The organism is Shewanella pneumatophori, from assembly GCF_023283895.1.
GTDB lineage: Bacteria > Pseudomonadota > Gammaproteobacteria > Enterobacterales > Shewanellaceae > Shewanella > Shewanella pneumatophori.
Window position 1 is genome coordinate 1 of the sequence record NZ_JAKILB010000014.1, and the last position, 115343, is coordinate 115343.

A 115343-nucleotide genomic window follows, 5' to 3' on the forward strand; every position below is an offset into this window, starting at 1 on the left:
CTAACAAATAACCTTGTCTTACTTTAAATTGGCGGAGCGGACGGGACTCGAACCCGCGACCCCCGGCGTGACAGGCCGGTATTCTAACCAACTGAACTACCGCTCCAAAACATTTTTAGAAATCATTACTATGATTGCTAAGGTCACTCGTTATGTCACTAACAAATAACTAAAATTTAGTACTTGATTGGCGGAGCGGACGGGACTCGAACCCGCGACCCCCGGCGTGACAGGCCGGTATTCTAACCAACTGAACTACCGCTCCACATCAAGTGCGGTGAATAATACGTAGAGTGAGGTAGTCCGTCAATAATTTTTTTTGCTGCCGCCAACTGTATAGCTAAAAAACAAACAATCCGCCGTAAACTTAAACATTAAGCGGTTTAAATCTATGTTTTTCTAGCTGAAGTGTCTTGGTTTTCTTCTGGCATGGTTAAATCTATCTGATCAAGCTCAAGTAACATTTTCTCTCGCTGTACTTCTTTTTCTAACCTTGCTTCTGTTGCCGCTAACGCTTTTTTAAGATTACTGCGCTTACGAACAATTAATAAAACAATAATACCCAATACAATTAGGCCACCATTGACCGACGCCATCCAGAAGATTGCTTTATCTTTAGCTTGCTGCTCCTGCTGTTTAGCAATAGCCTCGGCTTTGGCAGCAAGCTCCTCTTTACTCGGTGGGGGGGCCGGAGGTTGAACAAGGTTAAAAAATAGCTCTGGTAACTGCAGATAAATCTCACGACCAGTCAATGTTGTCGTGACTGCATTCACTTTTAAATGATAACTACCAAAATCAATCACTTTAGGCAGAACGAAATCAGTTGTCGATTGAGTAAAGTCCGTCATGGTCACAGGTACTGTTTTACCCGTTGGCCCTAAGATTTCAGCATCTAAATGAGTCTCGTCTAACTTAACTAAAGTGTCATCGACTTTAATCTCTAACGTCCAAATACCTAAGTTAGGATCATCGGGAGTGAGCAGCTCAACAGTAATTGGCTGCGGCAAAAGCCTGAATGAATCATTGTATTCACGGTCTAGTACCGCATTTTTGGCTTGGATTTGTAGTCGATAATCGCCCCATGGCTGATCTAAATCTAAATCGCTGGTAAATATACCGTCATCAGGGCGTTCATCTAATGACTCACCGTTATCACGATAGGCCCCCACAATAAATGTTCCTGCGGCGTAGTTCTCATCAGTCGGATTATTTTCACTAATAAAACGCGCTGTCCAGTTCATCATAAAATCAAGACCGGGCAAGCGAACTTTTTGCTCATCGCCAAGTAATTGCGCGGTTAATTTTAAACGCTCACCTTGAAATAAAGGTTTAGGGATTGGCTCGACTTCAATAGATAGTGTGGTGATCTTATCGATCACCGAACCTTCAACCACCTGCCCAATTAGTTGCCATGGCCCTGGCATTGGTTGCTTGATAGTAATCATGTCACCGGTTAATCCTTCCATCCAAGTAACCTTGGCGTCAGGGTGACGGTCAACATACCACTTACTCCCGTCAGGGCGCACAATAATCACAGGTGCACTGCCGTATTCTCTATGAATGAGTAACGTAACGGACTCAACCATATGATCGATTCGAAATCGATTTTTTAATTCAGCCGCATGCTTAGATAGCAACACTTCTGATGCAGCGATACCACTAAATAAAAAGTAGCCGATAAAGCAAGCCGTAAAAATGGTAACTCTTCTAGTCATAGAGAGACTCTTAAAATGAGATTATCCGCGCCAGAGGCATTGTCCTGACTTAGCAACTAAATCTAATCGCTCTTCGTGTCTTACTAATTCATCGGCCGATGCAGAGATCACTTTAAGTTTTGTTCTATCAATACTTAAGCGCTGAATACCACCGCCCTCTTGTCCTGCTTTTTCACTAGATAGGTTAAATTTGGTTTGGCCACCTGTCATTAATAGGTAAACGTCGGCCAAAATCTCAGCATCGAGTAATGCGCCGTGGAGATCACGTGCAGAGTTATCAATGCCATAGCGCTTACATAAGGCATCCAAGTTATTCTTTTGACCTGGATGCAAGAACTTAGCGACTTCTAGCGAATCGAGAACCTGACAAATATCTGTGGTTTTCGGCCCCAATGGTTGCAGCATTGAAAACTCATGATCCATAAAGCTAACGTCGAAGTTCGCGTTATGTGCCACAATTTCGGCGCCATCAATAAACTCAATAAAGCTTTGGGCAATTTCATGAAACTTAGGCTTGCTAGCAACAAATTCATTGGTGATACCGTGAACTGCAATTGCGTCTTCATCAATCGCTTGTTGCGGATTAATGTATTCATGGTAATGACGCCCAGTTAATCGGCGGTTAATGACTTCAACACAGCCGATTTCAATGATCCTGTGCCCCAAATAAATTGGACCACTTGATTGGTTCATACCTGTCGTTTCGGTATCGAGAATAATTTGACGCTTCGCGCTTGAAACAATGTTCATATGAATTTATACATTTCTCAGTTAAATATTTTGGGTATACTCGCCCAGCAATTATAGCTATGGTAGCAACTTGATGACTGGACTGAAACAGATCTCTATCTATACCGACGGTTCTTGCCTCGGAAATCCTGGCCCTGGTGGTTATGGCATCGTTTTAAAGTATAAAAAGCAAACAAAAGAGCTTGCCGAGGGTTTTGCCCTTACAACCAATAACCGCATGGAGCTACTTGCACCTATTATCGCACTTGAAGTACTTAAAGTGCCATGTCAGGTTATATTGACCAGCGATAGCCAATATATGCGCCAAGGGATCACACAGTGGATCCACGGCTGGAAACGCAAAGGGTGGATCACCTCTGCCAATCAACCGGTAAAAAATGTCGATTTATGGAAACGACTTGATGCCGTATCACAGCTGCACCAAATTGATTGGCGCTGGGTAAAAGGTCATGCAGGCCATACCGAAAACGAGCGCTGTGATGTCCTTGCTCGTAAAGCCGCTGAAGCAAAACCAACGCTAGAAGACACAGGTTACATCGCGCAGCAAAGCTAGACGATTAAATCTAGGTTATTGAAGCTAAATCTAACAAGACTCAATTAAAGTCCGCTTTTACATTCAGCCATCGGTATTTAGGAACATCTTATTAAATTTAATAAATTCTAAGCCGATGGGCGTAAAGTTACGGCTTTTGTGGTGTATGCGATAGAACTTGCGCTCTAGTGATAATCCCTCGACTTGAATAACGGCTAACTCTTTACGAATCAGCTCTTTTTCAAGGGTTAATTCAGATAACACCCCTAGCCCAGCGCCTTGTTTAACCGCTTGTTTAATCGCATCGGGTGTTGAGAAACGAAACTTTTCCTGCGGCTGTATATCAAGGGCGTTCGCGGCATTAACAAAGTAATCACGAGTACCAGAGCCTTCTTCACGCATTACCCAGGGCATATCATGTAGCGCACTCGGGGCAACGCTCTGTCCTGCTAATGGGTGCGCAGGATGACAAAACACCAGTAATTTGTCTTTATGCCACGCCTCAACGGCAATACGGCTATCAAGGCATTGTCCCTCAATAAAGCCCATTTCACTTCTAAACTCTAACACCGCATTTATCACAGCTTGAGTATTATCAATATCTACATTCACCAACGTATTAGTATGCTGCTGACAAAAAGCCACTGCTGATTTAGCCAATAAGTAATTACCTATGGTTGAGCTTGCACTGACATTCAAATTCCCGCCAAGCTCAGCTCCCGCAGGAGAAAACGCATGCTCTATTTGCTCAATTTTTTGTAAAGCTTCGGTTGCTAATGGCAACAATAAACTACCTTGCGAATTTAAACGCAAGCGGTTGCCAATTCGCTCAAATAACCGCGTATCGAGCTGCTTTTCCAGCTCAGATAATGCCATTGATGCTGCAGGAGAAGATAAATTAACTAACTCTGCCGCTTTAGCCACTTGGCCGCTGCGCGCTACCGCTTCAAAAATAGCTAACTGTTTTAGTGTTATTCGCATTGATGTTCTTATGGTTGATTTGACGATTTCGAAACATGGCCCGTACGCCCTGCACTCGGCGCTGTTGACCAATTAGGTTGCTTTACTTTTCGCTTTGCTTGAATTGGTGTTAACGGGCTTTCAAGTTTTTTAGCTACCAGCACATAAACACTGCCGGTACTTGGTAACCAAGATTTAAGTGCATGGGACCAAATATTGTCGGGTTTGACTTCACTTAACAGGTGATGATGCAATAAACGTTCATCTGCAACGACTTGATAACCCAATAACCCTAGCCAGTCTTTCACCCGTGATGGCGTGAAAAATCGTCCATTCCAAGGGATCTCATTCTGATGCTTAGGTAGGATTTGGCCGATAAACATTGGGCTTAGTGGATTAAAGCCACTAATAATAAGATGGCCGCCAGATACCAATACCCTGTCAATTTCTCGCAGAAGTCGATAAGGGTCTGCTTCGAACTCTAAAATAAAGTTCATCACTACGGCATCAACACTGACATTTTGAATAGGTAATTGGCTGTAATCACCTCGAATATGGGCTTGAGGCTCATCAAATAACCCATACTGCCGATTAATCCCCACATTGGTTTTATCGATTTTCTGGCTTAATGGACCCAAGTTAAGCATGTAATAACCAAAAATTCGTGGCCACCAAGGTGATAGAGCTTCCTCGAGGCTTTCACGAATGATCGCTCCGTTAGGTAGTTCTGACCAATGAGAAGGCTTTAATGCTAATTCAGATTGCGACAAATCAATCTCCAAATTCCTTAATACCCTACTTTAATAACGAAAGCGGTATACAAGCAACTGCTTTGCTCAGTAAACTGGTTTCAGTGCTCAAATTAGTCCTCAAATTAGTGCTCAAATAAATTAACTCGAGCGATTTACTTCTTACTTAGAGAGTTTCAGTATGTTACAGATCACACCACTTCCCGCTTTTAACGATAATTATATCTGGGCGTTGCAAACTGAGCAAAGTACAGGTGTTTATGTGGTCGACCCAGGTGACGCACAAGTTGTGATTGACTATGTCACCAGCAAACAGTTGACTCTACAGGGCATACTCATTACCCACCACCACCATGATCATACAGGCGGAATTGCAGCACTATGCGAGCATTTTGGTAAAGATATTCCAGTATATGGCCCACAAGCCGAGAATATCCAAGGGATTAACCGTCCAATAGCGACACAGGCAAAAATCACTTTAGAGGGCTTAGGGCTGGAAGCAAAAATCATTCAGGTTCCTGGGCATACCTTAGGCCACATAGCTTACTTAATTGACAATGTACTTTTTTGCGGTGATACCCTGTTTAGCGGTGGCTGTGGGCGATTATTTGAAGGAACCGCTGAGCAAATGTATCAATCATTAAGTCAGCTAAGTGAACTGCCAGAACAAACCAAAGTTTACTGCACTCATGAATATACGTTAGCAAATTTACGCTTTGCTTGTGCAGCAGAACCAAGCAACCAAAAGCTGCAACAATATGTGCAACAAGCAAATCAATTACGTGCACAAAATATACCTACCTTGCCATCATCAATTGGCCTCGAAAAGGCAATAAACCCATTTTTACGGGCAGATTGTGCAGAAATTCAACAAATTTTAGCCGTTCAATTCCAACAACCTATAACAAATACGCTGCAAAGCTTCGCACTTCTGCGTCAATGGAAAGACAATTTCTAAAAAATAATCTACAATAGCCCGCTATTCCAGCGCCACTAAGCCAGATTTATTCTGGCTTTTTTGAGCCTAATTAGAGGACACAGATTTTAGATGCGCGTACCATTTTTATTCGTCGCAGGGGGGATTGCCCTGCTGACAGGTTGTCAAACTTTAGACAGCCAGAAGACTGATGAAGGGATCCCTGCTACTCCGATAGCAATAGAACAAGTCAAAGTAGCTCCTGTTATACCTGAAGTAGTAGAAACAGTTGAGATCACTGATATATGGCAACGCATTCGCCTCGACATGCAGATGGAAGTACCAGATGAAAAGCTAGTACGCCAATACCGTGACTGGTATATCAAGCATCCACAGCATTTAGAGCGTGTATCTGAACGTGCAACGCCGTTCATGTATCTAATTGTTGAAGAGATTGAAAAGCGTGATCTACCGATTGAGCTAGCTTTACTGCCAATTGTAGAAAGTGCGTTTGATCCGTTTGCCTATTCACACGGTGCCGCGTCTGGCCTTTGGCAGTTCACTTCTCCTATGGCTCGCCATTTTGGGTTAAAGATGAACTGGTGGTATGACGGTCGTCGTGATGTACCAGCAGCAACAACTGCAGCACTAGACATGCTTGAATACCTGCATGGTAAAACGGGGCAAAACTGGTTATACGCAATTGCTGCCTATAACACTGGTGAAGGTCGAGTGATTAATGCCGCTAAGCGTAATGCTAAAAAAGGCATTTCAACTGATTTTTTCAGCTTGAACCTACCACGCGAAACTGAGCGTTACGTACCACAACTTTTAGCACTTGCCGATGTGATTAAAAATGCTGATAAGTACGGCATTAAGCTCACACCTATTAGCAACGAGCCACAAATTGAAGTTGTGGATATTGGTAGCCAAATTGATTTAGCACTTGCAGCTGATATCGCCAATATGACGACATCAGAGCTACACAAGCTAAACCCAGGATACAACCGCTGGGCAACGGCGCCTGAAGGGCCACATAAACTGGTATTGCCAGTTGATAAAGCTGATGCTTTTAAAGTTGCACTCAATAAAACCCATACTAACGAGCGCCTTAACTGGGAACGTTATCAAATTAAATCAGGTGATAGCCTAGGATTAATTGCTAAACGTTACAAAACCACGGTATCTGCGTTAAAGTCAGTTAATGACATTAAAGGCAATACTATTGTTGCAGGTAAGTTTTTGCTAATTCCTGTTTCAGCTAAGAACTTAGATGAATACTTATTATCTGCCGATCAACGTTTAAACCGTCAGCAAAATAAAGCGCGCGGTTCAAGCAAGATCACCTACAAGGTTCAGTCTGGTGATTCACTATGGAAAATTGCTAAGCAGCATAAAGTGAAAACTGCACAGCTTGCGAGCTGGAACAGCATGGCACCAAAAGATCCGCTACAAATTGGTCAAAAGCTAGTAATTTGGTCAGGTACGCGTTCAAACAGCCAAGGCTTAAGCGAAGTAATGCGTACTGTTAATTACAAGGTACGTAACGGTGACTCATTAGCTCGTATCGCAGGCAAGTTTAACGTTAGCGTTAATGATTTAGTGCGCTGGAACTCACTTGAAAAGAGTAAATATATTCAGCCAGGACAAATGCTCAAACTGTATGTAGATATGACCAAAGTTAGAGCATAAAAGTTAGAGTATAAAGACCAACTGCAAAATAGAAAGGCGACCTAAGGTCGCCTTTCTATTTTACTTATACCACCGTATATTAACGGTATTGCTGGTTATAATGTTAGTAACTGTAAGTTACTTTGTACATCGCAGGCTTTTGAGACTCTGTAGCTTTACCAGCAAACACGGCCTCTAAACGATAGCCCTTGCCAATTTTAGCTGCGACTTCTGCTGGAATTTTAAATTTCACGTTTTGTGTTTTCCCCGCAGGCATCACGGTCTCGCGTATTGCTTGGGTAAACATCATCTCATTTGACCATGCCCAGATCTTGCGGCCTTGTGAGTCAAATAACCAAAGATCTGCCGTCATGCCAGACATAAACATCAGCGGCACGCCATATGACTGATTATTCGTGTACTGCAGGGTTACATTTGCTTTGTCAGTCACTAATAGTTTGGCTTCTAACAATCCTTGATCCATAGGGCTATCCTTTTTTGAGCCTCTATTATTGGCACCACTATCAGCAATTTTAACTTTAGTAGCATCTGTAACCACAACGGGTTGTAAAACTGGCTTACCTTGAGGCTGTAGGTTTGGCGCTGTAACCTTCTCAGCAGTCTGCTCTTTAGCTTGTGGCGCTTGCAATAGTGCTGGCTCAGTAACAGCCTCTCCAACTTGTTGGCCTGAGCAACCAATCAAGCTCAAGCCTACAAGAGGAAGTAACGTTTTAACTAACATTTACAGACCTCCAAACTTTTTCAGTAAGCTATCTTTTAACTTATTGGTTTCTTCTTTTAGTTTTGAGTCTAACAGCGCTTTAGTATCAAGTGAGAACTTAGGCTCAGACATTGTCCCTTTTATCGCAAATGGAATTTCCACACCATAAAGTGCGTCGCGCTTATCGCCACCCTGCCCTTCAAGCGAACCGACTACCGAAGTGGTTAATTTATAATCCAATGCTTCGTTGATGATATTAGCAGTACCAGCGCCCTTTAAACGTATTAACGGCGATGCCATATCCAGATCAGGATTTGATACCACCCCTTGCGCAATTTTGAATGAGCCCGTCATGCTGGTAAAGTCAGTTTTTTGCACTGTAGCGCCAACGCCTGAAGACATATCGCCGCCCATCTTAGCTTTAGCTTGTCTGATCATTTGTGGAATATTTACCCCATGAATGGCACCATCCGCAATTTCAAATTTACCATTGGCAAGTAAGTTTTTCTTCAAATTATCAGGTAATAAGCTCTTACCTTTACCGGCTACGTTAAAGTTTGCTGTCCCATCAAGCATGTCAACTTCAGCCATATCTATTAATAAAGCACGAATATCTACACCTGATAAACGTTTATCAAATTGATATTGAGCAACCTTGTTGCGTCCATCAACAGTTGCTGAGGCAGCAATCTTACCGCCATATAAATCAGCCGATAACTGCTTCATATTGGCAACCCCGCCTTGCATCACTAGCTGCATGACCCAGTTCTGCGTTTTAAGGTTGGCGACTTTCACTGACTTTACACGCACATCGACATCCAAATTAACCGACTTCATCGCAGTAAGATCCGGCTCAACGGCATTAGCTGTACTTTGTTTCTGCTGCGACTTGTCATTTGTTTCTTTTGATTCAGCTGGTAACAGAGCATCAAGATCTACATCACCAACTTCAAGTTTAGCCACAACATTAGGCACTTTTTTACCGTAAGCTACATCTAATGAGCCTGAGGCATTGATATTAGCAGCGCTAAAGCTGCTAAGTACTAAGTTCATTGTTTGCTTATCTAATGCCACCACAACTGAAGTATTTAAATCCGCTTGCAGTTGCCCACTCGGTAAACTAGCCCCTTTGACTTGGTTTTTCACCACAAACTCGTTAATGGTTACCGTGTTGAGATCCTGAGCAATTTTAATTTGACCTTCTCCTTGGCTGAGTAATTCCATATCCGGCATGACTGCGGAAAACTCATATTTAACAGGGGCAAATTGGCCTAATTGAAAACGGCCTAATGTCAGCTCTTTTAATGTGAAAACTTGTTCAGTTGCATTTAGACGATCAATATTGGTGATTTTAGTATTGGTAATTGCAATGCCACCAATATCGAGCTTAGCTAGGCTAGCCTTAGAAGAGTTCGCCGGCTCAGTTGATGATTCAGCATCACTCTTGGCGGTTTGATTACTAGTGAGGCCATCAAAGCTAGTTCTACCGTCTTTTTGGGTTTCTAATGTTAGGGTTAAACCATCAAGGTTTAGTTGCGAAATTTCGACTTCTTTTTTAAATAGCGGCATCAATGCCACTTCAGCAACAACTTGATTGACGGCTACCATTGATGCATTTTCAAACCCACTTGGATTTGACAAGCTAATGTCACCCAACTCTATTCCTAAGCTTGGGAAGAACGTCCAAGAGAGATCACTACCAATTGCCAACTCCCGGCCAGTTTCCTGCTTAACCAAGTCCACGATTTGCGGTTTAAAATCATTGGGGTCAAAAATTACCGTTACATAAAGGACTAATGCGAGAACCAATCCTAAGATTGTAATGAAAAACCATTTTAAAAATTTCATAGCAGATTCCATCTGTTATTACGAAGTCATTGTTATAAATCTAGCACGGTTATATCTAAAAATTCATTAGAAACAGCCACGCCGTTTGCGTCAGCATAAATGAAAGATTGAGGCGAAATGATGACACCGTAGATCTCTACAGCGATATTGACTTCACCAATCCCTTTTTTCTCAGTTTTAATGGGATTTACACCAATTGCTTTTATTCCTAAGTCGATAGTTTTTAGGGTTGCAGCATCTCTGACACAGCCATAGATAATCACTCCTTGCCATTGATTTTTAGCAGCATTAGTAGCAATCATATCTCCTAGCAATGCACAATCAGTCACTCCTTGCCCATCGACGACCAATACTTTGCCATCGCCGTTTTGCAGTAAAACCTCTTTAACCTTAGAGTTATCGCGATAGCACTTAACTGTGACCACCTCTCCCCAAAAGCATTCCTTTTTGCCATAAGAGACAAACATTGGCGCTATTAAGGTCAGTTTATCGGCATAAGCATCAAATAAATCAGGTAACAGATCTAACATCAAGCCTCCCTGCACAAAGTGAATGGTTATCTAGATTGACAGGTCAAAGGGATAAACCCAAGTAATAAAGCCGTAATTTACCGATTATTTATACACTATGGACTTTTACAGTGCCAAAATACAAACTATAATCTTGTACAACGTATGAACACCAAACTTCCTTCCGTTAACCGTAGGTAAAAATGAACAATAATATTGAATTAGAAAGTGCCATCGCTGCGCTTGACCAATATGGTTATGATAAAAAGCATTCAAGTGATTTAGAGCAAGCGCGTAATAAAACACAAATGTTAAAATATATCGACTCTCTCGATTTTAATTTACGCCGTTTGCTTATCCTACAAGAAGCCGTTAATGAGCTTGTTGAGAATGAAAAAAGATTATTGGCTCAACATGAGAACATTCAAACTTATAAGACTAAGATTATTAATCTGTCTCGCCAGTTTAATATCTCTTATGATGAAGTCGTTCAAATTATGAAGCAGCAAGAAAACGCCTAAACTCGTAATCGCATATTATGTTTAATACTCAATGATGCTATTGCGGCTAAGCGAAACCTATCCGATTAAATAGCGGGTAAAAAGCATAAATAGCTTTTAGGCGTTACTTTCGAGAGTTCCTTTAGATAATCACTTTAAATAATTGCTCTATAATTTGAATAGAAATAGCGATTGAGATTTGTTTGTTAAGTGAGATTAAACACTTTGCCAACAGGCATTAATCATCAATTGGCAGTAAACATAATAGCTGCATAATTCATAAATCTTGTGTATTTGCTCTGTAAAGCGGATTTATAGCATCGATAACGACTTTATGTCATGATCGCTATCAGCGCTTAAGCCTACGGAAGGGCTTACCTAGTCTTTATTGCTTTCACGCTTTCACGCTTTCACGCTTTCACTAAAGTGGAGCACTCTAACAAGTTAACTTAACTAACATGAATTAATTTAATACTAGGTTTTTATTCAGTATCCAATTTTAAATACACCTTAAATTTACACAAACCTTAACTAAACAAGAGCTATCTTCCCTTGCTCACGATAATGGGTCATCGGCTTTAATCAGTCCTTTGCAAACTGATTTACTCTTCCATGCGAAATATCACGCTCTAAATTCAGTACACCACTCGTACCGTAACAGGGATCAGAGTGAGTATCAGCGCCGCACTTAGGCACTTAGGCACTTAGGCACTTAGGCACTTAGCGTACGTCACTCAAGCGCATGCTAACGTATGACATTACCCCATTAATTTCAACAAGTTAAAATGCCTCGCCTACAAAATCGCTGTTAGTTACAGAGCGTATAAATCAAAGACCAAAGTACAAAAATCACAAACACAAACACAAACAAAAGACAAAAGCCCCACACTATCAATACTTAAGTTTGAGGCTGTTTTTTAGCTGCAGCTGCTGGTATTTTGTTTGAAACAGGAGCACTGGTTTTATGTTTAATTTTGCTGATTTTTTTAGTTCTGATTATTAGTAAGAAAGCAAAAATCAACATATACAAAGCCGGCTCTATCACTTCTGATTTGACCGACCAATAGAAATGCACCGCGGCTAAAATCGCGATTAAATACACCCCATTATGTAGCTTTTGCCAGTTTCGCCCCATCTTGCGCATCACGCCTTTAAACGAAGTTAATGCCAAAGCTATTAATAAAAGGTATGCACTCGCACCGACTAATATATAAGGACGCTTAATAACCTCCTCAAAAAATAATGACCAAGCAAATAAAAGATCTAAACTAAAAAATGCCAACACATGCAAACTTGCATATGCAAACACATACAAGCCTACTAACCGCCTTGTTTGCAGCAGTAATCCTTGTTTGAGTCGTTTTGCCAACGGAGAAATCGTTAACGTCGCCACAAGCGCGTTTAATGCTCCAATTCCTGTAAAATGGATAATGTATTGCACGGGGTCGCCGCCCGCATTATCGGTCATTACTTTAAGCACTAAATACACTATGGGCAGTGTACCAATTAAGTGAAATAGCACTTTAAGCCAAAATAAAGAGCGGCGAGTTAGCCCCATAGGTTTCTCCAACATCAAAGTATTTATAGATACTAAACAATTGATAATATTTATTATTTGATAAAACTTTTACTCACAAACTTATTTGTACTCACAATCTTAATAGAGTTATGAAGCTTTTATAGTAAGCGTTAACATGACTTATATTAACGCTATTTTTATCCATCTCTCTTACAAGGCTAATAGAATTTTCTTAAGTCCATGCCTTTGTAAAGATCTGCCACAAACTCACCGTAACCATTAAATGGTAAAGTAGGAATACGCTTGGCAGAAAACAATCCGCCCTCTGCAATGCGGCGCTCAGACGCTTGTGACCATCTAGGGTGATCCACTTCAGGATTAACGTTAGCGTAAAAACCATATTCATTAGCAGCTAATTGATTCCACGAGGTAGGCGGCTGTTTGTCAGTTAACCTTATACGCACAATCGATTTGATACTCTTAAAGCCATACTTCCAAGGCACAACTAGGCGGATTGGTGCACCATTTTGCGGTGGTAAGGTCTTACCGTATAAGCCGACAGACATAAAAGTCAGGTCGTTCATTGCTTCTGCTAACGTGAGTCCCTCAACATAAGGATAATTAATTCCACCGCCAGTATAACGATTACGCTGCCCTGGCATCTGTTCTGGATCAAACAGCGTTTCAAACGCCACATACTTAGCTTTACTGTTGACGCCGACTTTTTTAAGCAAGCTAGCTAATGAAAATCCCACCCAAGGGATCACCATCGACCACGCCTCTACACATCTAAAGTTATAGGCACGCTCTTCTAGGGGGAAGAGTTTAAGCAAGTCGTCGTAATCTAAGGTCATAGGTTTATCGACCTCACCATCAATCACTAACTTCCATGGTTCAACCTTGAGCTCTTGAGCATTTTCAGCAGGATCTGTCTTACTTGTGCCAAACTCATAGAAATTATTATGGGATATGATTTTTGATTCAGGCGTTAACGCGCCGTACAACAAGTGATCATATTGTGCTTGCTTAGCAAAAGGCAGTGTCTTGGTTAAAAAAGCCGCTTTTTCTTCATCACTTGAAAATAGATCGAACACGCCCGCATTAGCATGAGACGACAACAGCGCACCCGCGCCTATAAAGCCCATTTGTTTTAAAATCCGCCGTCTATCTTGGTAAACAGCTTCAGGCGTGATGTCCCGACTGGTAAATTTATCCCACGCAGCAGTTTTTTTTATATTCATTGGCCGCTTCCATCCTTTTGTCTCAATATATGCTATTACCTAATCAGACCGACTAAGTCCGAGAAAGGTTTCACATTAGTTTTAAATTACATTTCGTTAACAGCTGATTATGTCTGCAGCACTTATCTAATTATTCATCTGCTTATGCTTGCAGTGTTTAAATCGCCATGCCACTCTAATGTCTCATTCATCATGTTAAGAGCCTTCTCACATGCCTTTAGAGCTTGCATTCTCCACCCCACAAATTATTGCTATTGCTGCAATATCCTTCTTAGCTATGTTAATTGGTGCCCTGTTCAATCAACGTAAAACGCGCAGTAAATGGGAATACGTTAGAAACCAGTTAATGGATGAAATGGAACAAACAAAACTCGAGCTTAATAATGAGGTTTTGGAACTCAAGGAAATCGTCAACCAAAAAGAGCTGACTATCGATCAATACCAAGACAAACTCGAATTTAGATTAGAGCAATTAGGTAAGGCTCAAGCGCAAGCAGAGCGTACCCAAGTTCTCGAACAATCTTTAGCAGATAACCAACGCAAGCAAATGGAAACCCAATTAGCCTTGTCTAAGTCCAATGCGATGCAGCAAACTTTAAGTGCAAGTTTTGAAGCAAAAGAACAAGCTTTAAACGATAAAATTCAACTGCTTGAGGATTCTGAAGTTCGCTTAAATGCCCAGTTTGAAAATCTAGCGACCAAAATTTTTGAAGCCAGAAGCGAAAAGCTACAAACTCAAAATAATCAGCAACTCGACAGCGTATTAGCCCCTTTTAAACAGCAAATTGAAGGCTTTAGAGCGCAGGTTCAAGCTTCATATTCACACGAACAAACCCAACGTAGCGCGTTAAAGCACCAGTTAGACTCATTAACAGAGCTTAACTTAAAGATGAGCCAAGATGCTGTTAACTTAACTAAAGCATTAAAAGGCGACAACAAGCAACAAGGTAACTGGGGCGAAGTGATCCTTGAGCGGGTATTACAAGAAAGTGGACTGCGTGAAGGTCATGAGTACGACACTCAAACCGATCTTAAAAACGACAGTGGTAAACGTTTTAAGCCCGATGTCATTGTGCATTTACCAGAAAACAAAGATGTTGTTATTGACGCCAAAATGTCGCTTATTGCCTATGAGCGCTACTTTAATAGCGATGATGATGAAGTTCGCGCCCAAGCAATTAAAGAGCACATTATTTCAATACGTGCACATATCAAGGGGTTAAGTCAGAAAGACTACCAAAAGCTACATGGCTTAAAGAGTCTAGATTATGTTTTGATGTTTATACCACTAGAGCCTGCGTTTTTACTGGCACTTGAGCATGACCCAAGCTTGGTCAATTACGCACTTGAAAGCAATATTATGTTAGTCAGTCCGACCAACTTACTCGTGGCACTAAGAACTATTAACAATATTTGGCGATATGAATATCAAAATCAAAACGCACAAATGATCGCTAAACAAGCGGGTAAGATTTACGACAAGTTATGCGGCTACCTAGACGATATGGATAAGCTGGGTCGCGCCTTAGAGTCCGCCGATAAAAACTTTACTAGTGCAATGAACAAGTTATCAACCGGCAAAGGTAATGTTATTCGCCAAGCTCATCAGATGCAGCAGCTAGGTGTTGAAACCAGTAAAAAAGTCGACGCCCAACTTTTAGATAAAGCACTAAGCTTATCAGATGATGATTTTCATCAACACTAAGCCAAAGTTTTCGACGCTAGGCTTCTTATAAGGATATTTAAGAGGATTGTTGTAAATGCACAAGCAGTTAAGTCGCATTTTGATGGCAGTAGTAACATTTGCAGTATCATGGTCTGCTGCTGCATCTTCATTGACTGAAGATCAGCAGCTTTACCTTGACGCTCGAAGTAAACTCAAAAAGCAGCATTTAAGCCAATATCAAGTAATGCGCGATAAACTTGATGATTACCCATTGGCTATTTATTTAGACTTCCATAACAACATAAGCAACATCCTCAAGCTCCCTGCAGATAAAGCTTTAAAAGAGTTACAAGCATTTAAGGGTAGCCCTTTATACAACACAGGACGCTATCGCTACCTCAAACGCAGTGGCAGCGAAAAACGTTGGCAAGACTTTTTAACTATTAGCCCCAATCAACCTAATAATGTTGTACTGCAATGTTATTACTACCGAGCTCAATTACAAAAAGGCGATAGTCAACTTGCCTACGACGGCGCGAAAACACTCTGGCTACATGGACGTTCTCGCCCTAAAGAGTGTGATCCACTGTTTAGAGAGTGGCAAAAAGCCGGCCATCGCACCCAAGAACTCATTTGGTCACGTATGTTACTCAGTTTTGAGCAGGGCCAATATGGCTTACTTTCTTATTTATCAAGACAACTAACCAGTAATAAAAATGATGCCAAGCGTTTGCTTGCAGTTTATAAAGACCCTCGTAGTCTGCGCCATAAATCAAAATTCAGTGGTAGCGCTAAAATCAATGCCACCATAGTTGATTTAGGGCTGAGAAAGCTTGCTAAAAAAGATCTTAAACAAGCCGTTAAACTGTTTGCCGCTTATCAAAAGGCCGACCGATTTACTGACTATCAAGGCCGCAAACTAAGTCGCTATTTAGTTAGACGAACATTGATCTATCAAGTCATTGAATTGCAAAGTTACGCCGATACGATTTTGCCGCTACTTGATAGTGACGATTTAGTCGAAATGCGCTTGCGTTGGGCGCTGCGCGATAATGACCAGGTAAGTTTTGCTAAATACTTACCGCTACTTAGCGAACAAAAACAGAATACTGCGCGCTGGAAATATTGGCGTGCAGAAGTATTAGCACGAGAAAACAGTAAACAAAGCCAACAGCAGTCTCAGGCATTGTTTGATGAATTGCGCTTAGAACGTAACTTCTATGGTTATCTTGCTGCGGCAAAACTTAAAAAACCTTTTCAATTACAAGATCAAACTAGCAAGAGTTCCCCAAGTCTAATAGACAGTATTTTTGCAGATAAAGGCCTCGCGCGAGTGCGTGAACTGCTGGCTATCGATAAACAGTCTGATGCTCGAGCCGAATGGGTGATGCTGTTAAAGCGTCACAATAAAGCCATGCAAACAGAATATGGCGTCTATGCGGTTGAGCAGAAATGGCATAGTTTAGGTGTCCAAGCGAGTATCCAAGCCAAACTATGGAATGACATGCAAATGCGCTTCCCTTATGCAGCGCAAGATGCTTTTACCCAAGCCAGCAAAAAGTACCGCGTCGATATTGATGAAATTCGCGCTATATCAAGACGAGAAAGTGCCTATTATCCTAATGCGACATCAGGCGTTGGTGCACGTGGTTATATGCAGCTAATGCCAGCCACAGCAAAGCAAACAGCCAAAAAAGCTAAGCTGCCTTATCGCGGTATTAAAAGTTTGTATGATGAAAAGCTCAATATTGCTTTAGGTAGCGCCTATTACAGTGGTCTATTAAAACAATTTGACCAAAATAAAGTGCTCGCAACCGCCTCTTATAATGCCGGGCCTCATCGAATTAAAAGCTGGTTGAAGAGAAGCGATGGTAAACTTGACGCAATTAGCTTTATTGAATCTATTCCCTATCGAGAAACCCGAGAGTACGTGCAAGCAGTATTTAGCTATAAAGTTATTTATCAAGTCAGACAAGGCAAACAAGCCGAGTTACTATCTGCAGACGAACTAAACTTTAGCTACTAGCTTTAATTACTAGCTAAAGCTACTTGCATTAACTATTTACATTAGCTACTTGCATTCGTTACTAACATCAGCATTAGCTGTTAGCGTTTAAACCTACACAGCTAACCTGCTATATCATTCAGTAGCGGGCTGCTTTTCTTAAGCAGCCCGCCCACTAATATCATTCTCTTTTAAACAAAGCTCCACAAAACCAATAAGGCCCAACATAGCTTTAATACGCTATTCACTCCAAGCTTCCCCGTAGCTACAACTTGGTTAACGTCCCAATACCAGAACCGCCCGTTTACGCTATCAAAAACTGAAAACTGTTCTACTGTTATAGCAATCAATATAAAACTTACTCCCTTGCCGATAGCACAGCCAAGTGTTCTTTGCAAAGTGAGCTTAACCGTTAATCTTAATGAGCAATACAAGGAAGCTAATAATGAATAGCTCTCAAGGTAAAGGTGTGTGTCCTGTCATGCACGGTGCAAACACCACTCAACAAAGCAAACAAAACCAATGGTGGCCAAAATCGCTAAATCTCGATATTTTGCATCAACATGACACCAAAACCTCTCCCCTAGCCAAAGATTTTAACTATAAACAGGCTTTTAACACTTTAGATTTGGAGACTGTTAAACAAGATTTAAAAGATCTTATGACCCAGTCTCAATCTTGGTGGCCGGCAGACTGGGGCCATTATGGCGGCTTGATGATCCGTTTAGCTTGGCACTCAGCAGGTACATACCGAATTGCAGATGGGCGTGGTGGTGCCAGTCGTGGCAGTCAACGTTTTGCACCACTGAACAGTTGGCCTGACAACGGCAATTTAGACAAAGCTCGAAGGCTATTATGGCCAATCAAAAAACGCTATGGCGATGCGCTTTCTTGGGCGGACTTGATAATTTTAGCTGGCAATATGGCCTATGAATCAATGGGGCTTAAAATGTTCGGCTTTGCCGGCGGTAGAGAAGATGTCTGGACTCCTGAAATTGACACCTATTGGGGCGCTGAAAAGGAATGGTTAGCCACCAGCGATACTGAAAATAGCCGCTACTCTGGCGAGCGAGATTTAGACAATCCACTCGCTGCAGTGATGATGGGGTTAATTTATGTGAATCCTGAAGGCGTTGATGGAAAACCCGATCCCATTAAAACCGCTCACGATGTCAGAATTACCTTTGCCAGAATGGCGATGAACGATGAAGAAACCGTTGCACTTGCAGCTGGCGGCCACACAGTTGGTAAATGTCATGGTAATGGTGACGCAAGCCAACTCGGGGCAGAACCCGAAGCGGGCGAGCTTGAAGATCAAGGATTTGGCTGGCTAAATAAACAGCAACGCGGCATAGGCGCTGATGCAGTCACCAGCGGCCTTGAAGGCGCTTGGACCACTAATCCAACCCAATGGGATAATGGTTACTTCCACTTACTACTAAATTACGATTGGTGGATGCAAAAAAGTCCCGCAGGGGCTTGGCAATGGGAACCGGTGAATATCAAACCAGAGGATATGCCTGTTGATGCTGAGGATCCAACTAAACGCCAGAATCCAATAATGACCGATGCTGACATGGCACTAAAATTTGATCCGCAATACCGTAAAATCGCGGAGAAGTTTTACCAAGACCCTGCATATTTTGCCGATGTATTTACCCGAGCATGGTTCAAACTCACCCATAGAGATCTCGGACCCAAGACCCGTTATCTCGGCGCGGATATTCCAGCAGAAGAGCTTATCTGGCAAGACCCTATCCCACTCAACTCCAATCGGTTAGACGCATCTGAGTTGACCTCACTTAAACAGGCCATTTTAGCAAGTGATGTTTCCCCGTCTGAATTTATTATTACCGCTTGGGACAGCGCTCGCACTTACCGCGGCTCAGATCGTCGCGGCGGTGCTAATGGCGCTCGTATTCAGCTTGCTCCACAAAGCAGTTGGCAAGGTAATGAACCTGAACAACTTACCAAAGTGCTTACTGCACTAAGACAGATCCAAAGCCAATTGAATTCATCAATTTCAATGGCAGATCTAATTGTTTTAGCTGGTAATACAGCAATAGAACACGCTGCGCAATTAGCTGGTTGTCAGGTTGAGGTACCTTTTGCCCAAGGCCGAGGAGATGCAAGCCAAGAAAACACTGACGAGCACTCTTTTGAAGTATTAGAGCCATTACATGACGGCTTTAGAAACTGGTTAAAAGCAGATTATCGCGTCTCAGCTGAGGAGTTACTGTTAGAGCGCAGCCAATTAATGCAACTTACCGCCGCAGAAATGACTGTACTAATAGGCGGTATGCGCGTTTTAGGTACTAATTACGCAGGTACAGAGCATGGCGTATTCACCGACAATATTGGCGTACTCAGTAATGATTTTTTCGTCAATCTCACTGATATGAATTATAGCTGGCAGCCTAAAAGTGATAATTTATACCATATCCTAGATCGAGAAAGCGGTAAGCTAAAATGGACCGCAACCCGTGTCGATTTAGTCTTAGGTTCAAACGCGATTTTACGCTCCTATTGTGAGCATTACGCCCAAGATACGAGTAAGCAAAAGTTTATCAATGACTTTATCAATGCATGGGTAAAGGTGATGAACGCTGACCGTTTTGATTTGGCATAAGCGCGAATCACACTCAAAGAAAAGGCTATGGCGACTGATTATCATGCTGTAGCTTTTTCTTATCTTTTTATTGCTCTTTCAATACCCTGCTCTACAACTTTTGCTCAGCTGTTAATTCCCCCTCTTTAACAACACTTTTACTAGAATGTAAATGCGCAAAAAACACAGAATAAATCATGAATAAAACACGCTAAAAGCTAGTAAGCACAACCAATTTGCACCATAGTAGTTAACACACTGGATTTATAAAAATAACAACACAGGGTGTGTATGCATAACTCAACTATCAACAACCTTCTACAGCAGCTTGAAACAGTTTTGCTTGGTAAACCCCATCAAATAAAACTTGCCCTCACTTGTATTCTTGCCCGTGGTCATTTACTGATCGAAGATCTTCCCGGTATGGGCAAAACCAGTTTGTCCCATGGCCTTGCCCACAGTTTAGGGCTTAGCTATCAGCGCGTTCAATTCACCAGTGATATGCTGCCAGCAGATATTCTTGGAGTGTCTATTTTTGATAAGTCGCAAGCGCAATTTAACTTTCACCCAGGCCCTATCTTCAACCAAATGATTTTGGCCGATGAGATTAATCGCGCCAGTCCAAAAACCCAAAGTGCACTTTTAGAGGCCATGGCCGAGCAACAAATCACTGTCGACGGTGCCACTTACTCTCTACCACAACCCTTTTTTGTTATTGCAACACAAAACCCAACCGAGCAATCTGGTACTTTTTCACTGCCAGAATCACAATTAGACAGATTTATGATGCGCATATCCATCGGCTACCCAGCACCAGAAGCTGAGCTTGCGATGTTAAAGAATCAAGATCCCAATCAAAGCATCGCAGACTTACCAGAATGTTTATCGGCCACATCGCTGCAAGCACTACAAAAGCAAGTTGACGATGTCTGCGCCTCTGATGCACTGCTTAAATATATTCTCGCGTTGGTGAACACTTCAAGAGACCAAGCTCAATCCCCCGGCTTATCGCCTAGAGCAAGCATAGCCATACTACAAGCCGCTAAGGCTTGGGCATTTATTAACCAAAGAACCTATATAGTCCCGGAAGATGTACAGGCAATCTTTCCTCATGTTGCCGAACACCGAATAAGGCAACACTCGCAACAACAAGGCGAAGCTGTATCAGATAAAATTCTTAATCAAGTTAACCCTATCTTGTAACTGCTAGCAATTGATAAGCAGTATAACTGCCAGTCATAACAATAAGATAGAAATAGGGATTTATGCAAAATCGCGGTAAACAAAAACTACAACAAGGTTGGCTAAAATGGCTTTCTAGGCGATTACCCGCCAGCAAGCAAATCACTTTAAGCCATAAAAGTATCTTTATCCTCCCATCGGGCTTTGGCATCGCTTGGTTGGTTTTAGTGGTTTTGCTTTTTTTACTCGGTACCAACTATCAAAATAACCTGATTATGGGGCTAAGCTTTTTACTGTTAAGCGTATTTAACACCTGTATTATTTATAGCTATAAAAACCTTGCAGGCTTAACCCTTTCAAGTAGGCAACAAAGTGGTCATTTTGCAGGAAGTCCCATTTACTATCCTATTCAGTTATCGAGCAAGCGCCAAGCATTTGAAATCCAGTGCCAATTTAAAGACCAGCCACTACATAGCATCAAGTCAGTAAATAATCAGCAATCACAACTGTTAGTGACTGTTGACAAGGTACGCCGCGGGATTAATCGACCTGGTCGCTTAAAAGTTGAAAGCCGTTACCCACTTGGCCTATGTCGCGCATGGTCCAATATAGATCTGGATTTATCGCAATTAGTCTTTGCAGAGCCGATTGTCGATTCAAATCCGGTCTCTTTTATTTCAAAGCCCGGTGATGAACAAGAACATAGTGGTAAATATGTCTCTGGCGTTGATGAGTTTAAAGGGCTAAAAGAGTATCAAACTGGTGAACCATTAAAGCAAGTTGCGTGGAAACAATGGGCACAGGGCCGCGGCATGTTAACCAAAGAGTTTGAACAACCACACGGCGCGCCAATGTGGTTAGCGTTAGAAGATAATGCTGATGATATTGAGCTCGCACTGAGTCACCTTGCATGGCATACAGAGCAGTTAAGTCAAAATAATCAAGTTTTTGGATTAACCCTCTCAGGCCAATCTATCCCGCCCGCTCACGGCGAAAAACATAGGCTTCACGTACAAACTCAATTAGCGCTGTTTCCTCGACGTTCACCAGCGAGGAGGCCACGAAAATGACAAGCATAGAAAATCAAAATATCTCACGTCACACGCTAATGTGGCTGCTAATAACCAATATTGCGATCCTATCGCCGCTATATCAACAAATAACCCTTTGGTCTTTAGCAATTTGCGCCATCTGTATTTTTTGGCGGATCGGGATTTATTTAGGCAGGGTTGCCAAGCCACCTAAATGGCTGGTTACAGCGCTTGCCCTCGCCTCTGCAACAACACTTGCAATCGTTGTAGGCCAGATTGGTGTACTAAACGCCATGGTTAACTTGTTGATCCTCGGCTACGCACTAAAATACATCGAAATGCGTAACCGACGTGACGTTCAAGCTGTAGTGCTTGTTGGCTACTTCCTGATTGCATTTACTTTTATCCACCAGCAAACACTATTATCGACCCTGCATTTACTCGTTGTAACCATTATTAATACCTGCGTGCTAATTAGCCTTTACCACGATGAAAAGAACTTTAAATATGCCGGGTTACTAGGCAGTAAAATTTTGCTGCAAAGCCTACCTTTTGCAATCATTCTATTTTTAGTATTGCCTAGACTTGCCCCTTTATGGCTGGTTCCACCGCAAAATAAAGCGCAAACAGGATTGTCTGACAGCGTAAGTTTTGGTGATATAAATGAGTTAACACGTTCAAGTGCGCTAGCCTTTCGAGCCACATTTTCAGGGCAAGCCCCCACGAATGAAAAGCTCTATTGGCGAGCCATTGTGATGGAAGATTATGACGGCAAAACCTGGTTACAAAACCCACGTATAACCAACAAAAATAGTCTAAACCCAAATAACGCAATTGATGACATAGCTCAAAGGCCTCAACACCTAACAAAAGCAGGCAGCGTTATTGGCAATCAGTTTGAATATTCAATAATTGCAGAGCCTAGCCACCAGCAATGGCTATTTGGTTTAGATGTTGCAAACACTAGTGATAGAGGCATTCGCGCCCTTAACGACTTTACTCTTTTAGCTGAGCGCCCGATTGAGCAAAAGCGCTTATATCAAGTAATAAGTCGTGAGCAACTAATTATGGAGCCAAAACTAAGTCCTTATGTGCGCAATATTAACCTCGCACTGCCAAGGTCGAGTAACCCCAAAACTCGCGCCTTAGCAAATGAGTTTGCCCTTAGCAACCCAGAGCCAAAATCAAGACTTAATGCAATGATGCGTTATTTTACCGAGCAGCCTTACTATTACACTTTGAGGCCACCGCGTGTTGGCGAGCAGCAAATAGATGATTTTTTAATTACCAATAAAGCAGGATTTTGTGTGCATTACGCGAGTGCGTTTGCATTTATGGCGCGTGCAACGGGGATCCCGACCCGTTTAGTTACCGGCTACCAGGGCGGCGAATTAAACTCAACAGCGGGCTATTACAGTATTTATCAATATATGGCACATGCTTGGGTAGAAGTTTGGCTCGAGGATGAAGGTTGGGTGCGTTTCGACCCAACCGCTATGATCGCTCCTGAGCGCGTCGAGCAAGGCTTTGATGCATTCTTCGACCCAGAAACCAGCTATCTTATGGACAATCCATTTAGCAGCTTGGCCTACCGTGATAATCCAATGCTTAATGAGCTTAGAATGCGTTTGGCCAGTATTGATTATTTTTGGAGTAGTTGGGTACTTGGATTTAATGAACAAAAACAACGCCAAGTGCTCAAAGAGATTTTAGGTAATGTTACTCGTACTAAAGTCACAATATTCATTATTGTCAGTTTAAGCGTTATCGGACTCTCTATTGCTTATAGCGCCGGACTCATCCAATTTAGGCGCTCAACTGACAAGCATCTCAACGCCTATTATTCGGTGTGTAAAATGCTCAATAAGCGCGGACTACCTCGAAAGCACCACGAAGGACCCCAAGCATATAATCAACGAGTAACAGCAGCTTTCCCTAGCATAACTGCGGATTTTACCAAGTTAACCCAGTATTTTATTGCCTTAAAATATCAGAATATGGATCCAAAGCGAACTAAGCGCTTTTCTCGATTATTAATCAAGCAGTCGAGATGGTTGAAAATCAAGATCTTGATACAGAGATTGGCACTTAATAAGACAAACACATAAAATAGCTTACAATACTTATCCTATTAAAAATGTGTTCTTTTTTTGGACATTACGGACAGCCACTCAGCTGTTAATGTATATTTTCTTAACAACTTTAAGCGCGCATTTATGTCCATCTTTCGACTGCATGCTTGTTAAAGGACCGCCATGTTATATCTAGTGCAATCAAACCAAATGGAAGCATTGTCTGCGCTGTTAGCAACCGAGCTTCGTACCCCTTTGCCTAATACGCCTTTGTTAATGCCAGAGCATATTTTGGTACAAAGTCCAGGCATGTCTACTTGGTTACGTTTAGAAATTGCCAGACAAAATAACATCGCAGCCGGACTTGAGTTCCCTCTTCCCTCAAGCTTTATTTGGCAACTTTGCCACACCTTGCTTGACGACGTACCAAAAGAGAACGCATTTACTAAAGCGGCCATGACATGGAAGCTTATGGAGCTGTTGCCGACACTGATTGATCGAGAAGACTTTTTACCTCTGGCAAATTACCTTAATAACGGTAATGCAGAAACAGAGCTTACAAGCAGCGCTGCACTCGATAACCAAACAATCGCTAGCGCCAACCAAGAAGCCGCGCAAAATCCATTAAAGCTTTATCAGCTTTGTGGTCAAATTGCCGATATTTTTGACCAATATTTGGTTTACCGCCCTGACTGGATTACAGCATGGGAAGCTAATGAGCCAACCTTGCCGCCCAGAGGAGATAGACCCAGTCCCGCACAAGCATGGCAGCCTATCCTGTGGCGTGCGTTAATCGATTTTAATGCCAATACGCTACACAAAAGCCAGTATCACCGTGCCAATTTACATCAAGCGCTGTTTGATGCCCTAGACGATCCCGCCACTAACTTAGATGCCTTACCAAGGCGTCTATTTGTATTTGGTATTTCATCAATGGCGCCACAAACATTAGATGTGCTGCACTATTTGGCTAAACGAATCGACGTTGTCATGTTGAATTTGAGCCCGTGTCAGCATTACTGGGGCGATATTGTCGATCCCCGACTACGTGCGCGTATGGCACTGCAATATGCAGACAAAAATAAACTTGAGCTAGAATGGGAAGATAAGCTTGAAGTCGGCAACCCATTGCTAGCCAATAACGGTAAAATGGGTCGTGAACTGCTCGACTTATTACTAGAACTGCCAGAAGAACATACCGCTTTTAACTTCGAATGCTATCAAGAGCCAAACCCAACTAGCATGTTAAGCGGGGTGCAATACGATATTTTAGAGCTCAGCACCCGCGGCCAAAGTCTTGGCCCTGATGCTGCGCTTTATTTAAGCTTAGATGGCCGCCGTGTAATTGAGCCATCTGATAACTCAATTACCGTAAGAAGCTGTCATAGCCCACTGCGTGAAGTTGAAACCTTGCATGATCACTTACTTGAAATGCTATCGCGGCCACAAACAACTGAACAAGCTGCGCTTAGCCCAAAAGATATCGTGATCATGATGCCAGATGTAGCTGCTTACGCACCGTACATTGATGCAGTTTTTGGCGCCAAACAAGGCAGTCATTATATTCCTTATGCCATTGCCGATCGCGGTGCTGCTCAAGAATCACCGCTTATATCCAGCTTTTTGCACCTGTTAAAAATCAATCAAAGCCGCTTTGGCCTTACTGATATTTTAAGTATTCTTGAAGTGCCAGCTGTGCTGCGCCGTTTTGAACTTGATGATGAAAGCCTCGCGGTCATTAAGCGCTGGTTAGATCAAGCTGGCGTTCGTTGGGGCCGTGATGAAACCAGCCGCACCGAATATCAACTGCCCGCATTTGAGCAAAACTCTTGGGCCTTTGGTATTAAAAGGCTCATCTTAGGTTATAGCTTTAGCGATGATGCGCCAATCTACCAACACAGCTTATCGGTCAATGGCGTTGAAGGCCAAACCGCACAAGCTCTCGGTAAGTTGCTTGATTTCATCGAAGCCCTCGATGAAGTGCAACAAGCATTGGCACAAGTGTCTAATCTTGAGCTGCGCATGGCACAACTTGAAAGCATTCTCGATGATTTTTATGAGGTTGACGATGATGAGCGGGTGCAGCAACAAGAGATCCGCGACGCTATTGTTAAGCTCAATGAAGAACTCACTGAAGCGGGCCACACAACACCATTAACCATTGAAGTATTGCAAAACTGGTTTAACAGTCGCCTATCTGAATCTCGAGTTGGCCAGCGTTACCTTGCGGGTAGCGTTAACTTTTGTACCTTAATGCCTATGCGTTCAATCCCATTTAAGCTGGTTTGTCTGCTGGGGATGAATGATGGCGTCTACCCAAGAGTACAGCACCCGGTTGGTTTTGATCTCGTGGCACAAATGGGACCAAGAAAAGGTGACCGCTCTCGCCGTCTAGATGATAGATACCTATTTTTAGAGGCGATTCTATCGGCTCGAGAGCAGCTATACATTAGCTTTATCGGTAATAGCGAGCGTGATGACTCTGAGCGGATCCCGTCAATGTTGGTATCAGAACTTATCGAATATTGTCAGCTGGTTTATTTGCCGCAATCTCTTGAGCAGCATTTACATGATGAGCAGATTGAGCCCAATTTAGTTGATGCGATTGAAAAGCAGATCCGTGAGCACCTTATTATCAAGCAGCCTCTGCAGCCTTTTGATGGCAGGCTTTATCAAGCAGCGGAAACTGAAGCGGACTCTAACCATATTCAGCAAAGCTATGCAGCCCAGTGGTGCCCTGCCGTTGTTAGTGAAGCGAAACGATTAGATGATTCAAACAATCACTACAAACGCTTTATCGATGCCAATAGCCAGATATTGCCTTTTACTGACGATAGCAGTAGCGAAGCCAATACCGCTGTAAACGTACCAGAGCTAGAAGTGTCGGCCTTAATCCGTTTTTTCAGAAACCCAGCGCAGTATTTCTTTAACCGTACTCTAAAAGTGGATCTTAGCTTATCAATCCAAGCAGATGATAACGATGAGCCATTTAGCTTAAATGCATTAGAGCGTTATAAGTTACAGGCAGTACTGCTCGATAGCGCCATTGATAGCGGCATCGAAAAACCAAACCTTGAGCTATTAGAGCGGCTAAAGGCGCAAGGCAACTTGCCGTTAAAGCCATTTGATGACTTATTGCTCAATCAATATTTGCATGATATTAAGCCACTGATTGGCCGAAGCTTATACTTAAAAGGCGATAAATCTCATTCGGTGGATATCGACTTACACTTTGAGCAGTTAGATCTTAAACTCGTCGGCCGCATTGATGACTTAAGCGCTAAAGGCTTAGTCAATTATCGCCCAGGCACAGCCAATGGCCGTGATTTAATTCGCGTGTATTTACGTCATTTATGTTTATGTGCCATGCAGCAAACTGATTCTAATACCAAACAAGCAAGCGCTAATGCTCTGCCAATTACCAGCTATTTGCTTGATATCGGTCATTTTCATGCATTCGCTCCTATTACACCAGAGCAGGCAAAAAAACAGTTAAGCCAGTGGTTGAGCTATTTCCAACAAGGACAGATGCATCCGATTATGTTTATGCCGCGCACAGCCCTAGCCTATGTAGAGGCAGAGGGTTCCCATTGGCAAAAACTATTAGAGGCACAGTCTCAATGGCTCGATGAGCAAAGCCAGTTAGGTGAAGGCCTAGAGCCGCATTTTCAACGTTTGTTTAGTTTCCCCGATGACTTTACCGAAGATAACTTTGGCAATATTGCCAATCAATTATTAGCGCCGTTAATCAGCCTTTATCACAAAGACAGGTTAAGTGAGTTAGCCAACTTTGTAGAAGCTGGCGTCAATACTGCAGATTTAGGCGAGGTAAAGTAATGAGCCAACAACAATCTATGACGACTGATATCAATATGGCCGATAGCACAAGCACAACAGCAACTATCGTTACTGAGCCTCTCGACACCCTCACCTTACCTTTTGGCGGCAGTCGATTAATTGAGGCCAGTGCGGGTACAGGTAAAACCTTTACCATTGCTGGTTTATACGTGCGTTTATTGCTAGGTCACGGAATTGAGTCACCGCTTACCTGTGAGCAAATTTTGGTAGTAACTTTTACCAATGCTGCTACGGGTGAGCTAAGAGATCGTATCCGTAAAAAAATCCAGCTCGCGTATCGCCGTTTTATTGGCTTAGAAGTAAACGATGATTTAATCAATGCGCTATATGAAGCCACCGCAGAAGACAATTTACCGCTGGCAAGAAAGCGCTTAGATTTAGCGCTAAAGTCATTAGATGAAGCGGCAATTTATACCATTCATGGTTTTTGTCAGCGTATTTTGGCTGATATGGCCTTTGAATCATCGCTATTGTTTGAGTCAGAATTTACCTTAGATGACAGTGAATTTTTACATCATGCCGTGCGCGATTTCTGGCGCGAGAAATGCTATCCACTTAGCGGCAGCTTAGCCGATGTTATACAGGCAAAATTTAGCGACCCAGATGCACTATCACGTCAGCTTAGACCCATACTCGGTGCGAGCAGCGCTATTGCCAAACCTGCACCACAGGCTTTTGACAAACTTGAAGTCAATCTTAATGAAAGCCTAAACCGCTTTAAGTTAAGTTGGCCTACTGCTCGTGAACAAACCGAAACGTTACTGCATTCACTGCCACTTAATGGTGCGCGTTTTGGTAAACAAGCTGATGGTTATCCAAAGCTTGCAGTTATGCTTGACGCCCTTGATAACTGGGCAACCTTTGGTCAAGGCTTGCCGCCCGCTAAAGTGCTCGACGCGTTATCGCTTAATAATTTAAAGTTAAACAAGGGTGGCCAAATCCCAACGGCGCAAGAAGCACCTGAACTTGCACATATGGAGCGCCTTGCAGAGCTGATTGCCTGCTTAATTCCCAGCTTTTTATATTGTGCCAGAGACGGGATCTCAAAGCGTTTTGCCGCGCAAAAACTCGAGCGTAACTTGCTCACGCCAGATGATCTGTTACTCACCCTTGCAGGGGCATTAAAAGCATCCCAAGAGCATGGGCTAGCAAGCAGTATTAGTCAGCGTTTTCCGGTTGCATTAATTGATGAATTCCAAGACACCGACCCACTGCAATTTGAGATCTTTAACACGATTTATCAAGCCGATGCTGATATTGGTTCAGAAACTGAAAAGGCAAAAGATAAACTCAGTTTATTGATGATTGGCGATCCTAAGCAGGCTATTTATGCATTTCGCGGCGCCGATATTCATACCTATATTCACGCCCGCGAGCAAACGGCTAAACACTATAATCTCGATACAAATTATCGCTCCAATAAGCAGATGGTTGATGCGGTTAATGGTATTTTTAGCCAAAAAGATGATCCCTTTATTAGCGAATCTATCCCTTTTGAATCGGTAAAAGCCTCAAGCTTTGCAAACAGCAAAGTGTTAACCGAACAAAAAACTGACGACAGCGCGTTACGTATAAGGGTGTTGAGCGAAGAAGCAGAAAAAGGCTTAAATAAAACTACCGCTCGCCGGCTATTAGCTGACGATGTAGCTAATGAGATCACATCGCTACTTACTGATGCGCAGCAAAACAGATGCCTAATTGGTAATGCGCCATTAAAAGCCAAAGACATCGCAGTGCTAGTGCGTGACCGCCATGAAGCCAATGTTATCAAGTCAGCTTTAAATCAGCGCCAAGTCGGTGCAGTATTTTTAAGTCGTGATAGCGTGTTTAATACCTTAGAAGCACGTGAACTGGCTTTAGTGCTTTATGCAATTAGCGACCCTAAAGATGAGCGCGCCCTGCGCAGCGCCCTTGCAACTTCATTACTTGGCTATAGCGCTGAAGCGATTCATCAGTTCAACCAAGATGAAGATAAACGCCAAGCTTTACTTGAGCAATTTGCCGAGCTTAATCAAGTTTGGATAAGACGCGGCATTATGCCTGCGCTGCTTACCCTTGCTAGCCAAACCCAAATTATTGAACGTTTACTTAGCGATAGTGATGGCGAGCGACGCTTAACCGACTTCAGACATTTAGGTGAATTACTGCAGCAAAAAGCCACCGAGCTTGACGGCATGAGCGCGCTGATCAACTGGTTTGAACAAGCACTTATCGAAAACCAGCCGAGTGAAGATGCGCAGCTGCGTTTAGAAAGCGAGCAAAACCTAGTGCAAATTGTGACTATTCATAAGAGTAAAGGTTTAGAGTACCCAATTTGCTTCATCCCCTTTGTGAGCCTAAGCCGAGATAACCGTAAAAAACCGTCGCCAATGCTGTATCACGATAACAATAAACTTATTTGGGATATTGAGCAGACCGATGAAGGCTGGGAGCGACAAAAACGTGAAACCTTGGCAGAAGATCTACGTTTGTTATATGTGGCTCTCACCCGCCCAGTGCTGAAGTGCTATTTGTATATCGCCAATCATAGCCGGTTTACTAAAAAGTCTGGCATGACTAGCCAACTGCACGAAACCGCTATTGGTTACCTGTTAGGGATTGACGACAAGGCCTGTGATTACGACAGGTTACTCACTCAAGCTAAACGCTTGCAGCAAACTTGTCCAATCGCTATGCGCCTAGAAGAGTTGCCAGCGGCAGGAACAACACATCTAGCAGACATGGACATAGTACAGCTTGAAAGCAGTGATACTGCGCCTGTTAGCTACGCACCTAAAACGCTCAAACGTGCGCATATTACACCTTGGCGTGTCGGCAGTTATTCCGGCTTAGTCAAACATGTTGCTCATGAAAAAGTACTGCCGGGCGCTGACGATGAAGTATTTCCTGAAGTAGATGTCATCACAGATGAAGTCGATGACACACCGTCACGCTTTACGTTTGAGCGCGGCGCCAATGCTGGTAGTTTTATGCATCTTGTATTGGAGCTTATTGATTTTACTAATGCCGACAGCGATCTCAATGAACAGCTTCCTGTTGCTATGCTTAAATACGGCATAGATGAAAGCTGGACTGAAGTGCTTAAAGATTGGTATATGGATCTGTTACATGCACCATTAGCTAATGATGGTTCGCTAATGTTAGCCCAGTTAACCCAGCAGCAAAAATTGGTTGAAATGGAGTTTTATTTGCCCATTAATGCGCTACATGCCGATAAACTTAACGCGCTGCTTATCGAGTATGGCTACAGTGCAGGCTTAAATTTTGATGAGCTACAGGGAATGCTAAAAGGCTTTATCGATTTAACCTTTGAACATAATAATCAATACTTTATTGCCGACTATAAGTCTAACCACTTGGGCAATGACACCAGTGTTTACCATAATCAGAATATGCTGCAAGCCATTCGCTCTCACCGTTATGATCTGCAATATATTATTTATACCCTTGCTCTGCATCGTTACTTAGCTTTGCGTATGGCTAATTACGATTATGATCTGCACATAGGCGGCAGTTTTTATCTATTTTTACGTGGTATGTCAGCAAATGCGCCGCAATCAGGTGTATTTTACGATAAGCCACCAAAAGCGCTAATCGAAAAGCTCGATGCCTTATTTAGTGAAACCGCAACCGATGCGGAGGTCAAATGATCGTTACCACAAAGCCAATTAAAGAGTTACTTAAAATTTGGCAACAAGAGCGCTTAATCACTTCGCTAGACCGTCACTTTGCGCTAGAGATGACTAAGCTACACCAAGAAACACCGCCACTATTTACGCTTATTTGTGCGCTTGTCAGTCAGCATTTATCAAGCCAGCATACTTGTTTGCCGCTAAAACAGATTGATTTAGATAACCCGTTTAAAGAGCAGATAAGTCAGTGCAAAATTGAGCTGGACGTTGAACAATTAACCGAGCAGCTGTTAGCTTTTGATGCCGTCGGCACAATAGATAATGCCCACAATAAACCGCTAATTTTAGATAAAGGTAACCTGTATCTTCAGCGTTATTACCATTATGAAAAAGATGTTGCTGGCGCCCTAAAACGCTTAGCTCAGACTAATGCTCAGCTTGATAAAGCGCACCTTGAAGAGGCGAATGTGTTACTCGGGCAACTCTTTACACCAACTGAGCAGCAATACGACTGGCAGAAAATAGCCACAGCTACCGCGATGACTAAAAAGCTTGCGGTGATCACCGGTGGCCCCGGTACAGGTAAAACCACCACTGTCACCAAGTTGCTTTATTTACTATGTGCCCGCCAAGCACTCACGATTCGCTTAGTGGCGCCAACCGGTAAAGCCGCTGCGCGCTTAAGTGAGTCTATTAAAGCGTCTAAGCAACGTTTAGCTAGTGATCTTAAGCACGCAGGTATTAGCGACTTAGCTAACAATATTGCCAATATTCCAGAAGAGGCCGCCACGCTGCATCGCTTGCTCGGCGTTATTCCCAATTCACACGAATTTAGGCATAACAAAGATAACCCTCTACGGCTTGACCTATTGGTGATTGATGAAGCCTCAATGGTCGATTTACCTATGATGTACAAAGTGTTGTCAGCCCTGCCTGAACACGCAAGCCTTATTCTGCTTGGCGACCAAGATCAGCTAGCATCAGTTGAAGCGGGTGCGGTACTTGCTGATATCTGTGCGGGCTTAAAACAAGTGGCTAAATCAGGCAAAAAGAGTCGCTGGCATATGCGCTACTCTCAAGACCAAGCTGAGTTACTGGGTCAACTTACCGACACAGGGTTATCAGAGTTTATTCACCCAAATCCTAAAATTGGCGATAGCTTGTGTATGCTAATGCACAGTCATCGCTTTCAAGGCGATGCAGGTATTGGCCAGCTAGCCACGGCGGTAAACCAATCAAACCTTGAGCGAATTGCTCAAGTTTGGCAAACCGGCTACCAAGAGCTGTTATGGATTGAACATAGCCAACAAACTAACCAGTTCAATCAGCCTGCACTCACTCATTCAACGGCAAACATTAGCAATCAAGGCCTTGAGCAGTTACTAAACCAAGCTGTTGAACAGTATGGTCATTACTTAAATCAGATTGACGCTAACTCTCTGCCGTCAGCGCAAGCGATTATTGATAGCTTTAACCAATACCGAATTTTATGTGCAATGCGTGCAGGAGAATACGGCGTTGAAGGCATAAATCAAAGTGTTACCAATGCGCTTGCGGCCAATGGTTTAATTAAGCCTGAGCAAGAGTTTTACGCCGGTCGTCCGCTTATCATTCAAAGTAATGATTACAACCTTGGCCTATTTAATGGTGATATTGGACTTATTTTACCTGACTCCACCAGCGAAACAGGCCGATTAATGGCACACTTTATTCAAGCTGATGGCAGTTTACTCAAAGTGCTACCAGCTAGACTACCAAGCCATGAAACCTGTTACGCTATGACAGTGCACAAAAGCCAAGGCAGTGAATTTAGCCATGTCGCTTTAGTCTTGCCGATTAGACCCAGCGTTGCCCAGCAACAACTGTTATCGAAAGAGCTTATTTATACCGCGATTACGCGAGCCAAACATCACTTTACCTGTTTAGGTAGCCAGCGAGTGTTTGAGCATGCTAGTACCTGCTTGACTCAGCGGGCATCAGGCTTAGCGCAAAGATTATGGCGAGAAGACTAAATTTTACAGAGAAGACTAAGTTTTACAGAGAATTAAAGCTCACAAAAAATAAAGCATACAAAGCTGGCGCTAGCAGTAATATAAACAAACATTAACTGTCTGCGCCTTTACCCGAGTGCTTTCACGTATTAACGTGACTATCAGCTAAAGTGAGCATCAAACTAAGCACTAATTACGAATATAAAAGCAGCATTTAATCAGATTAAACTCTGCAATACTTGCATTAAAAAGGGATTACGCCATAGTAATCCCGCTATGGGTAACTTCTGGAGACAAAATGACCCAAACCAATTTATTACTGCTCTGCGGTGGCGGAGCTGACGAGCACAGCATTTCACTTTTATCAGCCAATTTTTTCGAAGCGCAGCTCGCTACATTGCCTCATTTCAATGTACTTCGTGTAGAGCTCAATGCTGAAGGACAATATCACACTCAAGCCGGCGATAAATGTGAGTTAACCAATCGTAAGCAAATTCGTTTCGACGATGACAGTAAAGCACCATGGGATGTCGATTATGTTATCCCGTGTATTCACGGCTACCCAGGTGAAACAGGTGATATTCAATCCTATTTTGAGTTAATCAACCTACCCTATTTTGGTTGTGACTCAGAGGCCAGCAGTAACTGCTTCAATAAAGTTACCGCAAAAATGTGGTTTAGCGCCCTTGGGATCCCCAACACGCCATATATTTTCTTAAACGAATTTAACCAAGATGCCGTTCAACAAACTGAGCAAGCACTTGAAAAATGGGGCTCTATTTTCATTAAAGCGGCATCACAAGGATCATCTGTTGGCTGTTACCGCGTTGATAACATCCAGCAATTAGCCAATTCACTTGAACAAGCCTTTAAATACTCACCTTATGTAGTGGTAGAGAAAACAATCAAAGCACGTGAGCTAGAAGTGGCGACTTATGAAGTTGACGGTGAAATCATCGCTACGAAACCGGGTGAGATTGTTTGTGCTAGCAATACTTTCTATAGTTTCGATGAAAAATACGCTGAAAATAGCCAAGCACAAACGGTCATTGAAGCAGATGTTGATGACGCGATCGCTAAGCAAATTCAAGAATATGCGATTAAAGCATTCAAAGGTATGAAGCTACGTCATTTATCAAGAATCGACTTCTTTTTAACTGACGAAAATGAAATTTTGCTAAATGAAATTAATACTTTCCCTGGGCAAACTCATATCTCAATGTTCCCTAAAATGCTGCAAAACCACGGTCATAACTTTGCAGAGTATCTATCAGGAAACATTTTGGCGCAGCTGAAATAAGCCTATAAGCTGATCCTGACGCCGTATTCTGCATATAACGCATCAATAAAGCCGTCTTGATACATTGCCAATAGCGCGCTATCAAGGCGGTTTTTTATTTTAGTGTCTAAATTAACATTACACGCCATAGCCCGTATCGAAGTGTAAAAAATAAGCTCCGGCTCCCCCAATTCAACGCCATACAAATCCATGTCGCTGCGGGCACTCATCAGCTCGGAGGCCATGAGGTCGATACGATTATATTGCAGCTTTTTAATATTTTGGCTGCGCAGCGATGCGAGTTCAACCTCATAGCCTAAATCCATTAAATATTCAGCAATACCACTGCCTAAATATGACCCTATGGTCAAGGATTTAGCATCACTCAAACTCGCTAAATGAATTTTTTGCTGACTTGAACTGTACAAACCATAGCGTGAGATCAACATAGGGCTGATCCAGCGATAACTCGCTTCACGCTCTTGAGTGCGCTCGATAGGCGTGATGCAGTGCTGAGCACTATGAAGCGTTTTAAGTAAACCCCGCTTTAACGGCATAAACGTCAGTTGATAATCCAATTGCGCACGAGCAAACATTTCCGCAATAAGTTCAACCAACAACCCTTGCTCTTTCCCTTGTTTAACAAATGCAAAAGGTGCCGCTTCATAAGTTAAGATCTGCAGTGGCCTGACTGCGGGTTTCACCTCAGATTTCATTGAAGAAATCACAGGTGCATTATCTCTAGTCGCTGCGCTGACAATGGTTTCAGCGTAAGCAAAACTGCTGAATGCGATCAAGATTACCATCATTAAAGAAGCTCGAGTGCCGATTTCGGCTATTGGCGCAATCTTTGAAGAGAAAGCCTTTAGCAAAACCAAGCTAACAAAACTCATTTTGGCCAAAGCCATGCTAGAAAGAGTTACCCCAGAAAAAATATAGCAACAAGCGCTGTTGACAAAGTCTTGCAGCCTTAAAGCATAGTCATAATTGCCACGCACGAATGGCCTCCTCATATGGTAAAGTTTTACCTTTTACAGTTTGAGGTATTTGCGCTTTTGGGGCGCCGGGCTGAGCCAACCAAACATCTGTCCCCCTAGGCGGATTTAATTTCGGGGCGCAGCGCTTAATATCGCTATGCTGCAATCTCGCCAAATGTTTATCAAAAGTTATCGCTAAGCTGTCTAGTGCTTGCTGAGCGGGTTTTTTCCCAGACACAACCGTAGCAATGTGTCGCCACCAATACTTAGCCATATGCGGATAATCTGGCACGTTATGGCCTGTAGGTGTCCACACATCCCGCGCACGGCTGCGATAAAACTCAATAAGCCCACCTAGATAAGGGGCACGGCGACTCACCTCTGCAGAATTCAAATCAGACAGTCGCACCGGATTATAACTAGTTAAAAATTTTTTTAAGCTCACCGTTTTAGATACAACAAACTGAGCATATAGCCAAGCAGCCTGACGACGCGCAAGCGGTGTGGACTTGAGGAATGTCCAAGCTCCAGTATCTTGATAACCCGACTTCATTCCTACTTGCCAATATTTGCCAACCGGCGATGGCGCAACTCGCCATTTTGGTGTGCCATCCTCATTAATAAGTGTGGAGCCTTTATCGATAAAGCTATCAATATCGGCGCTATACCAAAAGATCTGCTGCGCGATCACACCATTCGCCGCCCAAGCTAAAGATTGCGAAAAGTAAATATCTCTCACTGACGCAGGAGCGTATTTTAGCCACTCAACGTACTTTTCTACTGCGTAAACAGCTGCGGGGCTATTTAAGGCACCACCACGCTCGGTACTCGCACCAACCGGGCGACAATCTTCAACTCGAATGCCCCACTCATCAACCGGTAATCCATTAGGTAAGCCCTTATCGCCAACACCTGCCATTGAAAGCCATGCATCAGATATACGCCATCCCAAAGATGGATGCGCCTTAGCGTAATCCATATGGCCGTATATACGCTTACCATCAATCCGTCTTACTTTTTCACTGAAAAACTCGGCAATGTCCTCATAAGCTTGCCAATTTTGAGGCACCGCCAGCTCATAGCCATACAGAGATTTAAATAAGCGCTGCAGCTCTGGTCTGTTAAACCAATCTTGACGATACCAATAAAGGTTTGCAAACTGCTGATCTGGCAACTGATAGATTTTGCCATCAGGGCTTGTGGTAAAATCAAGGCCGATAAAATCTTGCAGTTCTAGACTTGGTAAGGTGACATCTTTGCCCTCACCTTTGATAAAATCACTTATCGGCTCAACATAATTCTGCCTAAAGTAAGTGCCAATCAAGTCACTGTCTGTTAGATACGCGTCATACAAATTATGGCCAGTCGTATTTTGAACTGACATTTTATGCAGTACATCACCTTCACCTGTTACTTCATGAATTACCCGAATACCGGTTATTTCAGTAAAGGCTTTAGCTAGTGTTTCAGATTCGTAAATATGTGTAGGGATCCGTTCAGAAGTAACTCTAATGGTCAGATCTCGGTAGGGTTTTGCAGCATTGATAAACCACTGCATTTCGCGCTCTTGCTCTGCAGTTGTTAGTGTCGATGGTTGAAACTCTGTATTTATCCAATGCTTGGCCGCGCTTTCCTGAGCATTTACAGCTGTACCTCGTGCTAGGAAAAGCAAACTCGCCACCGCAAGTACCTGCAGGGTATTCTGTTTAAGCACCTATCTTCTCCTTGATAGTTTAGCCAAGCCAGACTAAAGCAAATTCACTGTAAAAGCTGCAACTCTATAATCTTCCTGATAAGTGATATAAGCTAATATTCTTATGCTATTTTCTAAGCTCACTTAACTGGACCTATTTAAGCCAAATTTCCAGCTTAAAATATCTAAACAGCACCACTTAATCGAGCCATATCACTAGGCTATAAAGTAAAGCATAAACACAAAAAAGCCAGTGCAAAATGCACTGGCTTTGAAGATAAATTTTCACCAGTCTACCAGCCTTCAACTCCTTGCATATCTGGTAATTGATGAGCGATACCTTTGTGGCAATCAATACAAGTTTTCTCTCCACTCGCAAGTGAGGTCGAGTGCATATTTGCTGCTCGTTGAGACTGGCGCGTAAAGTCCATGTAATCGAAGTTATGACAGTTTCGACATTCCAAGGAATCATTAGCCTTTAAACGTGCCCACTCGTGCTCAGCAAGCTCTCTCCTTTTCGCTTCAAATTTTTCTGGTGTATTAATCGTGCCAAACACTTTACCCCAAACCTCTTTCGAAGCCTGCATTTTTCGGGCTATCTTATCGGTCCAGTTATGAGGAACGTGACAATCAGGACAGGTCGCTCTCACACCACTTCGGTTAGTAAAGTGAATTGTCGACTGCAACTCTTGATAGACATTATTTTCCATCTCATGGCAACTAATACAAAAAGCTTCGGTATTAGATACCGACAAAGCAGTATTAAAGCCACCCCAAAAAATAACCCCCGCAATAAAGCCACCCAAAGTGAGAAAACCTAAGCTGTAATGCACACTTGGTTTTCTCAGTACCACCCAGATTTTTTTAAGGGTAGCGAGTAATTTCGCAATCATATCAGCTCCTAATGCTCAGCTTCTTTGTTAATATCGGCTTTTATTAGCGTGTCCATATCGACAAAATCATTAGGCACTAATAGCTTTGCATCTAACTGCGGCACGTGACATTGAGTACAGAAGTAACGTCTAGGTGACAATTCCGCCAAAAAGTTATTTTCGCGATCCATATAATGAGTCACGCTCACCATAGGTGCTTGTGAATCACCGGTGCGAGTACGTGCATGGCAAGACATGCACTTATTCACTTTAAGATTAACTTGGTAGCCATCAATTTTATGAGGGATCACCGGTGGCTGCATTGGGTAGTTACGTACCTCTTTAACATCAGAGTTAATGACCTTTTGCATGACAGGTGGAGTCGGTTCAACATTGAGCGGCGCTTCACGTAGCGTGGCGATTTTATCGGCAGGGATCGCTTCAGCTGTTGCATTAAATGAGCTCGTTAATGTCACACTCACCAAAGCGGCAGCAGATATACGTAGTAATGGGTTCATAATCTTGCTCCTAAGCTTTGACGATTTTAACGGCACACTTTTTAAAGTCAGTCTGCTTTGATAAAGGATCTGTTGCATCTAAGGTCACTTTATTAATTAACTGACTGGCATCAAACCAAGGCACAAAAACAAGGCCTACTGGCGGCTTATTACGGCCACGAGTTTCAACTCGAGTTTTAATTTCTCCTCGACGAGAGATAACCCGAACTTCATCACCACGGCGCAGGCCACGCTGCTTAGCATCATCAGGATGCATAAAGCAGACTGCATCAGGGAAGGCTTTATAAAGCTCTGGTACACGCTGCGTCATTGAGCCTGAATGCCAATGTTCTAGTACCCGTCCTGTCGATAACCAAATATCAAACTCTTCATCTGGCGATTCAGCGGCATGCTCATAAGGCAGAGCAAAAATCACCGCCTTACCGTCAGGCTTACCGTAAAACTCAAAGCCTTTACCCGCCTTCACATAGGGATCGCTACCTTCTCTAAAGCGCCATTTCGTTTCTTTACCATTGACCACTGGCCAGCGCAGTCCGTGAACTTCATGGTAGGTATCAAATGGTGCCAAGTCATGACCGTGGCCACGACCAAAGGTTGCGTACTCTTCAAACAGGCCTTTCTGTACATAGAAACCAAAATCTTTCGCTTCATCGTTCATATATTTACTGTCAGTGTCTGACAGTGGAAATTTTTCGACATTGCCATTTTGGTATAGCACTTCAAATAACGTCTTACCTTTAAACTCCGGGTTAGCCGCAAGTACATCAGCTGGCCAAACTTCATCAGTGGTAAAGCGCTTTGAAAACTCCATTAACTGCCACAGATCTGAGCGAGACTCACCCGGTGCTTTGACCATTTGATGCCAAAATTGGGTACGGCGCTCTGCATTGCCGTAGGCGCCCTCTTTCTCAACCCACATTGCTGACGGTAAAATCATATCTGCAGCTTGTGTTGTAACAGTTGGATAGGCATCTGAAACCACAATGAAGTTTTCTGGATTACGGTAGCCCGGTAAACCTTCTTCATTAATGTTGGGGCCAGCTTGCATGTTGTTGTTAACTTGCACCCAGTACATGTTCAAGTCGCCATCTTTCAAGCGGCGGTTTTGTTCAACAGCATGGTAGCCAGGTTTTGGCGGGATAACGCCACTTGGAATGCGCCAAATTTTCTCAGCTATCGCTCTATGTTCAGGATTATTCACCACTAAATCGGCCGGTAAGCGATGAGAGAAGGTACCCACCTCACGCGCGGTACCACATGCTGATGGTTGCCCTGTCAGTGAGAATGGACTATTACCAGGCGTAGAGATCTTACCGGTAAGCAAGTGAATGTTATAAATCAGGTTATTACACCAAACGCCACGAGTATGCTGGTTAAAGCCCATGGTCCAGAATGACGTTACTTTTCTATCGGGATCGGCATAAAGCTCAGCTAACTCAATCAATTTATGTTCGGGTACACCAGAAAGTTCACTCACTGACTTAACATCGTAATCAGCAACAAAGGCTTTAAAGGCGTCAAAATCGATTGGCGTAGAATCACCCGCTGTTTTCACATTTTTAGCGGCTTTTTGTAGTGGATGTGATGGACGTAAACCATAACCAATATCAGTTTCACCCTTGCGAAAGTTAACGTGCTTGTTTACAAAATCCCAGTTCACTTTATCGTTTTCGATAATGTAATTAGCAACATAATTCAATATTGCTAAATCAGTTTGTGGGGTAAATACAATGCCTAAATCAGCAAGATCAAAGGATCTATGCTCAAAGGTTGATAATACTGACACTTTTACATGGGGAGCACTTAAGCGGCGATCGGTTACTCGGCTCCATAAAATGGGGTGCATCTCCGCCATATTTGAACCCCAAAGTACAAATGCGTCAGCCGCCTCCATATCATCGTAGCAGCCCATAGGCTCATCTATACCAAAGGTCCGCATAAAGCCACCTACAGCCGATGCCATACAGTGACGCGCATTCGGGTCAATATTGTTGGATCCAAAGCCCGCTTTCATTAATTTTGATGCGGCGTAGCCCTCCCAAACAGTCCATTGACCAGAGCCAAACATTCCCACAGCAGTCGGCCCTTTTTTCTTAATGGTTTTTTTCCACTTTTCAGCCATAGTGTCAAAAGCGGTATCCCATGAGATCGGCGTAAACTCACCATTTTTATCATACTTGCCGTTGGTCATACGCAACATAGGTGTTTGCAACCTGTCATTTGCGTACATGATTTTCGATAAAAAGTATCCTTTGATACAGTTTAGGCCACGGTTTACTTCACTCTCTGCATCGCCATGAGTCGCCACCACTTTACCGTCACGGGTAGCAACTATCACAGAGCAACCTGTTCCACAAAATCTGCAAGGCGCTTTGTTCCATTCCAGTTTTGTTTCTTCAGAACTTGTGATTAAGTTACTCGCTGTGGCAGGTAATGCTAAACCAGCCACACTCGCAGCGGTAAGTGCTGCGTTAGCCTTCATAAATTCGCGTCTGTTCATTTTCATTGTTCACCCTCTTCAAGTACTTCACTTTGGTGGTAAACCATTGCAGCCGACAACACTCCGGGAATGGCGTTAATTGTTTCGATATCTGTCATTAGTGATTTCTGGCTACTGCCTTCTAGCACCACAACCAATTTCACTTCGTCATTCACCGATAAATCAGCATTTTCCATATTGATAATGGCTTGCCTCACTACGGACATTTGCGCGGGTTGCACTTGGAGCACCAAGCTTGTTACATGAAGTTCATTGCTCATCTGGATCACTCTATTTAGTTGTTATTTGTTTATGCTGGTTTAGCCTGCACCTGGTGGGCCGGTTAGAATTTGGCTAAACCAAATTGCGAAACCTAAGCCTGATACAAGTAAAACTGACAGTAGAGGGGCGAGAAATACCGTTAGAAATATGAAAATTCTAAACTCCAGTTTTTTCTCATCATTCGGTGTGGAACTCATAAATCCTCCAACAAGTGGGGTCATTTAAGCGGTTTGCGAATGGATTGAGCAAAATGTCTAACTAAGCACTTCGATTTGATGCTATGCGTTAGTTCGCTCAACTTGAGTTAAAATGATAGCAATAACGTAACAACCACCTGTATACCCCCAATTTAGTAAACCACTATAGAGGTTGATCCAGATCATCATCTTTGGTTAATCAATGGCTTAATCACGCATTCTAAACGAAGTTACCGATTAGAATCGCAAGATAAGACCTTGTTAAACTATTCATTACACACTAAATAATGGTTTAGAGGTGATTAAATATCAAACGGATGGGTGATTTTGATAACAAAATATTCACTAAGAGGTATTAAGCTTATTTTAAGGCTGCTTAATTATCGGCCTGCAAGGTGAATTTTAAGCCAAGCAACTCAACGGAAGAGAAGAGAAAAGAAGAACCATAATAACTTTCGATTTTTATTCACCAGCCCTCAACACCCTGCATGTCAGGAAGATGATGCGCAATGCCTTTATGGCAATCGATGCAGGTTTTATCACCGCTTTCTAAAAAGGTAGAGTGCATTTTGGCTGCACGATCTGATTGGCGGGTAAAATCCATATAATCGAATTCGTGACAGTTACGGCATTCGAGTGAGTTGTTGGCTTTTAAACGTGTCCATTCTCGCTGCGCCATCTCTTTACGGTGTGCCTCGAACTTTTCTGGGGTATCAATGGTTCCAACCAAATAAGCCCAAACCTCTTTTGAAGCTTGCATTTTTCTGGCAATTTTGTCAGTCCATTTATGCGGAACATGGCAGTCATGACAAGTCGCACGAACGCCACTTCGGTTAGAAAAATGGATAGTAGGCTCCATCTCTTGATAAACATTTTCATGGCAACTGCTGCAAAACTCTTCGGTACTCGAAAGCTCTAATGCTGTATTAAACGCCCCCCAAAAAATAACCCCAGCGACAAAGCCACCCAACACTAAAAATCCCAAACTGTAGTGCACGCTCGGCTTCTTAAGTACTTGCCATATTTTATTGAGAAAATTTTTAAGCTTCGTCATGGCTATTCCTTTTTGTCGTCAAATATTGTTTTACAGCAAGGGAGGTTTACCATTCGCCATAAGTGCACTCAAATCAATGACCTATAATCGTTACGCCGATATAGCCTGCATAACAAGTATATGTCTAAGCTTACCTACCTGCTTAAAATTTAATCTAACCTATTAGTCACTACCTCGAATGATAAGGATTAGATCACTTTTAATTTTTATAAAAATACAGTTTAAGGAAGTGCAAAAAATCGACTAAAAGCGAGGAGACTATGAAAATAATAGATGATTTAGATACAAAAAAGCGCACCTAAAAAGGTGCGCTTCATCTACTCGTAATATTGTGAGTTACACTTGCGCGATTTGATTAAGAATACGCTTTTCAGAAATCGGATAAGCCGTACCTAACACTTGCGCAAAACAAGATACTCGATACTCTTCTATCATCCATCTTGCTTCAACGAGTCCATCTGGTACAGGTTGCGACTTAGGTAATTTAGCCAATTGCGCCTTTAACAGCTCTTGCACCTTATTAATACTGAGCATATGCAAGCGGTCACGGTTAGGGTCGACTGGCAGCTTCTCTAAACGATTTTCGATACCTTTTAAATATCGGTTCAAATCACCGAGACGTTGCCAACCTGATTGCTCAACAAAGCCTTTAAACACCAGTTGATCTAACTGGCCTTGAATATCACTCATAGCAAAGGCGATATCTAAGCTAATTTTACCTTTTAGGCGTTTTTTAATGCGGTTATAAATGGTCAAAATCTCTTCCACTTTTAACGCTACTTTTTCAGCTGTTGGATTCAGCTCTTGCCTTACCCAGTCTTTTGCTTCCGTAAAGGCGGTTTCAGAGCGCACATCTATGCCCTTTTCATCCAATAACTGCTGTACTGCCGCTGATAAAATATCATCGATTAGAATATTCACTTGGCCAAACGGGTTAAAGTACATTGCCAACTTAGCTTTATTTGGTAACGACTTTTGCAGGTGTTTTACTGGCGATGGAATATTAAGTAATAACAGACGTTGCAAACCAATACGATGCTGTTTCTGCGCTTCAAATTCGTCATCAAATAATTTGATCGACACACTGGTTTTATCGTCCACCAGCGCTGGAAACGCCTTAACTTCAAAGTTACCTTTTTTCTGCTCAAACTGTTTAGGCAAGTCGCCAAAGGTCCATTGTTCAAGGCCTTTTTTCTCAATACCTGAATCAGCAACGCTGCGAATAGCCTGTACAACTTGGCCTTGCATGCTGGCTTTTAATGGCTCAAGTTCACGGCCCTCAGCAAGTAACTTACCTTTATCCCCTTCAACCTTGAAATTCACCAGTAAATGTTTCACTAGCTGCGTGGTATCAAAGTCTTCAGGTGAAATGCGAGTACCGCTCATACGCAACAACTGCTTGCACATGGCGTCTATTAACGGCAATTCAAATGGCGTCATCGCTTGTAAACAAGCTTTGGCGTAGTCTGGAGCAGGCACAAAGTTACGACGCAGTGCTTTAGGTAACGACTTAATCAACGCGATGCATTTCTCTTCGCGCAGGCCCGGCACAATCCAGTCAAAATCCGTTTCATCAATCTGGTTAATCAACGCGACCGGAATATGCACAGAAACACCATCATCAGGCAGCGATGGCTCAAAGTGGTAACTGACTTTAAGCACTAAGTTACCTTTGTGCCATTTCTCAGGGAAATCTAACGCTGAAATATGCTCGCTACTACGCTGCATCAAGCTTTCACGCTCAAAATCTAATAGATCTGGCGTGGATTTTTTCGCCGCTTTCCACCACTTCAAAAACTTAGGTGCGTTGTAAATACCATCTGGGATCTTAGGCTCATAAAACGCATATAAGGCTTGTTCATCGACTAGAATATCTCGGCGGCGCGACTTATGCTCAAGCGTCTCAATATCTAATAACAATTTTTGGTTATTAATAAAGAACGCTTCATTAGTGCGTAACTCGCCATCAGCAAGGGCCGAGCGTATAAATATCTCCCGCGCCTCTACAGGCTCAACCGGTCCATATTGCACTTTACGACGATTAACAATTTGTAAGCCATAAAGCACTTGGTTTTCTAATGCAACCACAGAGCCTTGCTTAGACTCAAAGTGCGGTTCAACGTAGTTCTTTTTCACTAAGTGTGCTGCAAGTGGTTCAATCCACTCCGGTTGAATCTTGGCGCAGCAACGGGCAAATAAGCGCGATGTTTCAGTCAGCTCTGCCGCCATAATCCACTTAGGGCCTTTTTTGGCTAAAGGAGATCCCGGGAACACAAAGAAACGGCGGTTACGCGCACCTAAGTATTCGTTATCTTTATCTTTAAAACCGATATGACTCAGCAAGCCTGTGAGTAATGAGCGATGTAAGCCTTCATAATCAAGCTCATCGCTTGGCGAGTTAAGCTTCCACTTCAACTCATGGGTGGCTTGCCTTAGCTGAGTGTATAAATCTTGCCATTCACGTACACGCAGATACGCTAAAAACTCAGCCTTACATTGCTTTCTAAACTGGCTACTCGATAGCTCTTTCTGGCTTTGTTTAATGTGATCCCACAGGTGTAACCAAGAAACAAAGTCTGAATCTTTATCGCTATAACGATTATGCGCTTGATCAGCTGCTTGCTTCTTATCCATTGGGCGTTCACGAGGATCTTGAATGGATAATCCCGCGGTGATAACCAAAGCTTCATGTAAGCAGCCATTTTGCTGCGCTTCAATCACCATACGCGCAAGACGTGGATCAACTGGAATATGCGCAAGCTGACGGCCAAGCTGAGTTAAATCGAGTTTGCCTTTCTTTTTTACTACCGCTTGTAGCTCTTCAAGCAGCATAAAACCATCGCGAATATAGCGAGCGTCTGGCGGCTGAATGAATGGGAAGCCTTCAATATCGCCCAAGCCAATTGAAAGCATTTTCAAAATAACCGAGGCTAAGTTAGTGCGCAAAATTTCAGGATCGGTAAACCCAGGACGCGAAATAAAGTCCTCTTCACTATAAAGGCGAATACAAATACCTGGCGCCACACGTCCACAACGACCTTGGCGCTGATTAGCGCTCGCTTGTGAAATAGGTTCAATCGGTAAGCGTTGTACTTTAGTGCGGTAGCTGTAGCGGCTGATGCGCGCAGTACCTGGGTCAATAACGTAGCGGATCCCCGGTACGGTTAATGAAGTTTCAGCAACGTTAGTCGCCAATACAATACGGCGGCCAACATGGCTCTTAAATACTTTTGATTGCTCGCCATAAGATAGACGTGCATATAGAGGTAAGATCTCGGTATCACGGTAATTACGACGGTTTAGCTGTTCGGCTACATCGCGAATTTCACGCTCACCATTCATAAAGATCAAAATGTCGCCTAAGCCTTCTTGCATCAGCTCATCGGTGGCAGCAAAAATACCTTCAATTAAATCTAAGTCATCGTCTTGATCTTGCACTAGCGGTCGATAACGAGTTTCAACCGGATAAGTACGGCCAGACACTTCGATAACGGGTGCATTATTAAAGTGTTTTGAAAAGCGCTCAACATCAATGGTTGCTGAGGTAATGATCACTTTTAGATCTGGGCGTTTACTCAATACATTTTTTAAGTAACCCAAAATAAAATCGATGTTAAGGCTACGCTCATGAGCCTCATCTATAATAATGGTGTCGTATTGATTAAGGAATTTATCGTTAGTCAGCTCTGCTAATAAAATACCATCGGTCATCAATTTGATGTACGAGGTGTCATTGATCGCATCAGCAAAACGAACTTTAAAGCCCACCGCTTCACCTAATGGCGTATTCATCTCTTCAGCGATACGGGTCGCAACACTTCTTGCTGCCAGACGGCGTGGTTGAGTATGGCCAATCAGTCCGCGGGTACCAAGGCCCAGCTCTAGACAGATTTTAGGTAACTGAGTGGTTTTACCCGAGCCAGTTTCACCTGCAACAATTACAACTTGGTTTTCGGCAATTGCTGTGGCTATTTCTTCACGCTTTTGCGATACAGGTAAGCTATCTGGATAGGTGATACTTGGGCGGTTCGCTAAACGCTGTTCCACTTTTTGCCGAGACTCAAGTGCTAATTGCTCGAGTTGTTCAAGCGTGGCTGTCTTCTTGTCTGATTCAGGCTGTTTTCTCAGCCTAAAAAGACGCTGCCTAATTTTAGCGGCGTCAACTTCATAACAGTGTTTTAAGAATGCGTTAGATAAAGGATGCTGTTGCGAACTCAAGTGCAAATTCCATAGCCAAGACGAAAGGTTATGATCCTAGCAAGGAACGCTGTAGGTTGGTATAGCTGACTTAAAAATACTTCCATGAGTAACAGATAAAATGATAATTGATTTAAGTTTTAGGTAGAAGCACGAGTTTAGAGCGAAAATATAGCCGGTAAATATCAAACCTTAGGTAAAGCTTACAGCAAGCCGCATACCCACAATGGCTATTAATCTCAGCGCTTAGTTTAATGAATGCATACTGGTGTAAAACAACATGTCACCCCAGTATGCTTTACTTAACGCTTAAAAAACCTTGGCAACTGCTGTTACCTTGGCTGTATTCAAGTATGAGTATCACGCTACAAGCCGCTCAAGTTCGAGCCTAAGCTGGAGTGAGGTAACACTGCTGCATGTAGGTATTAATCGCCGCTAACACATTGGTACGATTAATAGTGCCAATGACTTTGCCATCTTGTACTACGGGATACACTTTAGGTTTAGAGCCCAACATCTGTTCGGCGAGTTGCAATACGCTGGCATCAGGGGTAACCGACAATACATCGGTACGCATGCAGTCTTTTACTATCGCCGTTAAATCACAGTGATAACTACTTTTTAGCATTACAGCTAAGCAATCTTGCTGAGACAAGAAACCCACTAACTTGCCATCGCTTTCAACTACAGGTGCGCCCAGCTTTTTATTATCTAATAACTTTTCTACCGCAGTGGCTAACGACATTGTTGGCGTTAACAATACAGGTTGGCGATCCATATGCTCTTGTACGTTAATTGAGTCCATTTCGTTCCCCTATTTAGTTGTTCTATTGTTAGTTTAGCTAAGATTAAACAACCGATGAGTAGTAAAAGTGATAACTGCGATAAAAATGTAGATTAACAGTCGCACAATCAGCAATAAATCTGCCAGCAATATCGAACCCACGCTGCAAACTTAGCTGATTGTTCAAATTAAGTTAATTAATGAGGGGTCTTAACCTCTATAAATGATCAGCAATAAAGTTATGTAGGAAACGAGAAAATTTAATACGCTTGTCGAAACTAAGGGTGCATTTTTCACACGAGAGACTACATTATACCAATCAGTATAAGTTGCTGGTCGCCAAAATAAAACTGCATGTCAATACCAAGCTTTTGCTTAGCGACTTCACTGCTTAGTACGCTGTCGATTGAGTAAGCGGCAATATCGTCTCTAGCTGTTGCTTGAGCCGACAAAATACATGAAGTAATTAGTAGGATTAACGGGAGCTTTAGCAAACTAATGCAAGGTAAATGTAGCATTAGTTACAATAAAAAAACCGAATAACTAAGCTATTCGGTTTTTATCGATCTTATATTTTACGATAAGACATTATTTACAAAGCGGCTCTCTAAAGCTCACACCGGTATCCCATGGTTGTTCAATCCAAGTGTCTTGCGGAATATCAACAATGTAGTCATCCACTAATGGCTTACCAGCAGGCTTTGCACATACAGTAACGAATTTAGCCTTAGGATAGATTTCACGTACGATTTTAGCCGTTGAGCCGCTGTCTACTAAGTCATCAATAACGATAAAGCCTTCACCGTCGCCTGGTGCTTGTTTGATGATTTTAGTTTCACGTTGGTGATCGTGATCGTAGCTAGAGATACAGATGGTATCGACATTACGAATGCCTAGCTCACGCGCTAGAATAGCAGCAGGAACAAGTCCACCACGGCTTACAGCAATAATGCCTTGCCATTGCTGCGCAGGTAGTAAACGTTCTGCCAATTCACGGGTGTAACCTTGCATTTGATCCCAAGTGATCAGAAATTTTTTGCTCATGTGCAACCTTTTTATGCGTGTACGCTTTTTGAGGGGAAGAGATTGCGCGGCATTTTGGCTTTTTATTCATAGTCATACAAATAAATATTAGTGAGCTATTTCACAAATTTTGATTAACTGCTTATTGAGTATGCCCGTTAAATTCTGACTGGAAACTTGAGGTTAAATTATCGGTTTGTTTTTATGAATAAAATTTGCGGCTTTTGTTGAAAACAGCGAGTTTACTAGCTTTGAAAGTGACATGCTCCAATAAGAGCTTCAAACTATTAAACCGCTAGTTTTTGTGCTTTTAACTGCTGAAATTTATCTAATACGCCATTACGCACTAAACCTCGTTTAACGTTAGTGCATAATTTGCCAAATTGACGTATTTCATCAAACTGCGGCGTTCTGCCATTTTCAATTGCACTCTCCCAATAACTCAATTCACCATCCACTAGCTCTAATAGTTTTTTGGGGCAGCCAATACAACTTCCTTCTGGCCCACAAGCAAATGTTTCCGACTCATAAAGTGGTAACTCTTGTTTTACCTGCTCAATAATTTGCAACATGGCACTGGCTCTATCGGGCTTTTTGCTAACACTATTACTCGTATTTGCAGCCATGCTGTTGTCAGAGCTTGAAGGAGCAGCGTTTAGATTAAGGGTTGGCTTGTTCATCGTTACAGTGCGTTAATACTTAGTCGATGCGCATTATATAACGTTTTTTTGCTATGCATTAGTAAATAATAATTTACCTACTATTTTGATTAGTTAGCAGCTTTATAGAAAACAAAAACCGCACTCCTTGCCTAGTGCGGTTTTATCTAGTTCAGAAATAACCAAAAGATAGCTAGAACAGCTTCTTAAAAACTTACAAGTCTGACCAAATCATCACTTGAGCAGGCTCGTTATTCTTACGTGTTGCACGGTACATTCCTTCAGTGTTAAACGGTGTCGCAATATTGCCGCGTTGGTCAATGGCAATCACCCCACCGGTACCACCTGCTGTGATTAGTCGCTGGTTAATGACTTCATCGGCCGCTTGAATAATGGACTTGTTTTGATATTTCACTTTAGCGCAAATATCTCCTGCAACATGGTAACGAATAAAATATTCACCGTGGCCAGTTGCTGAGACTGCGCAAACACCATTTTCAGCATAAGTACCTGCGCCAATTACCGGTGAATCGCCTATACGGCCAAAACGCTTTGCCGTCATGCCGCCAGTAGATGTCCCCGCAGCAAGATTGCCATTTTTATCGAGTGCAACCGCTCCAACAGTACCAAACTTGTAGTCAAATTCACTGTATTCCAATGCACTTTGCTTATAGTTATGGCCTGTTCCATTACTGGCTTGATAGTCAGCGTTTGATTCAGCTTTACGGATCTTTTCTTTAGCGCTTTTTAACTGCTGATAGCGGTTGTCTGTATCAAAATGATCCGCTGGCACTAGCTTATAACCTTGAGTAAGGGCGAACTCTTCAGCGCCTTGCCCTGATAGCATCACGTGCGGCGATTTTTCCATTACTGTGATAGCCAGATCTATTGGATTCTTAATATGTTTTACACCAGCAACTGCACCTGCATTCATGGTTTTTCCATCCATGATCGATGCATCTAATTCATGCGCGCCGTCAAATGTATAGACCGCCCCAAGTCCTGCATTAAACAATGGGCTATCTTCTAAAATATTGATAGAGGCTTTTACCGCATCTAGGCTATCACCGCCTTTGGCTAAGATCTTATAACCAGCATCGACGGCTTCTTGTAGTTTTGCCCTGTATGCTTGTTGCTGTTCTGCAGTTAGATTGGCTTTTGAAATCGTCCCCGCACCACCATGAATCGCAATCGAGAATGGCTTGTCATCTGCCACTGCATTAACTGACAAACCTGTAGATAAAACGACCAACAACGCAGTGCTCAATGCTCTATAATTCACAAACCGTATCCTAGTTCTATTTATTTGCCTTCTTTGTAACCATTTTCAACCATAATTACAATCAGCAACTTGCTTGAACTCCCGATTCTGGTGACAATAGGTCGTCTTAATGAAACCAATAATAAGAGTCTGATTTTTGTTGATAAGTTTGTTTCGATTACTAGTCTCAATTTTATTACTTGCCAGTTTATCTTTGGCAACATTTTCCGTTCGAGCAGACGATTGGTTAAGCATCAATATTAAAGGTGTAAAAGGGGCATTAGCGACCAATATTAAAGCTCACTTAGGTAGCCTACCTGAGTCTAGTGTACAGCGCAGAGCCTTTATTTTTAACGCTGAAGACAACATTGAAGCCGCGATGCACTCAATGGGCTATTACCATAGCAAGGTCACTCAAGATGTTATTAATAATGGTGACAAGCCGTGGCGCCTCAATTTAACCATCACTCCCGGTGAGCCAACCCTAATAAGCTGGATAGATATTCAAGTTAAAGGCGAAATGCAAACCGATCCACTGTTTGAAAAATGGTTGAGTCAATTAACAATTCGACCCGGCGATAGACTCAACCATGGCGTGTATGACGACATAAAATCGCAACTACTGACGTTAGCGCTTGCTCGAGGCTATTTTGACGGTAAATTTGATCTTGCTGAAATCGTGGTAGACCGCGACTTTAATACTGCAAAAATCGCTTTATATTATGACTCAGGCCAACGTTATCATATTGGTGAAGTGACCTTTACAGGCCACACTTTAGAGCCTGAAATTCTTGATGAGTTAGTGCCTTTTAAACTTGATGCCCCCTACAGCACAGGTAACCTTGGGCAACTTAACCGCCAATTATTAGATACAGGATACTTCTCCAACATCAAAGTATTGCCTTTAGTTGAACAAGTTGAAGGACTCCAAGTTCCTATTCGAGTTGAACTTAGCCCAAGGCCAAATCATTCAATTGAATTAGGTTTAGGTGCTGATATTGGTAATACAGTGGATAACAACCTTGAACCTCGGGTGCGAGTCACTTGGCGAACGCCACAAATCAACAAATATGGCCACTCCCAAGAAACTACTGCGGAGTGGTCACCAGACAAACCTAAGTTTTTGACCACTTATACCATTCCTTTAACTCATCCACTTGATGACCAGTTAAAGCTACGTATTGGTATGCTGCGCGACAAGTATGGTGTCACTCAGGTATATGACAGCGATGAACGCCAATTTAATAATACTGGCCAACTTGAGTCATCAAAAATGTTGTTTGCGGTTATTCGCCAACAAAGACTACAAAGCAAATGGTTATTTAACTATTCGGCGGAAGTAATGAAAGAGAGCTACCAGCAATCAGGCGTTGATTACGATCCTCGCTATGTGTTGTTTGGTACAAGTTTGTCTAAAACCACTCGTGGCGATAACTCGCTAGACCCTAAATCGGGCTTCTTTCAGTTCTATAGCCTTGAATATGCCGATCCAAGCTTAGGCTCTGAAGTTAGACTCGCTCGCTTACAAACCAAATTTAAATGGATTGAGACATTCTTTGATAAGCACAGAATTGTGTCGCGTCTTGATATGGCAGCAAACCTAACTAGCAATAACTCACTTGAAAACATTCCACCTTCATTACGCTATTTTGCCGGTGGTGATCAGAGCATTCGTGGTTATAGTTATAATGAACTAGGGCCATCAATTGACTCAATTAATGAAGATGGCCAAATCTTACGTGAAGTTGTAGGTGGTCGCTACTTAATGGTCGGTAGTATCGAATATCAATACTATGTCACGCCGACTTGGCGTGTGGCGACATTTATCGATGCTGGTAACGCATTTGATGTAAACCAAATTGAATTAGTTACCTCTGTCGGTGCGGGTATTCACTGGATTTCACCGATTGGTCCGGTCAAATTTGACGTAGGTGTTGGTCTGAAAGAGACAGACACTATAAGCAGACCATGGCGCATTCATATCACAATGGGAGCCGAGTTATGATAGCTCCTGACGACAATACAAGCCCAACAGAAGCTGAGGCTTGCCCGAATAAAATGAGCTACCGTTTACGCATATGGCGTTGGTTTAAACTTTGCAGCCGGATCATTATCTATGCACCATTACTGCTATTAATCAGCGTTGCAGTATTAATTGGTACAGAGTTTGGCAGCCACATTACCGTAAAGCTTGCCGATATGTTGGTACCAGATCTTGAGCTTAGCTATAAATCAGGACAAATAAACCGTCAGCTAGAGCTTAACTACGGCGCTTGGCAAATGAATGGCGTGACAGTTGAAATAAGCGATCTAGTACTTGCTTGGAACCCTATGTGTTTAATGCAAAAGCAGTTATGTGTTGAGCAATTAGCCAGCTCAAAAGTCAATGTCGAAATCGACACTCACTTAATTGGTTCTGAGAACGATGAAACTGCTAGCGATAACAATCTTGATGAACAAGAAAGTCTCGATAACACTACAGCAGAAAACCAAGAGATCACCCTGCCCTTTGGCATCACCCTAAATAGTGGCGCGCTAAAAAACGTAACGGTACGGGTTAATGACATGGATTTTAACGCTAATCAGCTCAATTTAAGTGCTGAATGGTTATCGACTGGGATCCGTGCAAGTTCCATCTATTCAGAAGGTCTATTAGTTTCTATTCCATTTGCCGACGCTGACAGCAGTGCCGCACCAGATCCTATCGCTGCTACAAAAGCTCCACTACACACATCAGCAACCACACCTGTAGCTGATGAAAAACAAACGACTAACAGCCAACAAGTAGACAGTAAAACCCAAGATGAGCTGCAAGATTGGGCGATGGCAAACTTGCCTGAAGTCTTTATGCCTATTCCGGTATTTGTTGAAACATTAGACATCGACAACGGTGAACTAATTCTTGGTCCAAGAAAAGATAATTTCAGTAACTTGCATTTAAGCGGCAGTTACCAGCAATTTCTAATCAATATCGACGATTTTAAAGCAAAACATACTTATGGTAATGCGAGTTTAGTCGGTCAAATGTCACTGATTGACGACTACCCAATGGATATAAAAGCAAGCTTTAAACTGGCAAAAGTTGCTGAAGTGCCAGAGCTTGAAAACCAAAATCTAGACATCAGCATAAGCCAAGGATTTAAGCAGCTTAAAAGTCAAATTAAGGGTAGTGGTCAGTTTGAATTTGATATCGACTCGAGTATCGAACTTGCTAATCCGCAGATCCCTTATACGATAAATTTAAGTGCTAACAAATTACAGTGGCCACTAAAGCAAGCCGACTATGTAGCGCAAAATATTAAGCTTGAAAGTGAGGGGAACTTACAAAAGCAAAATGTCTCTCTGCAAACGCTGTTTTCGTCGCCATTTCAGCCACCTATTGATGTAGATAGTCAATTCAGTCATCAAAGTAGCAATCTTGATTTCAGCAAACTACATGCGGCAAACAGCAAGCTTGGTGAAGTAATCTTACAAGGCTCACTTGAGTATGGTGAAAAACTCGCGTGGAATGCCAAAGTTGCAGCACAAAACCTTGATATTAGCCAGCTGACTTTTACCAAAGATAGCCCACTGCCAACAAGTGATATCACAGGCCCACTCGATACGAATGGTCAAGTCACCTTAAACGATAGCAGTTGGGCTGTTGCGATCAGTAATGCCAAATTAAACGGCCATGTGATGCACTATCCACTTGAAGTTGACGGCGATCTATCACTTAACCATAAATGGTACCTCAGCTCTAAAGGATTAAATGTCAATGCGCTGCAAAGCCGCTTATACGTTCAAGGCACTGTAGATAAACAGTGGGCTCTAAATGGCCAGTTAACTATTCCAGATCTAAGCTTGTGGCAGGCGCAATCGAATGGCTCCGTCAATGCTGATATTGCGGTGTCAGGTGAAAATGAACATCCAGATCTCGCGGTTAACCTAACAGCTCAGGACCTACAGTTATTGGCGATGGAGCTAAGTAGTCTAACGTTAACCGGTAACTATAAGCCCTTTGATAATCATGGCTTTAATGCCGACTTAAGCTTGCAAGAGTTTACCTACCAAGATCTTAATTTAGACAGCATTACCTTTTACAGCCAAGGTGATTTAAATAGCCAATCAGTTGAGCTTAATTCTGTTGGCGATCTTGCTTTAAATACCGCAATAAATAGTCAATATAACGATAAAAAACAACAGATAACAGCTCAAGTGAATCAGCTATCGTTGAGTTCTAAGCTAGGTGATATTGCCCTTGATAACCCCATTGAGGTTCAGTACTCACTTACCAAACAAACCGGTAATTTAGAGCCATTTTGCCTGTCGCATCGAGATGGCAAGTTATGTGCGCAAAACGACACTTTATTAGGCCTTAATGGCAAAGCGAGTCTCGAGTTTAACGGTGATATTGGTAAGTTAATCGAACCTTGGTTACCGCAGAGTCTTGATTGGACCGGACCTGCCACGCTTAAATCTAATCTTGAGTGGTTTGCAGATAAAAAGCCTATCGGCAATCTAGACTTACAACTAACGGAAGGGAATATTGACTTTAAGGCAACTAACAATAGTAACGTTACTGTTGGATATAAGTCTGTACAGCTTCAAAGCCAGCTTGATGAAAAGCAGCTGCAAACCTCTATCTCTCTCGAGTCCCATGAAATTGCCAGTATGGATGCTAACTTAGGCATAAATGTGACTCCAGATAGAGCCATGAGAGGTCAGTTCTCACTGCATAAAATCAACTTAAAAGCGCTGGCGGTATTGGTACCCGAACTTGAAGTATTGGAGGGAGTGATATCAAGTGAATTAAGTGTTGCAGGCAGTTTAAGCGACCCACAGGTCTCTGGTGAAATCGCGTTGAACGACGGTGCCATTATGGCAACGGCTAACCCTACTCTGCTTGAGGATATCGACCTTGATTTCATCTTTGCTGGTAAAAAAGCGCAAATAGACGGCCAACTAAAAATGGGCGAAGGCCTCGCCTATGTTGATGGTCAATTAGATTGGGCGCAACAGAAACTTAAAGGCGCATTTGATATAAAAGGCCAAGATCTTGCTGTTATTCAGCCTCCTCTAGCCATTTTAAATGTAGGCACCGACTTAAAGGTTAAATTTACCAACGAATCCTTTGATGTAACCGGCGATATCAATGTGCCATCAGGAAAAATTACCATAGTCCAGCTCCCAGAAGGCGGTATTGCGGTTTCAAAAGATGTAGTGTTTGAAGACAGCTTGGCCTCAAAGGAAGCCAAAGTGTCGCCATTAGCGGTTTCTGCACAAGTTAACCTCAATGTTGGTGACAATCTAAGAGTCGACGGTATGGGCCTAACAGGCAAGCTACAAGGGAAACTCGAACTCAAACAAGACCCTTTTAGGCCACCGCTCATGTTCGGTGAAATTAAAGTCGTTGATGGCAACTACAAGTTTATGGGGCAAACCCTTGAAATTCGTGCAGGTGAAATGCAGTTTATTGGCCCTATCGATGTGCCTAACCTCAATATTGAAGCTGCACGCGAAATCAAGGATGAAGATGTCATTGCCGGCGTACGTATTACTGGTACGCCAATGAAGCCCATTGTGAACCTATTTTCTAACCCAACCAAAGAGCAGGCAGAAATATTAAATTATATTGTCCGCGGCACAGGTTTAAGCAATAACAGTGTTGATCAAAACAGCGGCTTAATGATGGGCGCAGCATTAACACTAAGCAGCCAAATTGGCGGCGGCGCAATCGGTAATATCGGCAATACCGCCACAGGGATCATCGAAAAAATTGGCTTTTCAAATGTACAGCTAGATGCCAATGATGACGGCCGCTTTGCTATTAGTGGCTTTATTGGTGATAACTTAATGGTCAAATATGGCGTCGGAGTATTCAATCCAGGCTATGAGATGACAGTAAGGTACTACTTACTATCGCAGCTTTATCTTGAAACCGTTTCAGGCACAATTGAGCAGTCTTTAGATATCTATTACAGCTTTGACCTATAGTTGTATTTGTGGGCGGTAAGCATAGCGTTCGTTCACATCTTGATTGAACTCATCACAGCTTAAACGATGAGTTCATCTTTAACGCTAAATAAGCAAAAGCATACAGCCCTTCTGCCCTTCTGCCCTTGCCAAAACCAAAGCCAAAGCCAAAGCCATTAAGCAACAACGTATCTAACAATAAAATCTTTGAATTTTTAAACCTTTAACCCCTAAAAAGCAGACACAAAAAAGCCATCCCAAGGATGGCTTATTATTTTCAGCTAGGTCGTTAATTGTCAGAATGACCCAGCTCTACAGGCATATCATCGCGTAAGCTCTGCCACATTACGCCACTGTTAATACCGTAAGTACGCATTAATGCTGGCACATCAGCATAATTTTTCGCGATAGCTAATTGCTGCAGCTCTTTATAGAACTCCATTGCTAAAGCGCGTGCTTCAGCACTAGAAAAATAGTATCGACCGACTCGGCTATACAAGCCTTTAAAGCCGTTAAGAATTAATACGTATAAAGGATTTCCTGATGAAAACGCTAAGGTGTGCTGTAATTGATAGTCAAATTCAGCATAAGCAAGCGCGGTATCTTCAAGTTCATCCAGTTGAGATAACGCAGCAACCGCTTCTTCAGGGTTATTGCGAATCGCACCTCTAAAATAGATGGCACTGACACTGCTTCTTGCTGAAAGCAATTGGTCAACCAGTTCAGGGAAACCGTCTGGGTTAAGTTCGGCAATCGTCTCAAGAATATTCAGACCCGAAGTTTCCCAGAAATTATTAACCCGGGTAGGTTTGCCATGCTGAATAGTCAGCCAACCGTCACGTGCTAAACGCTGAAGCACTTCACGTAAGGTTGTGCGGGTGACACCGATTAATTCTGATAACTCGCGCTCTGCAGGGAGAATAGAGCCTGGAGGAAACTTATTTTCCCATATGGATCGTACAATATACTTCTCTGCAAAACTTGCAGGGCCTTTGGCATTGATGATCATGAGCCTACTCTATCCAATTATTAGTGTTGTTCTTTGACAGATCATACCAGAGCAGGAAAAAATGAAAACTAAAACCGCGTTAATTGATAGCGACTAAATACAGAAAACAGTTAGACCGCTCATTTTTTGCGCTAACGGCACATTTTAAATCACATTTATTTGATATAGATAGCTGTTTCGCCATTATGGGCTTTTTAAGTTTTCAAAAAGGTTTTATCTTTAGCATCGGCTTAACTATGGCTTATAGCAAATTCCATTAATGCTTTGTTATTAGCAACTATATATAAATAGAGAGGATTCCATGCCTGTGACAATGAGTCGGGCGTTTCTTGACAACTTCTTGGGTAATTCACCAAAGTGGTTCAAACTCGCGATCATATCGTTTTTAGTGATCAACCCAATCGTATTTTACTTTAATCCGTTTGTGGCTGGCTGGCTGTTAGTTGTTGAATTTATCTTCACTCTTGCTATGGCCCTAAAATGCTACCCACTTCAACCAGGTGGTTTATTAGCGATTGAGGCAGTTGCAATTGGCATGACATCGCCAAGCCAAGTACTGCATGAGATTGAAGCAAACCTTGAAGTCGTTCTACTACTAGTCTTCATGGTTGCTGGTATTTACTTCATGAAGCAATTGCTTCTATTTGTATTTACTAAGATGATCACTAAAGTACGCTCAAAAGTAGCAGTATCTTTATTGTTCTGTATGGCTTCTGCATTCCTATCTGCATTCTTAGATGCGTTAACTGTTATCGCGGTTATCATCACAGTTGCAGTAGGTTTCTACTCTATCTACCACAAAGTTGCATCAGGCAAGAGCTTTGGCGAAAGCCATGACCACACTTCTGATGGCCAAAATCAGCTATGTGAAGAAGAATTAGAATCTTTCCGTGGTTTCTTACGTAACCTACTTATGCATGCCGGTGTTGGTACTGCATTAGGTGGTGTTTGTACCATGGTTGGTGAACCACAAAACCTAATTATTGCGGCGCAAGCAAACTGGCAGTTCGCTGAATTTGCTATCCGTATGTCTCCAGTAACCGTTCCAGTATTCTTTGCTGGTATTACTACCTGTTTCTTAGTTGAGAAATTCAAGGTATTCGGTTACGGCCAGCAACTACCAGAAGCGGTTCATAAAATCCTTTCTGACTACGATGCTCATGAAGATGCAAACCGCACTAAACATGACAAAGTTAAGCTATTAATCCAAGCTGTCATTGGTGTGTGGTTAATCGCTGGTCTTGCGCTACATTTAGCTTCAGTGGGTCTAATCGGTCTATCTGTAATCATTCTAGCGACTGCATTTAACGGCATCACTAACGAACACGCACTAGGTAAAGCTTTTGAAGAAGCGCTACCGTTTACTGCGCTATTAGCAGTATTCTTCGCTATCGTTGCTGTAATTATTGACCAGCAGTTATTTGCACCAGTGATTCAGTGGGCACTAAGCTACGAAGGTAACACTCAGTTAGTTATTTTCTACATTGCTAACGGTCTACTTTCAATGGTAAGCGATAACGTATTCGTGGGTACGGTTTACATTAACGAAGTGAAAGCTGCACTTCTAAATGGCCAAATTACTCGTGATCAATTCGACCTATTAGCTGTAGCAATCAACACAGGTACTAACCTACCATCAGTTGCTACGCCTAACGGTCAAGCAGCATTCCTATTCTTGCTAACTTCTGCAATCGCTCCACTCATTCGCCTGTCTTACGGCAGAATGGTGTGGATGGCACTGCCATATACCATCGTATTATCTATCGTTGGTGTACTTGCTATTCAGCTAGGCGCGCTAGAACAGATGACTCAATACTTTTATGATACACAAATGTTAATCCATCACTCTGCTCAAGCAGCTGCAGATGGTGTAGTATCATCACATTGATAAGCTTATCTGAACTATTTTCTAAATAGTTAGTCATAGAAAACGCCCTATTCAATAGGGCGTTTTTTTATTTGCAATGGAGACTTTGTCGTTGAATGCACTAACCAACTTTGCCCACTCGCGCGCCGCCTGGCTGATCTTGATGTCATCGGCTATAGCACTAGAACTGGCCGCCCTATTCTTTCAATATATTATGGAATTGAGTCCGTGCGTAATGTGTATCTATCAACGCGTAGCGGTATTCGGCTTAGTGTTTGCTGGATTAATTGGCGTAATTGGCCATAAGTCTCGCGTGGCACGAGCTGTTGGCCTAGCCGCATGGGGAGTCAGTGCAGGCTGGGGGCTTAAACTCGCGATTGAGCTAGTTGATATGCAAACTAACCCGTCTCCTTTTGCGACCTGCTCATACTTACCAGAATTTCCAAGCTGGCTGCAGCTACATGAATGGCTACCATCGGTATTTATGCCAACGGGAATGTGCACGGATATCCCCTGGGAGTTTATGGGTGTGACAATGGGGCAATATATGATCCTCGCTTTTAGCGTCTACTTAGTTGCTTTAGCGATTTTCTTTATCCCAGCATTGAAAAAGTCGGTCTAACGCATACTCACCTTACCAGATACAAACAAAAACGCCCTATCAAATAGGGCGTTTTTTATATCGTCTCAACAGTGTTTAGGCGCGTTTCAATTATTCAACATCTTTCATTGGCCAAAGCACAATGTGATCTTCAATATCTCGAATTTTAGTTTCACATGTCACCTTACCTGCAACAGACATACCCGCTAAAATCATTGCTTGTTTCGAGCCTGTTTTTAAAGGGTGCCAAGTCGGCAGATCTCGCCCAACAAATAAACGACGATAGGCACAGCTGTCCGGCAACCAAGTTAAGGACTCAATATTATCAACTGTCACTTTGGTGCAACTTGGTACAAACTTAAATCGCTCTGAGTAATTTTGGCAATGGCCGGCCTGATTATCGAGTAACTGGCAGGCTGCATTGGTGTAATATAGCTCTTCGGTTTCATCGTCAATAAGTTTATTCAAACAACACTTACCGCAACCATCACATAATGACTCCCACTCTTCAGTACTCATCTGTGCTAAGGTTTTTTCGTTCCAAAATGCCATGTTTACGTCTTCACTCACACCAATCAATTAGCGGCGCATTATACAGGGACGGAGCAATACTGCCCAGCGGACATTACTGCGATATAGCACGTCCGCCACAGCATTTATCGATTTTGTGAGCAGTAGCAGGCTGCTTTTGCTGCGAAAAAACAGCAACTACGCAGACTCTAGCCAAATAAGACAGAGCTGAATTGGCCAGTAAGCTAACGATTATGAGTTATATAATGGCGGGATTTTTAATACGTTCAGATAAATAAGCAACGGTTATTGCGAAATAATTAGCATCATTCCAAGTGGTTAATCTGCGGTAATTATCGTAAACCAAGTATTTACGACCACTTTCACCATCAGGCATGATCATCGATATCAACATGTCATCACGCTTGGGTAAGTCTGTACCGTTAAAACGGCGCACACCAAGGTTTTGCCAATCGTTAAAGCTCTTTTTAGTATCAAAGCCTGTCAACGTTTGCTCAAACGATGTGGGCACTTTTACTTGTCGTCCCCATGTTTGCTCTGCATTCCAGCCTGCTTGTTGTAAAAAGTAAGCAGTTGATGCAAATGCGTCGATTGTGTTGCTCCAAGGCTGCTTTTTGCCATCACCATCACCATCTTGCGCGTAAGTCTGATAGCGGCTTGGACTTAGTATTGACAGCCCTAATTGGCCTTTGGCATTACTTTTAAGATCTGCATACTTGAGACCCTCACCCTCTACAATTTCAAGCGCATTAACAAACTGCTCTCGATAAAAAGCTTCATCTTCACCTTTATAGGCCAAAGAAGCTGATACTGATAACGCCGGATAGTCTGCAGCTGATTGACCAAAGTTAGAATCTATAGCCCAAAGCGCAACAATAAAGCGTGGCTGTACTCCGTAACGCTTACTTATCTCGTTAAGCTGTTGGTTGTACTCTTTATAATAAGCACGTGCCCAATCGACTTTAGATTGCGACACGGCTTGTGGTAGATAGGTGTCAAGCGTCACAGGAACTGCATCTGTTCGCGGCAATTGCCCCTGAGCTTTTTTGAACATTTTTATTTTAGGGAAAACATCATCAACAACCCGTTGACTCACGCCGCGCTCAATTGCTTCTTGTTTAAATAGAGCAATATAGTCACTAAAAGAACTTTGACTTGGCTCTTGTGCAGTCACAGCAACTGGCATAACACTTAAACAACTAACTAATACAAGTGCTGGTTTTCCTGAAAGCATAAATATCCTTGTAAACACCTTTTACAGCTTTTACCTCGAATTATTCCGGATTAAAGCCGATGTCTTTTTTATGTTGTTCTAATAAATTAACAACAGGAGGCGGTAACTGTAAATAAAATCCTTTTTCTTTCAGTTCAGATCTCACTTTTTTAATATCGGCAAAACCTAAATGGTCACGCTTTTCTATTGGCAGCATCATCACTAACTGTGGCTCACCAAACATGGCCATTAATGCTTCAGGAACACGTTCAAAATCATTACGTTTTTCAACGAAAAGGTAACTTTCAGCCTTTCTAAGGCTTTTATACACTGCACAGATCATATACGACTCAATTTCCAAACTATTCAACTTGCCAGCTAAGGATGCACACTATACCATGGTCCGTTAGGAATATAATGGATATCGGCGTTGCGCTGAACTTTTCTAGAGAGCAATACAGGAATGCAAACACCCAGCCTAGAATTAAAAGGCTCTTCTTTTACTCTTTCTGTACTGCATATCAATAATGATGATATGGCAGTTATAGCAGCTGAGTTAGATGCAAAGCTCGCCATCGCACCTCAATTTTTTATTGGTGCACCTTTAGTGGTAAATCTTAGCGCAATACAAAACGATAATTTTGACATATTAGGTTTAAAAGAGATTTTAACCAGTCGTCAATTAATCGTTGTGGGTATTACTAGTGCATCTGCAGCGCTAACCAAACACGCAAAAGCAATTGGTTTAGCGATTGTAAAATCGGGAAAAGAAGCCGCTTCACAACCTCAATTACCTAAAACCACCAAAATCGTTAAGCAAAATGTCCGTTCCGGGCAGCAGGTTTATGCGCAAAATGCTGACTTGATCATCATAGGTGCAGTAGGTAATGGGGCCGAAGTTATCGCCGATGGCAGTATCCATATATACGGAACATTGCGTGGTAAAGCGATGGCTGGCGCCGCTGGCGACAGAAACGCAGTTATCATGGCACAAAAAATTGAAGCAGAGCTGGTATCGATCGCAGGTCAATATTGGTTAACTGAGAATCTTCAGCAAAACGGAGCCGCTCCAAGCGGTTGTATTCGCCTAGAAGGCGAATCGCTTACGGTTGAATCATTGCCTCTGTAAGAGCGCAGATATTGAAAGGATTAGTATAAATGGCGCAAATTATTGTTGTCACATCGGGTAAAGGCGGCGTGGGTAAAACCACTTCTAGTGCTGCTATTGCCACAGGTCTTGCGATGAAAGGCCATAAAACCGTGGTTATCGACTTTGATATTGGTCTACGTAACTTAGATTTAATCATGGGCTGTGAGCGCCGAGTGGTGTATGACTTTGTTAACGTAATCAACGAAGAAGCCAATCTTAATCAGGCACTAATTAAAGACAAACGCACTGCAAACCTTTTCGTATTGCCAGCTTCGCAAACACGCGACAAAGATGCATTAACAAAAGAAGGTGTAGGTAAAGTATTAGCAGATCTTGCTAAAGAGTTTGAATACATCATTTGTGACTCTCCTGCTGGTATCGAAACAGGCGCAATGATGGCGCTTTACTTTGCTGACGTAGCAATTGTAACCACAAACCCAGAAGTGAGCTCTGTGCGCGATTCAGACCGAATTTTGGGTATGTTACAAAGTAAGTCTAAGCGTGCAGAAGAAGGGGTAGAGCCAGTAAAAGAGTTTTTACTGCTAACTCGCTACTCTCCTGCTCGTGTAACAACCGGTGAAATGCTAAGTGTGCAAGATGTAGAAGAGATCTTAGCGATTCCATTAATCGGCGTGATCCCAGAATCACAAGCCGTATTAAAAGCCTCTAACTCTGGTGTACCTGTGATTATCGACCAAGAAAGCGATGCAGGTATGGCCTACAGCGATGCTGTAGAAAGGTTATTAGGCCAAGAACTGCCTTTCCGATTTCTTACGGAAGAGAAGAAAGGTTTCTTAAAACGAATTTTTGGTAGCTAATTATGTCTTTACTTGATTACTTTAAAACAAATAAAAAGCCCAGCACGGCTGTCACTGCTAAAGAGCGACTGCAAATAATTGTCGCCCACCAGCGTGGAGAACGTGACGCGCCGGATTACTTCCCACAAATGAAGCAAGAGATCATTGAAGTGATCCGCAAGTATGTTCAAGTCGGGCCAGATCAAGTCTCTGTCCAGCTTGATCAAAATGACGAGAACTTGTCTGTACTTGAGTTAAATGTCACGCTTCCTGAGCAAAACTAAAAACCTGTTTAAACTAACGCTCGTTTAAGCAAATAAAAAGCCCGCTATCGCGGGCTTTTTAATATTTATTATAGCTTTAACTTACTCAGTGCATTAGCAACAATGGCTTCACGCCACCCAGTTAAAATTAGTGGCTTATCGCCTTGTTTACTGGCCCAGATCCACTCTAAATATTCGTGGATAAACTTCTTCGAACCTAGTAACTCAATTGGAATATTGTTAGCTTCTGCTTGCTCTGTAATACAGTTTTTAATGCTCTTAAACGCAATTTTATAGCCGGTTTTAAGGGCTATCACATCTAGCGGCTTAGGTGGATTATCAAAACTCACATTGGCAATAATCCGGCAAATTTCTTTGCCATGAATACGCTTTTCTTGCTCTGTAAGTTCGGTCAGCTTATAGAGATCATTACTATTTTTAGGCTGCTTTTTAGCAAGACCAATTAGCGCATGATCTTTAACAACAAAGCCCAACGCTAAATCTTTTTGTAGTGCGCGCTTTAAACGCCAGCTTGCAAGATCGCGTAATACAGCCAGTTGATTACTGGTTAACTGAAAGGCATTTTTAACTTTTAGGTAAGCAGTCTCTGGATCTGGTTGCTCAAGACGGCCTTGCGTCATACGCACGCCCTCTTCATAAATCCAATCCAGTCTGCCCTGCTCTTCTAGTTTCTGCACGAGTTGCGGATATAGCTTATAAAGATAATAAACGTCATTGGCTGCATAGTTTAACTGAGCCTCAGTTAATGGGCGCTTGATCCAATCTGTACGCGATTCACCTTTATCAAGGCTGACTTCTAATGTTTGCTCAACAAGTTTGGCATAACCTAAGCCGTGGCCCATACCTGCAAGGCTTGCAGCTATTTGGCTATCAAAGAGGTTTGTTGGCTGGCACTGACCATAGTGTGCAAACACTTCTAAGTCTTCACTGCATGAATGCAGAAGTTTGACGCTGCTTTCTTTTTTAAGCAGTTGCCAAAATAGATCAAGATTACTCACAGCCAATGGATCGATTAACGCCAGGGTTTTACCGTCATAAGCTTGAATAAGACCTAATCTTGCATAGTAGGTGCGAGTACGAACAAATTCTGTGTCTAGCACCAATAAATCAGCTTCTTGGTATTGCTCTACAAGGGCCGCTAAACTGGCATCATCTTCAATATATTGAAACGCTAACAAAGTTGTCTACTCCATAAATATGCAAAAGCCGGCTGTCGCCGGCTTTAGTCTAATCAAAAGTGGCATTCACCACATTATGATTCATGAGGTTAATCTTGCTTAGCCTCATCTCTCAATTCCCGACGTAAGATCTTACCTACGTTGGTTTTAGGCAGTTCATCTCTAAATTCTACCAGCTTAGGAATTTTATAGCCCGTCAAATGCACGCGACAATGCTTAATTACGTCCTCTTTGGTTAAAGATTTGTCGTTTGCAACCACAAATACCTTAACTAGCTCGCCAGAAACCTCATGCGGTACGCCAACAGCGGCCACTTCGATAACTTTAGGATGCAGAGCTACTACTTCTTCCACTTCATTCGGGAACACGTTAAAGCCAGAAACAAGGATCATGTCTTTTTTACGGTCAACAATAAAGAAGTAACCTTGCTCGTCCATGTAGCCGATATCACCTGTAGCCAAATAGCCATCTTTATCAATTACATTGCTTGTTTCTTCTGGACGCTGCCAATAACCCACCATAACCTGAGGACCTTTAGCAAACAGTTCACCTGTTTCGCCTTGTGCTAGCACATTACCTTCATCGTCACGCACTTGAATATCAGTATTAGCCACAGGGAAACCAATTGAGCCATTGTAGCCATCAAGGTTATAAGGGCAACATGTCACCAAAGGTGACGCTTCTGTTAGGCCATAGCCTTCAAGTAACCGCGTCTTGGTTAAGCCCTGCCATTTGTCAGCAACCGCGCGCTGCACAGCCATGCCGCCGCCAATCGATAACTTAAGCTCACTAAAGTTAAGTTTAGCGAAATCTTCGTTATTCACTAACGCGTTAAATAAGGTATTAACGCCAGTCAACACAGTAAATGGATGTTTTTCTAATTCACTAATAAATGCTGGTAGATCCCTTGGATTAGTGATCAGCAAGTTATTAGCACCTTTATGGATAAACAGTAAGCAGTTCACCGTCAATGCAAAGATGTGATAAAGCGGCAAAGCCGTTACTACAAACTCTTTGCCTTGCTCTAGCATTGGGCCGTATGCTGCATCAGCTTGAAGTAAGTTACTCACTACGTTGCTATGACTAAGCATTGCGCCTTTTGATACACCAGTTGTACCACCAGTGTATTGCAAAAAGGCTAAATCATCTTTCTTAACCGTTGGTTTAACGTACTGCATGCGTCGGCCTTTAGATAAAGCCTTACGCATTGAGATAGCTTGTGGCAAATGGTACTTAGGCACCATTTTCTTAATATATTTAACAACAAAGTTAACCACGGTGCGCTTAGGCGCGCTTAGTAAGTCACCTAAACCTGTCAAAATAACGCTTTCAACCGGAGTGTCTGCCACAACTTTTTCGAGTGTATGGGCAAAGTTAGACACCACAACAATGGCTTTGGCGCCTGAATCGTTAAGCTGATGTTTGAGTTCACGTGGCGTATACAGCGGGTTTACGTTAACGACCACCATACCTGCGCGCAAAATACCAAACAATGCGATAGGATATTGTAAAAGGTTCGGCATCATAATTGCGACGCGGTCGCCTTTATTTAGCTTTAACTCATTTTGGAGGTATGCCGCAAAGGCTCTACTGCGCTCTTCTAGCTTGCGGTAGGTCAAAACTGCGCCCATATTCACAAAGGCTGGTTGATCCGCGTTTTTAGCGACTGAGGTTTCGAACAAATCAACTAGTGATGCATATTGTTCGATATCAATCTCAGAAGGCACGTCATCTGGTAGATTATTAATCCAAAGTTGGTCCACAAAAATCTCCTAATCTCTCCACCTGCGGTAAAACACCCGCAAAGCTTGTTAGCAGCTTGCCAAGTAAGCAAGCTAAAACACTGTCTGGTCTTTATATTTTTTAGTCAACGCCAATAAATCATACAAGCGTTTAAATTTTGATTATCATCACATAAATGACACAAAAAACCTAGCCTCTTTTTTCTAGGCCGTTAAGAAGTCTCTGATCGCCTCAGAAACTTGTGCCGCATTCCCCATATGCAGATGATGATCGCCATCAATCTCTACAGTTTGTAACCGGCTAAACCAGCGATGTGCCATCGGGATCGCCTCTTGCAACTGAGGAAAACCTCCGCTACCAGAAATTAATAGAGTATTGACTGTATGGGCTTGCATTAAGGCATCGACTTGAGAAAAAGTCAGTCTTAAAGGGGAATCTAATTTTAAGCGAGGATCACTGCGCCAGCATACCCCAGAATCAAGGTTTTGCATATTGCGCTGAGTCAATAATTCGCACCATTGCAGGTCTAGTGCGGTTAATTTATGCCGTGCATTGGCTGCAATGGCAATATCACGGTAAATACTGGCAGGTTTTGTTTGTGTCGCTAAAAACCGTCTATGTCCAGCAAAGCTATTTTGCAGGCGAGTTTTAGATTTAGACTCGCTCTCATAAAGAGGAGAAAGTGCTTCAATAAGCACCAATTTGTCAACTTTTTCGGCAAACGCTGCTGCATAAGCCGAAGCAATAATACCGCCTAATGAGTGACCGACAAGAGCGAATGGTTTGCGCTTAACAACATGAGTTAACACTTCAATAAGCGCATCTAAATCGTAAAGGTAGTCTACCCAATGTAATGGGTAACTACCTGGTCGATGCTGCGAGCCGCCGTGGCCTGGCCAATCTATGGCCAAAATTTGATAGTCAGTTAGATACTTGCTGAGTGGTAAAAAGCTATCAGCGTTATCTAACCAACCATGCAATGCCAAAATCAGCGGTTTATCTGGCGCCCCCCATAATCGCCCCGCTAAGGTGATGTGGGGTAACTCTAGGGTTATTTCATTATCGGGTTCGCAGACTAAGTGCATCTATACAATTACTTTTTGATAAATTTAAGCGTCATTCTATCGCTTTCACCAATATCGAGATACTTTTGTTTATCTTGATCATCTAACGCCAGTCTTGGCGGTAGCGTCCACACACCTTTAGGGTAATCTTTGGTGTCTTTTGCATTGGCATTCACTTCTGAGCTAGCAACAAAAGTAAAGCCGGCTTTTTCAGCAAGCTTAATGACTTCAGCCTGTTCCATATAACCGGTTTTAGCGTCCATTCCAGGATTGGCTCTGTGTTCAACAATACCAAAGGTACCGCCTGACTTTAGCACTTTGTAGGCAGAATCAAACACAGGCTCTAGATAACCTTTCATCGCCCAGTTATGCAGGTTTCTAAAGGTAAGCACAGCATCGACGCTATTGTCTTTACCCATAGCGTAATAAGTTGGAGGATCGAATGTGACTGTGCTCGCAGCGCCAAGCTTAGCTTGATTATCAGTGAGCCAAGCTTCAAACTTTTTACCCGATTTAGCGCGATAGCCATTTTTTAGCTTTTCATCACTTGGATTGGTGTCGAAATTACCGGCAACATAATGGCCTTTTTCAGCTAAATACGGCGCTAAGATCTCAGCGTACCAACCGCCTCCCGGCCACAACTCAATGACGGTATCGGTAGGTTTAATGTCAAAAAAGCTTAATGTTTGCTGGGGGTGACGATATTCATCTCGGGCGCTATTTTTAGCTTGTCTAAAATCGCTGTCCACTGCGGTTTGTAATGCTGAATTGCTATGTGCTTCATGGCCATGAGCGCTAACAGTGGCGCTAAAAAGCGATAAACTACAAGTGCTAGCAAGCGCAAGACTTGCTGCAATAAATGTCTTTTTCATTGTCTTTCTCCCTTATATAACAGGCATCAACCTAGCAGTCGATTAGCAAAAAACCAACCCATATAAACAGAGATTTACATTTTTATATAATATTGCAGCTCGTTAAATTGCATTAAAAATAAGCCGATATTTATTTTTGCTTTAATGCGGCGCTATCTACCCTACGCCAACATAAAAACAGCATTGCAGCACTGGTTGCTAACCACACAAACACCCAGAACCATGCTGGTAGCCAGCTTTCCCCTGCCAGCATATTGGCATCACCTTGCCCTTCTAGGCCTAGTAACACCATGGGACTGGCTAACGCGTTGAGTATTATCATCAGTGCTATAACTCTTAACCCACTGGCTAAAAAGCGGTTTTGCTTAAGTTTTAGTGGCAGTAAAAATAATATTGCTAAACAAGCTAAAATTACGACTGTTAAAAAGTCTCGCGCCCAAAGTAATATCGTTAAGACAACTGCACTGCCGAGCAAGGCAAAACTTAGGCGAATGCCTTTAGGCCAAGTGGCAAACATAAAAATTAAATAACCCCAAAGCGCTGCGCCAAAGTATCCGGCAAAGCCAATAAGCATTGGCCAACCACCCTGACTAAAGCATAATCCTGCACCGTTTGGAAATAGCTGAATATGGCTAACTACACCGCCTGAAAACACCGTAGCTAAAGCATGTGAAAGCTCGTGAAAATAACTCTCTAACCATTTAAATGGCACACTGACAAAAGGAATTCTTGTAACGATAAAAGCGAGGAAAAGTTCAATAAGAAAGCGAGTACGGCTGGGAGCGCCTGAAGTGGATTGTGGCTGAATAGTGCTGTCAGAGCTAAGCATAGGTATCTATGCCTACCATTTGCTGGATCTCCTCGCGCTTGGCAGCATGCTGATGAATGAGATACTCGGCAACAGCGCCTCTTTGCCCCGCGGTTTGATTTTCATATTCCACATGGGCGCCAAGTCTAGATTGCAAGGCTGCTGCATCTTCTTGATATGCATTAATGGTTAACGACTGAGCAGCGACTGGCAACGACGCTTCAACGCTATGGGCTGCGTTAGCACCAACATGGCTGACAGAGTTATTAACGTCTATTTTAGTCGTGGAGTGAGCCGCTGTTAAATGACTCGAATTAACCTGCATTCAATCGTCCTTTATGTCGCTAAACATAGCTTAGGCTATTCTTTACCAGCAGATGACTTAACGCTGTATATGACTATAAGCTTTAAGTCATCATTCATTACTGATTTTTTAACTACTGGGCTTTTTTACCACTGAGCTTTTTTACCACTGAGTTGTGACTTCTAGTAGTGATTTACTCTCTGCCAGGCAACTTTTGCCAAGTCACAGTATCTCGCAGATACACTGGCGCTAAGTCATCAACACTTGTGCTTAGACCTTTGTTAACACCATCTTGTGCCAAGGCTAGCATATATTTTGCTTCAGGAAACTTAGCCTTGTCGTTGATAACCAATGTATCTGTCAGCGCTAACAGTTGCGGGAAAGCATCAAAGCCTGTACCACAAGCCGTAATTGGCTGCTCAATATCTAAGCTTAATACCATTGCTTCTGGAGCACTAACAACTTCTTCATTCACTAAAGTCGCAATACCGTTAACCTCAATATATTGGCCCCAGTAAACTTCGCCCATGCGAGCGTCGATTGCAGCAAGCACTTGCTTAGCACCATCTTCAATCGCTGATTGCGCCATGGCTGCCAGTGTCGAGATACCAATAACTGGCAGTTCTTGGCCCAGAGCTAACCCTTGCGTAATGCTGGTACAAATACGGATCCCTGTAAAACTTCCTGGTCCTCTGCCATAAGCAATGACATCAACATCTTTAAGCGCTAACTCAGCTTGAGCCAAAACCGACTTCACCATAGGTAATAAACGTTGGCTATGCTCACGCGGTGCATCAGCTTGCTCGCTATAGATTGCGCCTTTATGGCTGACCGCTGCTGAACACGACTCTGTACATGTATCGAGTGCAAGAATGCGCAGTGAAATCGCTTCTTTGGTTATATCTGTCATTTAATTAGTTACCAAACTTTATAATTACGCGTATTAAATCTTCAGGCTTTGATAATATTTGAGTTCTAGAGCTTCATCCAAAAACAATTACCGAACTGTTTCGGCTGTTGCTCGCGACTCAATTAGCACGTGTTATGCCACTATATAACGATAACGCCTGTTTAATATGCTTAAGCCTCAGCTTCTACATGCTTATCGTTATAATAAACACCACATTAAGGCAAATGAATGCCGCGAGTATACCCCAACTCTTGCTCTAGCTTTAAGTGTTAATGGCCAAACTTATAATCGAAATCCATCTCTAATCTAGAAAATTAGTTAATTTGCTCCAAAAATGCGGTGGCTTTATCTAAATCTCGAGTTCTTGCCATCGGTGGTAGAGAGTTTAAAAATGCTTGGCCGTAGGGTTTATTGACGATGCGGTTATCACACAAAATCAGAACCCCCTTATCTTTTTCATCACGGATCAAACGTCCCACGCCTTGATTAAGCGTAATGACCGCTTGCGGCAGTGAGATTTCACTAAACGCATCTTTTCCTTCGCGCTCAATACTTTCACTGCGCGCGCGAAATAAATTATCATCGGGAGAAATAAACGGCAGTTTATCAATAATAACGCAGCTTAGCAGTTTGCCGCGCACATCAACGCCTTCCCAAAATGCGCCAGTACCAAGGAGTACCGCATTGCCGAGTTGGCGATATTTTTTTAATAAACTTTGCTTACCCGCCTGCCCTTGCACTAACAAGGGATAATGAACTCGCCGCTGCAATATTGGCGCAACCGCATTTAACATTCGATGACTGGTAAACAAAATAAACGTGCGGCCTTTGGCTGCATTGACAGCTTTTACGCACACATCGACAAATTGGCTTAATGCAGCATGGTGATTATTAACACTGGCTAAATGCCGTGGCACGCAAAAAAGGGCGTTATTTTGATAATCGAAAGGACTTTCAAGCAACATCTCTTTAGATTGGCTTAAACCAAGTTGCCGAGTAAACAAACTTAAATCTCGGTTGATTTGTAATGTTGCTGACGTAAAAATCCAAGCTACATTAGAATCAAACAATTTGCGGCACTCTTTAGCGACATCAATTGGTGCAATGCGTAGCACAAGATATCGATGACCATAGTCAATACTGTAAGCGGCTTGATTGTTCTCGCATAAGAAAAATGACTCTAACTTATTGGCTAATATTTCAAGTTTTTCAATTTCATCATCAAGATCATCACTGCGACCAACATGGCCTAGCAATACACTTTGCAGCGCCTTGATCTCTTTAACTAAACCCCAAGAAAGCACAGACAGGGCCTTGTTTGATTGCAATCGTCGCCAATCCGTATCACCAAGCTGATATAGCGCTTGCTGCCATTCGTTAAGCAGTGCTGCACAGCGAGCACTCAGTAACTCTATTTGCTTAGCATCTCTGAGCTCAAATCGATAAATATCAATAAGTTTACTAAATACATCAGCAAGCTGCCGAGTAGCGCACTGCTGACCAAAATACGTGACTGAAATATCCGGTAAAAGGTGCGCCTCGTCAAAAACCACCACATCTGAATCAGGCAACAACTCTGCAAAGCCTGTTTCTTTTAAAATTCTATCGGCAAGAAAAAGGTGATGATTGACCACGATAACGCGCGCATCTTTGGCTCTATTGCGAGCTTTACGGGTAAAGCACTCGTCATAATAATCACAGCGCTGACCTATACAAGTCTCTTTAGCGCTAACAACCAGAGGAATAGCTGGAGAGTTTTCAGAGACCGCGGTTAAGCCGCCAATATCACCATCTGTGGTTTGCCCCGCCCATTGATTGATCCTGAGTAAATCATCCAGTACTTGAGTTTCCATCGAGCTTGCGCCTGATAGCTCCTTTTCCATCAAGTGCTGACACAGATAATTGTTACGCCCTTTAAGCAAAGCCACTTTTGGCGTTAAGCCAAACATATCGAGTAGTGCGGGTAAATCCTTATAAAACAGCTGCTCTTGCAGATTCTTACTGCCAGTGCTCACTATTACTTGCTTGCCGCTTAAGAGCGAAGGAATTAGGTAGGCAAATGTTTTACCTACACCAGTGCCAGCCTCAACGACAAGATTGTTGCGGCTTTCTATCGACTCTGTGACAGCCTTCGCCATTGTGACTTGCACATCACGGCAACTAAATCCTTTGATCGAGCGAGCTAATGCGCCATCGGTTGAAAATGCGGATGCGACGTGTTGGAGTAATTTGCTGCTCAAGAGTGCAAGAACCTACTGTGGTAAAAAATAGCGATTAATAGTCGTCAGTTTAACTTAATTCAAATCACAACATGAGCTTTTGTTTTCATCAGACTCTTTTGCGCCGATAAAAGCTACAGTAAGGCAATGTTGAAACCAAAGCTGATTGTTCACCATATAAAAAAATCGACACAGAAAACAGCTCACCACCGATTCAGTGGCGTTGATTTTCATTGTCCCACTAGTTCAGTTATTGACCTAAATGACATTTAGATGAAGTTTACTCATCTGCTCAAATAAGCGCTTGCAATCATTTTTAAAACTGATTAATTTAAATAACAGGTTAGCAAATGAGCGGCTTTAAACTGTTGCGTTAAATGCTCAACCTTGAAATACAGACATAGCATTTAGCTGCGCATCGAAATATTAAGCAGCATTTAAACTGATAAAGAGACACGAATATGACACAGCTTTTGAACTCTATCCATCATCACCACCATATGCGGTAGCCTTCGGAAGCTTACTGCCGGAGGACTATTTCCTTCCGGCGGTTGATTTAAAAATATCAAAAACCCTTGGAAGGAATTCCAAGGGTTTTTTGGTTTTATCTTAACGAATTGTTTTATAAGAATTTTTAAATTAACTAGTAGGGACATTCCATGTCACAGTCAACAAGATTACGCATTGCTATTCAAAAATCAGGTCGCCTTTCAAAAGAGTCGCAGAAGCTTTTAAAAAGCTGTGGCGTTAAATTTAACGTTAATGAACAGCGCCTTATCGCCCACTCAGACAACATGCCAATCGATTTATTACGTGTTCGCGATGATGATATTCCCGGCCTAGTAATGGACGGCGTTGTCGACCTAGGGATCATTGGTGAAAATGTATTGGAAGAAGAGCAAATCGAGCGCCAAACCTTGGGTAAGCCTGCTGATTGCGTGAAATTACGTGAGCTTGATTTCGGCGCTTGTCGGCTATCGCTAGCGGTACCCAATGAGTTTAGCTATCAAGATGCTAGCTCTTTAGAAGGCCTGCGTATTGCGACCTCTTACCCCAACCTGCTACGTCGCTACATGCAAGAAAAAGGCATTAACTACCGTGATTGCATGCTAAAAGGCTCAGTAGAAGTTGCCCCTCGTGCAGGCTTATCTGACGGCATTTGTGATTTAGTATCAACAGGTGCAACACTTGAAGCTAATGGCTTATACGAGACCGAAGTGATATACCGCTCAATGGCGTGCATCATCCAATCAACGCAATCACAACCAGATGATAAACAAGCGCTAATCAACAAAATCTTATCCCGCATTAACGGTGTGGTTCGTGCCAAAGAAAGTAAATACATTTTGCTACACGCACCAACTGAAACCTTAGATCAAATAGTTGCCTTACTACCAGGTGCTGAAAACCCAACCGTCTTACCACTCAATGATGACACTAATCGCGTAGCTATCCACGCTGTTAGCACTGAAGATCTGTTCTGGGACACGATGGAGCAACTCACCCAACTCGGTGCTAGCTCTATCTTGGTTATGCCAATTGAAAAAATGATGGGGTAAATCATGCAAATCCTCAATTGGCAATCACTCACCCCACAAGAACAAGTTAGCACCCTTGAGCGTTCGCCGCTCATTGGTGATAACACGCTTGAACAAAGCGTTGCAAAAATCATTGATGCGGTTGTTAGCGAGCGCGATGCTGCATTGCTCAACTTTAATCTCAAGTTTGATGGTGTTGCATTAGATAACTTGGCGTTATCTAAGCAGCAAATAGCACAAGCCTGCGCCAAGGTTCCAAATGAGTTAAAACAAGCTATCGCACAGGCAAAAGCCAATATCGATAAATTTCACCGTGCGCAAGTGCAGCAAAATATTGATGTTGAGACTCAAACGGGGATCCGCTGCGAGCTAAGAAGTGAGCCAATTGAGCGAGTTGGGCTTTATATCCCCGGCGGCACAGCGCCATTAATTTCAACCGTGTTAATGTTAGCGATGCCAGCCAAAATAGCAGGCTGTGCTAAACGCGTTTTAGTGAGCCCGCCACCTATTAACGACGCGATTATTTACGCGGCGAACCAATGCGGTATCGATGACATATTTCAAGTAGGCGGCGCTCAAGCTATTGCCGCATTAGCCTTTGGTACCGAGACCATCCCCCAAGTAGACAAAATATTTGGCCCAGGTAATCGTTTCGTCACTGAAGCCAAGCGAGCAGTTAGCCAAGATAACCGCTGCAAAGTCAGTATCGATATGCCGGCAGGCCCATCTGAAGTGCTGATCATCGCAGACAGTAAAGCAAACCCTGAATTTGTTGCGGCCGATCTACTATCACAAGCGGAGCACGGTACAGACTCGCAAGTGATGCTAGTCACCGATTGTGAGCGATTAGCTGAAAAAGTAAACCAAGCGCTAACATCGCAACTGGCAAAGCTATCTCGGGCAGAGATTGCAACTGAAGCACTAAAGTGCAGCCGCACGATAATTGTCGATGATATGAATAAAGCAGCAACGGTTTCGAACTTATATGGACCGGAGCACTTAATCATTCAGACCGAGCAGCCACGGCAAGTACTGACAAATATCCGCGCAGCAGGCTCGGTCTTTCTCGGCGCTTATACACCAGAGTCTGTTGGCGATTATGCCTCAGGCACTAACCATGTATTACCCACTTATGGCTACAGTAAAACCGTATCAAGTTTGTCGCTTGCTGATTTTAGTCGACGCTTTACTGTACAAGAGCTAAGCGCAAAAGGACTACAGACCTTAGGGCAAAGCGTCTTGACCCTCGCTGAAGCTGAGCAACTTGATGCCCACAAAAATGCCGTCGCTATTAGGCTCGAGAGCATAGAAGCACGAGGTGATAGTGGTGATGCCGATGATGGTGTTCAGCAAGTAAAGAAGCAGGAGGCGGTATGAGCAGTACAAATCTAAGCAGTACAAATGCGACCAATAAAAGTGTAAGCAATAAAGCTCCGCTTAATCTTGCAGAGCGCCTTGCAAGGCCTGAACTGCTGGATCTACAAATTTATCAATCTGCACGCCGGATTGGTGGTCAAGGTGATATTTGGATTAACGCTAATGAATCACCGTTTAATAACAGCGAGTTTGCCAACTTAAACCGCTACCCAGAATGTCAGCCCCCAGAGTTAATCAACGCTTATAGCCAATACAGTGGCGTAGAAAAAGAGTGCATTATTAGTAGCCGCGGCGCAGATGAAGCCATTGAATTACTGATCAGAGCGTTTTGCATTCCGGGCAAAGACAGCATTGCCACCTTTGGCCCAACCTATGGTATGTACGCTATTAGTGCCAAGACCTTTAATGTTGGCGTAAAACCATTATTACTCACTGAAGACTTTCAATTACCCAGTGATTATTTGAGCCAAGTTGCTGGCGCAAAATTGATTTTTATCTGTAATCCCAATAACCCAACCGGCAGCGTTATCACAAAAGATAGGCTGATTGAAGTGATTAACAGTTGCCCCAATGCCATAGTGGTTGTTGATGAGGCTTATATTGAATTTAGCCCTGAGTACAGCGTAGCAGATCTAATTGCAGACTCTACAAACCTAGTGGTTCTGAGAACCTTATCTAAAGCCTTTGCCTTAGCGGGTGCACGCTGCGGTTTCTTGCTTGCTAATAGCGACATTATCGAGATCTGCATGCGAGTTATCGCTCCTTACCCGGTGCCCTTACCTGTTAGCCAAGTCGCCGTTCAAGCACTTAGCGATAACGGCCTTAACACGATGAAACTGCAAGTTAGTGAAATGAAAAGCCAAGGTGCACGCTTAGCTGATGCATTGCAGCAATTTGGCGCCAAAGTCGTAACCCCTTTTGGAAATTACGTACTTGCTGAATTTGACGATATTGAAAACGTACAGCAAATGCTTACCAACGCAGGCGTTATAGCAAGATCTTATAGCGACCCGCGTCTTAGCCAAGCAATCCGTTTTAGCTTCACGAATAAAGCGCAAACCGATTATCTAATTAAGCTGTTTTGTTCAATCTAAATTGTAACAGCTACATACAAATATAAAGAATAACAAAAGCTTGACCTAGTTGAACAACAGTCTGGAAGGTATACCTGCAATGAAACAGAAAATTTTATTTATCGACCGCGATGGCACATTAATCGAAGAGCCTGTCACCGATAAGCAAGTCGATAGTTTAGCCAAACTGGTATTTGAGCCCAATGTGATCCCAGCTCTGCTTAAGCTGCAAAATGCAGGTTATCGCTTAGTCATGGTCAGTAACCAAGATGGCTTGGGCACACCGTCATTTCCAAAAAACGACTTTGATGCACCACAAAACATGATGATGCAGATCTTTAATAGCCAAGGTGTACTGTTTGATGACGTATTGATTTGCCCGCACTTTGATGATGAAAACTGTAGCTGCCGCAAACCTAAACTTGGCCTAGTCAAAGACTACCTGACTTCTGGCAAGATAGATTTTACCCAGTCAGCGGTGATTGGTGACCGTGAAACAGACTTAGGTCTTGCTGATTCAATGGGCATATTAGGCTTGCAATATAATCCGGAAACACTGAACTGGAACGCCATTGCCGCAAAGCTACTGAATAAAAACCGCAGTGCAACTGTGGTACGTACTACAAAAGAAACCGATATTTGTGTTAGCGTCGATTTAGATTCCAATGCCAAAGGCGAGATCAATACCGGTATTGGCTTTTTTGACCACATGCTTGAGCAAATCTCTACCCACGGTAACTTTAAAATGGATGTCAAAGTTGACGGTGATTTAGAAATTGATGATCACCACAGTGTTGAGGATACAGCGCTTGCTATAGGTGATGCACTGCGCCAAGCCCTTGGCGATAAACGCGGTATTGCACGTTTTGGCGACACACAAGATGATGTTTTTAGGCAAGCAATCCCAATGGACGAAGCCAGTGCAAGCTGCTTACTCGACCTTTCCGGCAGACCCTTTATCAAATATAGCGGTGAATTTGATCGTGAGTATGTCGGGCAAATGGCCACTGAAATGGTGCCACACTTCTTCCGCTCATTCGCTGATGGTTTGCGCTGTACCTTACACATCAGCACCCAAGGTGATAATGCGCACCACAAAGTAGAAAGCCTATTTAAGGTGCTTGGCCGTACATTAAGACAAGCTGTAAAAATTGAAGGTGACGCATTACCGTCAAGTAAAGGTGTGTTATGAGCCAAATAGCGACAAATGCCGAGCAAACAATAGTAGGTAACACAGTAATTATAGATACAGGCTGCGCCAATCTTAGCTCAGTGCGTTACGCGGTTGAGCGCTTAATGACTGAACTTGAACGTGAATCCTTATTTGTTAGTGATGACATCGACTTAATCAAAAGCGCCGAACGTGTGATCTTACCGGGTGTTGGCACTGCTCCAGCAGCAATGAATGCGTTAAAAAGTAAAGGCTTAGTAGATGTCATAAAGTCACTACAACAACCTGTGCTTGGGGTGTGTTTAGGTATGCAAATGCTCACTCGCTCTTCAAAAGAGCGCGGCGCACAATCACAAGATTGCCCTTGTCTAGATATTATCGCCACTGAGATTGAGCAACTAGATAGTAAAGGCTTACCTTTGCCACACATGGGCTGGAATCAAATAACCCCAAGCAAACATCCTATTTTTGATGGGGTTAGCGCGGGCAGTTATGTGTATTTTGTGCACAGTTATCGCGCGCCAATCAGTGATTACACAATAGCCAGTGCCCAGCACGGTGAAACTTTTAGTGCCGCAATTGCCAAAGATAATTTTATTGGCTTGCAGTTTCACCCAGAAAAAAGCAGTCAAGCTGGTGCCAGAATGCTGAAAAACTTCCTAAATATGACAAAAGAGACGTTTGCCAATAGTGCAGCGAATACTCCCTTAACTGAGGCTTTATTATGATTATTCCTGCAATCGATCTAATCGACGGCCAAGTAGTTCGCCTTTACCAAGGTGACTATGCCCAGCAAACCACATTTAATTTAAGTCCCTATGAACAGCTAAAGTCCTATCAAGCACAAGGGGCCAAGTTACTGCATATTGTTGACTTAACTGGCGCTAAAGATCCAACTCAACGTCAAACAGATCTAATCGCAAAACTTGTGAATAGATTAGATACACCGATTCAAGTTGGCGGCGGTATTCGCACCGAGGCACAGTTAAATGAATTATTAGAAATTGGTGTCAGCCGCGTCGTCATCGGCTCGTTAGCAGTCAAAGAGCCCACGCTAGTCAAAAGCTGGTTTGAAAAATATGGCGCGGATGCGATATGCCTGGCACTTGATGTCAATATCAATGAGCAAGGTGAAAAGATTGTTGCTGTATCTGGCTGGCAAAGTGGTGGCGGTAAAACTCTAGAGTCCTTGGTTGAAGAGTTTAGCACTGTTGGACTTAAACACGCACTTGTTACCGACATTAGCCGTGACGGCACACTTCAAGGCGCAAATACCCAGTTGTATCAAGAAATAGCTGAATGCTACCCGAATATTTTATGGCAAGCTTCTGGCGGCATAGCCAGCTTAGATGATGTTAATGCGGTTAAACGAAGCGGCGCTAGCGGGATTATTATCGGTAAAGCTTTACTGATTAATCAATTTGACGTTGAGGAGGCAATTGCATGTTGGCCAAACGCATAGTTCCTTGCCTCGATGTTAAAGAAGGCAAAGTCGTAAAAGGAGTACAATTTCGTAATCACGAAATTGTCGGTGATATCGTTCCCCTCGCTCAGCGTTATGCTGAAGAAGGCGCCGATGAATTGGTGTTTTATGATATTACCGCAAGCGCGCACGATAGAGTCATAGATAAGTCTTGGGTGAGCCGCGTTGCTGAACGTATTGATATTCCATTTTGCGTTGCTGGCGGCATAAGAAGCATCGAACAAGCAAGAGAAAAACTGGCATTTGGCGCTGATAAAATCTCAATCAATTCACCAGCGCTAACCGATCCAAGCCTGATTGCCCGCTTACAAGATGAGTTTGGTCGCCAGTGCATTGTTATAGGTATTGACTCTTATTATGACGCAGCGACAGACAGCTACAAAGTAAAGCAATTTACCGGTGATGAAGCCGCAACCAAAGATACTCAGTGGTACACCCAAGACTGGGTTAGCGAGGTGCAAAAGCAGGGCTGTGGCGAAATAGTGTTAAATGTAATGAACCAAGATGGCGTAAGACAAGGTTATGACATTAAACAACTCTCAATGATTAGAGCGATTTGCGATGTGCCACTCATCGCCTCAGGTGGCGCCGGTACCATGGCGCACTTTAAAGATGTTTTTGCCGAGGCTAACGTTGATGCCGCCCTTGCAGCAAGCGTGTTTCACAAAGGCATTATCGATATCCAAGATTTAAAGCGTTACTTGAAAGACAACCACATTGCCGTACGCCTTTAAACTTACACCAGTATTGAATCGAATTTAAGGATGTAACATGAATAAACTAGAGCAAAATGAGTCACAAGCAAGTGACCTTATTGGTCAGCTGGATTGGGACAAAACTGACGGCTTAATTCCAGCCATTGTGCAAAATCACCTAACCGGCAAAGTATTAATGCTAGGCTATATGGATAAAGCCGCGCTAGACGTAACCCTATCTAGCAAAAAAGTCACCTTTTATAGCCGCAGTAAACAAAGACTCTGGACGAAGGGAGAAACCTCTGGCAACACCTTAGACTTAGTCGCCATCGACAAAGATTGTGATAATGACAGCTTATTAATACAAGTTATTCCAAATGGGCCCACTTGTCACAAAGGCACTGAAAGCTGCTGGAAAGATGGCAAAGTCCATAGTTTTATCGATAACTTACAAACATTAATCGCATCACGCAAAGGCCAAGATCCTGAGTCGAGCTACACTGCTCATCTTTTTGAGCGAGGCACTAAGAGAATTGCACAAAAGGTTGGCGAAGAAGGACTGGAAACCGCGTTAGCCGCAGCAACTAATGACAAGCCTGAATTAATTGATGAGGCGTCAGATCTTATCTATCACTTGTTAGTTCTACTTGAAGATCAAGAGCTAAGCATGCAGGACATCAACCTTAACTTGATGAACAGACATAACAAATCTAAGTAAGATCAATCGACATTGTGGAGCGTGTCGCCGCGCTCCAGTTATCATTTTACCAGTTATGAATCTTGTGTTTATTTTACAACCAAATTCATCTCAGTCTACAAGTCTAGTGATTCAAGTCCTCTATGTAATCTAGCGCGAGTCACTGACTCAGGCTGGCAAATTCAAACAAAATAAAGTTGTTAAAACTGCATAAAATCCGTCACCCCTATAAAATTATACTTTAAAAAACAAGTGCATTAGTATAAATAGTGCGCTAGCATAAATTTGCATTTAAATCGCTAACCGCTTTTGGCAGCGGCGTTACCAACCAGCGAAAAAATACGACAGATAAACGTACTATTACCCTGGCTTGATTAAAATCGGTGATATCGATATGAAATTCATCAATGCTGTTTTTACCGCTGCAATATTACTCTTTGGCTACAGCCCTTTCCATTCAAAAGCCTGTGAGTTGACCTATTTGGTGATTGCCAATCAAGCCGAACCATTTCAAATTAACACTTCAAACCATCAGTCACACTCTGGGATCATTAGTGATGTCGTTAGTCTATTAGCTGCAAAAAAACCTTTTAGCTACACCACTCACGTTATGCCCTTCAAGCGTTATGTTCATGAAATAAAAAAGCAAACCTATAGCAACTGGATAAGCTACGGCTCACCAATGTGGCGCACAACGGCCGATAATCGTTACCAAAATAAACGACTATCTAAACAGCCACTGTTTCGTGCAAGCCACTTGTTAGTGCAGCGCAACAGTGACCCCCAGCACTACCAACAAGTTGAAGACCTATTTGGTAAGACGGTTATTTTACTAAAAGGATTTGATTACCCAGGGCTTGCGCCCTATATAGCCAGCGGCCAAATCAAAAAAATTGGTTTTAAAAGCCATCAAAGTGCATTAAATGCATTAAACAACCAGCGCGGAGATCTGTTTGTCGAGATGGAAAGCCGGATCCGCTATGCTATTAAACAACATAATATTGACCCAAATACCTTTAAATTTACTGATATTGCTCACATCACCCCCTCACTTAATATCCATTTAGCCTTTGGCAACGGTGTTAAGCAAACGACGGTGGATTGGATTGACGATCAAATCATAATCATGAAAGCCACTGGAAAACTTGAGGCGATAATTAATCGGTATCAATAGTTTTTAGCAGGATAATATGTCAATTCATTGTTCTAACTAGCGCGCATTTTGCATTATAGGAAACACTGTTTTCAAATTGTATAAAACTGTTATTGCTAGGGTGTTGCACCCGAGAACTTCTGTTACAATCTGCGCCACTAAAATTAAGCTTCTCAATAATAAAAAGTGTGCCCTATGAATCTTGCAGATAAAGTTTTAGTCGTAAATGACAACCTTCCTATTCGTACCAACAAACCTGTGCATTCAGGTAAAGTTCGCAGTGTTTACTGGTTAACCGAAGAAGATAGTGCTCGGTTAATTAAAGACAAAGGTTACGATGTCCCAGCCGATGCTCCACTTGCGATTATGGTGATCAGTGACCGTATTTCTGCATTCGATTGTGTTTGGCAAGGTGAAAATGGTCTAAATGGTGTACCAGGTAAAGGAACAGCGCTAAATGCTATTTCTAACCACTGGTTCAAGCTTTTCAAAGACAAAGGTTTAGCCGACAGCCACATTTTAGATATTCCACACCCGCTAGTATGGATTGTTCAGAAAGCCCGCCCAGTAATGATTGAAGCGATTGCTCGTCAATATATCACTGGCTCAATGTGGCGTTCATACACTAAAGGTGAACGTGAATTCTGTGGCATCACCATCCCTGAAGGCTTAGAGAAAGACCAAAAACTACCTGAACTGTTAATCACTCCTTCAACCAAAGGTGTACTAACAGGTCTTGAAGGCGTGCCTGAAGCTGATGATGTGAACGTATCGCGCAGCGACATCGAACGTCATGTCGATGGCTTTAACTTCAGCAACCTTGCTGATATTGATCTTTACGAGAAGCTGCTAAAAGAAGGCTTTGATGTGATCAGCGATGCATTAGCAGAGCACGATCAGATTTTCGTTGATACTAAGTTTGAATTTGGCTACGTCAATGACGCCGCAGGCAACGAAAAGCTTATCTATATGGATGAGGTTGGTACACCTGATAGCTCACGCATCTGGGACGGCTCATCGCACCGTGATGGCAAGATCATTGAGCAGTCTAAAGAAGGCTTCCGTCAATGGTTACTAAACCACTTCCCAGATCCAGATATCTTGTTAAATAAGAATCGCATGGAAGAGCGCTTTGCTTTAGCTGCTGACAATAAACTACCTGAATCAGTGATGATGGAGATCTCCAATACTTATGTAGGTATTGCAGAGAAAATCATTGGTCAGAAACTACACATTAGCGAAAATCCAAAGCAAGAAATCATCGATATCTTACGTGACGAATATCAGCTAATCGTATAACTGCGACTGCAGTTAAAATTGAAGAGCATTAAAAAAGCCGCAATATCTATTGCGGCTTTTTAGTTTATATCGAACTATTAGTGATAAATCGATGGCTCGCCTTCAGGACGTGTTTTTAGCACACGCAAGAACCACATATACTGTTCAGGATAAGCTAAGATCACCTGCTCTACCGCTTTATTTAATGCGATAGCTTCGTTCTCTTTGCCTTGCATGGTTTCAGGATCAATCGCAGGCATGACCGTTAAATCAAAATGACGCTTTTTCTGATCGTAACCAATCTTAACCGGCATAACTTGGGCATTACCCGCCTGAGCCAAACGCCCAACAACAGGTAAAGTCGCCTTAGTTGTACCTAAAAATGGCGCAAATACGCTTTTATCTCGGCCAAGATCTTCATCCGGCAGATAAAAGAAACTGTTATCTTGTTTTAACTCACTAAGCAGCGCACGAATGCCCGCTTCTCGCATGTATATATTGCCGCCTTGTGAGCTTCTCATACGATTATTAAACCAGTTAAACAAGCCATTTTTATGTGCCTTAGCCATAGAGACCATAGGCAAGTCTAAGTTTAACCTAAGGCCTGCATACTCAATGCCCCATACATGCGGCATAATAAATATCACTGGCTGGCCTGCTGCTCTTGCTTGCTCAACATGCTCAAAACCGTGCAATTGCACTCGGCGTCTCATATGAGCGCGAGATTTCAACATAAGTTCTGACTGTGCCAATAAAATCATCACAAAATTTTCAACGTTGTCTTTTACCAACGCCTCAATCTCATCTTTAGATTTATCAGGGAAACAAGTTGTTAAGTTAGCTCGTGCGACCTTAATTGGCTTTTTAGCAATCCTCATCACCAACTTTGCTAATACTTTAGCAATCGGATCACGCAACCAAGCAGGCATTAAGCCAAACACCACCAGCACTAAAATCGCGACCCAAGTTAGCCAATATTTAGGATGTAACAAGCTAACGTTAAAACGGCGGTCAAAATACTTTGGCTTTCTAGACAAAAGCAAACCTCTACTGCAAGTTAACAACAGAAAAAGCCACTCTATTGAGTGGCCTCTTCATTACGACACTAATGCAATTACTTCTTTGCGTTAGCCTCTTCGACGCGGCTTTTCAGCTTCTGTCCTGGACGGAACGTTACTACACGACGTGCCGAAATTGGGATATCTTCTCCCGTCTTTGGGTTCCTTCCCGGTCTTTGATTCTTGTCCCTCAGGTCAAAGTTGCCAAAGCCAGATAGCTTGACCTGCTCACCACTTTCAAGAGCTTGACGAATTTCTTCGAAAAACGTCTCTACCATCTCTTTCGCTACTCTCTTGTTGATGCCTAGCGTTTCAAAAAGATGTTCTGCCATTTCGGCTTTGGTAAGTGCCATACTTTTAGTCCCTCAACGATGCGTTGAACTCGTCCTTCAGAGCAGAAACCACTACTTCTACCATCTCCGCGATTTCTTTTTCTTCCAGTGTACGAGCGTTGTCTTGTAATAAGAGTGCTATTGCAAGGCTCTTTTTGCCTTCCTCTACACCTTTACCTCGGTATACATCGAACAAGTTTATGCCAACCAACTGATTTTCGCCAACTTTTCTTATCATTTTTACAACATCATCGGCTGAAATTGCGTCATCTACTACGATGGCGATATCACGACGGTTTGCTGGAAACTTAGATACAGTCTGGGCTAGCGGCAAATTAGCGTGCAATAAAGCGTCTAATTCTAGCTCGAAAATAATTGTTTTTCCGTTTAGGCCAAATGGCTTTTCTAGGCTTGGATGAACCGTACCTATAATACCAATTACGCGATCATCTCTTAAGATTTCAGCGCATTGCCCCGGATGTAAGGCTGGGTGTGTTGCCGCTCTGAAACTAAATTCAGTATCAGCAACAGTCAAACCGATGACTGCTTCTAAGTCACCTTTGAGGTCAAAGAAATCAACTGTTTTTGACTCCATTGTCCAATGCTCATCGTTTTGATTACCCGCAATGACGGCTGCAAGCATAGGTTGTTGTGACACACCTGATTCTGCATTTTCATTTGGTACAAAACGTAGACCTGTTTCAAACAGTCTGACACGGTTTTGTTGACGGCTTTGGTTATAACCAACTGCAGTCAAAAGACCTGTGAACATAGACAGACGCATTGCAGACATCTCTACCGAAATTGGGTTCGGTAAGATCATTGCTTCTGCACCTGGGTGAATCAACTCTTGTTGCTTAGGATCAACAAAGCTATAAGTAACAGCTTCTTGGAAACCACGAGCAACCAACATACTGCGCACGCGCTTAATGTTGATGTTTGATTCTTTATGATCAGACATGCTTAATTGCGCAACAGGCGCAATATTTGGAATATTGTTGTAACCGTAAATACGGGCAACTTCTTCAATTAAATCTTCTTCAATTGCCATGTCAAAGCGATAAGTTGCTGTGGTTACATTCCACAGCCCTTCAGCGACTTCAACAACAAAGCCTAAACGCTCTAGGATTTCAGTCACATCGTTATCTTCAATGTGGTGACCTAGGGTTTTATCTAGCTTGCTACGACGTAGCACGATTTGTGCAGGCTTTGGTAGGTGTTCGTCAGATTTAGCTTCAACGACAGGACCCGCTTCACCGCCACAAATATCTAGTACTAGACGGCTCGCGCGATCCATCACTTTTTGTTGCAGCTCTGGGTCAACGCCACGCTCAAAACGGTGTGATGCATCAGTATGCAGACCGATCTTACGTGCTTTACCTAAAATAGCTAAAGGTGCGAAGAAAGCACACTCTAACAAAATATCAGTAGTTTCAGTGGTAACGCCACTGTGCTCGCCACCAAATACACCCGCAAGTGCTAATGGTTTAGCTTGGTCAGCAATGATCAACATGCCTTCTGGAATGGTGATTTCATTGCCATCAAGTAATGTTAGCTTTTCTTCGCCCTTAGGCTTACGCACTTGAATGCCACCATCTAACTTAGCTAAGTCAAATGCGTGCATTGGTTGACCAAATTCAATCAACACAAAGTTAGTGATATCAACAATTGGGTCGATAGAGCGAATACCGCTGCGACGCAACTTCTCTTGCATCCATAGTGGTGTTTCTGCTTTAACGTTAACGTTTTTAATCACACGGCCCAAGTAACGACCACACTCTTGTGGCTCTTGCACATCAATGCTCACTTCATCAGTGATAGTTGCTGCAACAGCTTCCCAAGCAGGTTCTGTTACTGCTTGACGGTTAAGAACACCAACTTCACGAGCAAGACCAGCCATACCTAAACAATCTGCTCGGTTAGCCGTTAAATCAACGTCAATGACCGCATCGTTTAGATCTAGGTATTCACGTACGTCTTGACCCACAGGTGCGTCTAATGGCAATTCAATGATGCCATCACTTTCGATATCAACACCTAGCTCACCAAACGAGCACAACATACCAAATGATGGTTGGCCACGTAATTTGGCTTTCTTAATTTTGAAGTCACCAGGTAGCACTGCGCCAACCATTGCGACTGCAACTTTAAGGCCTAAACGGCAGTTTGATGCGCCACAAACGATATCGATTAGCTCTTCGCCGCCAACATTGATTTTAGTTACGCGCAGTTTGTCTGCATCAGGGTGCTGACCGCACTCAACAACTTCACCAACAACCACACCGCTAAAGTCAGCCGCTACTGGCTCAACGCCATCAACTTCAAGACCCGCCATGGTAATTTGGTGTGATAATTCTTCGCGGTTAACACTTGGGTTAACCCACTCACGAAGCCAAGATTCGCTAAATTTCATGCTATTACAGCTCCGTTTATTTAAATTGCTTCAGGAAGCGTAGGTCGTTTTCAAAGAATGAACGTAAATCGTTAACGCCGTAACGAAGCATTGATAAACGTTCAACACCCATACCGAATGCGAAACCTGAATACTTCTCAGGATCAATTCCGACACTGCGCAGTACATTTGGATGCACCATACCGCAACCTAGTACTTCTAACCACTTACCGTTTTTGCCCATCACGTCAACTTCAGCAGAAGGTTCAGTGAATGGGAAGTAAGATGGGCGGAAACGTACTTGTAAGTCTTCTTCAAAGAAATTACGTAAGAAGTCGTGCAAAATGCCTTTTAGCTCGGCAAAGTTAACGTTCTCTGCAACCAATAAGCCTTCAACCTGATGGAACATCGGCGTATGAGTTTGGTCATAGTCGTTACGGTAAACACGGCCAGGAGAGATAATGCGTAAAGGCGGCTTTTCATGCTCCATAGTACGGATCTGCACACCTGAAGTTTGCGTACGTAGCATTACTTTAGGGTTAAAGTAGAACGTGTCATGATCAGCACGAGCAGGATGGTGCTCAGAGATATTTAGTGCATCGAAGTTATGAAAGTCATCTTCGATTTCTGGGCCGTCTTTAACAACAAAGCCTAACTCACCAAAAAATGCTTCAATACGCTCAATTGTGCGCGTAACTGGGTGTAAACCACCATTTTCGATACGACGGCCTGGAAGACTCACATCGATGCTTTCAGCTTTTAACTGAGCTTCAAGCTCGGCAGCCTTTAAACCATCAATGCGAATAGAAAGCTGCTGCTGAACCGCTTGCTTAGCTTGGTTCACTGCTTGACCAAACGCAGGCTTTTCTTCTGGAGGCAGTTTACCCATCATTTTCATCATGTCGGTGATTTGACCTTTCTTACCAAGGTAATCGACACGGAGGTCATCGAGAGCTTTTAAATCTGTTGCTCCTTCGATGGCGGCTAAAGCCTGTTCTACGATCTCTGTTAACTGTGACATCATCTCTTCCAGTGCAAGTAAGTCTTTGACCTACGACTTTTGGGCTAACGTATTTTCTTTGTGAAAATAGAAAAAGACTAAAATTTTACGTTAGACAGCCACATTTGACTAGGCCTAATTCACCTTTTTTGTAGCTAACTACCTATTTTGTTTAGTCCTTATACAAGGCATCGCAATCTATTTTCAACTACATCCGCAAATAAAATTAGTTCAACAATTCATCAAAACAAGATAAATAGCTTAGTAAAACGACTAGAAGGCTAGATTTTATACTGCGCAACTATTCTGTTTCCGAATGCAGATATCTTGATATTCAATATGTTAGCCAGACCGCTGTTTAAAAATAAACCGTACAGTGCAAACTGCTGAAAAATAATTTAAGAAACCGCCGCAATGTCCGATAAATAGCTAGGTTGGTGATTTTAAATAAGAGAACATTATGAAAGAAGTTAAGTTCCGTTGGGTCGATAAATACCTTATTCACATGACACTTAGGGCCAAGTTTGCAGTTTTAGCGATAATCCCTATCATCACATTATTAAGTTTAGCGGTATTACTTAACGCAAATTACAAGCAAAATCTAATTGAAAGTCAGATTGCACAGACCGACGAATTTAACCGAAGTTTAAATAATGCACTTAATACTGCCTATCAATTTGTGCCCCAAGAACAGCGAAAAGCTTTCTTAACTGCACTACAAGGTGAGATAAGCGTCAATCATCAACAATCAGCTCCTCGTCAATTAACCAGCGTTGCAAACAACGGCGGTCAAACACAAGTCGTGGGCAATAAGGTTGAAAGCACAAGTGACATAGGCAGTAATGGACTAATAACCACCCTCACCTCAAAGCAGCAAAGCCAGACTCACAATGAGTACATGGCTTATCTCATTTTAGCCTTGTTAATTAGTATCATTCTTATCAGCAGCTATTATATTTCAACCTTTGTTGGCGGCGCGTTATACACCAACGTTATGGCGCTGAAAAAAGCTGCAGACGGCGATTTAACAGGCAGACTAAACTTCTTTGAAGTTAAAGACGAATTCAGCATCCTCGCCATTAGTATTGACACATTAGTTGAACGCCAACATAAGCTCGTCACTGAAATGACCAATGCTAATCAACAGATCCGCGATGTAGTGCAAGATTTCAGAAATACGGCAACCGAAGGTCAAACCTTAGCTGTAGATCAGCGCCAACACATAGACTCATTAGCAACAGCCATGGAGCAAATGACAGCAGCGGTCACTGAAGTCGCCCGTAATGCTGAGCTATCATCAACGGAAACACAAGAAGCGAATGTGCAAGTCGATGCTGGTTCTCGCGATATTGCCATTACTGTTGATGCCATTGGCGGGCTTTCAAACGAAATAGCTGATGCTTCAGAGGCGGTAAATCATCTAAATGATAATGCGGCTAAAATTGATGAAGTGGTCACCACAATTAATGCCATTTCAGAGCAAACCAATTTGCTTGCACTAAACGCGGCCATCGAAGCCGCAAGAGCCGGTGAACAAGGTCGCGGCTTTGCAGTCGTAGCGGATGAAGTTCGTACGCTAGCTGGTCGCACTCAAGCAGCCACAGTTGAAATCAAAGCCATGATTGAAGCCCTGCAAACTGGCGCGCGAAACTTAAAACAAGTAATGAGTCGCACGGTTGAGAAAGCAGAAGAAGGCAAAAAGCATGTGCTAGATACCGGTAAGGACTTACAAGGGATCGCGCACCATAGTGCTAAAGTCTATGAAATGAGCGTGTTAATTGCGACCTCCGCAGAGGAGCAATCGGCTGTCGCCAATGAGATCGCTACTAACTTAATGGACATTCGAAGCCAGTCACAACATGTAGAGCAATCAGCTAATCAGTCTGTATCAGGCTGTGACGAACTGCACGCAACTACCGAGCAACTGGACCAGCTATTAATCGGTTTAAAGGTCTAGAACCGGTTTCTATAACCACTTTCGAATAAAAGCAGCCTAGGCTGCTTTTATTTTTCTCTGCCAACAGTCATGGCTGTCATCCTAAAGTCCTGCTCTCTCCTAATGTCGTTCTAGTTCCTAGCCCAGAACCAGTACCTGCTTGATTTCCTTGTTGGCACTGTAATTTATCAGCTGCTTTATATTGCTATATCAACTTAACAAATTGTCTAATATTGTATCTTTTACAGAGTTTGTTTTACAAAAAAATAACAAGACTTGTATAATTATATGACGTTTAAAGTCCTTAGCTTGTATTAATAAAAATATTAATAAAAGCAAATTGTTAAAAGCGGCGTCTTTATCGATTGCTTCATAGGATATTAACAACAATTGAGCAATAAAAAGCATTAAAGCTCGTTTTCGGGAGATCTACTAAGTTGACAAACTGGCGTTCAAGCTTGCCTATACAGTTTATGTTTATTCAACTGTTTGTTGCTGTGGTGATTATTGTCGCCAGCATCTGGTTTATAAAATCGATTGAGCGAGATCGATTAATCGACAACCAAACCGCCTTGAGTATTAATCTTGGTAAAACGATCACGGCTAAACTACAGCAAAAAACTAATCGTATTGAAAACCTAGCCGTGTCTATTGGTGCTATCGGCGAGCTCTATCAAAAATCTCCCAACGAGCTTAATGAAATCATTCCAGCCATTTTAAACCAGTCGGGGCAACAAAATGTGATCTTGGGCGGTGGGATCTGGCCGGAGCCATATAGTGTTAACTCATCAAAAGAGAAAAATAGCTATTTTTGGTCACGAAATTATGCTGACGAATTGATTAGGGTTAACGATTATAACTTTGACTCCACCCCATCTTATTTTAAAGCAGACTGGTATGTGCCAGCGAGATTTTACCCAACCGATACCACTTATTGGTCCAAGTCATATATTGACCCTTATACCAACAACGCCATGCTTACAGCATCAGTCCCTATGTGGTCTGATCATAATTTTATTGGTGTTTCTACCGTTGATATCGCCCTTTCAAGCATTGATAACTTTTTGCATACGGCAACAGCTAACCAAGGCGGCTATGTATTTGCCCTTGATCAGCAAAATCGGCTGTTATCTTACCCGGAAGTTGAGGACAGCAGTGGCCTTGTTAGTGATCACGAATTATTTCTGCCTTTTGCAGATTTCGCCAAGAAACACCCTGACTTTAAAGCACTACAACGTAAAGTGTCAGAGGTTGATCAGCAGTTTATTACTCAAGTAAATACCAGCAAAGCCTATGATGATGAGCAATTAGCCGACGTCATTGCCAATGTGCCGCCACGTGAGCGTGACAAACTGGTTGCGCTTATTAATCAAAATACCAGCAACAAACTTAAGCAGGTTGAGGTAATAGCTAGCCTGCAGCTTAATAGTGACCCAAAACTAAAAGAGCCTGTACTGGTCACTATTTTCCTTATGCCCAGTACTTACTGGAAAATTGTGCTTGTTACGCCAATATCCGCCATCACTAACAACAATCAATCGCTGGCAAGTTCGGTGGGGATCTATTTAGTCAGTATCCAAATTCTTGCACTGATGTTACTGTTTATAATGCAAAATAAGCTTTTTATTACACCTATTAGCCGTATGGTTCGCGCCTTAAACGACAGTAACCCAGCTAAAGTAGAGTTAGAGGCAACCCAGCGTAATGATGAAATAGGTATGCTTGCCAAGGCCTTTAGCTCGCGAACACGTCAATTAGAAATCGCGCTAGCCAGCCTTGATGCAACCAACTTAGCACTAGAGCAACAGTTAGATGTACAGCAACAAGCACAAGCCGAGTTAAAAGAAAAAAAAGAGCAATTAAATACCGTTCTAAACTCTGCTCATAACCTGATTTTTATCAATAATATTGATGGTGAGTTTACTCTTGTAAACGATCAGTTTTGTCAAACTCTTGGCCGAGACCGGGCTGATATATTAGGCAATAAAGATCACTTGGTCATGCCAAAAGAGATTGCCCAAGTAAATGCCAAAAATGATCAGTATGTAGTTAACACTAAGTTTGAACTCAGCTATGAGCAAACATTTCCAGCAAAAGATAAACAGCACACGTATTTAGTCACCAAATTCCCAATCTTTGATGACCAGCGCCAAGTCACTGCTGTTGGTACAATCGCTTTTGATATCAGCGTGACAAAAGCGTTGGAGCTAAAGAAAAAAGCCCAGTTTGAAATTTTAAGGCAAGAAACTTCAGACAATATTCGTTTCATCGAAAAACTGGAGCAGACAAACCGCCGCTTGTTAGATGAAAGCAATCAAGCAAGATCTGAGTCTAATCGAGCAATAAGCTTTGAAAGAGTCAAAGTTGAAAACCAAGCGCTCTACCCTTCTTTAGTTGCCGCAATTGTTAAACCGATATTTAGAAAACAAGATGATTTAGCTGCAAGTGCATATCGTTTGGCAAATGGTGAGCTCGACGCAGTAGAGTTTAATCGCGCGTTAGCGGACCAAACCGAGCGTCTGCGCCATTTAGAATACCTATTTTCAGCCCAAGACTATTTAGCAAAACCCATCGATTTAGTGTTATTACTTGAGCATATCGTTGCCCTGTTACAACCTAAGCTCATCTCAAAAAATATTAACTTAACGATCCACAGCGAAAAGCGCTTGGTTGTTGATGGGATCCATTGGCACTTTTTATTAATTTTCTATCGAGCAATTAGTAACACCATTAACGATGCGTTTTATCAACCATCTGAGAAAAACCGGATTGAAATCCATTTAGACAAAACTAACAATCAGATCACTATGGAGCTAAAAGATAACGGTCGCAGACTCACCGATGAGCAACTTGATAAATTACACAACACCCTAGCAACTAATGATGTTACCGGCACACTATCAGCTCTTTCTGTCTGGTTAAAAAGTGAGTTTAATGGCGGGCTAAGTATTTCTCGTTTAGAACAACAAGCAGGATTTAATACCTTACAAAAATACCACATTGAAGTAAGCAACTAATACCAAGTAGTATTAAACGGTTAAATATAACAAACAAAAGTTACTAGCTTGATAAACAGTTACTAAAAACTAAGCTTGTTTTGCTGAGCAGAGAAAGTTGAACAGCAGCAAAATAAAAAATCGCGCCACATCATTCGATGTGGCGCGATTCGTCTAATAAGCAATAAAGCAGGCAATTAAACGCTATTGGTCAGCCGTTAAACAAAGGATTAACGAGACACATCTACAATATAATGACCTTGTAACCAGTTGCGACCAATCAATAGCTTATAAGACATTTTACTTCTGTCACGTAAGTTAACTTTGACCTTGTATTCTTGGCCTGGCTCACCAATATTCAGCTCAACCATATAGCGGATCTCACTGCCTTGTGCATTTCTAATAAGCGACGTTTCGACAATGCGCGACTTAACCACATGAGACTCACCTTTTTCATTTTCAGTAGTGAAATGAATGATTTTACCGACATTCTTTTCCATATCTGGATCTTCATTGTCAATCTTCATATCAAACGCGTGAAGTGAATTTTCAACCGCGCCCGTATCAATACGAGTCTTAAAGATTAAACCAGACTCTACGATACTAATTGGCGCGGTCGGGCCAATAATTTTCTTTTCAGATACATCTACAACATAGCGGTCCTTTAACCAATTACGACCGATAAGGAGTTTATAGTCCATATGGCTGCGGTCTCTCAGGTTAACTCTTACCGTACGCTCTTTACCTTTAAAGCCCAAATCTAAATCAACCATATAACGAGTTTCAGTGCCTTGTGAGTTACTAACTGTAGATGTTTTAACGATTTTAGCTGTTAATCGCTTAGTTTCCCCAGCATTATTCTCTGTAGTAAAAGACACCATTTTACCCACATTGTCTTTCATCTTCTTGGCACTACCGCCTTCAACTACTATGTCATAAGCGTGCAGCGAGGTATTAACGGCTCCCGTATCAATACGTGCAGTATAAGAGAGTTCTGCATGGGCAACAGACATCTTGGCAGTTGAGCCAATTACGGCTTTTTCAGTTGCTAGCACTGAAAATGAAGATGTCAGGATCAATAAACTTAAGCCTAATTTTTTAAGCATGGAAGCCCTCTAATAATTTGATGATTTATATCGCATATCTTGCCTATATGATAACAAGAATTATAGGTAAATGAAGTGGCTGACACTATTACACAGCCAAGCTGAACAAATGCTGGCACAAAATTAAACTTATGCCAAAAAGTTAGAGATCAATAGTACAAATAAAATCGCAGTACAAACACAATGACTAAGATGCCACCAGCTTACATGACCATAAATTAGCTGACGGCAATGACGGTAAAACTGAATGCTGAGCCAAACAAGAATAAATGGCACAAAAGGTAAGGATATGACGAAAGGAAAAAAGCCCCAACCGAGATCAAATGAGTTTTGACTAAAAAGGCGTAGCAAAAACCAGAAAATCAACAAACAACAATAAACCAGCAAATGCTGTCTATTCTGAGATTGATTTAGCTTACTCAGCATCGCAGTCTCCTTTGGGGTTTCTGCAACACTAGACCTTAATCCCAAAGCCGCCAAGTTATTACTGCTAAAAGACTGTAAGCAAATATAAAAGCAGCCAAAATGCTTGAGACTTCTCTCCCCAGTAAGCGAGTTAATATCACTACAAAGAAATACACAATTAAAGCAAGAGTAAAAGCGATTTTCTGTCTCGAGCTTAATAACTCTGATCTTGCCACTTTAGCTGCGTGCCTATTGTCCAATATCTATCATGCTGCTTTACTACTGACCTACTTTACTTACCTAATCGCTAGGCAGTTATTATGCCGCTAATAGCTTACTGATCTCTTGATCAAACAGGTTTTTGATCAAACAGGAGAACTCGGTAATAAATAGCGTTTGCTCGGCTGTCGCCTTTTGTGATGCAACCCGGGCTAGAATTTCTTCTAGATCATAAACTATTGAATCTACTTCGCGAATGACTAAGTTACGTTGAGCAAAGGTCAACGAGGGGTTCTGCCCACAAACCATGATAATTTGTGCTGCAAGTTGCTCTTCAAATAACTCCATAACGGTATCATCTGCAGCGCTTTGTTGTTGCGAGTTAGCAAAAATCCCCAGATGCTCAGTTAAATATTGCACTAAGTGGATATACCCGTCTTTATCGGTAACCATATATAACCTAAAAACACATTAAAGTGTAAATGACCAAGCCTATGTCAGCACTTAACAGTCTTATTATTAATATCTGATCAGAATCTTATCTGAGTTTTTACTCGAATGAAATAATATATACAAAAAACCGTATTAATCAAATAAATCATTGCTTACAATCATTTTTATCTACATAACATCCAAACTTAGCGGATACTAAATCAGCCAGTAAGATACGGCTTTAGCGCTATTCAATGAAATTAAAAAGGCTTTACCACATGGCAAAGCCTTTTATAGCACTTCAAAGTTGCAAGCCTATCTTTAATAACTTAGAAGGTTACCCCAGCCTAAACCTAAGCAGCTAAATATTTGCGTGAATAATTTATTAAAAACAGTGACAGCTATGACTACGAAAACTATTTGCTCAAATTGAGAGTAAAGCTTACCGGCACCGCTTTACTTATCGCAGAGAGACCGGCGATTTCACGTAGTTTTTCAACACCTGCAGTTAGACCAAAGCTATCTGCATTGACGATGACAGGCATAACACTTGATACCAATAAGTGTGAATCCGACAATTTAGCAATGCTCACATTAAATGCCATCTTTTGCTTTTGGCCATGTAAATCAACTTCACCATCAATTGTGGCGACTTTTACAGAGCCAACGGCTAGGTCTTTAACTAAGCTTGGGTCAACTTTCGCTGATAAAGTTAGCTTTGGGTACTTATCAACTTCAAACAGCAGCGAGCCCATACGCTCATCTCGAATATCAACATTGGTAACCACACTTGCTAACGAAACAGAAAAGCTAAACTGGCCGTTATCATCATAAGTTCCGGCCATTGATTTGAAGTGATGTACCTCAGCAATATCACCTTTTTTAATCGAAATGAAATTAACATTTGAATTATCACTATCAACATTCCATGTATCCGCTGAAGCCATTAGCGATAAAGGCAGTAATAGTAAACCTGTGACAATACTCTTCATGTCCGTTCCCTCTTATTCAGATAGTGAATTATTTCAATACTTAAGCTCACACTAATTTAACATGCTTCGACATTGTACAAAGCGATTTTTCAGATAAAAATAAATATTCATCCATTTATATTAGGGCAAGTTCATCTTTCTAGCTAAATTAATCCGCTAAAGTCCTTACAATTGAACTGACGTTCTATTCTGGCTTCCATGCTTTAGCTTAGAAACTCTCGGCACTATCTTAAAGAGCTTTTCCTCCAAGAATTGGCTTTATAAGTTCAACTGCAACAGATAATTCACTACTGACCTTAAATATCACTGGCTAGCTCCAATAAAAAAGCCGCATCTTAGTGCGGCTTTAATATATTTAGGCATAAGTAACGACAGACTAAACAGAACTTATGGGGCTAAACGACTATGTTCCCACGCCTCCGCCACTTTAGTGTAGATAAAGCGGTCATGCAGACGGTGTTCTCCACCTTGCCAAAATTCAATACTCTTAGGACGGACTATATAGCCGCCCCAAAACTTAGGTAAAGGCACATCGCCATTAGCAAATTTAGCCTTCATCTCGGCAAACTTAGACTCTAAAGCCTGACGAGCGCTGATAGGACTCGACTGTTTAGAGACCCAAGCAGCAATCTGGCTGTCTTTAGGACGACTCATAAAATACTTAATCACCTCTGCTTTTGATAAAGGTTCAGCGACACCAGTAACGGCCACTTGTTTTTCTAAGCTATGCCAAGGGAATAAGATGCTTACCTGCGCGTTATTAGCAATGTGCTGCGCTTTACGACTTTCAAGATTAGTGAAAAATACAAAACCATCATTATCGAAACGCTTTAACAGCACAATACGCTGGAATGGCTGACCATTCTCATCAACAGTCGCTACCGACATCGCAGTAGGATCTTGCATCTTTGAATCGCGAACCACCTCTAGCCAAGCATTAAATAGCACCATAGGATCACTCGGTACATCTTCACTGTGTAACTCGCCTAACGTGTATTCTCGTCTAATATCGCTAATCTCTGACATCCTAGATCCCTTGCAAAACGGCATAAAAAAAGAAGCACTGCAACAGTGCTTCTTTAATAATAACAATCTTAGGCTCATCGCGGGAGACTTTTAACTAATTGTTTATCTCATGCTAAAAGCCTTAATATTACTTAGCAGATCATATAAATAGGATTATTTGATCTTACCGTTTGATTCAGCCCAAACATGTAGCATTTCAAGACCCAATGTTGCACCAGCAAGTGCAGTGATCTCAGCGCTGTCGTATGCAGGAGCTACTTCAACAACGTCCATACCAACGATCTTCATGCCTTTAAGGCCACGAATAATCTTCATTGCTTTATCACTTGTTAAGCCACCACAAACTGGTGTACCTGTACCTGGCGCAAAAGCTGGATCTAGACAGTCGATGTCGAATGTTACGTATAGAGGCATATCACCAACACGCTTACGAATTTGCGCAACGATTTCATCAGCTGTCATTTCGTTAGCGGCTGCAGCGTCAATCACTTCAAATAAGTGGTTAGCGGTATCGTACTCAGTACGAATACCCACTTGGATTGAGTTTTCAGCAGCGATAATGCCTTCGTTTGGTGCATGGTAGAACATAGTGCCGTGATCGTACTTGCTACCTTGGCTATAGGTATCGGTGTGCGCATCAAAGTGTAGCAATGCCATTTGACCATGCTTCTTATAGTGAGCGCGCAGCAGTGGTAACGTCACAAAGTGATCACCACCAAAGCTTAACATTGCTTTATCAGCTTCTAAGATTTTAGTCGCAAAGTCTTCTACACGTTGAGTAAAGTCTGCCGAGTCACCACAGTTGTATACGAGATCGCCCGCGTCAACAATTTTAACGTGTTCGCTAAGTTTAAACTGATACGGCCAGCGAGTTTCTTCCCATGCTAGGTTCACTGATGCGTTACGAATTGCGCCAGGGCCCATACGACCACCTGAACGGCCTGTTGTAGCCATATCAAACGGTAAGCCTAAAACCACTACATCCGCATCGCCTTCAAGAGGTTTAAAGTCAAGCGGTTGTCTCAAGTAACCAAATGCATTTGAATAAAGCGAATAATCTGGCTTATCTGCAATAGTGGTCATAAATACTCCATAAAATGTCTAGAGTCACAGTACTTCGGCTATTAAGGTTTCGCTTTCAGCCTGAATATAGTGATAGTAATTAAAATCATTGTGCTGGTTTAACTTTAGATCACAACTGGCAAGCCTTCTATTGCAAGGAAAGCCGCGTTGCTCTATTTGTGTATTCAGTCCAATAATGTCCCAACTGCGGGGGTTCAATACTTTGAGTAGCTCAGCAAAAATATTGAACGGATATTGTAAAAAGTTCACGTTTGTTTCGACACTCACATAAGAGCTTCGCTCTTGAGGGGTGATATGTATGGTCAAAAATTTATCTTCAAACAGTCCATTGATTGAATATCCACACGGTTGAAACAGGTGATCGTCAAACTCAAATTGCGGCAGCAAACGATCTAAATTAAGTAATCGGCGTATATTCGCGCAAGATTGTTCTGCACTGCGTAAATACTGCGCCACCTCGCCTTCAATATGGTACATCAGCAAACAAGCACTCATTTCATGCTTAATTGGCTGTGACGCCGTATAAAGGTAATGATGATGGCTATCTAAATGACCAATACGATAAGCCGTACCAGGCACTTTAGCTTTCAGTAATGCGATATCATCTTCAAACTGGGTTGTTTGTAAATGAGGTAAAAACTCGCTTTTACGCTGATAGTTTAATCCTGATATATGGTCAGTGCCGATTTTTTCAATGATGAAAAGTACAGTATCAATTAAGCGCGTATTACCACAGGTTATAAGCAGCAACTTATGTTGCCAAACAAACAAACTGGACTCACTTAATACATAGGCATCGCAATGTGAATTACTTAGGTTCGATAAAATGCTTGCATCAGCCATTGCCAGCGCCTGTTGCCAAAAATCTCGCGGGTACGCTCGTAATGACTTAGCACTGGGGTCTATATGCAACTCAATTTTCTTTTCTGAACCTTCAAAAAACATCGACTCGAAGCCCTTAATCTAGATCCTTCAATATGTAACTGATACGTGTAAATAACCCATCAAAGCGATTTAAAAATAAAACCAGCTTCGAGCGAACTCAAAGCTGGTTATATCAAGCTTTTGTTAGCCACGACTTAAATGGCTGCTAACAATCTACTTAAGAGAAATCTTCTAAGTAGGTGTAACCTTTAAGGCCTAGCTGTAACTCTTCAAGGATATTAGCACGTTCATCTTCTGCAATATGCTTGTTTACTAGTTCTTCATAGGTTCTCATAAACGATACAGCATCTAGGTTTACATAGCGTAAAACGTCTGCAACCGTATCGCCAGCAAGTACTGATTCAACATTAGTGCGTGCATCATCATCCAAACGCACAACTGCTGAGTTAGTATCGCCAAATAAGTTATGCATATCACCCAAGATCTCTTGGTATGCACCCACTAAGAAGAAACCAATTAAGTATGGGCTCTCTTGAGTCCAAGCTGGCACAGGTAACGTGGTTTCAATACCTTGACCGTCTACATACTGATCAACCGTACCGTCTGAGTCACAGGTAATATCCAGCATAACTGCACGGCTTTCTGGCTTTTTATCTAAACCTGATAGCGGCATTACTGGGAATACTTGATCGATACCCCATGCATCCGGTAATGATTGGAATAGCGAGAAGTTCACAAAGAATTTGTCTGCTAGCTTTTCGTTTAATTCATCAATAATTGGACGGTGGAATCGGTATTTTGAGCTCATGCTACCTTGTAATTCGTAACATACGCGTAAATTAACCTGCTCTGCCCATGCACGCTCAGCTAAACCTAACTGGCCTACTGCAAACAATGAATGCACTTCAGTTAAGTCACTTTGGCAATCATGGAAAATTTCAATTAACGCTCGCTGGTCAGCTTTACCACTCACTTCAACCCAAGACTGCCACATGTTATGTAGAAGCTGCGGAGCATCTTCAGCAGGTGGTTGGATCTCTTCTGGCTTGTATGCTTCAGTACCAATAACATCAGTTAATAACACCGCGTGATGTGCAGTTAAGTAACGACCCGATTCAGAGATAATTCTCGGCATCGGTTGCTCGTACTCTTTACACATGTCAGTTAATACACTAACGATATTGTTAGCATACTCAGTTAAACCGTAGTTCATTGAGTGACTGCTTTGGCTACGCGTGCCGTCGTAATCAACCGCTAAACCACCACCAACGTCAAAACACTTAACGTGAGCACCAAGCTTCATAAGTTCACAGTAGAAACGGCCTGCTTCGCTCACGCCTTGGCGGATATCACGAATATTGGCAATTTGCGAACCTAAGTGGAAATGCAGTAACTCTAATGACTCAAGCATATTTTCTTGCTTAAGCGAGTTAATTACTTGCAATACCTGCGCAGCACTTAAGCCAAACTTAGACTTTTCACCACCACTTGCTTGCCATTTGCCCTTACCTTGGAAAGCCAAACGTACACGTAAGCCTAAACGCGGTGTTACGCCAAGTTCTTTAGCTTGTTCAAGTACGACCTTGAGTTCAGACATCTTCTCAAGAACGATATAAACTTTATGACCTAGCTTTTCACCAATCAAAGCAAGGCGGATATATTCTTTATCTTTGTAACCATTACAAATGATTACAGAGCTGGCTTTTTGAGCCATTGCCAACACAGCCATCAACTCTGGCTTACTACCGGCCTCTAAACCTAGCTGTGGCACTTCTTTGGCCACTTGGCTAGCTAAGATCTCTTCAACAACCGTTTGCTGTTGGTTCACTTTAATCGGGTAAACAAGTAAGTAATCATTTTCGTATTGATACTTTTGAATCGCCTGATTAAATGCCTGACAAAGGCTGTTTACTCTATGATGCAAAATTTGCGGGAAACGCACTAATACGGGTAAAGCCACACCTGACTTAACCATATCCTTTGCCATTTCGTTCAAACCAATTTTACAGTCCGGACGACTTGGGTCTGGCGACACTGTCACCTCTCCATCGTCGCTAATTCCGTAAAGTCCTTGGCTCCAGTGATTTACGTTATAACTTGCGCGTGCATCATCAATAGACCAATTGCTCATATTTGTCCTAACCTGTCTATTCTATTCAAATAAGTTGCTGGTGCCTTATTGGCTCATCAACTTGCGAATGTTTAAATCAGATACGCTCTGATTTAGCTACAAAAGTACAAACTATCTTCAATTAATACTCAAAAACACATCTCGTGTCGACCGATGGAGTACTAACTTTCTAAAAAGGCCTTAACAAATCAAAGGCACTTTAATTTTCATGGTAACGAAAAAAGCCATGCCTTTAAACCTAGCATGTAAAACCAAATCCATAAAAATCTAATTTGTAACTTCAACGATTGCTTAACCGCAGTACGGTGTATTCACTCAAGAATAAGCCTACAAACGAAACACTTTTCTCTCGGAATTTTTTGCGGCGCAATTAAACCTTGAGACTCAGCAGATTGCAATACAAATTAGTCCTCAAAAGGTCAATTAATCGCGAATTAATTATCACCTTATAATAGGGTGATAACAATCCGTACTCATTATCCCTAAAAACGTGATAACTCCCGCCTTTTACTTACAGAAAAATGCAGGCTTTTGCGCATTAGTTTCAAAGGGCTAAAGCATATTGAAATGTTTTCCACTATAATCGCAGCTGAAATCAAACGTTACTGTTTTAAAAGTAGAGAACATCATGATCCAGATAGGTAAAACCTGTAAGCTCGAAGTCGTCAAACAAGTTGATTTTGGTGTCTATTTAGACGCTAAAGAGATGGGCCAGGTCCTCCTTCCTCGCAAAGCCGTTCCAAAAGAATGCCAAGTCGGAGATATGGTTAATGTGTTTCTTTACTTAGATTCAGAAGACATGATCATTGCAACGACTCGCAGACCATACGCACAAGTAGGCCAATTTGCTTATTTAGAAGCAAAAGAAAATGGTCCTTACGGTGCCTTTTTAGATTGGGGCTTAGAAAAAGACTTACTATTGCCTTTTGGTGAGCAACACCGAGACATCGAGGTGGGTAAATCTTATTTAGTTTACATCTATACTAGCCATGTTGATGACCGTATCGTTGCTTCATCTAAAGTGGAAAAGTTCCTTGATTTAACTGAACCAAAGTTCCGTACTGACGAAGAAGTTAACTTAATCATTGGTGGCTCGACGGATCTTGGCTACAAAGCTATTATCAATAATACCCACTGGGGCGTACTCTATAAAAATGAGGTTTACACTCGTTTAAGCTTTGGTCAAAAGCTAAAAGGTTTTATTAAACGCGTACGTACAGATGGCAAAATTGATCTTATTTTACAAAAAGGTGCTAAAGAAGAGCTTGATAAGCACTCAGTGACTATCATGATCAAACTTAAACAGGCGGGCGGTTTTTTACCTCTTAATGATAAAACCGATGCTGAAGTCATTTACTCGCAATTGTCTATGAGTAAAAAAGCGTTCAAAAAGAGTATTGGCGGCCTTTATAAGAGTAAGCAAATTACTATCTCACCAGACGGGATCCGTCTAGAAGATTAAATAAAATAAGGATATTGCTTACAAACCAAGCAATTACCTTAAGATGTCCCCTAAAGCTTCTTTGCAATAAAGCATGGCTCTGTTATAACAAAGTCATGCTTTTTTATTAAGAGGTTAATATGGAACTCACTCCACTCGAAGCGCGTGTTATTGGTGTACTCCTTGAAAAAGAGATCACAACTCCAGAGCAATATCCCCTTTCTCTCAACAGTTTAACCTCTGGCTGCAATCAAAAAACCAGCCGCGAGCCCGTGCTAAGCCTGAGCGAATCAGACGTTCAAAACACCTTAGATAGTCTTGCTAAAAAGCGACTTATCTCCGAGCAATCTGGCTTTGGAAGCCGGGTAGTAAAATACAAACACCGATTCTGCAATACCGAATTTAGTGACTTACAACTGAAATCAGATGAGCTGGCGATTATTTGTTTATTACTACTTAGAGGACCACAAACCCCGGGAGAGTTAAGAACGCGAAGCAATCGCTTACATGAGTTTAAAGATGTCGCCGAAGCAGAAGCAAGCTTACAACACCTACAACAACGTGAATCACCTCTGGTTATGTTGCTCGCCAAAGAGCCAGGTAAACGTGAAGCGCGCTATCGTCAATTATTCACCCCTATTGCAGATGACGAACTGCAAGCCCCTACTGCACAAGTTGCCTCGGCGACTGCTAGCAATCATCAATCTAACGATAGTCAAGAACTAGCATTAAGGGTTGAAATATTAGAGCAAGAAGTTGCTGAACTAAAAGCTCAACTTCAACAGCTTCTTGAATAATTAATTATTCCTAATGTTCATTCGCAGGTTTAGGTTAACGCCAAGCTAAAAACGGTGTTAACCTAGTTGCACTTAATCATTCAATCGTAAGGGATTAGTTTGGAAAATAACCCTCAAACTAATAGCATGATCAAAAACACGCTATTAATCGCTCAATTTGAAGTCAAAAAAATGCTGCTTAACCCAAGAGGTTTAATTGCTCTGATAGCATTTTCGATGGTTTGGCTACTGATTTTACTTTATCCCATTAGCGGTGCATCAAGCTTTTTGGTCAATCCTGACTTTCAGGCAGTGATCGAAGGTATATTTGGCACAGATGCCGTAAGTGAACTGTTTAAATGGCCAGTAGCAGAACTTGCAGTATATTGGATTGCAGCGCTCTATCTGTTCCCTTTATTTTGTATTTTCGTTTCCGCAGATCAATTTGCCACTGATAGGTCTCGCGGTACATTTCGCTTTTTAACCTTAAGAGTTGGCAGAGACAGCTTATTCTTTGGTCGTTTTATTGGCCATATGGCACTACAAAGCCTACTGCTAAGTCTTACTGTTATTGCTACCATTTTGCTCGCAGCTAGCAGAGAGCCAAGTTTATTTTTACCAGCGTTATATTCAGGCTTAATTGTTACCCTGAATTTAATTATTGTTTTGTTACCATACACAGCGCTAATGGCAATCTTATCGCTTTACGCTAGCTCAGCTCGCCAAGCAACTATCTACGCGATTTTAGTTTGGGCTGCGATGTCGATAAGCATTGCCATCATTAATAACTACTTACCTATTATTAGTGAACTTAAGTGGGTATTACCCGGCTCACAGATCTCAATGATGATTAACACACAAGGTCTACAAAGCTTTATCTACACGCCTATCGCACTCATTCAAGCCGCTGTTCTTCTTGTTTTAGGTAAAGTGTATATTAATAGGAGCGCGCTATGAGTTTAGTAATTTGCAAAGGGTTATCTAAATCTTATGGCGATAAACAGGCGTTAAAGCAGGTTGATATTACGCTTAATGCTGGCAGCCCTATCGCATTAGTAGGGCCAAATGGCGCAGGTAAAACAACCTTATTTAGTCTGCTATGTGGCTATATAAGCCCTACGTCAGGTGATGTAAGTTTGTTTGGCCACAAGCCTGGCTCTGCAGCATTACTTGGACGTATTGCATCTTTACCTCAAGATGCCGCATTAGATCCAAACTTAGATATTATCAGCCAACTCAGCTTTTTTGCGACCCTGCAAGGTTACAGCAATAAAGCTGCTAAAGCTGAAGCATTGCGTGTTCTCGGTTTGGTTGATCTCGTCGATAGTGCTAAGCAAAAGCCTAAAGCACTAAGCCATGGTATGGCTAAGCGAGTATCAATTGCGCAAGCCTTAATTGGCTCACCTGAACTTGTATTGCTCGATGAGCCTACAGCAGGGTTAGATCCAGCCAACGCCAAGAAAATTCGTGAGCTAGTAAAGTCTTTATCAGGTAACACCACGTTTATCATTAGCTCACATAATTTAGATGAGCTTGAAAAACTGTGTGATCAGGTGCTTTATTTAGAGCATGGGCAATTACGGCATTCAGTCTCAATGAATGAATCGCAGCATGAAGACTATCTCACCCTAACCATGCAACATTGTGATCCCCAAGCCTTAATCGAAGCAGTGCTTAACTTAGCTGATATCAGCTCTATTGAAGAACGTCAAAGCAACCAGTTTTTAATTAAACATAATAGCGAACAAGTATATGCAATTGAAATTGCATTACTTAACCTATTAAAAGATAAAAACTGGCAATATAAAGCAATATTGAAAGGGAGAACGTTGGAAGAAAAGCTCTTCTCTTAAGTTTTACATCGGCATTATTCAATATAAAAACGGCGCACATAGCGCCGTTTTTTATGCTTATTTTATTTCAGTAAACCCAATTAGGGCTAATACCAATCAGTATAAGAATTTCATCAACTCAGAAGTAGGCAGGCAAAACAGATTAAATAGAGGTATGAGTAGAAGCAGCAACAAGCTTGTAGGCTAGGTAAAACTAACACTTTAGCTGACAAACTGATATTACTAGCAATTATTTACCGAAATCAAAACGAAAAAAGAGCCGTAGTAAACTACGGCTCTTCGAAATTCTGTGTGATTAGCTAGTGCTAATCAAGCTGGTAACTTAGATAACAGTTACGTTCTCAGCTTGTGGGCCTTTTTGACCTTGAGTAACAGTAAACTGAACTTTTTGACCTTCGTCAAGAGTTTTGAAACCGTCAGAGTTGATAGCGCGGAAGTGTACGAATACGTCTGGACCAGACTCTTGCTCGATAAATCCGAAACCTTTATCAGAGTTGAACCACTTAACAACGCCAGTAACTTGAGACATAATATTGAATCCTGTAAATATAAATTAAAGCCTTAACGGCGGTAAAGCTGGAAAATGCCGGTTTACTTAATGTTAACAGGACGAACATTGTCGTATTGAACACATAAAAATAAGCCTAACCTTCAAGCTGCAAACACTATAAACCATTCTCATCATAAGTCAACACACATTCGTATCGGAATTTAGGGTGTTTTTACTTATATTTCTACAGCTTGCTAATTGGATCAAAAAATACACTTATACAAACTCACAGTTAACACTCACAACCGCTTAAAAAACAACCATCAAGCTGCAGCCTTAGATTTACTGGGCTCTAAAGACTTCCACTTTAAAATCTAACTCACAACTAAAACCTGATTTAGCCAATACTAATTTTTGTTGTTCTGTTAATTTCCAGTTATAGGGAGTCATCTTTAAAAAATTACTAATATCGACCGGATCCGTTAACGATAGCTGTTGTAAAATACGCTCTTGATGGATGAGTTCAAAGCCCTCTATTTTAGAAGAAGCCTCTGTATGCTCTTTAGGATTATCATATATCAGCTCTTTTAATGCGAAATGATGACGAGGACCCGCACAAACAGTGATAAGAATCCCCCCAGACTTAATCACACGCTTTAATTCCACATCTAAAGACGGCGCATAAATTCTCAACATAAAGTCAAAACTGTTATCTGGGAACGGCATATCAAAAGCACTAGCGACACTAAATGCAATTTTAGGGTAACGCTTAGCAGCATACTTAAGAGCTGACTTACTAATATCAACCCCATAAAGCGCAAAACCGGGTGGCAAGCTTTCAACTAAACGGTTTGAGTAGTATCCTTCGCCACAACCAATATCTAAGCCATACTCTGGATCATTTGCATATTCATTCGCTAGTAAATTAACTTTATCACTTAATACTTGGTAATAACCTTTATTCAGAAACTCTCGTCTCGCCAGCATCATCTCTTTGTTGTCACCTGGGTCATTTGACTTCTTTTTCTGTACAGGCAACAAGTTAACGTAGCCTTCTTTTGCACAGTCAAATCTATGATTGGCAGGACAACACCAAGTTTTGTCTTCTTTAGATAACGCCTGCTGGCATAAAGGGCAACGGTAGATCATTTATACATCTCCAAAAGGCTAAAACTTGAAGTTTGCACTAATCAATAGCACACATAGGGATAGCCGGATAATAATCTGTTCGCTGACAGTAAAAGCAATGCAGCAAACAGCATAAGCAAAGGACCTAATTCATGACTCATCATTTAGAGGATCTAAGCCAATAAAGTCGACAATTGTCTTAAGAAAATGATGCTTGTCGTAATGAGTCGAAAAAGGATGGCTATTCTACTGCGCCCATCTATTTTGATCCAGCGGATAAAACTGCTGCAAACTCCAGCAAAGTACTTGAGTTGTATTAAGGAAACTAGGACATTTAAACCGTGTCGGTGCTATGATGACTGCAATTATTGCTCGTGATAGCCTTTAAAATTATATGTCGACAAATAACCACCCCACCCTCTTCTGGCACGATTATGAAACCTTTGGTGCTAATCCAGCCAAAGACCGCCCTTCACAGTTTGCAGGCGTTCGCACCGATATGGACCTTAATATCATCGGTGAGCCTGAAACCTTTTACTGTAAAGTGGCCAATGACTATCTTCCCTCTCCTGAAGCGATTCTAATTACTGGTATCACTCCGCAACTTGCTAACCTTAAAGGTATGCCTGAAGCTGAGTTCATGAACAGAATTAACGGGTTATTTAGCCAGCCTAAAACCTGTGTGGTGGGTTATAACTCACTGCGTTTTGATGATGAAGTGTCACGCTATGGTTTTTATCGCAATTTTATCGACCCTTATGCCCGTGAGTGGCAAAACGGTAATAGCCGCTGGGACATTATTGATCTGGTACGTGCTTGTTATGCATTTAGACCTGAAGGCATTAATTGGCCAGAGAAAGAAGATGGCTCCCCTAGCTTTAAGCTAGAGCAACTGACAGTTGCCAATGGTTTAAGCCATGAAAAAGCGCACGATGCGATGTCAGATGTGTACGCGACTATCGATATGGCTAAGTTAATCAAGAATGTGCAGCCAAAACTATTCGACTATTACTTTAGCCTTAGACAAAAACAGGCAGTTTCTAAACTGATTGACGTATTAGAGATGAAGCCACTTGTGCATGTAAGCTCCAAGATCAGTGCGCTAAATGGTTGTACAACCCTTATTGCCCCCGTTGCCTATCACTCTACCAATAAAAATGCGGTTATTTGCGTTAACCTTGCTATGGACGTTGCGCCATTATTGGAACTGAGCGTCGAAGAAATTCGTGAGCGCATGTATACCCGTCGCAGCGACTTAGCGCCTGATGAGTTACCTATCGGTATTAAGCAGATCCATATCAATAAGAGTCCATTTATTGCTGGTGCAAAAACGTTAACCGATGAAAACGCTGCTAGACTCGATATTGATAAGGACTTTGCCCGTGAGCAATATAAAATACTCAAGCAACATCCAGAGCTTAGAGAAAAGCTTGTTGCTGTATTTGATGTTGAGCATGAGTCAAAAAGTATAGATCCTGATCAGGCGCTATATAGCGGCGGTTTTTTCAGTTCGGCAGACAAAGCCAAGATTGAAATCATCCGTAATACGCAGCCAAGTAATCTTGCTGCACTTGATCTTGAATTCGACGACGAACGTCTTGCAGAAATGCTGTATCGATACCGTGCACGTAACTACCCAGAAACCTTAGATGATGCAGAGCAGTATCGCTGGCGAGAATTTTGTCAAACCAGACTCAATGATCCTGACTATATTATTCGCTTAGAAAACTTAATTGAAGAAACTGAACAAGATGACAATAAACAGAAGCTCTTACAGGCACTGTGTCATTACCTTAGAAGTCTTTAGCAATCGTTATACAGTAAATGCGACAAACACCTCATTCTGTATGTAACAAGCTTACTAGAATGATATTCCATTAGCGTTAACTAAAAGGAAATAGCATATGCAAGACAGATTTTTAAAAAGCATAGCTAAGTTACCTGAGTCACTAGCTACGGCAGTTGTGCCATTGCTTGATAAAGATTTTGCCGGCCATATCGATGCTCAACAATTAACAGAGCTTCAGGCCCAAACCCAAATGGAGCTTAATGAGTTATTACTTGCTTTACTCCCTATCGCGGCAGCACTAGCAAGACCGCCAATTAGCGAATTCCATGTCGGCGCTATTGCAAAGGGTAAAAGCGGCGATATTTATATGGGCGCGAACATTGAGCTACCTGGTGAAGCACTGTTTCATTCTGTTCATGCCGAGCAAAGCGCTATTAGCCATGCATGGCTCAGTGGTGAGACCATTATTGAAGACATTATTGTTAATGCCTCGCCATGTGGTCATTGTCGTCAATTTATCAACGAACTGGTTGAAGGTAGTAAAGTAAACATACATTTACCATCGCAAGACACTGCGCCGCTTTCACATTATCTTCCTTATGCATTTGGCCCAAGCGATCTTAATATCTCTGCACCGCTACTGAGTAAGCAGCAACATAATTTAATCTTAGACTCGAACGATCCTATGATTATCGAGGCCTTAGATCACGCTAGTTTAAGTTATGCGCCTTACACTAAAAACTTTGCAGCTGTTGTGCTAGAAACCAAAGATGGTGCGACCTATTGCGGACGCTACGCTGAAAACGCAGCGTTTAATCCATCGATGCAGCCAATGCAAATGGCGCTATCAACTATGTCTCGCCATAACAGAGACTTTAGTGAGATTAATCGCGCAGTGTTAATTGAGTCTTCAAAAGGTGTTGTATCGCTTGTTGGCGCAGCTATGGATGCACTACATAGCGTTGCACCGATTGAACTTGAGCATATTGTTGCTGAGCCTGAATAGGCTAAGCGAGCAATTAAACATACTAAAAAAGGACCTATTAAGGTCCTTTTTCCTTGGCTAAATTCACGCTGATTTAGCTTAACTTGATTTAATTTTGCTTAAATGAGATTGGTTTAATTTTTCTAAATGGCGAAAATATAATTGTTAATCTCAGCCACGATTTTTCTCAAGCTTGGCAAGTAAACTTGATGTATCCCAGCGCGAACCACCAATTGCCTGTACTTCAGAGTAAAACTGATCGACCAAAGCAGTTAGCGGCAAATGTGAGCCATTGCGGCGCGCCTCTTCAAGTGCTATTCCTAAATCTTTACGCATCCAATCAACGGCAAAACCTAAGTTATATTCGCCCTGCCACATTGTTTGATAGCGGTTTTCCATCTGCCATGACTGCGCAGCGCCTTTGCTTATCACTTCAACCACTTTCTCACCATCAAGGCCTGCGCTACGTGCAAAATGGAGCCCTTCTGATAGCCCTTGTACTACGCCAGCAATACAAATCTGGTTAACCATTTTAGTTAACTGGCCAGCTCCTACTTCTCCAAGTAACTCGACGCATCTCGCGTAAGCATCAATAACAGGTTTGGCTCTATCGAATGTAACTTGATCGCCACCGGCCATAACCGTTAGCACTCCGTTTTCAGCGCCTGCTTGACCGCCTGACACTGGAGCGTCCATAAACCCGATATCAAGAGCATTGGCAGCCACAGCAATTTCACGAGCAACATCAGCTGACGCGGTGGTGTGATCGACCAAAATAGTGCCCGCTTGCATACCGGCTAATACCCCGGTATCACCAAGCGTGACTTGTCGTATATCGTCATCGTTACCGACGCACATAAATACGATGTCTTGGCCTTGTGCAGCAGCTTTAGGGGTAATTTCATAACGACCGTCATACTCGCTAGCCCATTGTTTGGCTTTACTTTCAGTCCGGTTATAAACGGTAACTTGATGACCATGTTTAACGAGATGCCCTGCCATGGGGTAGCCCATAACACCTAGTCCTATAAATGCAACTTTAGCCATTATTCGTCCTATTGTAGAAATTGTAGGGAGAGGTATTTTTAGATTTAGCTTATTTTAAAGACTCACCACAAAAAGAACAGTACAAAGCGGATAATAAAAAAGCTAGCACATGGCTAGCTTTAATTGTCACATTGACGAAATTAGTCTTGTAATGAAGGCTGTAGATCTACATGGGCCTGCATTTCAGCACCAATTCGTTTCCGCATTTCCATCAACCTAATTGCAGATTTTCGCAGTTCGACATCGGCAGGTAATTGCGGTTTCCAATCGGGCACCGCTGTGGGTGTGCCTTCATCATCAACCGCCACCATAACTAACACACAGTGCGTGGTCAGGTGTCTATCTTGATCCTTAGGATCACCGGCTTTTACATCAACACCAAGATGCATTGATGTGCGACCGGTATAAATTACCTTCGCGGTAACTTCTACAATATTACCGACATGAATAGGTTTAACAAAACGAATACCGCCAGCATAAGCTGTAATGCAATACTTACCACTCCAGCCAGCAGCGCAAGCATATCCGGCTAAATCGATCCACTTCATCACGGCGCCGCCGTGTACTTTACCGCCAAAATTAACATCTGCAGGCTCTGCAAGGAATCTTAATGTTAATTGTCTTTCTAAACCGGCCATATTGGACCTCAATACATTTACTGACTATTGAGTATCTTACGCCAAATTCTTTATATCAGCACCTTTTAGCCAAACTGACCGACTAAAAAGCTACCACCTAAAACCATAGGTAATGCCAAACGGTAAACCCATAGTTGCGATGCCATTCCAAAGTACTTACCACCGTTAAACAGCGTATAAGCGGCTATACCTGCTAAAAATAAGCCCATGACCTCAATACCTGCAATAACACTATTAGCGTTACTGACATCAATGGCAGTAATTAACAACGCGAACCAAACAATGCTAAAGGCGGCGACTGCTGCATTGAAGGTTTTTACGCCCAATTGCAGCTCTGGTAAACGCGCTGACGATTCACCGCGTATAAGTTCATTAATATTTGCAGTGATGATGCCTAAAATTGGCATAATTGGAATAACAATTGGATTTAGCACTTTCGTGTCCCTTAGGTAAGATCTACATTGAGCTCATCGCTTGAGCTTATGCCCGCAGTATCTGCCTAAAGATCTATATTTTCTAGCGCCTTTTCAACAGATTAACTAAGGTTAATCTTGACGTTATGCAGTTTTAATATTTGCCGGAAATAGTGTGAACTTGTTCATAATTTTACTTTGTTATTGCCAATAAAAAAGCGCCTTGCGGCGCTTTAAAATCAGTGTAGCTAACTGAGCTGGTTATACTTTTTTGAAAAGTAACGAGCCGTTAGTACCACCAAAACCAAATGAGTTACAAAGACCATAGTCAAATTTGTAATCACGAGCAGTGTGCGGCACAAAGTCCAAATCACAGCCTTCATCTGGATTATCTAAGTTCAGTGTTGGTGGAATAACCTGATCTTTTAGTGCAAGGATGGTAATAATTGCTTCAACTGAACCAGCTGCACCTAACAAGTGACCCGTCATTGACTTAGTTGAACTCACCAATAGATCATAAGCGTGGTCGCCAAATACTGACTTAACCGCTGCGGCTTCAGCTTTATCGCCAGCAGGAGTTGATGTACCGTGAGCATTGATATAACCAATCTGTTCACGACCAACTTTAGCGTCATTAATCGCATTAACCATTGCCGCAGCTGCGCCAGCGCCATCACTTGGTGGTGACGTCATATGGAATGCATCACCGCTCATACCAAAGCCTACAAGCTCAGCATAGATAGTCGCGCCACGTGCTTTAGCATGCTCGTACTCTTCTACGACCATCACACCTGCGCCATCGCCAATAACAAAACCATCACGGTCTTTATCCCATGGGCGGCTTGCCGCTTCTGGATCGTCATTACGAGTTGATAGTGCTTTAGCAGAACCAAAGCCGCCAACGGCTAATGGACAAGTCACATCTTCAGCGCCGCCGGCAATCATAACATCAGCATCGCCATAAGCGATTGTACGCGCCGCAAAGCCAATGTTATGCACACCTGTAGTACAAGCAGTAGTGACAGCAAAATTTGGACCTGTCATGCCGTATTTAATCGACAAGTGGCCAGCAATCATATTGATAATGGTACTAGGTACAAAAAATGGTGAGATCTTACGTGGTCCGCCCTTAAGCATAGCCGAATGGTTTTGCTCAATTAGCGGCATGCCGCCCATACCGGCGCCAATTGCAGTTCCCACACGCGCAGGATCAAGCTTATCCATTTCAAGACCTGAGTCTTCTACAGCTTGAATCCCCGCGGCCATACCGTATTGAATAAACAAATCCATTTTACGGGCATCTTTGCGAGACATGTATTGCTCGACATCAAAATCTTTTACAGAGCCACTAATACGGGTTGTGAATTCACTCGCATCAAATTTAGTTATCGGCGCGATACCACTCTTGCCTGAAACCAGTGCTTTCCAAGAAGAATCGACTGTATTTCCCACTGGGCTCACTAAACCTAAGCCCGTTATGACTACTCGACGTTTAGACACGCGGTCACCTTTTTACTTTCAAAATGAATAACGATGATAGCTGCAAAGAGATTGAACTACCAATACCTATCCCGCTACAACAAATACAAGGGTTGCAATGGGGAGTTGCCAGTTCTGGTTGGAGTAATACTTATCTAGGTCAATAAGTATTGAGGAAGCGAAGCTTGAAACAATAAGTCAACCAGCGGCTTTACAAACAAAAACAGGCGGCAAAAATGCCGCCTGTTTTCAAGAATTCTAGATTACTGATTCTTAGAAACGTAATCGATCGCTGCTTGAACAGTAGTGATCTTTTCAGCTTCTTCATCAGGGATCTCGGTGTCAAACTCTTCTTCTAGAGCCATAACCAACTCAACAGTGTCTAGAGAATCCGCACCTAAATCGTCAACGAAAGATGCTGCTGATTTAACGTCTTCTTCTTTAACACCTAGTTGCTCGATGATGATTTTCTTTACACGTTCTTCGATGTTGCTCATTAGTTTTCTTTCCTATTCAAATTACGCACTTGCGCAAGATTGCGAGTAGTTTATTGAATTTGGCAGACATTGCAAGCTTAACTTTCGTGGTCTAACCACAATCAAGCCTGCAGTTGATGCAGATCACCCCAAGTAGGCGGTAACAGCCTGCCGTTCCCTTTAAACCATGTACATGCCGCCGTTCACGTGAAGAGTTTCTCCAGTGATGTAAGCAGCAGAGTCTGACGCTAAAAAGAGGACTGCGTTAGCAATTTCCTGCGCCTGACCAAGCCTTTCCATTGGCACCTGAGACATAATAGCTTTTTGCTGGTCTTCCGTCAGCTCATCTGTCATGTCAGTCTGGATAAATCCAGGAGCAATAGCATTAACTGTAATTTGACGAGATGCAACCTCTCTTGCAAGAGATTTTGTAAATCCGATCAAACCAGCTTTAGCTGCAGAGTAGTTAGTTTGCCCTGCATTGCCCATTGTGCCTACAACAGAGCCAATATTGATGATGCGCCCATTACGCTTTTTCATCATCGGTCTCATTACCGCTTTTGAGGTGCGGAACAAAGATGTTAGGTTGGTATCTAGGATATCATTCCATTCATTATCTTTCATTCGCATTAACAAATTGTCACGAGTAATACCGGCGTTATTGACTAAAATATCAACATCGCCCGCTTTTTCTTTAATCGTTTCAAACAAGGCTTTTACTGAGTCGCCATCAGTCACGTTTAAAACAAGACCATGACCTTTGTCGCCTAAATAAGCTTGAATCGCTTCTGCACCGCGCTCACTTGTTGCAGTGCCAATAACCACTGCACCAGCTGAAACTAAGGTTTCTGCAACTGCACGGCCAATACCGCGGCTAGCGCCGGTGACTAGAGCAACTTTACCCGTTAGATCAA

Annotated in this window: 93 protein-coding genes, 2 tRNA genes and 1 other annotated feature (1 of these 96 running past the window's edge); of the genes, 39 read left to right on the top strand and 56 right to left on the bottom strand. The window is 42.4% G+C overall.

Annotation, left to right across the window (positions count from 1 at the left end; genetic code table 11):
- Positions 1-29: 29 nt before the first annotated feature.
- The 4 genes from L2740_RS17520 to dnaQ form a co-directional block, all read right to left on the bottom strand.
- Positions 30-106, bottom strand: a tRNA-Asp gene (locus tag L2740_RS17520).
- An 82-nt stretch (positions 107-188) separates the two neighbouring features.
- A tRNA-Asp gene (locus L2740_RS17525) sits at positions 189-265 on the bottom strand.
- 124 nt (positions 266-389) lie between these two features.
- Positions 390-1715, bottom strand: a complete 1326-nt coding sequence (locus L2740_RS17530) for a TIGR03503 family protein (protein WP_248951366.1) — start codon at positions 1713-1715, stop codon at positions 390-392.
- A gap of 21 nt (positions 1716-1736) precedes the next feature.
- On the bottom strand, positions 1737-2465 hold the full coding sequence (dnaQ, locus tag L2740_RS17535; RefSeq protein ID WP_248951367.1) for a DNA polymerase III subunit epsilon: 729 nt from the start codon (positions 2463-2465) through the stop codon (positions 1737-1739).
- Positions 2466-2538: 73 nt separating this feature from the next.
- Here dnaQ and rnhA point away from each other — a divergent pair, with 73 nt between their 5' ends.
- A complete protein-coding gene (gene rnhA, locus L2740_RS17540; protein ID WP_248951368.1) occupies positions 2539-3018 on the top strand; it encodes a ribonuclease HI in 480 nt (159 codons plus the stop codon).
- Between the two features lie 63 nt (positions 3019-3081).
- Here rnhA and L2740_RS17545 read toward each other — a convergent pair whose 3' ends face one another.
- Positions 3082-3978 (bottom strand): LysR substrate-binding domain-containing protein, encoded by an 897-nt coding sequence (locus tag L2740_RS17545; RefSeq protein WP_248951369.1) that lies wholly within the window; start codon positions 3976-3978, stop codon positions 3082-3084.
- Positions 3979-3986: 8 nt separating this feature from the next.
- Positions 3987-4727 carry a class I SAM-dependent methyltransferase gene (locus L2740_RS17550; RefSeq protein WP_248951370.1) on the bottom strand — a complete coding sequence of 247 codons (741 nt, stop codon included), beginning with the start codon at positions 4725-4727 and terminating at the stop codon, positions 3987-3989.
- Between the two features lie 160 nt (positions 4728-4887).
- On the opposite strand from L2740_RS17550, the gene gloB reads away from it, so the two are divergent.
- Both gloB and L2740_RS17560 read left to right on the top strand, forming a co-directional pair.
- Entirely contained in the window at positions 4888-5664 is a 777-nt protein-coding gene (gloB, locus tag L2740_RS17555) for a hydroxyacylglutathione hydrolase (RefSeq protein WP_248951371.1), read from the top strand.
- A gap of 90 nt (positions 5665-5754) precedes the next feature.
- Entirely contained in the window at positions 5755-7314 is a 1560-nt protein-coding gene (locus tag L2740_RS17560) for a lytic transglycosylase (protein ID WP_248951372.1), read from the top strand.
- Between the two features lie 103 nt (positions 7315-7417).
- On the opposite strand, the gene L2740_RS17565 is transcribed toward L2740_RS17560, so the two are convergent.
- The 3 genes from L2740_RS17565 to L2740_RS17575 are packed head-to-tail and all read right to left on the bottom strand — an operon-like array spanning position 7418 to position 10392.
- Positions 7418-8035, bottom strand: a complete 618-nt coding sequence (locus L2740_RS17565) for a BsuPI-related putative proteinase inhibitor (RefSeq protein ID WP_248951373.1) — start codon at positions 8033-8035, stop codon at positions 7418-7420.
- Positions 8036-9862, bottom strand: a complete 1827-nt coding sequence (locus L2740_RS17570) for an AsmA family protein (RefSeq protein WP_248951374.1) — start codon at positions 9860-9862, stop codon at positions 8036-8038. It abuts the gene before it with no gap.
- A gap of 32 nt (positions 9863-9894) precedes the next feature.
- Positions 9895-10392, bottom strand: a complete 498-nt coding sequence (locus tag L2740_RS17575; RefSeq protein ID WP_248951375.1) for a putative 4-hydroxy-4-methyl-2-oxoglutarate aldolase — start codon at positions 10390-10392, stop codon at positions 9895-9897.
- Positions 10393-10574: 182 nt separating this feature from the next.
- Between L2740_RS17575 and L2740_RS17580 the strand changes: the two genes are divergently transcribed.
- The gene (locus tag L2740_RS17580) at positions 10575-10892 is read left to right on the top strand and encodes a hypothetical protein (RefSeq protein WP_248951376.1); all 318 of its coding nucleotides are present in this window, start codon (positions 10575-10577) and stop codon (positions 10890-10892) included.
- An 877-nt stretch (positions 10893-11769) separates the two neighbouring features.
- Here the strand turns inward: L2740_RS17580 and msrQ are convergent.
- Positions 11770-12429, bottom strand: a complete 660-nt coding sequence (gene msrQ / locus L2740_RS17585; RefSeq protein ID WP_248951377.1) for a protein-methionine-sulfoxide reductase heme-binding subunit MsrQ — start codon at positions 12427-12429, stop codon at positions 11770-11772.
- 179 nt (positions 12430-12608) lie between these two features.
- Positions 12609-13631, bottom strand: coding sequence for a protein-methionine-sulfoxide reductase catalytic subunit MsrP (gene msrP, locus L2740_RS17590; protein ID WP_248951378.1), 1023 nt, complete (start codon positions 13629-13631; stop codon positions 12609-12611).
- A 211-nt stretch (positions 13632-13842) separates the two neighbouring features.
- Here msrP and rmuC point away from each other — a divergent pair, with 211 nt between their 5' ends.
- From rmuC to L2740_RS17640, 10 genes are all read left to right on the top strand, one after another.
- Complete coding sequence (gene rmuC, locus L2740_RS17595; RefSeq protein ID WP_248951379.1) at positions 13843-15336, top strand: DNA recombination protein RmuC; 1494 nt, start codon at positions 13843-13845, stop codon at positions 15334-15336.
- A 55-nt stretch (positions 15337-15391) separates the two neighbouring features.
- Complete coding sequence (locus tag L2740_RS17600; RefSeq protein WP_248951380.1) at positions 15392-17323, top strand: transglycosylase SLT domain-containing protein; 1932 nt, start codon at positions 15392-15394, stop codon at positions 17321-17323.
- 424 nt (positions 17324-17747) lie between these two features.
- Complete coding sequence (katG, locus tag L2740_RS17605; RefSeq protein WP_248951381.1) at positions 17748-19931, top strand: catalase/peroxidase HPI; 2184 nt, start codon at positions 17748-17750, stop codon at positions 19929-19931.
- Positions 19932-20201: 270 nt separating this feature from the next.
- Positions 20202-21113, top strand: coding sequence for an AAA family ATPase (locus L2740_RS17610; protein WP_248951382.1), 912 nt, complete (start codon positions 20202-20204; stop codon positions 21111-21113).
- Positions 21114-21175: 62 nt separating this feature from the next.
- Entirely contained in the window at positions 21176-22162 is a 987-nt protein-coding gene (locus tag L2740_RS17615; protein WP_248951383.1) for a DUF58 domain-containing protein, read from the top strand.
- Positions 22159-24231 (top strand): transglutaminase TgpA family protein, encoded by a 2073-nt coding sequence (locus tag L2740_RS17620; protein ID WP_248951384.1) that lies wholly within the window; start codon positions 22159-22161, stop codon positions 24229-24231. The genes L2740_RS17615 and L2740_RS17620 overlap by 4 nt, the downstream gene beginning before the upstream one ends.
- Positions 24232-24378: 147 nt before the next feature.
- Complete coding sequence (gene recC, locus L2740_RS17625; RefSeq protein ID WP_248951385.1) at positions 24379-28032, top strand: exodeoxyribonuclease V subunit gamma; 3654 nt, start codon at positions 24379-24381, stop codon at positions 28030-28032.
- A 17-nt stretch (positions 28033-28049) separates the two neighbouring features.
- Positions 28050-31703 carry an exodeoxyribonuclease V subunit beta gene (gene recB / locus L2740_RS17630; protein ID WP_420833545.1) on the top strand — a complete coding sequence of 1218 codons (3654 nt, stop codon included), beginning with the start codon at positions 28050-28052 and terminating at the stop codon, positions 31701-31703.
- Entirely contained in the window at positions 31700-33697 is a 1998-nt protein-coding gene (recD, locus tag L2740_RS17635; RefSeq protein WP_248951386.1) for an exodeoxyribonuclease V subunit alpha, read from the top strand. Before recB ends, recD begins: the two co-directional genes overlap by 4 nt.
- A 277-nt stretch (positions 33698-33974) precedes the next feature.
- A complete protein-coding gene (locus tag L2740_RS17640; RefSeq protein WP_248951387.1) occupies positions 33975-34976 on the top strand; it encodes a D-alanine--D-alanine ligase in 1002 nt (333 codons plus the stop codon).
- A gap of 2 nt (positions 34977-34978) precedes the next feature.
- Here the strand turns inward: L2740_RS17640 and L2740_RS17645 are convergent, their stop codons facing one another.
- The 14 genes from L2740_RS17645 to L2740_RS17710 all read right to left on the bottom strand — a co-directional run bounded on the left by L2740_RS17645 (position 34979) and on the right by L2740_RS17710 (position 50972).
- Positions 34979-35848: a substrate-binding periplasmic protein gene (locus tag L2740_RS17645; RefSeq protein ID WP_248951388.1), complete on the bottom strand. Its 870-nt coding sequence runs from the start codon at positions 35846-35848 to the stop codon at positions 34979-34981.
- Positions 35849-35936: 88 nt separating this feature from the next.
- Positions 35937-37646: an ABC transporter substrate-binding protein gene (locus L2740_RS17650; protein ID WP_248951389.1), complete on the bottom strand. Its 1710-nt coding sequence runs from the start codon at positions 37644-37646 to the stop codon at positions 35937-35939.
- 272 nt (positions 37647-37918) lie between these two features.
- A complete protein-coding gene (locus L2740_RS17655) occupies positions 37919-38518 on the bottom strand; it encodes a cytochrome c3 family protein (RefSeq protein ID WP_248951390.1) in 600 nt (199 codons plus the stop codon).
- Positions 38519-38526: 8 nt separating this feature from the next.
- On the bottom strand, positions 38527-39015 hold the full coding sequence (locus tag L2740_RS17660; RefSeq protein ID WP_248951391.1) for a nitrate reductase cytochrome c-type subunit: 489 nt from the start codon (positions 39013-39015) through the stop codon (positions 38527-38529).
- A gap of 10 nt (positions 39016-39025) precedes the next feature.
- Positions 39026-41515: a nitrate reductase catalytic subunit NapA gene (gene napA, locus L2740_RS17665; RefSeq protein WP_248951453.1), complete on the bottom strand. Its 2490-nt coding sequence runs from the start codon at positions 41513-41515 to the stop codon at positions 39026-39028.
- Between the two features lie 2 nt (positions 41516-41517).
- On the bottom strand, positions 41518-41775 hold the full coding sequence (locus tag L2740_RS17670; protein WP_248951392.1) for a chaperone NapD: 258 nt from the start codon (positions 41773-41775) through the stop codon (positions 41518-41520).
- Positions 41776-41814: 39 nt separating this feature from the next.
- A complete protein-coding gene (locus L2740_RS17675; protein WP_012155661.1) occupies positions 41815-41973 on the bottom strand; it encodes a periplasmic nitrate reductase, NapE protein in 159 nt (52 codons plus the stop codon).
- Between the two features lie 466 nt (positions 41974-42439).
- Positions 42440-43027 (bottom strand): NapC/NirT family cytochrome c, encoded by a 588-nt coding sequence (locus L2740_RS17680; RefSeq protein WP_248951393.1) that lies wholly within the window; start codon positions 43025-43027, stop codon positions 42440-42442.
- 336 nt (positions 43028-43363) lie between these two features.
- Complete coding sequence (gene hrpA, locus L2740_RS17685) at positions 43364-47245, bottom strand: ATP-dependent RNA helicase HrpA (protein ID WP_248951394.1); 3882 nt, start codon at positions 47243-47245, stop codon at positions 43364-43366.
- 367 nt (positions 47246-47612) lie between these two features.
- Complete coding sequence (locus tag L2740_RS17690; RefSeq protein WP_248951395.1) at positions 47613-48029, bottom strand: CBS domain-containing protein; 417 nt, start codon at positions 48027-48029, stop codon at positions 47613-47615.
- 284 nt (positions 48030-48313) lie between these two features.
- Positions 48314-48526: a hypothetical protein gene (locus L2740_RS17695; RefSeq protein ID WP_248951396.1), complete on the bottom strand. Its 213-nt coding sequence runs from the start codon at positions 48524-48526 to the stop codon at positions 48314-48316.
- A gap of 70 nt (positions 48527-48596) precedes the next feature.
- A complete protein-coding gene (gpt, locus tag L2740_RS17700) occupies positions 48597-49052 on the bottom strand; it encodes a xanthine phosphoribosyltransferase (RefSeq protein WP_248470546.1) in 456 nt (151 codons plus the stop codon).
- Between the two features lie 266 nt (positions 49053-49318).
- On the bottom strand, positions 49319-49711 hold the full coding sequence (locus L2740_RS17705; RefSeq protein ID WP_338056263.1) for a hypothetical protein: 393 nt from the start codon (positions 49709-49711) through the stop codon (positions 49319-49321).
- A gap of 193 nt (positions 49712-49904) precedes the next feature.
- Positions 49905-50972 carry an isoaspartyl peptidase/L-asparaginase family protein gene (locus L2740_RS17710; protein WP_420833543.1) on the bottom strand — a complete coding sequence of 356 codons (1068 nt, stop codon included), beginning with the start codon at positions 50970-50972 and terminating at the stop codon, positions 49905-49907.
- A gap of 136 nt (positions 50973-51108) precedes the next feature.
- Between L2740_RS17710 and L2740_RS17715 the strand changes: the two genes are divergently transcribed.
- Both L2740_RS17715 and tamB read left to right on the top strand, forming a co-directional pair.
- On the top strand, positions 51109-52956 hold the full coding sequence (locus L2740_RS17715) for an autotransporter assembly complex protein TamA (protein WP_248951397.1): 1848 nt from the start codon (positions 51109-51111) through the stop codon (positions 52954-52956).
- Complete coding sequence (tamB, locus tag L2740_RS17720) at positions 52953-56927, top strand: autotransporter assembly complex protein TamB (protein WP_248951398.1); 3975 nt, start codon at positions 52953-52955, stop codon at positions 56925-56927. The genes L2740_RS17715 and tamB overlap by 4 nt, the downstream gene beginning before the upstream one ends.
- Positions 56928-57195: 268 nt before the next feature.
- On the opposite strand, the gene fadR is transcribed toward tamB, so the two are convergent.
- Positions 57196-57915, bottom strand: a complete 720-nt coding sequence (gene fadR / locus L2740_RS17725) for a fatty acid metabolism transcriptional regulator FadR (RefSeq protein WP_248470552.1) — start codon at positions 57913-57915, stop codon at positions 57196-57198.
- 301 nt (positions 57916-58216) lie between these two features.
- On the opposite strand from fadR, the gene nhaB reads away from it, so the two are divergent.
- Positions 58217-59803: a sodium/proton antiporter NhaB gene (gene nhaB, locus L2740_RS17730; protein WP_248951399.1), complete on the top strand. Its 1587-nt coding sequence runs from the start codon at positions 58217-58219 to the stop codon at positions 59801-59803.
- Positions 59804-59894: 91 nt separating this feature from the next.
- Entirely contained in the window at positions 59895-60404 is a 510-nt protein-coding gene (dsbB, locus tag L2740_RS17735) for a disulfide bond formation protein DsbB (RefSeq protein ID WP_248951400.1), read from the top strand.
- 90 nt (positions 60405-60494) lie between these two features.
- On the opposite strand, the gene L2740_RS17740 is transcribed toward dsbB, so the two are convergent.
- The 3 genes from L2740_RS17740 to L2740_RS17750 all read right to left on the bottom strand — a co-directional run bounded on the left by L2740_RS17740 (position 60495) and on the right by L2740_RS17750 (position 62470).
- On the bottom strand, positions 60495-60935 hold the full coding sequence (locus L2740_RS17740; protein WP_248951401.1) for a YcgN family cysteine cluster protein: 441 nt from the start codon (positions 60933-60935) through the stop codon (positions 60495-60497).
- 217 nt (positions 60936-61152) lie between these two features.
- The gene (locus L2740_RS17745) at positions 61153-62148 is read right to left on the bottom strand and encodes a lytic murein transglycosylase (RefSeq protein WP_248951402.1); all 996 of its coding nucleotides are present in this window, start codon (positions 62146-62148) and stop codon (positions 61153-61155) included.
- Positions 62149-62188: 40 nt separating this feature from the next.
- On the bottom strand, positions 62189-62470 hold the full coding sequence (locus tag L2740_RS17750) for a YcgL domain-containing protein (RefSeq protein WP_248470697.1): 282 nt from the start codon (positions 62468-62470) through the stop codon (positions 62189-62191).
- Between the two features lie 120 nt (positions 62471-62590).
- On the opposite strand from L2740_RS17750, the gene minC reads away from it, so the two are divergent.
- The 3 genes from minC to minE are packed head-to-tail and all read left to right on the top strand — an operon-like array spanning position 62591 to position 64358.
- A complete protein-coding gene (minC, locus tag L2740_RS17755) occupies positions 62591-63256 on the top strand; it encodes a septum site-determining protein MinC (RefSeq protein WP_248951403.1) in 666 nt (221 codons plus the stop codon).
- A 29-nt stretch (positions 63257-63285) separates the two neighbouring features.
- On the top strand, positions 63286-64095 hold the full coding sequence (minD, locus tag L2740_RS17760; protein ID WP_248951404.1) for a septum site-determining protein MinD: 810 nt from the start codon (positions 63286-63288) through the stop codon (positions 64093-64095).
- Positions 64096-64097: 2 nt separating this feature from the next.
- Entirely contained in the window at positions 64098-64358 is a 261-nt protein-coding gene (gene minE, locus L2740_RS17765; RefSeq protein WP_248470561.1) for a cell division topological specificity factor MinE, read from the top strand.
- Between the two features lie 68 nt (positions 64359-64426).
- Here minE and rnd read toward each other — a convergent pair whose 3' ends face one another.
- From rnd to L2740_RS17805, 8 genes are all read right to left on the bottom strand, one after another.
- Entirely contained in the window at positions 64427-65536 is a 1110-nt protein-coding gene (gene rnd / locus L2740_RS17770) for a ribonuclease D (protein WP_248951405.1), read from the bottom strand.
- A gap of 89 nt (positions 65537-65625) precedes the next feature.
- Positions 65626-67299: a long-chain-fatty-acid--CoA ligase FadD gene (fadD, locus tag L2740_RS17775; RefSeq protein WP_248951406.1), complete on the bottom strand. Its 1674-nt coding sequence runs from the start codon at positions 67297-67299 to the stop codon at positions 65626-65628.
- 183 nt (positions 67300-67482) lie between these two features.
- Positions 67483-68364 carry an alpha/beta fold hydrolase gene (locus L2740_RS17780; RefSeq protein WP_248951407.1) on the bottom strand — a complete coding sequence of 294 codons (882 nt, stop codon included), beginning with the start codon at positions 68362-68364 and terminating at the stop codon, positions 67483-67485.
- An 8-nt stretch (positions 68365-68372) separates the two neighbouring features.
- Complete coding sequence (locus tag L2740_RS17785) at positions 68373-69215, bottom strand: class I SAM-dependent methyltransferase (RefSeq protein WP_248951408.1); 843 nt, start codon at positions 69213-69215, stop codon at positions 68373-68375.
- Between the two features lie 130 nt (positions 69216-69345).
- Entirely contained in the window at positions 69346-70044 is a 699-nt protein-coding gene (locus L2740_RS17790) for a M50 family metallopeptidase (RefSeq protein ID WP_248951409.1), read from the bottom strand.
- Positions 70037-70348 carry a hypothetical protein gene (locus L2740_RS17795; RefSeq protein ID WP_248951410.1) on the bottom strand — a complete coding sequence of 104 codons (312 nt, stop codon included), beginning with the start codon at positions 70346-70348 and terminating at the stop codon, positions 70037-70039. Before L2740_RS17795 ends, L2740_RS17790 begins: the two co-directional genes overlap by 8 nt.
- 172 nt (positions 70349-70520) lie before the next feature.
- A complete protein-coding gene (tsaB, locus tag L2740_RS17800; protein WP_248951411.1) occupies positions 70521-71237 on the bottom strand; it encodes a tRNA (adenosine(37)-N6)-threonylcarbamoyltransferase complex dimerization subunit type 1 TsaB in 717 nt (238 codons plus the stop codon).
- A 314-nt stretch (positions 71238-71551) separates the two neighbouring features.
- Complete coding sequence (locus L2740_RS17805) at positions 71552-73477, bottom strand: DNA repair helicase YoaA (RefSeq protein WP_248951412.1); 1926 nt, start codon at positions 73475-73477, stop codon at positions 71552-71554.
- A 463-nt stretch (positions 73478-73940) separates the two neighbouring features.
- Positions 73941-74059, top strand: a sequence feature (His leader region).
- Between the two features lie 56 nt (positions 74060-74115).
- Here L2740_RS17805 and hisG point away from each other — a divergent pair.
- From hisG to L2740_RS17855, 10 genes are all read left to right on the top strand, one after another.
- Positions 74116-75015 carry an ATP phosphoribosyltransferase gene (hisG, locus tag L2740_RS17810; protein WP_248951413.1) on the top strand — a complete coding sequence of 300 codons (900 nt, stop codon included), beginning with the start codon at positions 74116-74118 and terminating at the stop codon, positions 75013-75015.
- Between the two features lie 3 nt (positions 75016-75018).
- Positions 75019-76371 (top strand): histidinol dehydrogenase, encoded by a 1353-nt coding sequence (gene hisD, locus L2740_RS17815; protein WP_248951414.1) that lies wholly within the window; start codon positions 75019-75021, stop codon positions 76369-76371.
- Positions 76368-77465 carry a histidinol-phosphate transaminase gene (hisC, locus tag L2740_RS17820; RefSeq protein ID WP_248951415.1) on the top strand — a complete coding sequence of 366 codons (1098 nt, stop codon included), beginning with the start codon at positions 76368-76370 and terminating at the stop codon, positions 77463-77465. The genes hisD and hisC overlap by 4 nt, the downstream gene beginning before the upstream one ends.
- A gap of 79 nt (positions 77466-77544) precedes the next feature.
- On the top strand, positions 77545-78636 hold the full coding sequence (gene hisB / locus L2740_RS17825; protein WP_248951416.1) for a bifunctional histidinol-phosphatase/imidazoleglycerol-phosphate dehydratase HisB: 1092 nt from the start codon (positions 77545-77547) through the stop codon (positions 78634-78636).
- Positions 78633-79343, top strand: a complete 711-nt coding sequence (gene hisH / locus L2740_RS17830; RefSeq protein WP_248951417.1) for an imidazole glycerol phosphate synthase subunit HisH — start codon at positions 78633-78635, stop codon at positions 79341-79343. Before hisB ends, hisH begins: the two co-directional genes overlap by 4 nt.
- Entirely contained in the window at positions 79340-80077 is a 738-nt protein-coding gene (gene hisA / locus L2740_RS17835) for a 1-(5-phosphoribosyl)-5-[(5-phosphoribosylamino)methylideneamino]imidazole-4-carboxamide isomerase (RefSeq protein ID WP_248951418.1), read from the top strand. Before hisH ends, hisA begins: the two co-directional genes overlap by 4 nt.
- Positions 80059-80832 carry an imidazole glycerol phosphate synthase subunit HisF gene (gene hisF, locus L2740_RS17840; protein WP_248951419.1) on the top strand — a complete coding sequence of 258 codons (774 nt, stop codon included), beginning with the start codon at positions 80059-80061 and terminating at the stop codon, positions 80830-80832. The genes hisA and hisF overlap by 19 nt, the downstream gene beginning before the upstream one ends.
- Before the next feature lie 37 nt (positions 80833-80869).
- On the top strand, positions 80870-81511 hold the full coding sequence (hisIE, locus tag L2740_RS17845) for a bifunctional phosphoribosyl-AMP cyclohydrolase/phosphoribosyl-ATP diphosphatase HisIE (RefSeq protein WP_248951420.1): 642 nt from the start codon (positions 80870-80872) through the stop codon (positions 81509-81511).
- A gap of 373 nt (positions 81512-81884) precedes the next feature.
- Positions 81885-82664: a substrate-binding periplasmic protein gene (locus L2740_RS17850; protein ID WP_248951421.1), complete on the top strand. Its 780-nt coding sequence runs from the start codon at positions 81885-81887 to the stop codon at positions 82662-82664.
- A gap of 174 nt (positions 82665-82838) precedes the next feature.
- A complete protein-coding gene (locus tag L2740_RS17855; RefSeq protein ID WP_248470581.1) occupies positions 82839-83942 on the top strand; it encodes a phosphoribosylaminoimidazolesuccinocarboxamide synthase in 1104 nt (367 codons plus the stop codon).
- Between the two features lie 77 nt (positions 83943-84019).
- Here the strand turns inward: L2740_RS17855 and lpxM are convergent, their stop codons facing one another.
- The 4 genes from lpxM to pheS form a co-directional block, all read right to left on the bottom strand.
- A complete protein-coding gene (gene lpxM, locus L2740_RS17860) occupies positions 84020-84958 on the bottom strand; it encodes a lauroyl-Kdo(2)-lipid IV(A) myristoyltransferase (protein ID WP_248951422.1) in 939 nt (312 codons plus the stop codon).
- A 77-nt stretch (positions 84959-85035) separates the two neighbouring features.
- Positions 85036-85332 carry an integration host factor subunit alpha gene (gene ihfA, locus L2740_RS17865; RefSeq protein WP_012142935.1) on the bottom strand — a complete coding sequence of 99 codons (297 nt, stop codon included), beginning with the start codon at positions 85330-85332 and terminating at the stop codon, positions 85036-85038.
- Positions 85333-85336: 4 nt separating this feature from the next.
- On the bottom strand, positions 85337-87724 hold the full coding sequence (pheT, locus tag L2740_RS17870) for a phenylalanine--tRNA ligase subunit beta (protein WP_248951423.1): 2388 nt from the start codon (positions 87722-87724) through the stop codon (positions 85337-85339).
- Between the two features lie 16 nt (positions 87725-87740).
- Positions 87741-88724, bottom strand: coding sequence for a phenylalanine--tRNA ligase subunit alpha (gene pheS, locus L2740_RS17875; protein WP_248951424.1), 984 nt, complete (start codon positions 88722-88724; stop codon positions 87741-87743).
- A gap of 439 nt (positions 88725-89163) precedes the next feature.
- Here pheS and L2740_RS17880 point away from each other — a divergent pair, with 439 nt between their 5' ends.
- Entirely contained in the window at positions 89164-90660 is a 1497-nt protein-coding gene (locus L2740_RS17880) for a methyl-accepting chemotaxis protein (protein WP_248951425.1), read from the top strand.
- A 416-nt stretch (positions 90661-91076) separates the two neighbouring features.
- Entirely contained in the window at positions 91077-93656 is a 2580-nt protein-coding gene (locus L2740_RS17885; RefSeq protein ID WP_248951426.1) for a PDC sensor domain-containing protein, read from the top strand.
- Positions 93657-93865: 209 nt separating this feature from the next.
- Here L2740_RS17885 and L2740_RS17890 read toward each other — a convergent pair whose 3' ends face one another.
- The 7 genes from L2740_RS17890 to speA all read right to left on the bottom strand — a co-directional run bounded on the left by L2740_RS17890 (position 93866) and on the right by speA (position 101914).
- The gene (locus tag L2740_RS17890) at positions 93866-94741 is read right to left on the bottom strand and encodes a putative ATP-dependent zinc protease (protein WP_248951427.1); all 876 of its coding nucleotides are present in this window, start codon (positions 94739-94741) and stop codon (positions 93866-93868) included.
- A 723-nt stretch (positions 94742-95464) separates the two neighbouring features.
- Complete coding sequence (locus L2740_RS17895; protein WP_248470588.1) at positions 95465-95818, bottom strand: DUF3802 family protein; 354 nt, start codon at positions 95816-95818, stop codon at positions 95465-95467.
- A 395-nt stretch (positions 95819-96213) separates the two neighbouring features.
- Positions 96214-96789, bottom strand: coding sequence for a YceI family protein (locus tag L2740_RS17900; protein WP_248951428.1), 576 nt, complete (start codon positions 96787-96789; stop codon positions 96214-96216).
- 387 nt (positions 96790-97176) lie between these two features.
- Positions 97177-97815: a pyridoxamine 5'-phosphate oxidase gene (gene pdxH, locus L2740_RS17905; RefSeq protein ID WP_248951429.1), complete on the bottom strand. Its 639-nt coding sequence runs from the start codon at positions 97813-97815 to the stop codon at positions 97177-97179.
- A gap of 153 nt (positions 97816-97968) precedes the next feature.
- Entirely contained in the window at positions 97969-98898 is a 930-nt protein-coding gene (gene speB, locus L2740_RS17910; protein ID WP_248951430.1) for an agmatinase, read from the bottom strand.
- A gap of 24 nt (positions 98899-98922) precedes the next feature.
- Entirely contained in the window at positions 98923-99843 is a 921-nt protein-coding gene (locus L2740_RS17915) for an S-adenosylmethionine decarboxylase proenzyme (protein ID WP_248951431.1), read from the bottom strand.
- Between the two features lie 157 nt (positions 99844-100000).
- Positions 100001-101914: a biosynthetic arginine decarboxylase gene (speA, locus tag L2740_RS17920; RefSeq protein ID WP_248951432.1), complete on the bottom strand. Its 1914-nt coding sequence runs from the start codon at positions 101912-101914 to the stop codon at positions 100001-100003.
- Positions 101915-102542: 628 nt separating this feature from the next.
- On the opposite strand from speA, the gene L2740_RS17925 reads away from it, so the two are divergent.
- The 4 genes from L2740_RS17925 (at position 102543) to L2740_RS17940 (ending at position 105984) form a co-directional block, all read left to right on the top strand.
- Positions 102543-103376, top strand: a complete 834-nt coding sequence (locus tag L2740_RS17925; protein ID WP_248951433.1) for a CvfB family protein — start codon at positions 102543-102545, stop codon at positions 103374-103376.
- A gap of 119 nt (positions 103377-103495) precedes the next feature.
- Positions 103496-104152 carry a YceH family protein gene (locus L2740_RS17930; RefSeq protein WP_248951434.1) on the top strand — a complete coding sequence of 219 codons (657 nt, stop codon included), beginning with the start codon at positions 103496-103498 and terminating at the stop codon, positions 104150-104152.
- Between the two features lie 99 nt (positions 104153-104251).
- Complete coding sequence (locus tag L2740_RS17935) at positions 104252-105088, top strand: ABC transporter permease (RefSeq protein ID WP_420833544.1); 837 nt, start codon at positions 104252-104254, stop codon at positions 105086-105088.
- Positions 105085-105984 carry an ABC transporter ATP-binding protein gene (locus tag L2740_RS17940; protein WP_248951435.1) on the top strand — a complete coding sequence of 300 codons (900 nt, stop codon included), beginning with the start codon at positions 105085-105087 and terminating at the stop codon, positions 105982-105984. Before L2740_RS17935 ends, L2740_RS17940 begins: the two co-directional genes overlap by 4 nt.
- A 322-nt stretch (positions 105985-106306) precedes the next feature.
- Here L2740_RS17940 and L2740_RS17945 read toward each other — a convergent pair whose 3' ends face one another.
- Positions 106307-106513, bottom strand: a complete 207-nt coding sequence (locus L2740_RS17945; RefSeq protein ID WP_011865413.1) for a cold-shock protein — start codon at positions 106511-106513, stop codon at positions 106307-106309.
- A 303-nt stretch (positions 106514-106816) separates the two neighbouring features.
- Positions 106817-107623 (bottom strand): 23S rRNA (guanine(745)-N(1))-methyltransferase, encoded by an 807-nt coding sequence (rlmA, locus tag L2740_RS17950; protein ID WP_248951436.1) that lies wholly within the window; start codon positions 107621-107623, stop codon positions 106817-106819.
- Positions 107624-107996: 373 nt separating this feature from the next.
- Between rlmA and sbcB the strand changes: the two genes are divergently transcribed.
- Together sbcB and cdd are read left to right on the top strand one after the other, a co-directional pair.
- Positions 107997-109409: an exodeoxyribonuclease I gene (sbcB, locus tag L2740_RS17955; RefSeq protein ID WP_248951437.1), complete on the top strand. Its 1413-nt coding sequence runs from the start codon at positions 107997-107999 to the stop codon at positions 109407-109409.
- Between the two features lie 97 nt (positions 109410-109506).
- Positions 109507-110397, top strand: a complete 891-nt coding sequence (gene cdd, locus L2740_RS17960; RefSeq protein ID WP_248951438.1) for a cytidine deaminase — start codon at positions 109507-109509, stop codon at positions 110395-110397.
- A gap of 150 nt (positions 110398-110547) precedes the next feature.
- Here the strand turns inward: cdd and L2740_RS17965 are convergent, their stop codons facing one another.
- The 6 genes from L2740_RS17965 to fabG form a co-directional block, all read right to left on the bottom strand.
- A complete protein-coding gene (locus tag L2740_RS17965) occupies positions 110548-111423 on the bottom strand; it encodes an NAD(P)-dependent oxidoreductase (protein WP_248951439.1) in 876 nt (291 codons plus the stop codon).
- 140 nt (positions 111424-111563) lie between these two features.
- Entirely contained in the window at positions 111564-112061 is a 498-nt protein-coding gene (locus L2740_RS17970) for an acyl-CoA thioesterase (protein ID WP_248951440.1), read from the bottom strand.
- A 65-nt stretch (positions 112062-112126) separates the two neighbouring features.
- The gene (locus L2740_RS17975) at positions 112127-112495 is read right to left on the bottom strand and encodes a hypothetical protein (protein ID WP_248951441.1); all 369 of its coding nucleotides are present in this window, start codon (positions 112493-112495) and stop codon (positions 112127-112129) included.
- 240 nt (positions 112496-112735) lie between these two features.
- Positions 112736-113974, bottom strand: coding sequence for a beta-ketoacyl-ACP synthase II (gene fabF, locus L2740_RS17980; protein WP_248951442.1), 1239 nt, complete (start codon positions 113972-113974; stop codon positions 112736-112738).
- Between the two features lie 242 nt (positions 113975-114216).
- Positions 114217-114450, bottom strand: a complete 234-nt coding sequence (gene acpP, locus L2740_RS17985) for an acyl carrier protein (protein WP_011496723.1) — start codon at positions 114448-114450, stop codon at positions 114217-114219.
- A gap of 159 nt (positions 114451-114609) precedes the next feature.
- Positions 114610-115343: the 3' portion of a 3-oxoacyl-ACP reductase FabG gene (gene fabG / locus L2740_RS17990; RefSeq protein WP_248951443.1), read on the bottom strand. The gene runs 13 nt beyond the window's last position; 734 of the gene's 747 nt are visible here — the last part of the coding sequence; the start codon falls outside the window, past its right edge — the gene reads right to left on this strand; its stop codon occupies positions 114610-114612.

Coding starts and splice junctions, on each gene's coding strand:
- tsaB (WP_248951411.1), bottom strand. CDS start 71,237: ATGACAGATATAACCAAAGAAGCGATTTCACTGCGCATTCTTGCACTC.
- L2740_RS17670 (WP_248951392.1), bottom strand. CDS start 41,775: ATGAGCAATGAACTTCATGTAACAAGCTTGGTGCTCCAAGTGCAACCC.
- L2740_RS17940 (WP_248951435.1), top strand. CDS start 105,085: ATGAGTTTAGTAATTTGCAAAGGGTTATCTAAATCTTATGGCGATAAA.
- pdxH (WP_248951429.1), bottom strand. CDS start 97,815: ATGTCAGAGATTAGCGATATTAGACGAGAATACACGTTAGGCGAGTTA.
- hisG (WP_248951413.1), top strand. CDS start 74,116: ATGTCACAGTCAACAAGATTACGCATTGCTATTCAAAAATCAGGTCGC.
- L2740_RS17615 (WP_248951383.1), top strand. CDS start 21,176: ATGCAAAATCGCGGTAAACAAAAACTACAACAAGGTTGGCTAAAATGG.
- L2740_RS17680 (WP_248951393.1), bottom strand. CDS start 43,027: ATGACGAAGCTTAAAAATTTTCTCAATAAAATATGGCAAGTACTTAAG.
- L2740_RS17850 (WP_248951421.1), top strand. CDS start 81,885: ATGAAATTCATCAATGCTGTTTTTACCGCTGCAATATTACTCTTTGGC.
- ihfA (WP_012142935.1), bottom strand. CDS start 85,332: ATGGCACTTACCAAAGCCGAAATGGCAGAACATCTTTTTGAAACGCTA.
- napA (WP_248951453.1), bottom strand. CDS start 41,515: ATGAACAGACGCGAATTTATGAAGGCTAACGCAGCACTTACCGCTGCG.
- L2740_RS17890 (WP_248951427.1), bottom strand. CDS start 94,741: ATGCTTAAAAAATTAGGCTTAAGTTTATTGATCCTGACATCTTCATTT.
- L2740_RS17645 (WP_248951388.1), bottom strand. CDS start 35,848: ATGAGTTTTGTTAGCTTGGTTTTGCTAAAGGCTTTCTCTTCAAAGATT.
- nhaB (WP_248951399.1), top strand. CDS start 58,217: ATGCCTGTGACAATGAGTCGGGCGTTTCTTGACAACTTCTTGGGTAAT.
- L2740_RS17790 (WP_248951409.1), bottom strand. CDS start 70,044: ATGCTTAGCTCTGACAGCACTATTCAGCCACAATCCACTTCAGGCGCT.
- L2740_RS17620 (WP_248951384.1), top strand. CDS start 22,159: ATGACAAGCATAGAAAATCAAAATATCTCACGTCACACGCTAATGTGG.
- L2740_RS17915 (WP_248951431.1), bottom strand. CDS start 99,843: ATGTTTTTTGAAGGTTCAGAAAAGAAAATTGAGTTGCATATAGACCCC.
- msrP (WP_248951378.1), bottom strand. CDS start 13,631: ATGAATATAAAAAAAACTGCTGCGTGGGATAAATTTACCAGTCGGGAC.
- katG (WP_248951381.1), top strand. CDS start 17,748: ATGAATAGCTCTCAAGGTAAAGGTGTGTGTCCTGTCATGCACGGTGCA.
- hisIE (WP_248951420.1), top strand. CDS start 80,870: ATGAATAAACTAGAGCAAAATGAGTCACAAGCAAGTGACCTTATTGGT.
- msrQ (WP_248951377.1), bottom strand. CDS start 12,429: ATGGGGCTAACTCGCCGCTCTTTATTTTGGCTTAAAGTGCTATTTCAC.
- speB (WP_248951430.1), bottom strand. CDS start 98,898: ATGACCACTATTGCAGATAAGCCAGATTATTCGCTTTATTCAAATGCA.
- L2740_RS17675 (WP_012155661.1), bottom strand. CDS start 41,973: ATGAGTTCCACACCGAATGATGAGAAAAAACTGGAGTTTAGAATTTTC.
- hisA (WP_248951418.1), top strand. CDS start 79,340: ATGATTATTCCTGCAATCGATCTAATCGACGGCCAAGTAGTTCGCCTT.
- L2740_RS17930 (WP_248951434.1), top strand. CDS start 103,496: ATGGAACTCACTCCACTCGAAGCGCGTGTTATTGGTGTACTCCTTGAA.
- L2740_RS17925 (WP_248951433.1), top strand. CDS start 102,543: ATGATCCAGATAGGTAAAACCTGTAAGCTCGAAGTCGTCAAACAAGTT.
- minE (WP_248470561.1), top strand. CDS start 64,098: ATGTCTTTACTTGATTACTTTAAAACAAATAAAAAGCCCAGCACGGCT.
- sbcB (WP_248951437.1), top strand. CDS start 107,997: ATGTCGACAAATAACCACCCCACCCTCTTCTGGCACGATTATGAAACC.
- L2740_RS17575 (WP_248951375.1), bottom strand. CDS start 10,392: ATGTTAGATCTGTTACCTGATTTATTTGATGCTTATGCCGATAAACTG.
- L2740_RS17530 (WP_248951366.1), bottom strand. CDS start 1,715: ATGACTAGAAGAGTTACCATTTTTACGGCTTGCTTTATCGGCTACTTT.
- recD (WP_248951386.1), top strand. CDS start 31,700: ATGATCGTTACCACAAAGCCAATTAAAGAGTTACTTAAAATTTGGCAA.
- L2740_RS17855 (WP_248470581.1), top strand. CDS start 82,839: ATGAATCTTGCAGATAAAGTTTTAGTCGTAAATGACAACCTTCCTATT.
- L2740_RS17565 (WP_248951373.1), bottom strand. CDS start 8,035: ATGTTAGTTAAAACGTTACTTCCTCTTGTAGGCTTGAGCTTGATTGGT.
- recC (WP_248951385.1), top strand. CDS start 24,379: ATGTTATATCTAGTGCAATCAAACCAAATGGAAGCATTGTCTGCGCTG.
- L2740_RS17795 (WP_248951410.1), bottom strand. CDS start 70,348: ATGCAGGTTAATTCGAGTCATTTAACAGCGGCTCACTCCACGACTAAA.
- minD (WP_248951404.1), top strand. CDS start 63,286: ATGGCGCAAATTATTGTTGTCACATCGGGTAAAGGCGGCGTGGGTAAA.
- L2740_RS17945 (WP_011865413.1), bottom strand. CDS start 106,513: ATGTCTCAAGTTACTGGCGTTGTTAAGTGGTTCAACTCTGATAAAGGT.
- hisD (WP_248951414.1), top strand. CDS start 75,019: ATGCAAATCCTCAATTGGCAATCACTCACCCCACAAGAACAAGTTAGC.
- L2740_RS17745 (WP_248951402.1), bottom strand. CDS start 62,148: ATGCTTTCAGGAAAACCAGCACTTGTATTAGTTAGTTGTTTAAGTGTT.
- hisF (WP_248951419.1), top strand. CDS start 80,059: ATGTTGGCCAAACGCATAGTTCCTTGCCTCGATGTTAAAGAAGGCAAA.
- cdd (WP_248951438.1), top strand. CDS start 109,507: ATGCAAGACAGATTTTTAAAAAGCATAGCTAAGTTACCTGAGTCACTA.
- L2740_RS17695 (WP_248951396.1), bottom strand. CDS start 48,526: ATGCTACATTTACCTTGCATTAGTTTGCTAAAGCTCCCGTTAATCCTA.
- gloB (WP_248951371.1), top strand. CDS start 4,888: ATGTTACAGATCACACCACTTCCCGCTTTTAACGATAATTATATCTGG.
- L2740_RS17600 (WP_248951380.1), top strand. CDS start 15,392: ATGCACAAGCAGTTAAGTCGCATTTTGATGGCAGTAGTAACATTTGCA.
- minC (WP_248951403.1), top strand. CDS start 62,591: ATGCAAACACCCAGCCTAGAATTAAAAGGCTCTTCTTTTACTCTTTCT.
- fadR (WP_248470552.1), bottom strand. CDS start 57,915: ATGATCATCAATGCCAAAGGCCCTGCAAGTTTTGCAGAGAAGTATATT.
- L2740_RS17965 (WP_248951439.1), bottom strand. CDS start 111,423: ATGGCTAAAGTTGCATTTATAGGACTAGGTGTTATGGGCTACCCCATG.
- L2740_RS17560 (WP_248951372.1), top strand. CDS start 5,755: ATGCGCGTACCATTTTTATTCGTCGCAGGGGGGATTGCCCTGCTGACA.
- acpP (WP_011496723.1), bottom strand. CDS start 114,450: ATGAGCAACATCGAAGAACGTGTAAAGAAAATCATCATCGAGCAACTA.
- L2740_RS17570 (WP_248951374.1), bottom strand. CDS start 9,862: ATGAAATTTTTAAAATGGTTTTTCATTACAATCTTAGGATTGGTTCTC.
- L2740_RS17880 (WP_248951425.1), top strand. CDS start 89,164: ATGAAAGAAGTTAAGTTCCGTTGGGTCGATAAATACCTTATTCACATG.
- L2740_RS17705 (WP_338056263.1), bottom strand. CDS start 49,711: ATGAACAAGCCAACCCTTAATCTAAACGCTGCTCCTTCAAGCTCTGAC.
- L2740_RS17895 (WP_248470588.1), bottom strand. CDS start 95,818: ATGGTTACCGATAAAGACGGGTATATCCACTTAGTGCAATATTTAACT.
- L2740_RS17545 (WP_248951369.1), bottom strand. CDS start 3,978: ATGCGAATAACACTAAAACAGTTAGCTATTTTTGAAGCGGTAGCGCGC.
- L2740_RS17660 (WP_248951391.1), bottom strand. CDS start 39,015: ATGAACCCATTACTACGTATATCTGCTGCCGCTTTGGTGAGTGTGACA.
- speA (WP_248951432.1), bottom strand. CDS start 101,914: ATGAGCAATTGGTCTATTGATGATGCACGCGCAAGTTATAACGTAAAT.
- L2740_RS17655 (WP_248951390.1), bottom strand. CDS start 38,518: ATGATTGCGAAATTACTCGCTACCCTTAAAAAAATCTGGGTGGTACTG.
- L2740_RS17690 (WP_248951395.1), bottom strand. CDS start 48,029: ATGGACTCAATTAACGTACAAGAGCATATGGATCGCCAACCTGTATTG.
- L2740_RS17785 (WP_248951408.1), bottom strand. CDS start 69,215: ATGAAAAAGACATTTATTGCAGCAAGTCTTGCGCTTGCTAGCACTTGT.
- rnhA (WP_248951368.1), top strand. CDS start 2,539: ATGACTGGACTGAAACAGATCTCTATCTATACCGACGGTTCTTGCCTC.
- L2740_RS17640 (WP_248951387.1), top strand. CDS start 33,975: ATGACCCAAACCAATTTATTACTGCTCTGCGGTGGCGGAGCTGACGAG.
- L2740_RS17580 (WP_248951376.1), top strand. CDS start 10,575: ATGAACAATAATATTGAATTAGAAAGTGCCATCGCTGCGCTTGACCAA.
- rlmA (WP_248951436.1), bottom strand. CDS start 107,623: ATGATCTACCGTTGCCCTTTATGCCAGCAGGCGTTATCTAAAGAAGAC.
- hisH (WP_248951417.1), top strand. CDS start 78,633: ATGAGCCAAATAGCGACAAATGCCGAGCAAACAATAGTAGGTAACACA.
- hisC (WP_248951415.1), top strand. CDS start 76,368: ATGAGCAGTACAAATCTAAGCAGTACAAATGCGACCAATAAAAGTGTA.
- L2740_RS17780 (WP_248951407.1), bottom strand. CDS start 68,364: ATGCACTTAGTCTGCGAACCCGATAATGAAATAACCCTAGAGTTACCC.
- gpt (WP_248470546.1), bottom strand. CDS start 49,052: ATGAGCAAAAAATTTCTGATCACTTGGGATCAAATGCAAGGTTACACC.
- dnaQ (WP_248951367.1), bottom strand. CDS start 2,465: ATGAACATTGTTTCAAGCGCGAAGCGTCAAATTATTCTCGATACCGAA.
- L2740_RS17750 (WP_248470697.1), bottom strand. CDS start 62,470: ATGATCTGTGCAGTGTATAAAAGCCTTAGAAAGGCTGAAAGTTACCTT.
- L2740_RS17740 (WP_248951401.1), bottom strand. CDS start 60,935: ATGGCATTTTGGAACGAAAAAACCTTAGCACAGATGAGTACTGAAGAG.
- tamB (WP_248951398.1), top strand. CDS start 52,953: ATGATAGCTCCTGACGACAATACAAGCCCAACAGAAGCTGAGGCTTGC.
- rmuC (WP_248951379.1), top strand. CDS start 13,843: ATGCCTTTAGAGCTTGCATTCTCCACCCCACAAATTATTGCTATTGCT.
- pheS (WP_248951424.1), bottom strand. CDS start 88,724: ATGTCACAGTTAACAGAGATCGTAGAACAGGCTTTAGCCGCCATCGAA.
- L2740_RS17900 (WP_248951428.1), bottom strand. CDS start 96,789: ATGAAGAGTATTGTCACAGGTTTACTATTACTGCCTTTATCGCTAATG.
- L2740_RS17610 (WP_248951382.1), top strand. CDS start 20,202: ATGCATAACTCAACTATCAACAACCTTCTACAGCAGCTTGAAACAGTT.
- recB (WP_420833545.1), top strand. CDS start 28,050: ATGACGACTGATATCAATATGGCCGATAGCACAAGCACAACAGCAACT.
- pheT (WP_248951423.1), bottom strand. CDS start 87,724: ATGAAATTTAGCGAATCTTGGCTTCGTGAGTGGGTTAACCCAAGTGTT.
- hisB (WP_248951416.1), top strand. CDS start 77,545: ATGAAACAGAAAATTTTATTTATCGACCGCGATGGCACATTAATCGAA.
- L2740_RS17970 (WP_248951440.1), bottom strand. CDS start 112,061: ATGGCCGGTTTAGAAAGACAATTAACATTAAGATTCCTTGCAGAGCCT.